This window comes from Marinoscillum pacificum, assembly GCF_024714495.1.
GTDB classification, from domain to species: domain Bacteria; phylum Bacteroidota; class Bacteroidia; order Cytophagales; family Cyclobacteriaceae; genus Marinoscillum; species Marinoscillum pacificum.
This window is the reverse complement of record NZ_JAMZMJ010000001.1, coordinates 519,043-634,385: the sequence shown is the minus strand read 5'-3', so window position 1 is coordinate 634,385 and position 115,343 is coordinate 519,043. Positions and strand designations below refer to the sequence as shown.

Annotated in this window: 96 protein-coding genes, 2 tRNA genes and 1 pseudogene (2 of these 99 only partly in view); 56 read left to right on the top strand and 43 right to left on the bottom strand. The window is 39.8% G+C overall.

Annotated elements, in window-relative coordinates; all coding sequences use genetic code 11:
* On the bottom strand, positions 1–782 hold the 5' portion of the coding sequence (locus NXS00_RS02730) for a BamA/TamA family outer membrane protein (RefSeq protein ID WP_258097578.1). The gene continues 292 nt to the left of window position 1, outside the view; the window shows 782 of its 1,074 coding nt (coding positions 1–782); its start codon is at positions 780–782; its stop codon lies off the left edge, out of view.
* A gap of 167 nt (positions 783–949) precedes the next feature.
* On the opposite strand from NXS00_RS02730, the gene msrA reads away from it, so the two are divergent.
* Entirely contained in the window at positions 950–1,480 is a 531-nt protein-coding gene (msrA, locus tag NXS00_RS02725) for a peptide-methionine (S)-S-oxide reductase MsrA (RefSeq protein WP_258097577.1), read from the top strand.
* Here the strand turns inward: msrA and NXS00_RS02720 are convergent.
* Positions 1,477–2,679 (bottom strand): DUF763 domain-containing protein, encoded by a 1,203-nt coding sequence (locus NXS00_RS02720; protein ID WP_258097576.1) that lies wholly within the window; start codon positions 2,677–2,679, stop codon positions 1,477–1,479. The two genes, msrA and NXS00_RS02720, sit on opposite strands and share 4 nt — an antisense overlap.
* 102 nt (positions 2,680–2,781) lie before the next feature.
* Between NXS00_RS02720 and NXS00_RS02715 the strand changes: the two genes are divergently transcribed.
* The 13 genes from NXS00_RS02715 to NXS00_RS02655 all read left to right on the top strand — a co-directional run bounded on the left by NXS00_RS02715 (position 2,782) and on the right by NXS00_RS02655 (position 22,575).
* A complete protein-coding gene (locus tag NXS00_RS02715) occupies positions 2,782–5,277 on the top strand; it encodes a M14 family metallopeptidase (protein ID WP_258097575.1) in 2,496 nt (831 codons plus the stop codon).
* Positions 5,277–6,683 carry a DUF5687 family protein gene (locus tag NXS00_RS02710; protein ID WP_258097574.1) on the top strand — a complete coding sequence of 469 codons (1,407 nt, stop codon included), beginning with the start codon at positions 5,277–5,279 and terminating at the stop codon, positions 6,681–6,683. The genes NXS00_RS02715 and NXS00_RS02710 overlap by 1 nt, the downstream gene beginning before the upstream one ends.
* Positions 6,683–7,384: an ABC transporter ATP-binding protein gene (locus tag NXS00_RS02705; protein ID WP_258097573.1), complete on the top strand. Its 702-nt coding sequence runs from the start codon at positions 6,683–6,685 to the stop codon at positions 7,382–7,384. Before NXS00_RS02710 ends, NXS00_RS02705 begins: the two co-directional genes overlap by 1 nt.
* A gap of 32 nt (positions 7,385–7,416) precedes the next feature.
* On the top strand, positions 7,417–8,136 hold the full coding sequence (locus tag NXS00_RS02700) for a sulfotransferase family protein (RefSeq protein ID WP_258097572.1): 720 nt from the start codon (positions 7,417–7,419) through the stop codon (positions 8,134–8,136).
* Between the two features lie 69 nt (positions 8,137–8,205).
* A complete protein-coding gene (locus tag NXS00_RS02695; protein ID WP_258097571.1) occupies positions 8,206–8,553 on the top strand; it encodes a hypothetical protein in 348 nt (115 codons plus the stop codon).
* An 18-nt stretch (positions 8,554–8,571) separates the two neighbouring features.
* Positions 8,572–9,348, top strand: a complete 777-nt coding sequence (locus NXS00_RS02690; protein ID WP_258097570.1) for an XRE family transcriptional regulator — start codon at positions 8,572–8,574, stop codon at positions 9,346–9,348.
* 69 nt (positions 9,349–9,417) lie between these two features.
* Positions 9,418–11,904 carry a DUF5686 and carboxypeptidase-like regulatory domain-containing protein gene (locus NXS00_RS02685; RefSeq protein ID WP_258097569.1) on the top strand — a complete coding sequence of 829 codons (2,487 nt, stop codon included), beginning with the start codon at positions 9,418–9,420 and terminating at the stop codon, positions 11,902–11,904.
* A complete protein-coding gene (locus NXS00_RS02680) occupies positions 11,904–12,989 on the top strand; it encodes a tetratricopeptide repeat protein (RefSeq protein WP_258097568.1) in 1,086 nt (361 codons plus the stop codon). The genes NXS00_RS02685 and NXS00_RS02680 overlap by 1 nt, the downstream gene beginning before the upstream one ends.
* Positions 12,982–14,931: a threonine--tRNA ligase gene (gene thrS, locus NXS00_RS02675; RefSeq protein ID WP_258097567.1), complete on the top strand. Its 1,950-nt coding sequence runs from the start codon at positions 12,982–12,984 to the stop codon at positions 14,929–14,931. Before NXS00_RS02680 ends, thrS begins: the two co-directional genes overlap by 8 nt.
* Before the next feature lie 71 nt (positions 14,932–15,002).
* Entirely contained in the window at positions 15,003–15,557 is a 555-nt protein-coding gene (infC, locus tag NXS00_RS02670) for a translation initiation factor IF-3 (protein ID WP_258098439.1), read from the top strand.
* A 10-nt stretch (positions 15,558–15,567) separates the two neighbouring features.
* Positions 15,568–15,762 carry a 50S ribosomal protein L35 gene (gene rpmI / locus NXS00_RS02665; RefSeq protein ID WP_258097566.1) on the top strand — a complete coding sequence of 65 codons (195 nt, stop codon included), beginning with the start codon at positions 15,568–15,570 and terminating at the stop codon, positions 15,760–15,762.
* A gap of 89 nt (positions 15,763–15,851) precedes the next feature.
* Positions 15,852–16,196 carry a 50S ribosomal protein L20 gene (rplT, locus tag NXS00_RS02660; RefSeq protein ID WP_258097565.1) on the top strand — a complete coding sequence of 115 codons (345 nt, stop codon included), beginning with the start codon at positions 15,852–15,854 and terminating at the stop codon, positions 16,194–16,196.
* A gap of 253 nt (positions 16,197–16,449) precedes the next feature.
* Positions 16,450–22,575 (top strand): DUF8202 domain-containing protein, encoded by a 6,126-nt coding sequence (locus NXS00_RS02655; protein ID WP_258097564.1) that lies wholly within the window; start codon positions 16,450–16,452, stop codon positions 22,573–22,575.
* 193 nt (positions 22,576–22,768) lie between these two features.
* Here the strand turns inward: NXS00_RS02655 and NXS00_RS02650 are convergent, their stop codons facing one another.
* Together NXS00_RS02650 and NXS00_RS02645 are read right to left on the bottom strand one after the other, a co-directional pair.
* Positions 22,769–22,969, bottom strand: a complete 201-nt coding sequence (locus tag NXS00_RS02650) for an HD domain-containing protein (RefSeq protein WP_258097563.1) — start codon at positions 22,967–22,969, stop codon at positions 22,769–22,771.
* A 19-nt stretch (positions 22,970–22,988) separates the two neighbouring features.
* Positions 22,989–23,225: pseudogene (locus tag NXS00_RS02645) on the bottom strand (HD domain-containing protein); the annotation flags it as partial.
* Between the two features lie 408 nt (positions 23,226–23,633).
* Here NXS00_RS02645 and NXS00_RS02640 point away from each other — a divergent pair.
* The 3 genes from NXS00_RS02640 to NXS00_RS02630 all read left to right on the top strand — a co-directional run bounded on the left by NXS00_RS02640 (position 23,634) and on the right by NXS00_RS02630 (position 37,483).
* Positions 23,634–34,493 carry a cadherin-like domain-containing protein gene (locus tag NXS00_RS02640; RefSeq protein WP_258097562.1) on the top strand — a complete coding sequence of 3,620 codons (10,860 nt, stop codon included), beginning with the start codon at positions 23,634–23,636 and terminating at the stop codon, positions 34,491–34,493.
* 133 nt (positions 34,494–34,626) lie between these two features.
* Positions 34,627–35,532 (top strand): PorP/SprF family type IX secretion system membrane protein, encoded by a 906-nt coding sequence (locus NXS00_RS02635; protein ID WP_258097561.1) that lies wholly within the window; start codon positions 34,627–34,629, stop codon positions 35,530–35,532.
* Positions 35,533–35,593: 61 nt separating this feature from the next.
* Complete coding sequence (locus NXS00_RS02630) at positions 35,594–37,483, top strand: OmpA family protein (protein WP_258097560.1); 1,890 nt, start codon at positions 35,594–35,596, stop codon at positions 37,481–37,483.
* Between the two features lie 85 nt (positions 37,484–37,568).
* On the opposite strand, the gene NXS00_RS02625 is transcribed toward NXS00_RS02630, so the two are convergent.
* The 10 genes from NXS00_RS02625 to NXS00_RS02580 form a co-directional block, all read right to left on the bottom strand.
* A complete protein-coding gene (locus NXS00_RS02625; protein WP_258097559.1) occupies positions 37,569–38,219 on the bottom strand; it encodes an HD domain-containing protein in 651 nt (216 codons plus the stop codon).
* 66 nt (positions 38,220–38,285) lie between these two features.
* Positions 38,286–39,017 (bottom strand): hypothetical protein, encoded by a 732-nt coding sequence (locus NXS00_RS02620; protein ID WP_258097558.1) that lies wholly within the window; start codon positions 39,015–39,017, stop codon positions 38,286–38,288.
* A 111-nt stretch (positions 39,018–39,128) separates the two neighbouring features.
* Positions 39,129–39,749, bottom strand: coding sequence for a hypothetical protein (locus NXS00_RS02615; RefSeq protein ID WP_258097557.1), 621 nt, complete (start codon positions 39,747–39,749; stop codon positions 39,129–39,131).
* A 165-nt stretch (positions 39,750–39,914) separates the two neighbouring features.
* Positions 39,915–40,403, bottom strand: a complete 489-nt coding sequence (locus tag NXS00_RS02610; RefSeq protein ID WP_258097556.1) for a hypothetical protein — start codon at positions 40,401–40,403, stop codon at positions 39,915–39,917.
* Positions 40,404–40,551: 148 nt separating this feature from the next.
* Positions 40,552–41,091, bottom strand: a complete 540-nt coding sequence (locus NXS00_RS02605; protein WP_258097555.1) for a HEPN domain-containing protein — start codon at positions 41,089–41,091, stop codon at positions 40,552–40,554.
* Positions 41,091–42,272: a DUF262 domain-containing protein gene (locus tag NXS00_RS02600; protein ID WP_258097554.1), complete on the bottom strand. Its 1,182-nt coding sequence runs from the start codon at positions 42,270–42,272 to the stop codon at positions 41,091–41,093. Before NXS00_RS02600 ends, NXS00_RS02605 begins: the two co-directional genes overlap by 1 nt.
* A gap of 342 nt (positions 42,273–42,614) precedes the next feature.
* Positions 42,615–44,195 carry a hypothetical protein gene (locus tag NXS00_RS02595; RefSeq protein ID WP_258097553.1) on the bottom strand — a complete coding sequence of 527 codons (1,581 nt, stop codon included), beginning with the start codon at positions 44,193–44,195 and terminating at the stop codon, positions 42,615–42,617.
* 145 nt (positions 44,196–44,340) lie between these two features.
* A complete protein-coding gene (locus NXS00_RS02590) occupies positions 44,341–45,258 on the bottom strand; it encodes a M28 family peptidase (protein ID WP_258097552.1) in 918 nt (305 codons plus the stop codon).
* A 537-nt stretch (positions 45,259–45,795) separates the two neighbouring features.
* A tRNA-Asp gene (locus NXS00_RS02585) sits at positions 45,796–45,869 on the bottom strand.
* 183 nt (positions 45,870–46,052) lie between these two features.
* A tRNA-Asp gene (locus NXS00_RS02580) sits at positions 46,053–46,126 on the bottom strand.
* 249 nt (positions 46,127–46,375) lie between these two features.
* Here NXS00_RS02580 and NXS00_RS02575 point away from each other — a divergent pair.
* Together NXS00_RS02575 and NXS00_RS02570 are read left to right on the top strand one after the other, a co-directional pair.
* Entirely contained in the window at positions 46,376–47,320 is a 945-nt protein-coding gene (locus NXS00_RS02575) for an acetyl-CoA carboxylase carboxyltransferase subunit alpha (protein WP_258097551.1), read from the top strand.
* 273 nt (positions 47,321–47,593) lie between these two features.
* Entirely contained in the window at positions 47,594–48,142 is a 549-nt protein-coding gene (locus NXS00_RS02570; RefSeq protein WP_258097550.1) for a lysophospholipid acyltransferase family protein, read from the top strand.
* Here NXS00_RS02570 and NXS00_RS02565 read toward each other — a convergent pair.
* From NXS00_RS02565 to NXS00_RS02555, 3 genes are read right to left on the bottom strand one after another with little or no spacing between them, the layout of a single operon-like run.
* Positions 48,139–49,011, bottom strand: a complete 873-nt coding sequence (locus tag NXS00_RS02565; protein ID WP_258097549.1) for a cation diffusion facilitator family transporter — start codon at positions 49,009–49,011, stop codon at positions 48,139–48,141. The genes NXS00_RS02570 and NXS00_RS02565 overlap by 4 nt on opposite strands.
* A 47-nt stretch (positions 49,012–49,058) precedes the next feature.
* Positions 49,059–49,832 (bottom strand): zinc ribbon domain-containing protein, encoded by a 774-nt coding sequence (locus NXS00_RS02560; RefSeq protein ID WP_258097548.1) that lies wholly within the window; start codon positions 49,830–49,832, stop codon positions 49,059–49,061.
* A gap of 6 nt (positions 49,833–49,838) precedes the next feature.
* On the bottom strand, positions 49,839–50,933 hold the full coding sequence (locus NXS00_RS02555; protein ID WP_258097547.1) for a Nif3-like dinuclear metal center hexameric protein: 1,095 nt from the start codon (positions 50,931–50,933) through the stop codon (positions 49,839–49,841).
* Here NXS00_RS02555 and lpxK point away from each other — a divergent pair.
* Genes lpxK through NXS00_RS02540 form a run of 3 tightly spaced genes read left to right on the top strand, consistent with a single transcriptional unit; the run spans position 50,932 to position 54,473 of the window.
* The gene (gene lpxK, locus NXS00_RS02550) at positions 50,932–51,969 is read left to right on the top strand and encodes a tetraacyldisaccharide 4'-kinase (protein WP_258097546.1); all 1,038 of its coding nucleotides are present in this window, start codon (positions 50,932–50,934) and stop codon (positions 51,967–51,969) included. The genes NXS00_RS02555 and lpxK overlap by 2 nt on opposite strands.
* A gap of 60 nt (positions 51,970–52,029) precedes the next feature.
* Positions 52,030–53,871, top strand: a complete 1,842-nt coding sequence (locus NXS00_RS02545; RefSeq protein WP_258097545.1) for a putative porin — start codon at positions 52,030–52,032, stop codon at positions 53,869–53,871.
* A 2-nt stretch (positions 53,872–53,873) separates the two neighbouring features.
* Complete coding sequence (locus NXS00_RS02540; RefSeq protein ID WP_258097544.1) at positions 53,874–54,473, top strand: MiaE family protein; 600 nt, start codon at positions 53,874–53,876, stop codon at positions 54,471–54,473.
* A 73-nt stretch (positions 54,474–54,546) separates the two neighbouring features.
* Here the strand turns inward: NXS00_RS02540 and NXS00_RS02535 are convergent, their stop codons facing one another.
* Positions 54,547–55,806 carry an asparagine synthetase B gene (locus tag NXS00_RS02535; RefSeq protein ID WP_258098438.1) on the bottom strand — a complete coding sequence of 420 codons (1,260 nt, stop codon included), beginning with the start codon at positions 55,804–55,806 and terminating at the stop codon, positions 54,547–54,549.
* A gap of 84 nt (positions 55,807–55,890) precedes the next feature.
* On the opposite strand from NXS00_RS02535, the gene NXS00_RS02530 reads away from it, so the two are divergent.
* Together NXS00_RS02530 and NXS00_RS02525 are read left to right on the top strand one after the other, a co-directional pair.
* Positions 55,891–57,126 carry an ABC transporter permease gene (locus tag NXS00_RS02530; protein ID WP_258097543.1) on the top strand — a complete coding sequence of 412 codons (1,236 nt, stop codon included), beginning with the start codon at positions 55,891–55,893 and terminating at the stop codon, positions 57,124–57,126.
* Positions 57,127–57,129: 3 nt separating this feature from the next.
* Positions 57,130–57,651: an adenine phosphoribosyltransferase gene (locus NXS00_RS02525; RefSeq protein WP_258097542.1), complete on the top strand. Its 522-nt coding sequence runs from the start codon at positions 57,130–57,132 to the stop codon at positions 57,649–57,651.
* A gap of 841 nt (positions 57,652–58,492) precedes the next feature.
* On the opposite strand, the gene NXS00_RS02520 is transcribed toward NXS00_RS02525, so the two are convergent.
* From NXS00_RS02520 to NXS00_RS02500, 5 genes are all read right to left on the bottom strand, one after another.
* Positions 58,493–58,795, bottom strand: a complete 303-nt coding sequence (locus tag NXS00_RS02520; RefSeq protein ID WP_258097541.1) for a GIY-YIG nuclease family protein — start codon at positions 58,793–58,795, stop codon at positions 58,493–58,495.
* 268 nt (positions 58,796–59,063) lie between these two features.
* Positions 59,064–59,420, bottom strand: a complete 357-nt coding sequence (locus NXS00_RS02515; protein WP_258097540.1) for a hypothetical protein — start codon at positions 59,418–59,420, stop codon at positions 59,064–59,066.
* Between the two features lie 104 nt (positions 59,421–59,524).
* Entirely contained in the window at positions 59,525–60,688 is a 1,164-nt protein-coding gene (locus tag NXS00_RS02510; protein WP_258097539.1) for a sterol desaturase family protein, read from the bottom strand.
* Between the two features lie 112 nt (positions 60,689–60,800).
* Positions 60,801–61,418 (bottom strand): hypothetical protein, encoded by a 618-nt coding sequence (locus NXS00_RS02505; RefSeq protein WP_258097538.1) that lies wholly within the window; start codon positions 61,416–61,418, stop codon positions 60,801–60,803.
* Positions 61,411–61,893 carry an RNA polymerase sigma factor gene (locus NXS00_RS02500; RefSeq protein WP_258097537.1) on the bottom strand — a complete coding sequence of 161 codons (483 nt, stop codon included), beginning with the start codon at positions 61,891–61,893 and terminating at the stop codon, positions 61,411–61,413. The genes NXS00_RS02505 and NXS00_RS02500 overlap by 8 nt, the downstream gene beginning before the upstream one ends.
* Before the next feature lie 267 nt (positions 61,894–62,160).
* Between NXS00_RS02500 and NXS00_RS02495 the strand changes: the two genes are divergently transcribed.
* The 7 genes from NXS00_RS02495 to NXS00_RS02465 all read left to right on the top strand — a co-directional run bounded on the left by NXS00_RS02495 (position 62,161) and on the right by NXS00_RS02465 (position 70,603).
* Entirely contained in the window at positions 62,161–62,583 is a 423-nt protein-coding gene (locus NXS00_RS02495) for a hypothetical protein (protein WP_258097536.1), read from the top strand.
* Positions 62,584–62,734: 151 nt separating this feature from the next.
* Positions 62,735–64,615, top strand: coding sequence for a DNA topoisomerase IV subunit B (locus tag NXS00_RS02490; RefSeq protein WP_258097535.1), 1,881 nt, complete (start codon positions 62,735–62,737; stop codon positions 64,613–64,615).
* A 13-nt stretch (positions 64,616–64,628) separates the two neighbouring features.
* Positions 64,629–65,855 (top strand): alpha/beta hydrolase family protein, encoded by a 1,227-nt coding sequence (locus NXS00_RS02485; RefSeq protein ID WP_258097534.1) that lies wholly within the window; start codon positions 64,629–64,631, stop codon positions 65,853–65,855.
* Positions 65,852–66,835 (top strand): DUF1028 domain-containing protein, encoded by a 984-nt coding sequence (locus NXS00_RS02480; RefSeq protein ID WP_258097533.1) that lies wholly within the window; start codon positions 65,852–65,854, stop codon positions 66,833–66,835. Before NXS00_RS02485 ends, NXS00_RS02480 begins: the two co-directional genes overlap by 4 nt.
* Positions 66,832–67,329: a hypothetical protein gene (locus tag NXS00_RS02475; protein ID WP_258097532.1), complete on the top strand. Its 498-nt coding sequence runs from the start codon at positions 66,832–66,834 to the stop codon at positions 67,327–67,329. Before NXS00_RS02480 ends, NXS00_RS02475 begins: the two co-directional genes overlap by 4 nt.
* Before the next feature lie 7 nt (positions 67,330–67,336).
* On the top strand, positions 67,337–69,946 hold the full coding sequence (locus NXS00_RS02470; RefSeq protein WP_258097531.1) for a DNA gyrase/topoisomerase IV subunit A: 2,610 nt from the start codon (positions 67,337–67,339) through the stop codon (positions 69,944–69,946).
* Positions 69,947–69,973: 27 nt separating this feature from the next.
* On the top strand, positions 69,974–70,603 hold the full coding sequence (locus NXS00_RS02465; protein ID WP_258097530.1) for a SanA/YdcF family protein: 630 nt from the start codon (positions 69,974–69,976) through the stop codon (positions 70,601–70,603).
* On the opposite strand, the gene NXS00_RS02460 is transcribed toward NXS00_RS02465, so the two are convergent.
* Complete coding sequence (locus NXS00_RS02460) at positions 70,604–70,918, bottom strand: Hpt domain-containing protein (RefSeq protein WP_258097529.1); 315 nt, start codon at positions 70,916–70,918, stop codon at positions 70,604–70,606. It lies immediately after the preceding gene.
* Between the two features lie 54 nt (positions 70,919–70,972).
* Here NXS00_RS02460 and NXS00_RS02455 point away from each other — a divergent pair, with 54 nt between their 5' ends.
* The 4 genes from NXS00_RS02455 (at position 70,973) to NXS00_RS02440 (ending at position 74,201) form a co-directional block, all read left to right on the top strand.
* Entirely contained in the window at positions 70,973–71,956 is a 984-nt protein-coding gene (locus NXS00_RS02455; RefSeq protein WP_258097528.1) for an endonuclease/exonuclease/phosphatase family protein, read from the top strand.
* A 74-nt stretch (positions 71,957–72,030) separates the two neighbouring features.
* On the top strand, positions 72,031–72,498 hold the full coding sequence (locus tag NXS00_RS02450; protein WP_258097527.1) for a hypothetical protein: 468 nt from the start codon (positions 72,031–72,033) through the stop codon (positions 72,496–72,498).
* 62 nt (positions 72,499–72,560) lie between these two features.
* Positions 72,561–73,115, top strand: a complete 555-nt coding sequence (locus tag NXS00_RS02445) for a rhomboid family intramembrane serine protease (protein WP_258097526.1) — start codon at positions 72,561–72,563, stop codon at positions 73,113–73,115.
* A gap of 39 nt (positions 73,116–73,154) precedes the next feature.
* Positions 73,155–74,201 (top strand): PA0069 family radical SAM protein, encoded by a 1,047-nt coding sequence (locus tag NXS00_RS02440; RefSeq protein ID WP_258097525.1) that lies wholly within the window; start codon positions 73,155–73,157, stop codon positions 74,199–74,201.
* Here NXS00_RS02440 and NXS00_RS02435 read toward each other — a convergent pair.
* From NXS00_RS02435 to NXS00_RS02425, 3 genes are all read right to left on the bottom strand, one after another.
* On the bottom strand, positions 74,198–74,554 hold the full coding sequence (locus tag NXS00_RS02435) for a DoxX-related protein (RefSeq protein WP_258097524.1): 357 nt from the start codon (positions 74,552–74,554) through the stop codon (positions 74,198–74,200). The genes NXS00_RS02440 and NXS00_RS02435 overlap by 4 nt on opposite strands.
* 79 nt (positions 74,555–74,633) lie before the next feature.
* Positions 74,634–75,329 carry a hypothetical protein gene (locus NXS00_RS02430; RefSeq protein ID WP_258097523.1) on the bottom strand — a complete coding sequence of 232 codons (696 nt, stop codon included), beginning with the start codon at positions 75,327–75,329 and terminating at the stop codon, positions 74,634–74,636.
* Positions 75,326–76,366, bottom strand: coding sequence for an AMP-binding protein (locus NXS00_RS02425; protein ID WP_258097522.1), 1,041 nt, complete (start codon positions 76,364–76,366; stop codon positions 75,326–75,328). Before NXS00_RS02425 ends, NXS00_RS02430 begins: the two co-directional genes overlap by 4 nt.
* Positions 76,367–76,382: 16 nt before the next feature.
* Here NXS00_RS02425 and NXS00_RS02420 point away from each other — a divergent pair, with 16 nt between their 5' ends.
* The 3 genes from NXS00_RS02420 (at position 76,383) to NXS00_RS02410 (ending at position 79,367) form a co-directional block, all read left to right on the top strand.
* Positions 76,383–76,931 (top strand): RNA polymerase sigma-70 factor, encoded by a 549-nt coding sequence (locus NXS00_RS02420; RefSeq protein WP_258097521.1) that lies wholly within the window; start codon positions 76,383–76,385, stop codon positions 76,929–76,931.
* Positions 76,928–78,328, top strand: a complete 1,401-nt coding sequence (locus NXS00_RS02415; RefSeq protein ID WP_258097520.1) for a carboxypeptidase-like regulatory domain-containing protein — start codon at positions 76,928–76,930, stop codon at positions 78,326–78,328. Before NXS00_RS02420 ends, NXS00_RS02415 begins: the two co-directional genes overlap by 4 nt.
* A gap of 61 nt (positions 78,329–78,389) precedes the next feature.
* On the top strand, positions 78,390–79,367 hold the full coding sequence (locus tag NXS00_RS02410; protein ID WP_258097519.1) for a FecR family protein: 978 nt from the start codon (positions 78,390–78,392) through the stop codon (positions 79,365–79,367).
* Between the two features lie 57 nt (positions 79,368–79,424).
* Here NXS00_RS02410 and menD read toward each other — a convergent pair whose 3' ends face one another.
* From menD to NXS00_RS02395, 3 genes are read right to left on the bottom strand one after another with little or no spacing between them, the layout of a single operon-like run.
* Complete coding sequence (gene menD / locus NXS00_RS02405) at positions 79,425–81,113, bottom strand: 2-succinyl-5-enolpyruvyl-6-hydroxy-3-cyclohexene-1-carboxylic-acid synthase (RefSeq protein ID WP_258097518.1); 1,689 nt, start codon at positions 81,111–81,113, stop codon at positions 79,425–79,427.
* Entirely contained in the window at positions 81,110–82,288 is a 1,179-nt protein-coding gene (locus NXS00_RS02400) for a chorismate-binding protein (protein WP_258097517.1), read from the bottom strand. The genes menD and NXS00_RS02400 overlap by 4 nt, the downstream gene beginning before the upstream one ends.
* Before the next feature lie 3 nt (positions 82,289–82,291).
* Complete coding sequence (locus NXS00_RS02395) at positions 82,292–82,711, bottom strand: hotdog fold thioesterase (protein ID WP_258097516.1); 420 nt, start codon at positions 82,709–82,711, stop codon at positions 82,292–82,294.
* A gap of 119 nt (positions 82,712–82,830) precedes the next feature.
* Between NXS00_RS02395 and NXS00_RS02390 the strand changes: the two genes are divergently transcribed.
* On the top strand, positions 82,831–83,454 hold the full coding sequence (locus NXS00_RS02390) for a histidine phosphatase family protein (RefSeq protein ID WP_258097515.1): 624 nt from the start codon (positions 82,831–82,833) through the stop codon (positions 83,452–83,454).
* A gap of 14 nt (positions 83,455–83,468) precedes the next feature.
* Here NXS00_RS02390 and NXS00_RS02385 read toward each other — a convergent pair whose 3' ends face one another.
* The 3 genes from NXS00_RS02385 to NXS00_RS02375 form a co-directional block, all read right to left on the bottom strand.
* The gene (locus NXS00_RS02385) at positions 83,469–84,476 is read right to left on the bottom strand and encodes a phage tail-like protein (RefSeq protein ID WP_258097514.1); all 1,008 of its coding nucleotides are present in this window, start codon (positions 84,474–84,476) and stop codon (positions 83,469–83,471) included.
* Between the two features lie 95 nt (positions 84,477–84,571).
* Positions 84,572–85,474 carry a CPBP family intramembrane glutamic endopeptidase gene (locus NXS00_RS02380; RefSeq protein WP_258097513.1) on the bottom strand — a complete coding sequence of 301 codons (903 nt, stop codon included), beginning with the start codon at positions 85,472–85,474 and terminating at the stop codon, positions 84,572–84,574.
* Between the two features lie 36 nt (positions 85,475–85,510).
* Positions 85,511–86,092 (bottom strand): porin family protein, encoded by a 582-nt coding sequence (locus tag NXS00_RS02375; protein ID WP_258097512.1) that lies wholly within the window; start codon positions 86,090–86,092, stop codon positions 85,511–85,513.
* Positions 86,093–86,284: 192 nt separating this feature from the next.
* Here NXS00_RS02375 and NXS00_RS02370 point away from each other — a divergent pair, with 192 nt between their 5' ends.
* Together NXS00_RS02370 and NXS00_RS02365 are read left to right on the top strand one after the other, a co-directional pair.
* Positions 86,285–86,491, top strand: coding sequence for a hypothetical protein (locus NXS00_RS02370; protein WP_258097511.1), 207 nt, complete (start codon positions 86,285–86,287; stop codon positions 86,489–86,491).
* 31 nt (positions 86,492–86,522) lie between these two features.
* Positions 86,523–86,723 carry a hypothetical protein gene (locus NXS00_RS02365; protein ID WP_258097510.1) on the top strand — a complete coding sequence of 67 codons (201 nt, stop codon included), beginning with the start codon at positions 86,523–86,525 and terminating at the stop codon, positions 86,721–86,723.
* On the opposite strand, the gene NXS00_RS02360 is transcribed toward NXS00_RS02365, so the two are convergent.
* Positions 86,717–90,226 carry a caspase family protein gene (locus tag NXS00_RS02360; protein ID WP_258097509.1) on the bottom strand — a complete coding sequence of 1,170 codons (3,510 nt, stop codon included), beginning with the start codon at positions 90,224–90,226 and terminating at the stop codon, positions 86,717–86,719. The genes NXS00_RS02365 and NXS00_RS02360 overlap by 7 nt on opposite strands.
* Before the next feature lie 328 nt (positions 90,227–90,554).
* On the opposite strand from NXS00_RS02360, the gene NXS00_RS02355 reads away from it, so the two are divergent.
* A complete protein-coding gene (locus NXS00_RS02355; protein ID WP_258097508.1) occupies positions 90,555–90,764 on the top strand; it encodes a cold-shock protein in 210 nt (69 codons plus the stop codon).
* 24 nt (positions 90,765–90,788) lie between these two features.
* On the opposite strand, the gene NXS00_RS02350 is transcribed toward NXS00_RS02355, so the two are convergent.
* On the bottom strand, positions 90,789–90,998 hold the full coding sequence (locus NXS00_RS02350) for a hypothetical protein (RefSeq protein WP_258097507.1): 210 nt from the start codon (positions 90,996–90,998) through the stop codon (positions 90,789–90,791).
* A 290-nt stretch (positions 90,999–91,288) separates the two neighbouring features.
* On the opposite strand from NXS00_RS02350, the gene NXS00_RS02345 reads away from it, so the two are divergent.
* Positions 91,289–92,926 carry an ABC1 kinase family protein gene (locus NXS00_RS02345; RefSeq protein WP_258097506.1) on the top strand — a complete coding sequence of 546 codons (1,638 nt, stop codon included), beginning with the start codon at positions 91,289–91,291 and terminating at the stop codon, positions 92,924–92,926.
* Here the strand turns inward: NXS00_RS02345 and NXS00_RS02340 are convergent.
* Together NXS00_RS02340 and NXS00_RS02335 are read right to left on the bottom strand one after the other, a co-directional pair.
* Positions 92,923–96,726 carry a two-component regulator propeller domain-containing protein gene (locus tag NXS00_RS02340; protein ID WP_258097505.1) on the bottom strand — a complete coding sequence of 1,268 codons (3,804 nt, stop codon included), beginning with the start codon at positions 96,724–96,726 and terminating at the stop codon, positions 92,923–92,925. The two genes, NXS00_RS02345 and NXS00_RS02340, sit on opposite strands and share 4 nt — an antisense overlap.
* Before the next feature lie 183 nt (positions 96,727–96,909).
* Positions 96,910–98,511: an ABC-F family ATP-binding cassette domain-containing protein gene (locus NXS00_RS02335; protein WP_258097504.1), complete on the bottom strand. Its 1,602-nt coding sequence runs from the start codon at positions 98,509–98,511 to the stop codon at positions 96,910–96,912.
* 209 nt (positions 98,512–98,720) lie between these two features.
* Between NXS00_RS02335 and NXS00_RS02330 the strand changes: the two genes are divergently transcribed.
* From NXS00_RS02330 to NXS00_RS02300, 7 genes are read left to right on the top strand one after another with little or no spacing between them, the layout of a single operon-like run.
* Entirely contained in the window at positions 98,721–99,728 is a 1,008-nt protein-coding gene (locus NXS00_RS02330) for a sensor histidine kinase (protein ID WP_258097503.1), read from the top strand.
* Entirely contained in the window at positions 99,725–100,126 is a 402-nt protein-coding gene (locus NXS00_RS02325; RefSeq protein WP_258097502.1) for a response regulator, read from the top strand. The genes NXS00_RS02330 and NXS00_RS02325 overlap by 4 nt, the downstream gene beginning before the upstream one ends.
* Before the next feature lies 1 nt (position 100,127).
* Positions 100,128–100,673, top strand: a complete 546-nt coding sequence (locus NXS00_RS02320; RefSeq protein ID WP_258097501.1) for a heme NO-binding domain-containing protein — start codon at positions 100,128–100,130, stop codon at positions 100,671–100,673.
* Between the two features lie 15 nt (positions 100,674–100,688).
* Positions 100,689–102,323, top strand: a complete 1,635-nt coding sequence (locus NXS00_RS02315) for an ATP-binding protein (protein ID WP_258097500.1) — start codon at positions 100,689–100,691, stop codon at positions 102,321–102,323.
* The gene (locus NXS00_RS02310; protein ID WP_258097499.1) at positions 102,320–103,489 is read left to right on the top strand and encodes an adenylate/guanylate cyclase domain-containing protein; all 1,170 of its coding nucleotides are present in this window, start codon (positions 102,320–102,322) and stop codon (positions 103,487–103,489) included. Before NXS00_RS02315 ends, NXS00_RS02310 begins: the two co-directional genes overlap by 4 nt.
* A complete protein-coding gene (locus NXS00_RS02305) occupies positions 103,476–105,137 on the top strand; it encodes a hypothetical protein (RefSeq protein WP_258097498.1) in 1,662 nt (553 codons plus the stop codon). Before NXS00_RS02310 ends, NXS00_RS02305 begins: the two co-directional genes overlap by 14 nt.
* Positions 105,134–105,922: an MBL fold metallo-hydrolase gene (locus tag NXS00_RS02300; RefSeq protein WP_258097497.1), complete on the top strand. Its 789-nt coding sequence runs from the start codon at positions 105,134–105,136 to the stop codon at positions 105,920–105,922. The genes NXS00_RS02305 and NXS00_RS02300 overlap by 4 nt, the downstream gene beginning before the upstream one ends.
* 2 nt (positions 105,923–105,924) lie before the next feature.
* On the opposite strand, the gene NXS00_RS02295 is transcribed toward NXS00_RS02300, so the two are convergent.
* Positions 105,925–107,280, bottom strand: coding sequence for a M24 family metallopeptidase (locus tag NXS00_RS02295; protein ID WP_258097496.1), 1,356 nt, complete (start codon positions 107,278–107,280; stop codon positions 105,925–105,927).
* 99 nt (positions 107,281–107,379) lie between these two features.
* Between NXS00_RS02295 and NXS00_RS02290 the strand changes: the two genes are divergently transcribed.
* Positions 107,380–108,171, top strand: coding sequence for a J domain-containing protein (locus NXS00_RS02290; protein WP_258097495.1), 792 nt, complete (start codon positions 107,380–107,382; stop codon positions 108,169–108,171).
* A gap of 1 nt (position 108,172) precedes the next feature.
* Here the strand turns inward: NXS00_RS02290 and NXS00_RS02285 are convergent, their stop codons facing one another.
* Positions 108,173–109,129 carry a calcium/sodium antiporter gene (locus NXS00_RS02285; RefSeq protein ID WP_308708286.1) on the bottom strand — a complete coding sequence of 319 codons (957 nt, stop codon included), beginning with the start codon at positions 109,127–109,129 and terminating at the stop codon, positions 108,173–108,175.
* Positions 109,130–109,353: 224 nt separating this feature from the next.
* Between NXS00_RS02285 and NXS00_RS02280 the strand changes: the two genes are divergently transcribed.
* Together NXS00_RS02280 and NXS00_RS02275 are read left to right on the top strand one after the other, a co-directional pair.
* A complete protein-coding gene (locus tag NXS00_RS02280) occupies positions 109,354–109,824 on the top strand; it encodes a DUF2061 domain-containing protein (protein ID WP_258097494.1) in 471 nt (156 codons plus the stop codon).
* Complete coding sequence (locus NXS00_RS02275; protein ID WP_258097493.1) at positions 109,821–111,485, top strand: SLC5/6 family protein; 1,665 nt, start codon at positions 109,821–109,823, stop codon at positions 111,483–111,485. The genes NXS00_RS02280 and NXS00_RS02275 overlap by 4 nt, the downstream gene beginning before the upstream one ends.
* A gap of 313 nt (positions 111,486–111,798) precedes the next feature.
* On the opposite strand, the gene NXS00_RS02270 is transcribed toward NXS00_RS02275, so the two are convergent.
* Both NXS00_RS02270 and NXS00_RS02265 read right to left on the bottom strand, forming a co-directional pair.
* A complete protein-coding gene (locus NXS00_RS02270) occupies positions 111,799–112,011 on the bottom strand; it encodes a Sec-independent protein translocase subunit TatA/TatB (RefSeq protein ID WP_258097492.1) in 213 nt (70 codons plus the stop codon).
* 46 nt (positions 112,012–112,057) lie between these two features.
* On the bottom strand, positions 112,058–112,180 hold the full coding sequence (locus NXS00_RS02265; RefSeq protein ID WP_258097491.1) for a hypothetical protein: 123 nt from the start codon (positions 112,178–112,180) through the stop codon (positions 112,058–112,060).
* A 194-nt stretch (positions 112,181–112,374) separates the two neighbouring features.
* Here NXS00_RS02265 and NXS00_RS02260 point away from each other — a divergent pair, with 194 nt between their 5' ends.
* The gene (locus NXS00_RS02260; RefSeq protein WP_258097490.1) at positions 112,375–113,478 is read left to right on the top strand and encodes a hypothetical protein; all 1,104 of its coding nucleotides are present in this window, start codon (positions 112,375–112,377) and stop codon (positions 113,476–113,478) included.
* Here the strand turns inward: NXS00_RS02260 and NXS00_RS02255 are convergent.
* Positions 113,475–113,873, bottom strand: a complete 399-nt coding sequence (locus NXS00_RS02255; RefSeq protein ID WP_258097489.1) for a hypothetical protein — start codon at positions 113,871–113,873, stop codon at positions 113,475–113,477. The genes NXS00_RS02260 and NXS00_RS02255 overlap by 4 nt on opposite strands.
* Positions 113,874–113,915: 42 nt before the next feature.
* Entirely contained in the window at positions 113,916–114,488 is a 573-nt protein-coding gene (locus NXS00_RS02250) for an RNA polymerase sigma factor (RefSeq protein WP_258097488.1), read from the bottom strand.
* Between the two features lie 110 nt (positions 114,489–114,598).
* Here NXS00_RS02250 and NXS00_RS02245 point away from each other — a divergent pair, with 110 nt between their 5' ends.
* Both NXS00_RS02245 and NXS00_RS02240 read left to right on the top strand, forming a co-directional pair.
* Positions 114,599–115,213, top strand: a complete 615-nt coding sequence (locus NXS00_RS02245) for a hypothetical protein (protein WP_258097487.1) — start codon at positions 114,599–114,601, stop codon at positions 115,211–115,213.
* Between the two features lie 52 nt (positions 115,214–115,265).
* Positions 115,266–115,343: the 5' portion of a L,D-transpeptidase family protein gene (locus tag NXS00_RS02240; RefSeq protein WP_258097486.1), read on the top strand. The gene runs 1,044 nt beyond the window's last position; only the first 78 of its 1,122 coding nucleotides appear in the window; the start codon lies at positions 115,266–115,268; the stop codon falls past the right edge of the window.

Here is a 115,343-nt window from a genome sequence, read left to right as displayed (position 1 = left end):
AACAGAGCAAGGTTGTAAAATGGGGGATTCCCTAAAATTGTTTGATGGAAAAAATTGAAAGCCAATTCGGTTTTATTTAGTGGACTGTAATATTTACGAGCATCTATGTAGATGTCAGTAAATGAATACTCACCAATCAGTGCCTTTTCATATTTTAGGATTCTACCTTCAAGGTAATAGCCCGCACTTGGAGCAAATATATTGTTGCGTTTGTCATAGATCGCAGTAGCACCTATCCCAAATACATTTCCACCGTTTATGCCAGTGATTTGATTGGATTGTAATTCACCTGCGTCATCGGTAGCTATTAAGAAATATTTATCAAAAAACAGTGTTGGTCCTAGGTAAAGGTCTGGTTTGGCTTGAAAGAGAGCATTGCTTTCCAATCGCAAAAAATCTGCAGTGTAAGTTTCAAATTTGTTTAAATCAACATTAGATCCAATGCCATAATACTGGTATGGGTATATGTAATAAGAAATTTCTCCCTTCATCCAGAGTTTGTCTTCATGGAAAAATAAGTTGTAGGGAAAAGTGATCAATACTTGATTTTCCAATGTGTAAATAAGCACACTTTGAAAGTTGGATGGTTTGCTCAGGCTGTCTTCACTGGTTCTAAAGTAGAACATGCCTGCTACTCCAAAACCAAGACTGGTTTCTGGTGAAAAGAAAATAGCAGGTAATACAATCACTCCAGACTTTTTATCTGCGGAGCCGTGTGAATAGGAGGAATTGAATCCAATTAACAGGATCAATACCAATAAGATAGATCGGTATAATCTCATAGGTCAATTACAATAGTAACCAAAACGTCTTGCTCATACGTGTTAGACTATAGAAAATTGTTGACTCAGTATGGAAAATTAGCATTCAAATGATCCAAATTCTTCGTTATTTTCGCGAACCAAAAAGTAAGATGTTGGGTTCTTACATTTCTAATTGATTCTAGCTCATGGAACAAATTACATTAGGTTCAGGATGCTTTTGGTGTACAGAGGCAATTTTCCAGCGTTTGAAAGGCGTGGAGTCTGCTGTATCTGGCTACACAGGTGGTAAAACCAAAGATCCATTTTATAAAGAAATTTGTACGGGAACCACAGGTCATGCTGAAGTGGTTCAGGTGACTTTTGATCCGTCGATTCTCTCTCTGGAAGAACTTCTGGAGGTGTTCTGGAAAACGCATGACCCAACCACGTTGAATCGTCAGGGAAATGATGTGGGAACTCAGTATCGTTCGGCGGTATTCTATCATTCAGAAGAGCAGAAAGAAACGGCAGAGCGTATCAAGAAGGCTTTAGATGAATCTGGAGCCTGGGGAGATCCGATTGTTACGGAAATCACTAAAGTAGATGTGTTTTATCCTGCGGAAGATTATCATCAGGAATACTACAATGAAAACGGTAGTCAGCCTTACTGCCAGTTTGTAGTTGCGCCGAAGGTGGATAAATTCAAACAGGTATTCGGAGACAAACTAAAAGACTAAAATAGAGCCAGCTGCTTCGGAGCTGGCTTTTTTGCATATCCCATTACCGTACGGCCTCCATATTTCCAGGAGTCATTGCGTTCTTTCTCGATGACATCATCCAGATTACCTGTCGCTTGAAAGTCCTTTTCCATTCTTTCAGCTGCGGTGCTCAATGCCTTAATGGATCTCAGTTTATCTGACTCACTCATTTTTGCTTTTTCAACTGCTTTAGAAAGTACCTGAATACTTTCATCGTAGATTTTGATAGGAACAGGGAAGGGGTGGCCATCTTTACCTCCATGAGCAAAGGAGAATCGGGCAGGATCGCTAAATCGCGAAGGAGTACCATAAATCACTTCACTTACCAAAGTGAGGGATTGTAACGTTCTTGGGCCTAAGCCCTGCAGCAGCAATAACTCTTCAAAGTTTTGGGTAGGAAGGTCTTGAGCTAATGCCAAAACGGTCCCCAAACGTTTGATGTCCACATCTTTTTGCCTTACGTCATGATGAGCTGGAAGCTTAATCTTTTTGATTTCATTAATCATATGATCAGGATTCTCAGACGCAATTTCCATGATCGAATCTTTAGTCTGTTTGGCCTCCTGATGAGTCAGATTTAGAATTAAACCCTGATTCTTTCCATAGATAAACTGATGAGGTTCTTCTGTATAGCTCTTCAAGTCTTTACTGTGCCAGTGATAGCGTCGAGCATAGCCGCTTGCTCCATTCATACCTTGCTGTACAACTGCCCACTCACCTTCATCGGATAGGATAAACGAATGTAGATAAATCTGAAACCCATCCTGAATGGCTGTATTGTCAACTTTAGCAGTTAAGCGGCTACTTTTTACTAATTCGTTACCATTTAAACCTGTTTTTTGCGCTATATGTAAAAGTTCGTCAGGAGTTTTACGACTGTGCTTCCCTCGACCACCGCAAATGTAGATGCCCAGGTCATGAGCGATTGGATTAAGCGACGATTTAAGAGCTCCCATCACAGATGTAGTAATTCCGGAGGAGTGCCAGTCCATTCCTAAAACACATCCAAGTGATTGAAACCAAGCAGGATCGCTCATTCTTTTGATGAATTCAGCCTTTCCGTACTCCAGAATAACCGCTTCAGTAATGGCCCTTCCAAGTAGGCTCATTCGCTCTGCAAGCCATTTCGGAACCCGACCATTGTGAAGTGGTAAATCGGCATTTCCTGATCTTTTCATAGAGTAAAGCTAATGTAATTAGCTTAAAATACTAAAAATATTAGTTTCTTATTCTGGTGTACATTGAAGTAAATTAGTTGCATGATTTTAGTTCAATTGAATATGCGAAAAACGTTATTATCCCTTGTGGGATCATTGATTGCTGTTGCTTCCTGGGCACAGGTACAATCACCTGCTGAGTTTCTTGGTTATGAGCTGGGAGAGCAGTTCTCCAGACACTATCAGGTTGTAGATTATTTCCAGCAGGTAGCTGAGAATTCTGATTTGGTTAATTTGAAGCAGTATGGAAAGACATACGAGATGCGACCATTGTATTTAGCTTATGTGTCTACGCCAGAGAACTTAGCTAAACTGGAGCAAATCAGAGAAGACAATTTGAAAAGAGCAGGATTACTGGATGGTGAGCCTTCATCTGATGTGAGTGTGGTTTGGTTGAGCTACAATGTTCATGGGAATGAGTCTGTTTCTACAGAAGCATCCATGGCTACTATTTATGAATTGATTACCAATAAAGCAGATTGGTTAAAGAATACAGTCGTGATTATCGATCCTTGTGTGAATCCTGATGGGAGAGAGCGCTATGTTAATTTTTACTGGGAGCATAAAAATGCACCTTACAATCCAGATCCGAACAGCTGGGAGCATCACGAGCCATGGCCAGGAGGAAGAGCTAATCACTATTTGTTTGACTTAAACCGTGACTGGGCCTGGGGCACGCAAACAGAGACCCAGCAGCGAATCGCTGTTTACAACAAGTGGTTGCCACAAGTTCATGTGGATTTCCACGAACAAGGGGTAAACTCACCATATTATTTCGCACCGGCTGCAGAACCAGTTCATGAGTTTATTACTGACTGGCAAATGGATTTTCAGACGCAGATTGGAAAGAATCACGCCAAGTATTTTGATCAAAATGATTGGTTCTACTTCACCAAGCAAGTATTTGACTTATTATACCCAAGTTATGGGGATACTTATCCGACTTACAATGGAAGTATAGGGATGACTTATGAGCAAGGTGGTTCTGGTCGTGCTGGCTTAGGAATCATCAAGCAAGAGGAAGATACCTTGACTTTAGCAGATAGAATTGCTCACCACTATACCACAGGTATTTCTACGGTTGAGATCTCGAGTAAGAATTCTTCAGAGTTGTTGAGTCAATTCAAGACTTTTTTCAGCAAGCCTGCAGCTAGTAAATACAAGACATTCGTTTTGAAAAGCGATGGCGATGAAGATCGCATGAAGGCCTTAACTAAGTGGTTGAATATTCAAGGAATTCAATACGGAACCGCTAGTTCGTCCAAAGCACTTTCGGGTTACCATTATGGCTCTGGAGCTACTAAGTCTTTCTCGATCGGTAAAAATGATTTAGTAGTGAATATCAACCAGCCTAAATCGATATTGACTACCATTTTGTTTGAGCCTAAGACCAAACTGAATGATTCATTGACATATGATATCACTTCCTGGGCAATTCCATACGCTTATGGTTTTGAAGCATTCGCTACAACAGCAGATGTTAGGCCATCTGGAAAACTTTCATTAAGCACATTTGAAGCTAATAGCCTTTCACCTGCATACGCGTACATTTTTGACTGGAAAGGCCTGGATGATGCCAGGTTGCTAGCAGCTATTTTGAAAAAAGATTTGAAGGTTCGTTACACCACTCGACCAATTACTATTGATAGTAAAACATTCGGGCGTGGTTCTGTCATCATTTCACAGCGTGACAATGGTGCTGGTTATCATGAAACGCTGGAAGAGTTGAGTAATGAATTTGAGCGTACGCTTTATCCAGTTAATTCGGGTTTCGTAATGGATGGTCCGGACATCGGGTCTGGTGATGTTCCTTATTTGAAGACTCCTAAAGTGGCTTTGATTGGTGGTAGTGGGACATCTTCCTTGGATTTTGGAGCAACCTGGCACTACATGGAGCAAAACTTAGGATATCCAGTAACGACTATCAATACGGAGTATTTCGGTGGAGTTGATCTGGGCGATTACGATGTGCTGATCATGCCTAATGGTTGGTATTCTGACTTCAGTGAAAGAACAGTGACTAAAGTAAAAGAATGGGTTCAGTCTGGAGGGACATTGATTGCTGTTCAGGGAGCTATTAGAAAATTGAAATCTGGTGATCTTGGATCTATTGATAATTTCAATTCTCCAAAAGAGAAAACGGACTTTGAGAAAATCGATGAAGGAGTTGAAGAGGAGAAGAAGCTGGTTCCCAACTCGGAAATGGAACGTTTTGAAATCAGAGAATATGTAGCCGGAGCAGTGTTTAAAGTTGCAATGGATAACACCAGTCCTTTGGCTTATGGTTATAAGAAGGATTATTACTCATTGAAAACATCTAGAGATCGTTACGGATACTTAGATGCCGGAAATGTGGGGGTAATCAAGTCTGCAGATGATCACTTGAGTGGTTTTGCAGGCGAGATTGTGAAAAAGAAAGTTGGTACTTCCTTAGTCTTTGGGCAAGAGAGAATGGGAAGAGGAACCATCGTTTATATGGTTGACAATCCGTTATTTAGATCTTTTTGGTATGATGGTAAGTTATTATTCGCAAATGCTATTTTCTTTGCGGGTAATTAATGATTGACCTATTCTATCTAAAACATCGCAGGAAAGAATTTTTCCGTAATCCTAGCTTCGGAGCATACATCTTTGTAGGTGTATTCTTCGGAGCTATGGTTTTAATGATGAGTGTTGGCTTAAACAATGGCTGGGACGTCATCAAAAGATTTATCGTAAGCCAACTTGAAATTGACTCAATCCAGGTTCCTTCGCTTATTCTCTGGTTGCTGGCCATTTCTGACTTACTGTTCAAAATATTCATTCCTAAGCCATTTCCAAAGCTATTTTATTACCACACACTCAATGTTCGGCCTAGAGATCTAAAGGTTGGGTATTTAATAGAAGTGACACTCAACCTGTGGTTTGTGCTGCTATTAGTATTGGAAGTCACAGTCGCATCATTATGCGTTACTGACCTGGGGTTAGGAATGGAGTCTATTGTTGGTTTGCTGTTGATTTGGTTAATGAACACGATGATCAGCGTTTTCAATTTGTCATTAGCTAATACAAAAGTAACTGCTGCAATTGTGCTGGTTTTGATGTGCTTACAGTTGTTGATTGCATCATTTCCAGAAAGCCTCCCTGTTACTTCTGAACTGACCTTTTTATTGATTGCTTTAGGTACATTGGGGGTATTCAGTGCTTTGTCTTATAGACAATTATCTGTCATTTTTGAACAGGTATTGAAATCTGAAAAGGGCTCCACAGGTGAATTCACTACTAACTTAGATCTCTTTAAAGATCCATTGATGCAGCTTGAAGTGGCAACCATCATGAGAAATAAACGGACACGAGGAACACTTCTAATGAACCTGTTGATAATACCATATTTCTTATTTTTGAATAATGTAACCTCAGAATCCCAATCCTATCAGGTGATGTTTAGTATTCTAGTTTCTGGATTGTTCATATTTCAGATGGGTACTTACATATTTGCCTGGGAAGGAAGCTTTTTTGATTTACTCATGACTCGTTTTACCCCAAGGCAGTTTATTGAGCATAAATTCCGCTTTTTCACCTATACGAGTATAATTTTCTCTATCATTTTTTCGATTTGTCTATTCTTTACTCATAGAACCGCGGCTTTGATGCCTTTGACCTTCTGTCTATTCAATATCGGGTGGAATATTCCTTTTGTGATTAATAATGGATTTTCGAATAAAGAGAAAATTGATTTGAATAGAAGTGTATTCATGAATTATCAAGGATTTAATGGAATGGTCATTGTAACCATGTTTGGAGCGATGATTCCTCCGATAATAATTCATGCTATTTTGTTTAGCAATTTTGGGGCTATTTCTGCTTCTTTAGGTTTAGCGGGTTTAGGTTTGTTCGGATTGACACTGAGAAGTGTATTTATATCCAAGTTGAGTAAGAAACTCGAATGCAAGAAACACTATTTATCAGCCTGTTATAAATCGTAATGACCATACTAAGTGTAAAAAACGTACAGAAATCTTTTAAGAAGAAGCAAGCTCTGAATATCGAACGATTGGATATTGTAAAAGGAGAGTTGATCGGCATAGTAGGTAATAATGGTGCTGGCAAAACGACCCTGTTTCGCGCAATATTGGATCTATTAAAGCTTGATGCTGGTGTAATCTGGATCGGTGATGATGTAGTGGCTGGTTCGGCTCATTGGAAGAAGCAATTGCATGCCTTTTTGGATGAGAGTTTCCTGATTGAGTTTTTGAATCCGAACGAGTACTTCGAGTTTATAGGGAAGACCCTTGGTTTGAACAAGAAACAAGTGAAGTCTCAATTGAATCAATATCCAGAACTGCACAATGACGATATCGTAGAGAGTTCTAAATTGATACGAGAGCTTTCCACAGGTTCTAAAGTTCGCGTGGGGTTATTGGCTACATTGTTGGGAGATCCAGAGATTATCCTTTTAGATGAGCCTTATGCACATTTGGATCCCAGCTCACAGTCTAAATTGAGTAAGTTGATCAAGCAACTCAATGAAAATGGAACTACTGTGATTTTATCCAGTCACAACCTGCACAATGTGGCTCAGATCTGCAGCAGAATTGTCTTAATAGAAGGAGGAGAGGTCGTTAAAGATGAAAAAGTCTCTGAAAATGTGATTGCCGAGGTTAATCAGTATTTTGCGACTGAATGAACACCTGGTGGAAGCAACATTTAACAAGTCCAATGATCAACTACTTTGGCAAAGCCAAAGAACAAAAAGCATTTACTAAAGAACCGATCATTATCGGTGGATGCGCCAGGTCTGGAACTTCCTTATTGCTTTCAATATTGTCTGCACATCCTGCCATCCACGCGATTCCTGTTGAGACAGATGCGTTTACTGAATGGGATAACAAAGGCAATCCTATTCGAATTGATCGCTTATATCGAGAGCTTCTGTTTCACTCTATTAAACCCTCTTCATCCAGATGGTGCGAAAAACGTCCTTACAATGTCAGGTACATCCCAGAGCTTTTAAAATTTTATAAAGAACAAGTCAAATTTATCCATATCATCCGAGACCCGAGATCTGTGTGTACTTCGGTGCATCCATCCAAGCCGAAACAATATTGGGTGGATCTGGATCGATATATACATGATGTGAGTTTAGGATTGGCTTATGAAGGACACCCTGCCGTTTACACCATAAAATATGAAGAGCTAATTGCCGATACAGAAACAGAAATTACTAAGCTCTGCAAATTCGTCAATGAGCCACTTGTTGACTCCATGAAGAACTGGTATGAGCACGCCACAGTCAGAAGTAATCGGGCATGGTTCAAATCACTTCAGGATATTCGATCCGATCGGGGATGGGGTGATCCTCAGCATGAATACAGAGTATCGGAAATTATGAATCATCCTGAAATGCGCCAATTGATGACTAGATTAGGCTATAACTAAAAATATTAGTATTTAATTGCGAATAAAATTAGTAATTGCTTGTTGATTACTAATTAAATTGTCATATTTATGCTAAATTCTTTAGATATGACAGCAGATACTAATAATTTTAGGGTAATTGATCTGGAAAGCATCAATGCAGATGTTACCTTTGACGATGATTACAGCTTGAAGTTGACATCTAAAAAGTTGCAGTCAGGTAAATGTCAGGTGAAGTTTTTTGCCAACGTTCGTGATCGCCAGGACATGTATGGATATGTCCTCGTGGATTCAGATAAGACGTTGAAAGATGTCGTGATCAAGATCAAGGAGAAATTGAGAACGATTCGTCAGACTAGAGAATTTCATCACTTGCATTTATATTCCATTGGTAAGATGGGAAAGGATGATTTGAATTTTATCATCTTTGATAGTTAGAACCTAATCGTAAGAATTGTGAGCGTAATTGCTGAAAATATTAAGTTTCTTAGAAAGAAAGCTGGTTTTACTCAAGAGCAGTTTGCGAATGAAGTAGGAATCAAACGATCTGTTGTTGGTGCTTATGAAGAAGCAAGAGCAGAACCTAGATTGCAGACGCTAATTAGCATTGCCAAGGTTCTGAATGTGGTAGCTGATGATCTGATTGCTAAAGATCTTACCAAAGGAAAAGAGGGCGAGCCAAGAGAGAAAGTGAAGATTCTATCGATAACAGTCGATAATGAAGAAAACGAAAACGTCGAATTGATTCCTCAAAAGGCTGCTGCAGGTTATCTGAATGGCTACTCTGATCCAGAGTATTTGTCGGAGCTTCCAAAATTCCATTTGCCAATGTTGCCAAAGAACGCAACTTACCGTGCTTTTGAAATTAGTGGTGATTCCATGCTACCAATTCCTTCAGGTTCAATTGTCATTGGGAAATATATTGATGGTTTTTCGGATATTAAGAATGGAAAGACCTATGTACTACTGACAGACAAAGAAGGAGTAGTTTATAAGCGTGTATTTAACTACATCGAAGAAAAAGGATGTTTATATCTGGTTTCTGATAACAAATCCTATTCTGCGTATGAGGTTGCTGCTAAGGATGTTATCGAGATTTGGGAGGCAAAAGCCTATATCAGTATAGAGTTCCCTGATCCAGACTCGAGAAATGAACTGAGCCTTGATAAAATTGCTGGAATGGTGATGGATTTGCAGAATGAAGTGAAGGATATGAAGAAAAATATTAAATAGCTGCATCCAAACAATGACATTATCGTACAATTAGCTTTGTTTTGTTGTACAAAACCAGCCACATTGTATTTGAAGTTCAACGCCAAACTAATAATCCTTCTATTACTTTTCCCGGCAGTCATTAATGCACAGACTGTAGTAAGCGGCAAAGTCACTGAGTCAGCAACTGGAACACCCATTCCTTTTGCCAACGTTATATTCTCTGGTACTCAGGATGGTGCCATCACAGATTTTGAAGGAAACTTCTCCGCTAAGACAACAGCAGCGGTAGATTCTATAGAGGTTCACTACATCGGATTTGTCAAAAGAACCAAAGCACTCAAGAGAGGAGTTTCTCAAACGATCAATTTCCAATTGGACGAGGATGTTCAGACATTAGGAGAGGTGGTTGTTTATGCAGGCGAGAATCCGGCCTGGCCAATCATGAGAAAGGTTGTAGATCATAAGAAAGAAAATGATAAACGTTCGTTGAGCGCTTATGACTATGAGAGCTACACTAAAGTCGAGTTTGATGTAGACAACCTTTCTGACTTCATCCAGAAGTGGAAGCTTGTGAAAAAAGTACAAGGTGTTCTAGATAGTATTCAGACCATCGCAGGGGATGATGGTAAACCCGTATTGCCAATATTCCTTTCTGAAGCCATTTCCAGATATTATTATCGTATTGATCCGACGTTAAAACGAGAGAACATCATCAAAACCAAGGTGAGCGGTGTTGGAATTACTGATGGTACTCTAACCTCTCAGGTAATTGGATCTACTTTTCAGGAATATAACTTCTATCAGAACTGGCTAAATATCATTACGAAGGAGTTCGTTTCTCCGATCGCAGATAGTTGGAAGCTGTATTACGAAGTGTATCTGGAGGATAGTTTGTATGTAGGAGATGACTATTGTTACCGCATTGACTTTTATCCAAAGCGCGAGCAAGATCTGGCCTTTACTGGTACCATGTGGATCACTAAGGAGGATTACGCTATTCGTCGAATTGATGCTACGGTTCCAAAGGAAGTAAACCTGAATTACATAGAAAAAATAAAGATTCAGCAGGATATGATCAAATCTTCTGCTGGTCCATGGCTTCCTGAAAAGACGCGTGTGGTGGTGGATGTGAGTCAGATTACCAAGCAGACTGCAGGCATGTTGGCGAAGTTTTATGTTTCTACCAAAGACCATCAGGTAAATGATCCAAAGCCTAATGAGTTCTATCTTGATCCGGTGACCATGGAAGAAGACGTTCGTGATTTCACGGATGAATACTGGGAGGAATTCCGTCATGATACGCTGACAAGTACGGAACAGAATGTGTTCATGATGATCGATACACTGAAGAAGATTCCAGCAGTCAAGACCTATATGGACATGGCTAAGTTCTTAATTACGGGATATTATAAAGTAGGTAAAATTGACCTGGGTCCATATCCAACTTTCTTTGGTAAGAATAATATAGAGGGTGTTAGAATTGGTTTTGGAGCTAGAACGAATATTGATTTTAGTAGAAAATGGACTGTAGGAGGCTATATCGGGTACGGATTTGATGATGAGCAATACAAATACAAGATCTATGTAGACCGGATATTGGATCGATCGCCCTGGACAAACGTTAAAATAGAGCATCAGAAGGAGTTGGAGCAGGTCTGGTTACTCAATGAACAGATCGAGCCGAACAGCTTGTTTTATTCTTTGAGTCGTTTTGGTACACTGACTCAACCTTTCTTCATTAACAAAACAAGAGTTAGCGTCTTTAGGCAGTTGAGTAGGGGATTTGGAGCAGAGGCCTCATATAAATTTGAATCATTCGATCCACAATTCGAATTCAATTACTTTCTCGATGAGCCAGGTTCGGAAACAGCATCAACCTATCAAGTCAGCGAGGCTACACTTTCGGTTCGCTATGCTAAAGACGAAGTGTTCGTGATCAACGATAATGAGCGAATGTCTTTAGGTACTGTAAGATGGCCAGCTTTTAATCTGGATTACACCTATGGCATGAAAGGAGTTATAGGAAGTGATTTTGAATATCATAAAATCAAATTAGGAATAGAGAAAAAGCAAAAAATGGGATTATTAGGAGTCTCTAATATCTCTTTGACTGGTGGATATATTTATGGTGAACTGCCATACCCGTTGTTGTACAACACTATTGGTAACGAAACCAACTTCTATGTAGACTTTGCCTACAACTTGATGAACTACTTCGAGTTTAGCACGGATAAGTACATTGATTTTAGATATCGACATTCCTTTGAAGGGTTTATTTTGAATGCTGTTCCTCTAATGAAGAAATTAAAGTGGCGTTTGATTGGTAGTGCTAACATGCTCTATGGTGGTTTGGACCCAGTCAACATCAATAAGGTTCAATACCCAACTGACGCAGAAGGAAATGAGAAAATTCCTTTTAGTCAATTCGATAGAAGACCCTATATGGAAGTAGGATATGGGGTAGAAAACATCTTAAAAATATTTTCTGTTGAAGCATTTCACCGTTTGACTTATTTAGATCGACCTGATGTTAGTAAATTTGGTCTGAAGTTCAGTATTAAAGTCATACTGTAGTGTCAGGAAAACCAGTTATTGCATTAACATTTTTAGTATTCTCTTTATTCAGCTGTTCCGATACCAATAAATATCCTATTGAGTCGGTCAACGTTGATGTAAGCTATTATTTAACAGCGCTTAATGAAGTCAATCAGCAATTAGCTGCTAATAAGAGCAATCTTTCCCTGCGTAAGCGTAAACTTTTAGTGAGTAAAGAGTTGCGATGGCCGGAAGATGTAACAGAGGATATTCAGTTTTTGAAAAAAGAAGATGGACTGACGTATGAATTGGTGCAGTATGCCATCGATTTTTATCAGACGTACCATTACTATGAGCAGCTATTGAATATTCTGGAAGAATGGGAGTCTATCAATGGCGAATTGAGTGGAAGTAATCGTTGGCGAATTGTTGCTTACCTTGGGTTAGGTAGATATACAGAAGCGAAGTATTTGCTTTGGAATTATATACAGGACAACTCTCAGAATGTAGAAGCACTGATTTTTGCAGCGAACAATTATTTAGAACTAGAAGACAGTACCAGAGCAGTCTATGCTTATGGTAAAGTAGCTGAGATCAAGCCAGATAACAGTCAGTTGCTGGATTTCTATATTCCAGCTTTAATCAAATTGGGGTATCCTGATCGAGCAAATAAAGTATTGGCTTATCAGCAGTTGGATAGTACCAACCTGGATCAGAAGCTGATCATCGGAGAGGTGTTTTATGAGATGGGCGATTTAGAAAAAGCCCATGAAGTCTTACGAGGCGATTTGTCATCTCCAGTATTAATGAAACGAATAGATTGGTTTGAGAAATCTTTGCAATGGGATTCCGCAGTTGCATTGGTCAATCAATTAGTGTTGCAAGACAGTAGTGTAACGGCACTTTTAAGAAAAGCCTCCATTCTCGAAAACCGAGGCTGGCTTAGTAGTTCATACAATTTGTATGGCCTGGTATTACAAGAAGATTCTACGAATTCAATTGCTCAACAAGGAGCTCAGAATGTTGGGCGAAAAATTGCATATTTGCGGAGTTTAAGAGAACAGGAGGAAAAGATCCCTGTTTTAGACGTGTCACCTAAGAAAGGAACAGAAGATAATGAGTGAAATCAAGATCACTTTACCAGACGGTAGTGTAAGGGAATATCCTAAGGGCTCATCAGCCATGGATGTAGCATTGAGTATAAGTGAAGGCTTAGCGAGAAATGTACTTGCGGCTAAGGTTAATGGGGATATTTGGGATGCTACCAGACCGATTAATGACAATGCAACTCTTCAATTGTTGACATGGAATGATAAAGATGGTAAAGCTACGATGTGGCACTCGTCTGCCCACTTGATGGCTGAAGCTTTAGAAGCACTATACCCTGGAGTAAAGTTGGGTATTGGACCAGCAATTGATGGTGGTTTTTACTATGATGTGGATTTCGGAGATCAGGAATTTGATTCTGAAAACCTAAAACTGATTGAAGATAAAATGCTTGAGCTTGCTCGTCAGAAAAACGAGTACGTTCGAAAAGATATAAGTAAAGAAGATGCTATCAACTTCTACAAGGAGAAGGGCGATGAGTACAAACTAGAGCTTTTGGAAGACCTGGAGGATGGTAAGATTACATTCTATACTCAAGGTAACTTCACAGACTTGTGTAGAGGGCCGCATATTCCTAATACAGGTTTCATCAAAGCAGCGAAGATTTTGAACGTTGCGGGTGCATACTGGAGAGGCGACGAGAAAAGAAAACAATTGACTCGTCTATATGCTATCACTTTCCCTAAGCAGAAAGAGCTTAAAGAGCATCTTGAGTTATTAGAAGAAGCTAAGAAAAGAGATCACCGTAAAATCGGTAAAGAACTAGGCTTATTCACTTTCTCTGAAAAGGTAGGTAAAGGCCTTCCTTTGTGGTTGCCAAAAGGAGCGATCCTAAGAGAAAGATTGGAGAACTTCCTAAAGAAAGCACAGGTTAGAGCTGGTTATGAGCAAGTAGTTACACCACACATTGGTGGTAAGGAACTTTATGTGACTTCTGGCCATTATGCTAAATACGGAGAGGATTCTTTCCAGCCAATCAATACACCTGCGGAAGGTGAGGAGTTCTTGCTAAAGCCAATGAACTGTCCTCATCACTGTGAGATTTACAAATCATCACCAAAGTCCTATAAAGACTTACCAGTTCGTTACGCTGAATTCGGTACGGTATACCGATATGAGCAGAGTGGTGAGCTTCACGGGTTAACGCGTGTAAGAGGATTTACTCAGGATGATGCGCACATTTTCTGTAGACCTGAGCAAGTAAAAGATGAGTTTGGTAAAGTAATAGACCTGGTATTGTATGTGTTCAGCGCATTGGGATTTGCTGAATTCACCGCACAGGTATCTTTACGTGATCCAAACAACCCAGATAAATACATCGGTAAGGAAGAAAACTGGGATTTAGCTGAAAAGCAAATTCAGGAAGTTGCTGATGAGAAGGGACTAAACACGGTAGTAGAATACGGTGAAGCTGCTTTCTATGGACCTAAGTTGGACTTCATGGTGAAGGATGCTTTGGGTAGAAGCTGGCAGCTAGGAACTGTTCAGGTGGATTACAACCTACCAGAACGTTTTGAATTGGAGTATACAGGATCTGATAATCAGAAGCACAGACCGGTAATGATTCATAGAGCACCATTTGGTTCTATGGAGCGTTTCGTTGCGATCCTTATCGAAAGTACTGCCGGAGACTTCCCATTGTGGCTTGCTCCAGAGCAAATTGCTGTATTGCCAATCTCTGAGAAGTATCATGAATATGCTAAATCAATTTACAGTCAGCTTCAAGAGCAGGACATCAGAGGTATAATTGATGAGCGAGATGAAAAAATAGGTAAGAAAATTAGAGATGCTGAGATAAAGAAGATACCTTTTATGTTGATTGTTGGAGAACAAGAGGCAGCAGACGGTACTGTTTCACTTCGCGCTCATGGAAAAGGAGATCAGGGAAGCATGAAAATTGCAGAATTTGTAGATTTCTTTAACCAAACAATCAATAATCTGTTAAATAAAGCAGAGTAGATTTTAATAAAGCAAAATAAATACGATATTTGCGTTTTATTTTGCTATGGTAGAACCAAAAACAAACAACTATTAGCAGACCATACAGAAAACCGCAAAGGGGCCGCGTAGAGGAACCTTATAGAGTAAATGAGAAAATTAGAACTCGTCAAGTACGTTTAGTAGGTGACAATGTGGAGGTGGATGTATATCCTATCGAGAAAGCATTGGACATTGCTAAAGCACAGGGTTTGGATCTAGTGGAGATTTCTCCAAAGGCTGATCCGCCGGTGTGTAAAGTAATTGACTATTCGAAATTCAAATACGAGCAGAAAAAGAAACAAAAGGAAATCAAGGCGAAAGCTCAGAAGACTGTTGTCAAAGAGATTCGTTTTGGACCGAACACAGATGATCATGATTTTAACTTTAAGTTGAATCACGCCATCAAGTTTCTTAAAGAAGGAGCAAAGGTGAAAGCCTATGTTCACTTTGTTGGTCGAACGATAGTTTTTAAAGAAAGAGGAGAGATTCTTCTTTTGAAATTCGCTCAGGCTCTTGAAGAGCATGGTAAAGTAGAACTTTTACCAAAACTAGAGGGTAAGCGAATGTCTATCATATTGGCACCGAAATCAGTGAGTAAGAAATAAATATTAGGAAATGCCTAAAGTAAAAACAAACTCAAGTGCTAAGAAGAGATTTAAACTGACAGGTACAGGGAAAATCAAAAGAAAGCACGCTTTTAAAAGTCACATCTTGACTAAGAAAGAAACAAAACAGAAGAGAAATTTGACTCAAGCTGGTTTGGTTCACAAGAGTGACGTTAGCAATGTTAAAGCAATGCTTAACATCTAACAATTGGTTTAATTGTTTAACCCGATGATTTGGCTACAAAGTTGCTGTTTACAGAACGGTGCGCCAATTGTCAAAAAATGAAAATCTAAATGAGATCAGTAAATCACGTAGCTTCAAGAGCACGTCGTAAGAAGACGATGAAGCAGGCCAAAGGATACTGGGGCCGAAGAAAAAATGTATGGACGGTAGCTAAAAATGCTATCGAAAAAGGTATGCAGTATGCATACCGTGATAGAAAGGCAAAGAAAAGAGAGTTTAGAGCTCTTTGGATTCAAAGAATCAACGCTGCAACTAGAGAATTTGATATGTCTTATTCTCAGTTCATGGGAGGTTTGAAAAAAGCGAACATCGACATTAACCGTAAGGTTTTGGCTGATTTAGCTATGAACCATCCGGCTGCTTTCAAAGCGATCGTTGATCAAGTGAAGAAATAAATTATTAACCAACTCACTGGTTTTGAAAACCCTGACAAAATTCTTTGTCAGGGTTTTTTGTTTAGGTGAAATGCGTAATTGGGTAGGTATAAGTCTTAATTACTTATACCTGTTTTGGTCTTGGTCAAATACTTCTATAAATTCATAGAATAATCATAATCAATTACGAGTAAGACCATCATTATAACTCGCTAGATATCCACTGCTGATTTCATCAGCCACTTTAAGACTCCAATATGTAAAAAATTGAGTCATGAAGTGTATTTCAACAGCCGCAACTATGCTCCTGTGCAGCATATTATATGCACAGACAACCGTTTATTCAGAAGATTTTGAATTAGGATTTGGAGACTGGACCTCCACAAACTATACCGTCGATAGCGATGCAGCTTTACCTGATTCTGATGGTAACTATTTGCATACATCGAGTTTTGATAATTACGCAAGATCACTTGATGTAACCACAAGTATGTCTGTAGATCTATCTGGATACTACAACCTAATACTTTCCTTTGACCTGAGATACAATATTGACGATGGTGAGACTGCCTTAGTCAATGAATCCGATGGAGTTCGATTGGAATATTCCTTAAATGGTGGATCTGATTGGTTTGTTTTATCCAACCAGTACAATGCTATCAATTGGTACAATAACAATTCTGTACAAGCTCTAAGTAATGGACAAGGATGGTCTGGGAATAACGGTGCTTGGACTAACTCATATATCGTTTTACCAGCTGGTTTTGAGAATAATCCGGATGTGAGATTTCGATTTAGATTCGCTTCTGGAGTCTATATTACTGAGGTTCGCGATGTTGGCTTTGGTGTAGATAACATTGCCATTACTTCTTATCATGAAGCACCAAGTACTTCAGCACCAGGTAATGTTTCTACAGGTTTATCGCTTTGGTTGAATTCTCAGGGCACAATTCTTGGAAATGTTTCAACGAATGAGATTTTTGTCTGGTTTGATGACAGTGGGGAAGGAAGCCATGCACACCAAAGTATTTCAGGGAGTAATCCAACTTACTCAGCCAATTCGATAAACAATAACCCTGTCATCAACTTCGATGACGATTTTCTGGTAGGTCTTCAAGGTATTTACACTCGAGAATTCTTTATAGTTCTTGACCCTGATTTTATCAGCAGCTCTTCTGCTGAAACCGGTGATGTTCTTGGATATCAGGTTGGGGATGTTGGTAGTTTGGAATTAGGTTCATCCACAAGCCAGTATGCAAATGAGCTAATAACACATACTATTGACCCGGCTACAAGTTATCGTTCTTCCTACATTGATGGAACTGGTGAGGTCGTACTTGCAAACCCGATCATAATCAATGACCGATTAAACGGTACTTCAAACGGCCAAAATATCTTCCTCAATGGTCAACAAGTTGATAATTATGAAGATGTTGCGGTTAATCATCAGAACTTTGACAACCAACCCTATACGCTAGGTTATGGATGGGATTTTGCGGATGATTTTCAAGGAGGAGTAGCTGAAGTGATAAGCTATTCTGGGCGTTTATCAGATTCTGATCAGGCAGATGTCTTCACCTATTTGGCTATTAAATATGGTATCACTTTAGACGAAGATCCTGCAAGTGCTACGGTTAATTTTGATTATCAAGTAGACGGATCTACGATCATTTGGCCTGGAACCACCAATGCAGAATATCAGCCGTATCACTTTGATGTGGCAGGAATTGGAAAGAATCAAACCAATCAGAAGCTAAATCAGGTGCAAAGCCAAAGCATTAACGATGCGACTATCGTAAGTATGGCTGAAGGGTCGGATCTGCATGACGGTGAATATCTCGTGTGGGGAAATAACCATAACCCAAATACATTTACTACTGATAACCTTATTTCAGGTATTTCACAAAGACTACAAAGAATTTGGAAAGTGAAAGAGACAGGAGATGTAGGAACAGTCGCCTTAAGTTTTGATATCACCAATCTAGCCGTAGACAAAGACAATACCACTTTAAACCTGATAATTTCTCCTGATACTGCAAGTATGCCTGAGGATTTGGGAGATGAAAATGTTTCACGTTTAGTTCTTGGAGGAACAGTCACCAGAAGTGGTGGTAGAGATATTTTGACTTTTGAAGATGTTGATTTCACAGATGGAGACTTCTTCACCATAGGAGGCGCGGTTCAGACGATATCTCCTGGAGGAGTTTCCGGAGGGTTAACGCTTTGGTTGCGACCAAATGAGGGTGTAATGACGACCAGTACTGATTTAGTAACTAGATGGTCGGATGTATCAGGAAACGGGAATGATGCTGATCAAGGTGATAACAATCAAAAACCATTATTGGTAGACAATGTCATAAATGGAAATGATGCACTTTACTTCACAGATGACTTTTTGGATGGTATAGCGGGCTTCAATACACACGAATTCTTTTTGGTGGTAAAACCTGATTTGACCATTCAATCATCCAATGACATTGGATTCCTCGTAGGGTTTAAAAATGGAGCTTTTGATGGGTATTACCTGGGTGATCAGGGAGATGTAACTGGAGCAGCTGTAGGCTATGCTTATGATGCCTATAGGTCTGCTGATGTATCAGGCTCCATCACCAGTTCAGTAACCCTATTGAATGCAAGAAACAATGTTGGAGGAACAGGTCAGGAGTTGTATGCCAATGAACTATTGATTTCAGATAGTGAAAGCAACGCAGGAAGTTTTGGTAATCGAACGAACTCTTATTTTAGACTTGGTAACAATTTAATTGAGACAGAAACTTACCAGGGGCACATCGCTGAGGTTGTTAGCTACAATTCTCGCTTGACCGATGCTGAGAAGCGTGATGTGGCAACATATTTGGCCATCAAATATGGAATTACACTGAATATTTCATCAGAAGCTTATACTGTAAATGGAGTCAGTATTTATGATAATACAAGCTATAATAATGACATTGCAGGGATTGGAGTCAACCTGGATCATGGATTGAAGCAATATGAATCTATGAGTCAAAATGATGGAGCTATCGTGAAGGTAGATGGCTCTGATGCCTTGAGTTCTGGAGACTACATAGTTTGGGGGAATGATGGTACAGATAAAACATTAGTTCAATCCACTGAAGTGCCTGGGGCTGTATCAGACGATCGACTTTCCACCGAATGGAAAGTGGATGTGTATGGGAATCCTGGAGCTGTAGATCTGAATATCTACCTGGGTGACATTGCCAATTTTGATAATAGAATTCAGGAAGCTTCTTTGTATAGCTTAATTATCAATACAAGTAGTGATTTTTCGTCAATAACCGCTTCATACGAAGGAGCATATTTCAGTGGAGATACTCTGGTATTTACAGACGTAGATTTTAATGACAATGATTTCTTCACTATTATGATACCTAAGGTAGCGAATCTCAATGCCGCGGTTAGTTTGTGGTTAAAAGCCAATTCCGGTACGAGCACCACGACAAATGGAGCAGCCGTAGACACCTGGAACAATAGTGTCAACGGTTCCAATAATGCAAGTTCCTCAGGTACTGCAAGACCATTGTATGTTGCCAATAACCTGAATGGTAACCCTGTATTGGATTTTGACGGAAGTAATGACATTATGAGTGGAGCAGCAGCTTTCTATTCTCATGATTATTTCATGGTGTTGGATCCGGATGTTACTTATTCATACAATTCGACAGGGGGAGTGGTGATCGGTTTTGAAAATTCACAATTCTCAAGTTTCGCGTTGGGGCCAATCACATCAGCAGCCACAAACGAAGTGGTAACGCATTTGTATAGATCCAATACCAGTTATCGTTCCGCACAAATAAGTACTACCGCTACTTATTCGAGTCCTGGAATCTTTAATTCTCGATTGAATTCAGGAGGCAATGGACAAAATATTCGTTTCAATGGTTCTATAATCAGCACCAACCAATACAATACTGGGACTTTTGCTAACCTCTCTAACCGACCTTATCGCATAGGTCGTGATTTAAATAATGGTTTGCCCCACTACAATGGTAAAGTTGCTGAGATTATTAGCTTCTCTTCTAGATTGAATAACGCAGATCGACGCGATATCGAAACATATTTATCTGTTAAATATGGAATCTCTTTATCCATAGCTTCATTGCCTTATACGGTATCAGGGTCTTCTATTTATAATCTTACATCTCATGGAACTGACATTGCCGGCATTGGAGCCAATACCTTAATGGCGCTGTATCAGGATGAGTCAAAGAGTATTAATGCAACTGCTAAGTTGACTATTGGAAGCCCCTCTTCACTCGGAAATGGAGATTATTTACTCTTTGGTCATGATGGAGGAGCGCTTACCACCACTTCTACAGGTGTACCACCTACAGTTTCACAAATTTTGGATAGACAATGGGGAATTGTGGAGACAGGAGATGTAGGTACTGTATCGGTTTCGTTGGATTTATCTGGTCAAGGACTTGATGGAAATGATGTCTCGAGCTTTACCTTGATACTAGACGATGATACGGATCATACGAATGGGTTCTTGTCCATTGTGCAGGCACAAACCTTTGAATCCAGTTTACTCACATTCGAAAATGTGGAATTCTCTGGAGGGGTCTATTTCAGCATTGGAGTAGGGAGAGATTTTATTACCGACACTGATGGAGATGGTATTCCGGATTACTTCGAACTTGCTTACGGCACTCAATATGATAATATCGATTCGCCAGTGATCGCGGGAAATAATGATGACAATGTAAGTGCTAGTAACCCAAATGTTGGAATTAATGATACTGGTGTAAATGGTGATGGTATTACGGATGCCTTGGAGCGAATATTAATTGATAATGGAGCTACGGGACCTATTAGTAAAGTGACCGATACGGATGGCGATGGTATTCCTGATTGGTTGGAAGTAGCTAATGGTACCAGTCCATTTGATCCGGATGCGCCAACAGCAAATGGAGATATGGATTCAGATGATGACGGTATTCCAGATGCTTTTGAAGCTTACATTTTGGCTCAAGGAGGTGCATCTAATCCTGATCTGGGTACGGATAGCGATGGAGATGGTATACCGGATTACTATGAGGTATTGATGGGGTCAGATCCAGGAGATGTCAACTCTCCAGCCACGGTAGGTGGCGACGATGCTGATGGAGATGGGGTTACCGATGCAATGGAAGCAATTCTGTTAGCAAATGGTTCCTTAGGGCCTATAAATGAACTCACTGATTCTGATAAAGATGGTATTGCGGATTACCTGGAAACGCTGACGGATACAGATCCTTACAACTTTGATAGTCCAGGTATTCCTGATGGAGTTTCCACTATACGAGCATTGAGTGCAGATTACCAGGTAGTTGGATCCAATTGTATCGATGTTTCAGGGTATCAGTGGATTTACGTGTTGGATGACAATGGAAATTTGGTGTATTCCATCAATGCTGTCGGTAATGATCTGGGCAGTACTTGTTGGGCAGTTAGGGTGTTGGATGGAATACCTCAGGTACGATCCAACAGTGGTGGAAGCAGAGAAGAATACATCATGAACAGGAACTGGTGGATCAAACCAACAAACCAGCCATCCTCTCAGGTTTTGATTAGGTTCTATGCACTCAATGATGAGCCTTCGGATTTACGGTCTAAAGTAGAAAGTGAAGGATATGACCCAAATACCATAGAAGACTTTGCTGCTGATAGTATCTACATCACCAAGATTTCTGAAGTCGATGACCTTAATCCTTTTGTTAATGGAGGAACGAGAGTTTCATTAAAGCCAACCTTGGCGTCTATTAGTGGTTTGGGATATGCCTATACCATAAATATCAATTCTTTCAGTTCATTTGTTCCACATTATAGTCCGTCTTATGCAGAAACCCCGCTTCCTATTGAACTGGCTTACTTTAAAGGAGACAATGATTTCAATGGTGTGGTTTTAGATTGGAAGACCTATTCGGAAAGTAATAATGAGTGGTTCTTTATAGAGCGTGCAGGAGAAACTGGGGAGTTTTTGGTGATTAAGCAATTACCTGGATCTGGGACCATTTCAGAACCAAAAGATTATCAGGTCTTGGATAGAAAGCCTTTGTTCGGTAACAACTACTATCGATTGAAACAACAAGATTTTGATGGAAAGGAGAGTAGTTCAGAAGTAATTCGTGTGAATGTAAATGAAAAGATTGCTCAGGTTAAGATGTACCCTAATCCAGCAAAAAACTTCACTACAATAAGTTTTGAACAATCACTAAATGAGCTGGGTGAAATAACAGTAAAGGTGTATGACTTATCCGGAAAAGAAGTGAATGCTCCTCTGTCTTTAGAAGACAGAGCAGTAAGAATACAAGTCAAAGACTTGCAGACAGGTCAGTATATGGTGAATATAAACGTAAATGGTTTGGAGAGTACTTTACCGCTGATTGTAAGGTAGGTCGGTCCTGATTGATTGTTGATGGTCTAAAATCGTAATATTGGGAGACCTACTGGCGAAACCCTGATATCTGCTCCCTAGCGGATTGTCAGGGTTTGCTTTTATTTGCCATCCCACTCCCGATAAAACACTTCCAGGAATCGCTCCATAAAGTCATGACGTCTTTGAGTAAGTGTTCTACCTGTTTCGGTGTTTATTCGATCTTTGAGTAGCAAGAGTTTTCATAGTAATGGTTGATGGTCGGTGCAGTTCTTTTCTTGTATTCATCTTTGGTCATATTCAGGTTAGGAGGGATAGCTGGATTGTACAACTCCCGGTTTTTGAACCCTCCATAATTGAATGTTCTGGCGATGCCAATGGCACCGATTGCATCCAGACGATCCGCATCCTGCACCACATCTAGCTCAGGAGATTTAAACGTTTGGACTTGATTTCCACCCTTGAAGGATATGTGCTTGATGATATATATTGACTACATGCTCGATGATAGAGTTCTCTAAGTTGATAGATTTCAAAAATGCAGCAGCTTTCATTGGGCCAATTGTTTCATCTCCATCATGAAATTTAGAACCAGCAATGTCGTGCAGCATTGCACCGAGCTCTACAATCAATAAATTGACTTTTTCTGAATTAGCTATTTCCTTCGATGATTTCCAGACCCGCTAAATGTGCCACCAGTCATGACCACCTTCAGCATGTTGTAGCTCTGATTTAACATAAATCTTTGTTTAAATTATATAATCGGTCATTTCAATCATTCAAATCTGGGGTGAAAAAGAACCACTTATGTTACAAAATATGACCAGTTAGAGTTGACTTATACTGAAGACAGTATAAGTTAAATACATAGGTATAATACTTATATCTTTTATTTAAAATTAGGTATTTATACTAATTAACTGCTTGTTATTCAGTTGATTGCTGGATTTTTTGGATCTCCAATTAACGAAGAAAAATTACCAATGGTCGAATAAATTTGTTTCTCGCCGAAAATCATAGCCTCTCGCACTTGTCTTCATACTACTTAGTGGTGTACTAATATTAAATGTCGCCCACACATGAAACATTCGTTTACTTTGAAACTAAGAATTTTACCTAGAACCTTATTAATCCTATTCGGTTGTCTAGCGCTACTCTTTTTTGCCATGCCCTCAAAGGCACAATGCAGTCGAAGTGATACACCTATTATTACGACTGATTTTTGTTCAACAGATGTACTCACCAAAATAGAAGGTACTTCCACAGAAGCAGCTGGTTCACTAATAGACGTATTCGTTCAGACTAGCCTGGCAGATGTTGCAGTGTCATTAGGAACAACTGAAGTTCAGGCGGATGGTACCTGGGAGTTAGCAGGCGTTAGTCTTACTTCAGGTATTTTATCTGCTACTGTAACTGCCGAAGGAAAAGTGGAGAGTTTGCCTAGTGCAACGGTTGAGTTAACTGTTCCACCGATTATTTCGCAAGGCGTATTGTCTAACCCTACTGTTTGTGGAGCATTAGATGGTGCTGTGGAGCTTTTAGGGTTCGTTCCATTTACTGATTATGATCTTTATTATACGGATGAAAGTGGATTTCAATCGCTTTCTGTGACAGCAGATGCTCTAGGAAGAGTGTCTATTTCAGGTTTAGGTGATGGTAGCTTACAGGAAATTTATGCAGACCTGAATGGATGTACTTCTAATATCTTGTGTGCGATTGACTTGGAGGAGCCTTCTGTTCCCTCACTTTCACTTGGAGTTCCTATTCAGCCCTTACTTTGCGGTGGTACAGGGTCTATTCTGATCAATGCATCATTATTAGAAGTTGCAGACTATGAAATATCTTATTTTGATGGTTCTACTACGGTTGGACCTGCCACGTTTACTTCAAATATTGCGGGGCTGATCACCATATCTGGTTTGAGTGCAGGTACATATAGTGAGTTCGAAATATCCAGAGACGGGTGTAGTGCGGGGATTCTAATGGATAGAATAACAATATATGATGGGTTATTGTCTCTTCCAATTGTAGTTAGTAGTACAAGTGCTCCCACATGCGGATTAAATGATGGAAGTATTACTCTTCAGGGAATAACTCCGCTGTTAAATGTAGATGTAGAATATGAGAATACCGATGGAAACACCGTTTTAGTAAATTCCACAGCTGACGGATCAGGATTCATAACTTTACCAAATTTATCCGCTGGGGTTTATAGAAATATAAGAGTATCAAACCCCATTACAGGGTGTTATTCATCACCCATTTCAGAAGTGAATTTGTTTAACCTGGCACCTATAGCCTTAGTATCAGCAGTAAGTCCTCTGAATTGTCTCGTACCTGATGGTGCGGTAGTGATCAGTGGTTTAGTTCCTGGCCAAACGTATGACTTAAATTATAAGTTAGATGCGGTAGATCAGTCAGCTGTGTCTGTTACCGCAGATCTCACTGGGTTAATAACTCTATCTGGGCTAGATGGTGGTGTTTATACAGATTTATATGTGACTGATGGAACTTGTCAGTCAAACGTGCTTTCAGATATCATCGAATTAGTAGATGTAGAGGCATTGGAAATAGCTCTGGGTAGTTTGTCTTTGCCTTCAGTTTGTGCAGGAGTTGATGGGGCCATTTCATTGATTGGGTTGCCAGTTACTGATTATTTGTATGATATCACTTATACCAATTCATTGGGAGTGCAAACAACACAAATTACTTCTAATAGCGGAACCATTTCTATCACCGGATTGGGAATAGATGAATACAGTGATATCAGTGTTTCCTTGAATGGATGCGAGTCAAACACGTTGGTTTGCCCAGTAGACTTGAATTTATTGCCTGCACTTTCTCTGGGAGTAGTGACTCCTGAGACTACATGTGGTGCAGGTGACGCATCAATTTTATTGACAGGTTTAGCTGCTAACGAGAATTTTGATATTTCCTATAGAACTTCGGCAGGTGTACAAAACTTGACGAACATTAATAGTGGAGCTCTTGGTGAAATTTTACTTTCAGGATTAAGTCCAGATACTTACAGTGATTTGACATTATCATTAGGTGGGTGTGAGTCTGAACCACTTGCTGATATCAGTGTAGGAAGCCTACTCAATATTTCGACCAATTTGATTAATAATCCTACCTCATGTGGAGCAAGTGATGGATCTATTGTCCTGGCAGGTGGTTTGCCCTTTACTGCTTACGATGTTACTTACAATACCGAGTCAGGTGTCGTCACCACCAATCTGACTAGTGATGTGTCAGGCTTGATTACTATTCCCGGTTTATCTGCAGGAAATTATTCTGATATTAGTGTGAATAGTGGCTCTTGTGAATCCAATGTCATTTTGGAGCCTGTATCACTAATTGAAATAGGTGTTCCTAATATCAATCTAGGACTTACTGTGAATCCGTCTGGGTGTGGAGTTAGTGATGGATCTATTTCACTAGCAGGTTTGACTCCTTCTACAGCGTATGATGTTTTTTATACCTCAAGTGCTGGAGTGCAAACAGTAAACGTTTCAGCTGATGTTTTGGGAGTTTTGACAATTAGTGGATTAGAAGCTGATGATTACGAAGATATTTACGTTAGCCTTGGAGGGTGTAATTCTGATAAACTCCTTGGCATCACCAGTTTAGTTGATGTCGGTACACCTTCCTTGGTTCTAGGAGCTATTACGCGTCCTACAAGTTGTGGCTCATCTGATGGCTCAATTGAACTAACTGGGCTCGCATTAAGTACAACCTATGATGTATCGTTTGAAACTCAAGCTGGCCCTGTAGGTCCTATAAGTTTGACTTCTGATGGTTCTGGAAATCTCGAAATACCAAACTTATCAGCGGACATTTACGAGCAGATCAAAGTAGAAGTTGGAAACTGTCTTTCTGTAGGAGTTGGTCCAGTGGACTTGCCTTGTGACAATGAAGCGGTATATACGGTCAATGCTACAACCATAGATAATTTAAGTAATGGAGATACGCTAGCATATGCTACAGATGCAGATGGAGCAATTGTTTGTGCTCAATTAACATCAGGATCTTTGCCTGCAGGTGTTTCCATTGATCCGGGTAGTGGTGTTGTGTCGGTCACTACGGCACCTGATTTAGTGATTGGGTCTACTTCAGTGGATATTCAAACTGTAGATGTTAATGGAGACACTACGAATCAAACCGTAATTATTGTAATCAATAATGATACTCCTGTTGCGAATGATGATTCATATACTGTAGCGGAAGGCGGAACTATTGATGTGAATGATGCTGATGGTTCTGGAGGAGATGCAACGGTGTATGGAGTTATTGTTAATGATACAGATATAGCTAATACTAGTCTTACTGTTACATTATTGACACCTCCAACAAGACATTCTGGGACATTCACCTTAAATGCAAACGGAACATTTCAATATATCCACGATGGATCCGAAACCATCACAGATTCATTCACTTACAGGCTTTCGGATGGGTTAGGAGAAACCAATGATGCCACAGTAACGATCACAATCACACCAGTGAATGACGCTCCGTTTGCTGATGATGATGCTTTAACTGTAAATGAAGGTGCAACTTTAGCCGTAGATGTTGCCGATGGCGACACGGATGCAGACGGAACCATTGACTTAAGCTCAATTACGATAGTTAGCGGTCCATCAAATGGCACCTTAACAGACAATGGCGATGGCACGATTGACTATGCGCATGATGGCTCAGAAACGCTTACTGACAGCTTCACTTATACAATTGATGACAATGATGGCGCTACTTCGAACACTGCGACCGTAACGATCACAGTTACACCAGTAAACGATGCTCCGGTAGCTGATGATGATGCTTTGACAGTGAATGAAGGCGCAACTCTAGCTGTAGATGTTGCCGATGGCGACACAGATGCAGACGGAACTATAGATCTAACAAGCATTACCATAGTTAGCGGTCCATCAAATGGCACCTTGACAGACAATGGCGATGGCACGATTGACTATGCGCATGATGGCTCAGAAACGCTTACTGACAGCTTCACTTATACAATTGATGACAATGATGGCGCTACTTCGAACACTGCGACCGTAACGATCACAGTTACACCAGTAAACGATGCTCCGGTAGCTGATGATGATGCTTTGACAGTGAATGAAGGCGCAACTCTAGCTGTAGATGTTGCCGATGGCGACACAGATGCGGATGGCACGATTGACTTAAGCTCAATTACAATTGTTAGCGGTCCATCGAATGGAACATTGACAGACAATGGCGATGGCACGATCGACTATGCGCATGATGGCAGTGAAACGCTTACTGACAGCTTTACTTATACAATTGATGACAATGATGGCGCCACTTCGAATACTGCGACCGTAACGATCACAATTACACCAGTGAATGATGCTCCGGTTGCAGATGATGATGCGTTGACCGTAAATGAGGGAGCAACTTTAGCAGTAGATGTTGCAGATGGTGACACGGATGCAGACGGCACAATAGACTTAAGCACAATTACAATTGTAAGCGGTCCATCTAATGGAACCTTGACAGACAATGGCGATGGTACGATTGACTATGCGCATGATGGCAGTGAAACGCTTACTGACAGCTTTACTTATACAATTGATGACAATGATGGCGCTACTTCGAACACTGCGACAGTAACGATTACAATCTCACCAGTAAACGACGCTCCGTTTGCAGATGATGATGCGTTGACCGTAAATGAAGGCACAACTCTAGCAGTAGATGTAGCAGATGGCGATACAGATGCAGATGGAACCATCGACCTTTCCAGCATAACAATTGTTAGCGGTCCATCAAATGGAACTTTGACAGACAATGGCGATGGTACGATTGACTATGCGCATGATGGCAGTGAAACGCTTACTGACAGCTTCACTTATACCATTGATGACAATGATGGCGCTACTTCGAACACTGCAACAGTCACGATCACAGTTACACCAGTAAACGATGCTCCGTTTGCTGATGATGATGCGTTGACCGTAAATGAGGGAGCTACTTTAGCCGTAGATGTAGCTGATGGTGACACGGATGCAGACGGCACAATAGACTTAAGCACAATTACGATTGTAGGCGGTCCATCAAATGGAACGTTGACCGACAATGGCGATGGCACGATCGACTATGCCCATGATGGCAGTGAAACGACAACCGATAGCTTTACTTATACAATTGATGACAATGATGGAGCTACTTCGAACACTGCGACCGTAACGATCACAATCACACCAGTAAACGACGCTCCATTTGCGGACGATGATGCGTTGACAGTGAATGAAGGTGCAACTCTAGCGGTAGATGTAGCTGATGGCGATACGGATGCAGACGGAACTATAGATCTAACAAGCATTACCATAATTAGCGGTCCATCGAACGGAACGTTGACCGACAATGGCGATGGTACGATTGACTATGCGCATGATGGCAGTGAAACGCTTACTGACAGCTTCACTTATACAATTGATGACAATGATGGAGCTACTTCGAACACTGCGACCGTAACGATTACAGTTACACCAGTAAACGATGCTCCGTTTGCTGATGATGATGCGTTGACCGTAAATGAAGGTGCAACTCTAGCTGTAGATGTAGCAGATGGCGATACAGATGCAGACGGCACAATTGATCTATCAAGTATCACCATCGTAAGCGGTCCATCGAATGGAACCTTAACTGACAATGGCGATGGCACGATCGACTATGCGCATGATGGCAGTGAAACGCTTAGCGACAGCTTCACTTATACCATTGATGACAATGATGGAGCTACTTCGAATACTGCCACAGTAACGATTACAGTTACACCAGTGAATGATGCTCCGGTAGCAGATGATGATGCCTTGACCGTAAATGAAGGAGCAACTTTAGCAGTAGATGTTGCCGATGGCGATACAGATGCAGACGGCACAATTGATCTATCAAGCATTACAATTATTAGCGGTCCATCGAACGGAACGTTGACTGACAATGGCGATGGTACGATCGATTACGCACATGATGGCTCAGAAACGACATCCGACAGCTTTACATATACAATTGATGATAATGATGGCGCTACTTCGAATACTGCGACCGTAACGATCACTGTTACACCAGTAAACGACGCTCCATTTGCGGACAATGATGCGTTGACCGTAAATGAAGGAGCAACTTTAGCTGTAGATGTTGCAGATGGCGATACAGATGCAGACGGCACAATTGATCTATCAAGCATTACAATTGTTAGCGGTCCAACTAATGGAACGTTGACTGACAATGGCGATGGCACGATTGACTATGCGCATGATGGCAGTGAAACGCTTACCGACAGCTTCACTTATACCATTGATGACAATGATGGCGCTACTTCGAACACTGCAACCGTAACGATCACAGTTACGCCAGTGAACGACGCTCCGGTAGCAGATGATGATGCGTTGACCGTAAATGAAGGCGCAACTCTAGCAGTAGATGTAGCCGATGGCGACACGGATGCAGACGGCACAATTGATCTATCAAGCATTACAATTGTTAGCGGTCCAACTAATGGAACGTTGACTGACAATGGCGATGGCACGATTGACTATGCGCATGATGGCAGTGAAACGCTTACCGACAGCTTCACTTATACCATTGATGACAATGATGGAGCTACTTCGAACACTGCAACCGTAACGATCACAGTAACACCAGTGAACGACGCACCATTTGCTGATGATGATGCGTTGACCGTAAATGAAGGCGCAACTTTAGCTGTAGATGTAGCCGATGGCGACACAGATGCAGATGGCACGATAGATTTATCAAGCATTACAATTGTTAGCGGTCCAACAAACGGAACATTGACAGACAATGGCGATGGTACGATCGATTACGCACATGATGGCTCAGAAACGACATCCGACAGCTTTACATATACAATTGATGATAATGATGGCGCTACTTCGAATACTGCGACCGTAACGATCACTGTTACACCAGTAAACGACGCTCCATTTGCGGACGATGATGCGTTGACAGTGAATGAAGGCGCAACTCTAGCCGTAGATGTAGCTGATGGCGATACGGATGCAGACGGCACAATTGATCTATCAAGCATCACGATTGTTAGCGGTCCAACTAATGGAACGTTGACCGACAATGGCGATGGTACGATTGACTATGCACATGATGGCAGTGAAACGCTTACTGACAGCTTCACTTATACAATTGATGACAATGATGGAGCAACTTCGAATACTGCAACAGTAACAATCACGATCACACCAGTTAACGACGCTCCGGTAGCAGACGATGATGCGTTGACAGTGAATGAAGGCGCAACTCTTGCAGTAGATGTAGCCGATGGCGACACGGATGCGGATGGAACCATTGACTTAAGCACAATTACGATTGTAAGTGGCCCATCGAATGGAACATTGACAGACAATGGCGATGGCACGATTGACTTTGCGCATGATGGTAGTGAAACGCTTACTGACAGCTTCACTTATACAATTGATGACAATGATGGCGCCACTTCGAACACTGCGACCGTAACGATCACAATCACACCAGTGAACGACACACCAGTTGCCGTAGATGATAGCAATAACACAGATGAGAACGTAACCTTGACAGTTGATGCAGCTGCAGGCGTATTGAGCAATGATAGTGATGCGGATGGCGATGCATTGGCAGTTACACAATTCATCATTGATGGCACTACTTACCCAGCAGGTAGCACTGCAAGTCTGACTTCAGGCGACTTGACGATCAATGGAGATGGTAGCTACACCTTCGTTCCAGCAACAGACTTTGTAGGAGCTGTTCCAACAGCAACTTACACAGTATCTGACGGTTCAGAAACCGCAACAGCAGATTTGGACATCAGCGTAGGAGCAGTGAACAATGTACCAGTTGCCGTAGATGATAGCAAAAGCACAGATGAGAACGTAACCTTGACAGTTGATGTAGCTTCAGGTGTTTTGAATAATGACAGTGATGCAGATGGCGATGCGTTGACAGTTACACAATTCATCATTGATGGCACGACTTACCCAGCTGGAAGCACAGCGAGTTTGACTTCAGGCGACTTGACAATCAATAGCGATGGTAGTTACACCTTCGTACCAGCAACGGACTTTGTAGGAGTGGTTCCAACAGCTACTTACACTATAACTGATGGTTCAGAAACTGCAACAGCAGAATTAGAAATCAGCGTAGGAGCTGTGAACAATGTACCAGTTGCCGTAGATGATAGCAATAGCACAGATGAGAATGTAACCTTGATAGTTGATGCTGCTTCTGGGGTACTGAACAATGACAGTGATGCGGATGGCGATGTGTTGACAGTTACACAATTCATCATTGATGGCACGACTTACCCAGCTGGCAGCACTGCAAGTTTGACTTCAGGCGACTTGACGATCAATAGCGATGGTAGCTACATATTTGTTCCAGCAACGGACTTTGTAGGAGTTGTTCCAATAGCTACTTACACGGTAACTGATGGTTCAGCAACTGCAACAGCAGATTTGGACATCAGCGTAGGAGCAGTGAACAATGCACCAGTTGCCGTAGACGATAGCAATAGCACCGATGAGAATGAAACCTTGACAGTTGATGCAGCTTCAGGAGTATTGAATAATGACAGTGATGCAGATGGCGATGCGTTGACAGTTACACAATTCATCATCGATGGCACGACTTACCCAGCTGGAAGCACAGCGAGTTTGACTTCAGGCGACTTGACAATCAATAGCGATGGTAGCTACACCTTCGTTCCAGCTACAGACTTTGTAGGAGTGGTTCCAACAGCTACTTACACAGTAACTGACGGTTCAGAAACTGCAACAGCAGATTTGGTGATCAGTGTAAGCGCTGTGAACAATGCACCAGTTGCAGTAAATGATAGCAATAGCACCGATGAGAACGTAACCTTGACAGTTGATGCAGCTTCAGGAGTCTTGAATAATGACAGTGATGCGGATGGCGATGCGTTGACAGTTACACAATTCATTATTGATGGCACGACTTACCCAGCTGGAAGCACAGCGAGTTTGACTTCAGGCGACTTGACAATCAATAGCGATGGTAGCTACACCTTCGTTCCAGCAACAGACTTTGTAGGAGTTGTTCCAACAGCTACTTACACGGTAACTGACGGTTCAGCAACTGCAACAGCAGATTTGGACATCAGCGTAGGAGCAGTGAACAATGCACCAGTTGCAGTAGACGATAGCAATAGCATCGATGAGAATGTAACCTTGACAGTTGATGCAGCTTCAGGAGTATTGAATAATGACAGTGATGCGGATGGCGATGCGTTGACAGTTACACAATTCATCATTGATGGCACGACTTACCCAGCTGGAAGCACCGCGAGTTTGACTTCAGGCGACTTGACGATCAATAGCGATGGTAGCTACACCTTCGTTCCAGCAACGGACTTTGTAGGAGTGGTTCCAACAGCTACTTACACGGTAACTGATGGTTCAGAAACTGCAACAGCAGATTTGATCATCAGTATAGGCGCTGTGAACAATGCACCAGTTGCCGTAGACGATAGCAATAGCACAGATGAGAATGTAACCTTGACAGTTGATGCTGCTTCAGGCGTATTGAATAATGACAGTGATGCGGATGGCGATGCGTTGACAGTTACCCAATTCATCATTGATGGCACGACTTACCCAGCTGGAAGCACCGCAAGTTTGACATCAGGTGACTTGACGATCAATAGCGATGGTAGCTACACCTTCGTTCCAGCTACAGACTTTGTAGGAGTGGTTCCAACAGCTACTTACACAGTAACTGACGGTTCAGAAACTGCAACAGCAGATTTGGTGATCAGTGTAGGCGCTGTGAACAATGCACCAGTTGCAGTAAATGATAGCAATAGCACCGATGAGAACGTAACCTTGACAGTTGATGCAGCTTCAGGAGTCTTGAATAATGACAGTGATGCGGATGGCGATGCGTTGACAGTTACCCAATTCATCATTGATGGCACGACTTACCCAGCTGGAAGCACCGCAAGTTTGACATCAGGTGACTTGACGATCAATAGCGATGGTAGCTACACCTTCGTTCCAGCAACGGACTTTGTAGGAGTTGTTCCAACAGCTACTTACACAGTAACTGACGGTTCAGAAACTGCAACAGCAGATTTGGTGATCAATGTAAATGGAGTTGGATCAGCGCCTATTGCAACTGATGATGCCTATGAAACCAGTACTTGTATTGAAATCATGGCAAATGTGCTTGATAATGATTCCGATCAAAATGGAGATGATTTGAATGTGGTATTGGTAACTGAGGTTACGAATGGTTCATTAGAATTAAACGCAGACGGGTCATTTACCTATAGTGCCAATTCAGATTTCATTGGTCAAGATTCATTCATCTACATGGTATGTAATACAGGTAGTCTTTGTGCGGAAGGAGTAGCCACTATTAATGTCACTCAAGGTGCTGATACAGATGGTGATGGACTTTCAGACTGTGAAGAGTACGGAGATGGGGATGATCCACGTGATTCAGATGGTGATGGAGATCCTGATTACGATGATCCAGATGATGATAATGATGGTATTCCAACTGAGGATGAGTTGGAGGATGAAGATCAAGATTGTGATGGTGACGGAATCCCAAGTTACCTGGATGATTTAGAAGATTGTGAAGAATTAGATGTTACCAATACGGTTACACCAAATGGGGATGGACTGAATGACTATTTCAAAATTTTAGGTATTGAAATTTATGAAAGTAACACTGTTCTGATCTACAATAGATGGGGAAACATTGTGTACAAGATTAGCGGTTACAATAACAATCGGGGAGCCAACACATTTGTAGGTATTTCCAACACAATGAATTCCAATTCCAATCTTCCAGACGGTACATATTTCTATGTAATTAAGGCCTCACTTGAAGGGAAAGTTAAAACTCAAAGAGGATCACTCGAAATTAGAAATTGACAATAAAGTTCGGCGACAATGTGAAGACCGGGTGCTTCATAAGACCAAAAAACGAAGCATACCGGTCATTCACAGAAAAATTGCCATAAAAAAGTCAATTATTTTCATTTTTAATTCAGATAATCAGATAGTTATGAAAAATATTCGCGCCGTTCTAATTGCTGGTTTTTTAATCGTAATCAATATATCTGTTTACAGCCAGCAGGAGTTCATGATTACTCAATATATGTATAATGGTCTAGCATTGAATCCGGCATATGCAGGTGTTCATGACGCCATTAGTATGAGTGCTTTGACTCGACATCAGTGGGTTGGAATTGAAGGAGCGCCAACCACACAATTAGTTAGTGTACACTCTCCTTTAAAGTTCAAGCAAATTTCCTTAGGAGCTCTCTTCTACAGAGATGCAATAGGAGTTAAAAAAGAACATTCTGCCTATTTCAGCTATGCTTACAGGATCAAAATAACGCCTAAAATCAGGCTTTCACTTGGGATTCAGGCAAACCTACATCAGATCAATCAGGAGTATAGATCTGGTGCCGCAGATGATCCAAATGACCCGGTATTAATCAATGATAATTCAATGAAATTTAATGCTGGTAGTGGTTTTTTATTGCACTCAGATCGTTTTTATGTAGGTTTTTCGGTTCCTCAGATGATGAAAACCAAGTTTGGGTCACAGGAATTAGCTGTAGGGAGATTGGTACAGCATTATTATGCAACAGCTGGCTATGTCATAGATTTCAAAAACGGAATAATTGTTAAACCCAATGTTTTATACAAGGATGTAAACAATGCGCCTGCTCAGCTTGACCTTAACTTTAATGTTCTACTTAAAAACGTGATTTGGGTTGGTATAAACCATAGATGGAAGGAGAGTAATGCGTTGTTATTGGCCCTTCAGGTTGGTCCACAACTTCAGGTGGGATATTCCTTCGATTTGAATCATACTGATTTGCACAGTACGTCACACGAATTAATGCTGAACTATGTGGTTAATATCAATCCTCAAGTGATGTTAACACCTCGATTCTTTTAATCACATGACACTACGAATTATGAAAAACTTTAATACTCTTATATATTTTATACTACTTATCATGAGTCTTGATTCATTTGCTACTTCTGGTAATGAATCAAAAAAGTATCGGAACGCAATCAAAAGAGCAGACCATTACTATAAGGCTCTGTCATTTGTTAGTGCGATTGAAAATTATAGAAAGGCATTATCCTATCATGATGCTGTGGATCGCGAAGCTTTGGCTTATCCAAGTCTCCAAATAGGTAACTGTTTCTACATGATGAATAGATATCATGATGCAATGCTCTACTACAGGAGAGTGGAGAAATATGGGGTAATGAACCAGGAGGAGAAAAAGAGGTATTTCCAAACGTTAATTTCTAATAAAGAATATGATAAGGCAACTGAAATTGCCAATCAAATAGAAGAGGGGCTAGATAGTACGCACATTGCGAGAATCGCCAATATTAAAATCGATACGAATTCATATGAGATTCAAAATCATTGGTCTAACTCCAATCATGACGATTTTTCTCCATCATACTACAGGGGTGGTATTGTGTTTAGCTCTAATCGAGAGCGTCCGGGTTCTCGTCAAAAGAAATACCAATGGAACGACACCTATTTTTTAGACCTCTATTATGCAGCTACAGATACTGGACATTACGCTAAAACTTATCCGTTTAGTAATACGATAAATTCACCTTATCACGAGGGTCCTTTGGCTTTTGGAAAGAATGACTCATTGATCGTTTTTACTAGAAATAATTTTACTAATGGAAAGAAAAAAACAAGTAACGATGGAGTGAATAAGCTAAAGCTTTACCAGTCGGTAAGGGATAAGCAAGACAAGGGATGGACTGAACCTAAGGAACTATGGTTCAATCATGATAATTATTCTGTAGGTCATCCGACCATATCTTCCGATGGTATGACGATGTATTTTGCGTCTGATATGGAGGGATCTGTAGGCGAGGCTGATATTTTTGTGACTTATTGGCGTAATGGCAAGTGGAGTGAACCGGAAAATCTTGGGGGTTTAGTAAATACTCCAGAAGACGAATTGTTTCCGTATTTGTATCAGGATACAGTTCTTTATTTCGCTTCCAAAGGTCATGTAGGTTTAGGTGGATTAGATATTTATAAAATAAACCTTAACGATGAAAACTGGGAAATTGAGAATCTAGGGCAACCAATTAATTCTTCACGAGATGATTTTGGCTTGATTAGAAGAGAGTTTTCCGGATTTTTTTCCAGTAATAGAGAGGGAGGCCAAGGAGGCGATGATATTTACCGATTTTTCTATGAGAAACATGTCCCGGAATATATCATAGCTGTTAGAGTAATTGATGATAGCACTGAAGAACCTATTCCCAATGCAACAGTTGTTGTGTCGTTAGAAAATACTAATACACCTATTGCCCAGACAAACTTAGGAGGAATGTGCTTCTTTCAATCTGCCCTTGGTCCAATTTATTCAGTCGACGCTTTTCACAAAGAGTACTTTGCCAATAAGCTATCTTTTGAATTTGCGAAGGTTCCAGATAATGATACCTTATTCGTGGATGTAAGAATGATGAAAATGGAAACATCTAAACCAATCGTTCTAGAAAATGTGTACTATGAACTAGATAAGGCTGATATAACATTAGAAGCTGCAATTGAATTAGATAAATTGGTTTGGATTTTGAAGAATAACCCGACAATCTCTATTGAATTGAGTTCGCATACTGATAGTCGTGGGAAGTCAGATTATAATTTAGATTTATCACAACGAAGAGCTGAATCAGCAGTGAAATACATTGTCTCAAACGGCATTGATCCAAGTAGAATTTATCCTAAAGGTTACGGAGAAACTAAGCCTGTAAACAAATGTGTGGATGGGGTAGAATGCACAGAGATGGAATACTTTAAGAATAGACGAACAGAGTTTTCTATTATATCTACAGAGATTTTAGCGGATAACTAAATAGGAGTTAATTCAGATACAATCAGCTTTATTTTACATTGAAAATATTTTACCAATAAGCCTTGGCGACATGTCAGGGCTTATTTTATTTGCCATCCCACTCCAGGTAAAACTCCTCCAGAAAGGTTTCCATAAAGTCATGACGTCTTTGAGCCAGTGCTTTCCCAGTTTCGGTGTTCATTCGATCCTTGAGTAGCAAGAGTTTTTCGTAGAAATGGTTGATGGTTGGTGCCGTGCTTTTTTTGTATTCCTCTTTGGTCATGTTCAGGTTGGGAGGGATGGCCGGATTATACAACTCTCGGTTTTTAAACCCGCCATAGTTGAACGTTCTGGCAATGCCTATAGCGCCTATGGCATCCAAACGATCGGCATCCTGTACCACATCCAGCTCTGGAGATTTGAATGCTTGAGTCTGATTACCTCCTTTGAAGGAAATGTGCTGAATGATATTCACTACATGCTCGATGATGGAAGGCTCCAGATTGAGTGACTCCATAAACGCTGCCGCTTTCTTAGGTCCGATGGTTTCATCTCCATCGTAAAATTTAGAATCTGCAATGTCATGCAGCAGTGCACCCAACTCTACGATCAATAAATTGACTTTTTCTGACTTAGCGATTACCTTCGACGATTTCCATACCCGCTCGATGTGCCACCAGTCATGACCACCTTCAGCTTCTGCTAGTTCGGTTTGGACATAAGTAATAGTTGCTTGTATAATTTGCTCGTGGGTCATGAGGTGATTGGGAGTTATTAGTTTGATTTTCGAAGTTAATTCTTACTATTTAGACTGCTCAGATGATTAGTCGGAAACAGTCATTTTGGCTTTAAATTGTTTAGCCTCTGGATTGTTTAAGAAGCTAAGATCATCAGTGACTATCATTGAATCTTTCAGTTCAGGTAAGTTACTAACCACCTGGAAGTCATGATTACTGAGAGACCATTTAGAGATTTCTTCACTTATTTGAGTACAACCTCCGTGAGATTTAAGGAACTGAGAAATAACCTGATTATTTACCTGACTTTCATTCAAATAATTGATTGAGTAAAGTTTTTTTAAGTAACCATGTAGGATTCCGATTTCATGATTTCTCCAAACTTGGTCTGTTTTGTCAAAGGTTGTTGTAGTTGAAAAAAGCCCTCTCTTAACCTTTCTTTCACCGCAAAATTTACTTGTTGGAAATTTATGAATGTACCCATATTGAAAGTCAAATTTCTTAATCAGTTCTTCCGATATAGTTTGAATTTCATCTTCGTTTACTAATTCATCATTAATTTGAAAACGCATCTGAATAACGTCTTTTTCGGGTCTTTTGGCATTTTTGAGATAGTTAAGTAATGAATTACTAATGCTAAAAAATGTATTTGTCTCATTTGAATTAAAACCTACATCACAATACACCACATCTTTATATTTCTGATATCTAGAGACGAATCCTTTGATCGTTTTATAACTCTTGCTTGTATAGTTTAGACTGAAGTCGGTTGCTTTAATGCCTGAAAGCCTTTCAATTAATTCTACAGCTTGGATCACCAGACTTTGAGTGTCAAATGTCGAGGCAGCTTCCAGATCTACTATTTTATAGAGTTCAATGAAATGATGATGTTTCTTATCTCTTAGAAAAAGTCCCATTGATTAGTTAATTCAAATTATGAAGGATTCGATTGAAGATAGCACAAATACCTTTAATTCTCGCTTTGTTGCTTTTGCCACTCTAGGAAAGGGCTTAGGGTCATTTCCTAGATAATTAAATGAAGCAATGAGTTGATCAAATACGGGTAGGTAGATTTGGTAATCTTCTTCAGAAAAAGTGGCAAAAACAAAGACTAGAATGGAGAGTTCAGTTTCTAGATAAAGCACCTCTTCTTTATAACGATCCCCTAAATTGGAGTAGGAGAGCATTTGAGCATTGATAATTGCACCTGATTTTCCGGTTTCAAATTGTTCATAGGTCAGATTTGGGTACTTCTTTTTAAAGTTGGCTATATCACCACTCATAAAAGCTTCCAAACTTTCAGTCTCATTGTCCTTATCATAACCCATAGCATACATATAACTTTTAGGGTTCTTGTTCTGATCTTCTTTATTGTAAAAGAATGAAATAAGACCAATGGAAGAAGCTGCTTCTTTGTCATTTACCCAACCTGATGGAGTTGAAATGGTAAATATGTGATGCTCACCATAGATTACATTCATTTCTGGCTGAGATTGCCCGAAACAGTGAAGGGTAATCAGGGAAAGTAGAAAGAGAATGGTGTTTCTCATAGAAATTGATGGGTGAGTGTTAACACTTGGTATTAGGCGGTGTTTCAGATAGCCGAAGAGCTTTCATAAACTACCGAATGCCCTCTATGTTATAAACCTTGTTATGCACCTTCTTTTTATATTTTATAAAAAAACCGACTTCATAAGAGCAATTATACTTTTGCCTTACTGAATTCTTTCGAGTTTTATTTTTTGGAGATAGGTATCTGCGACATCATTATCTAATCTTTCAATTATCGTTAGTTCATTACTATCAATTGCTTCAATTTTACATCTTGCATAGTTGTAAACTTCTTCCATTGCAATGCTAAAGTCACAATATTTGGGTTCTTGAGAAATTTCCCAAGCGGCAGAATTCAAAATATCGTTTTTTAAAAGGAAGTGAAAATCATAATAATCTGTTTTGAGGTTATCTGAGAATTCAAATACAATTTCAGAAAGGTTAACTGATTTAATAGTTTCTTCTCCTATTCCAGAGTATATAATGTTGCTTGGGCATTTATTCACCTTTTCTACTTCCAACGGTTTCCAATCTCCAATATGGTTGAAAACATCCTGACCTGGCTGATAAAAAGAATGCTGGATATGCCAGCTAACAACTCTCCATTTACCAAAGAGCTTTTTTATCGAATCTGTTAATAATTCTCTATCCATTATTATTCCTGTTGTGTATATCGGCTTGGGTGTTACACGTAGAGATTTCGAAGCACTGAACAGTCCACCTGAAACCGAACGTGCAAAGAGATTAAAACTTACGCATACCACTGTCCGCCCTATGTTTTATACCCAATATTGGGCGTAGTTACTTTAACTTTTCTTCAATAAACCTTATAAAAGTACTTGCTTTATCATATAGTGTAAATATTTCGTCAGAGGTTTTAAAGTCAAGAGAATAGGCCGCAAAATTGCTGTGTACTAGCAGGTTTCTTAAATGTCCAATTTCTAAAAATGCTTTTATGGACTCGTCTAATTCTACATTGTTATTTATTTCTTCATTTAGGTCCTTTTTAAACTCTTGGCCAAAAAGAGAGAAGAAACTATTAGCATTCTTACCTGGTTTTTCAGGATTATTTTTTTCACCCCAATTGAAAAAAGTATGATATTGCTGGCTGATGGCTTTCTTTTTTAGAAAGTTTGTTACCCTCGAGTCCTTATTTGAAGTTGTTGAAACAAATTCAATTAAGATTTCTTGGATTTGATGTTCGAAATAACTTGCAGCTGATAAAACAAGAATTTTAGTGAAATATTTATTCACATCACTTTGCAAGGAAGGTTGTTTTTGTTCAGCCAAGAAATCTACAATCCCTTTGTATTCCTCCTTTATTGATTCTACAGCACCCATTAATGTAATATTTCTGATGCTTTGGTTAATCGAAGTTTTACATTTTTTTCACTGGCCGTATCAGATTGTGTTGCGTCAATAAATTCAGGATTTTCTTTGAGCTCTTGAACTTTCGATGAGTCAATTTCTCTGACTACTAAATTCTTTTGACCAAATGCCTCTTTACAACATGCAACAAATATTGATTCATAAACAGATAGGTTAAATCTACCAGTCTTGCTGAAGAATAACCTTTTATCATCTTCAGGTATTTTGTTAAGAAAGGCTTTGAATAAAGATTCTAAGTATTCAATATTCTCAGTTGGAAATGATTTGGCTTTAAATGAAAATTGATTTAAAAATTTTGTCATCGAAGGCTTGTAGGAATCAGATCCTATGAGCATTGCAAAACCTCTCAATAAAATCTCAACATCTCTCATGTGAAGATTCGGTGTTGTAGAAGGAGTGACATCCCTCCATTCGGGAAGTAGGTTAATACGATAAAGCATATCGTAAAAATCTGAATGGAAAAGACTCGTCCGTATTTCCTGAGGCTTAAGATTTACTCCTCCTGAATTCAGCCTATTGAATACTTCAAAAACAACAGAATGACCATCGTCAGGTGTGTTTTGCTTTATAATAATATTTCTAATAGTCCTTAAGTCAAATGTAGTTTGGTCATCGTCATCAAGAGTCGCATAGTTAAGGTTAGCAAACTTATTTACTTGATTTGGTTGAGCTGTTGATAGTTTTAAGTTGAAATCAGTGAAATATTCATTGTTAAAAAGAATTTCATCTGGAATCCCTTTATTTTCATCAAATATGGTTCTAAGTTCTAAGCGTTTTTCTTTTTTCGGAAAACGCTTCTTCACAAAATAATAGATAGTCATATAACGCTGTTGACCATCTATAACAATGAACTTATTCTTTCCTTCTTCATACAGAAAGATTTGTGGAATTGGAATGCCTATTATTATTGATTCAATAAGCTTTGAGGCCCTCTTAATGTCCCAAACATAATTTCTTTGGAAGCCAGGGATTTTGACAATCCCCGAATCAATAAAATCAAATAGTGTTTTAATATTGAAGTCATTCGGCGCAGCTGAAATGTCATATTCGGTAAAACTAATATCTTGACTTTCATCAGTGTCGTCATCGTTTCCTTCGTACCATTCAAACTCTTGGTCTAAGTTTTCTTCCATTGTTATAGTGTTTTGTCGTTTATTAATACGCCCGACTAGAATGTGACGTTAACAATGCGCGCTATCCAATTGTAAAGATGTTTAATAATAAACTAGCTATTTGCATGGTGCCAGTTGTTTAGTCGATTTTATCCGTTTACAATGGTCTAAAATCGGATGTAACAAGCATACATTTCTTGAAAATAATACCTTCCTTGTTAGCGATCAAGTCAAACCTATATCTGTGAAGAAAATACCCTAAAGTAGGTAAGATGATTTGGAGATGGAATAGGACTTTTGCTGGATGTTGGGTGTTGGATGCTAGATGTTGGGTGTGTGATGATAGGTGTTAGATTCTAGATGTTAATCCTCACTAACAGCTCCGTGATACAAGTACAAAGCACCATAGGTCCAGTTGGGGCCTTCTACACCAGGATAGTTGTATCGGTCCATCATCAATGCGACAAAAGGATACGGATAGCCTTCTGGTAGTTGAACGACATTGGGCCAGACTCTTGTGCCAGCATTTTCATCCCACGGTGGTAAGTCCATTTGTAAGGTGCCAGCATCCTTGAGATCGGGATACGTGTAAATAAAGATCTCCCGTTCACTGCTTCCAGAGAAACAATAGTACTCACTGCCAATCTTTTGGATGGAAGTTCCGGTAGAGTTGTGCGCTACTGGTCCATAGACTTGCTGGAAATCTCGATTCCAGTAATTAGACTCCAAGACCACCGCTTTGTATCCGCCCTGGTTCACACAGGTGAGTATTCGCCATTTGTTGTCCTTTTTATCGAACAGGAGATGTGGGTCTTCTATATCGCCAACAATACCAAATGGTTCAGACTTCATTATGGAAAATCCGAATCTCGGATCGCGCTCACTTTCGATGGCTAACAGTTGTTTTTTCTCTTCTTTGATAGCATAAGCACTAAATCCTGTCGTTAGACCTCTCCAGATTTGCTCTTTCCGGTCATAGAAGAGGTGAGAGGCTATTTCATTTCGCAGGAGTCCATCTCCACGGTCAAAAACGATTACTCCTTCCAGTCGCAGATCAAAGACTGAAGGGTTCATGCTGAACACGCCTTGCACATGATGTGGCAAAGCACGTCCGCGGATACTCATGGTGTACCAAAGTCGTCCCGCATCCAGATATGGAGATCCATCTTCATAGGTAATCGCTCGGATGTCTGCCTGACCCAGGCCGGTGTTAAGTGCGATTTCTGCTTTGTTGATGACAACTTGTCCTTGATTGATCTTGAGATAGACTCTAGACTGCAGTGAATTGATCAGTTTTTTCTGTCTGAGGTCTATCTTCTCGGCAAAGTCGAATTGTCCAATAGGAATAGGTAAGTTGTTATTTTGGATGTAAACCGTATAACCGCTTCCAAGCAATTGAATAATCAATCGACCTTTGAGTGATTGTTGGTTGATGTTCTTCGTTGAAACGACGGTAGATTCAGCTTCAGAAGATCGTTTGATGTGGTTGGTTACTTCGGTAATTAGCCCATCAGCATACGTCACAGATACAATGAATCGTAAGCTTTGATCAGCTCTAGTAAACTCATAACCGATTGCTCCTGATCCATTGATGGATGCCAGGTCTAGTTCGTAGGAAGCAAATGGATTAAATCCACCAACCCAAATGGACGTTTCCGATGGTTTCGCTGATTGGACAGTCAAATGATTGTTTTGGGTCTGTATTTTCGCCTGTTGCTCCGAATAATGATGTGTCGGAAACATGGAAGGCATTCCAATAATAGTTGCAGGGTCTAAACTGGATAGTGTGATCTGCTGCTCCTGATCAAAAATGAGTCGTTTAACTCCCTGTCGTACGAATTGAATTTGATCTGGCTGAATGTCTGGTGACTGTCCAGATAAACTCCAGGAGAATAAGGTGATAAATAGAATCGTCAACAGACTTGCAGGGGAGTGAAGCATCATATTTCGGTTAGGTGTGAGGCAAATATGTGGTAAAGAGGTTAAACTACAAACGGTCAGGTGTTAGATGTTGGACATTGGGTGTTGGAGGTGAGTTGTTAGTTGAACAGTTTGAACTTTAGTGTTTTCAATCCAATGTCTAACATCTTCACATTGTGAGTAAGGCTTCACACAGTCCATCAATTACCTGGGACATCTTACCAATATCTAATGTTTCCATGGTGTCGGTTGGTGCATGATAATTGGCATTGCGGTAAAAAGACGTATCGGTAATCATCATTGCCTTAAACCCAAACTTCCAGTAGTTGAGATGATCAGAAAAGTCAATACCTGTTAATCGCTTGGGCCCGGCAAACATCTTCGTTCTGATTGCTTTGGTTGATTTAAATTTTCTGCTGAACTGCCTAACAAACTTGCCAGCCCCAAATTTCTTAACCAGGGTGATATAATTACCTCTACTTCCATAAATGGCTGAGAGAATTCCCAGAGGGTAGGATTGAGTATTCTTTTCCTCTTTGAAATAGCCAATCATCTCTACAGAGATCATTCCCAATACATCGGCACCTTCATCTACCAGTGATTTGGCATGAATATAACTAACCATAAACTCGGTGCGGAAATAAGGAGGTTCTTCCAGTGTATAAGCTACTAAGTCAACACCGTAAGAAAGCTCTTTGTCAACCAATAATCGAGCTAGTTCCAATAGGCCAACCACACCACTCGCATTGTCATCCGCTCCTTGCTGATTGCCACAGACGTCATAGTGTGCTCCGACAATAATGCGTTTCTTATGCTCCATTCCGAATGAAGCGATCACATTTTTATATGTCGTTGATCCAACTTCGTATTCTTGAATGCTCACATGCTCAGAAAATTGGCTAAAAACAGATTGTATGTAGTCTGCAGTTTGATTAAGCAGCTGGAGGTTGCGGTAATTTCTGAATCCATCGGTCTTCGTAATAGCTGTTAGATGTTGCCTGATGATGGTGGTGTCAGATTCATTGGCTAAAGAGATGTTGCTAAAGAGTATGCTAAGAAATGTAAACCCGATTTGAAGTATTCTCACGTTGCTTATAACGTAGAAAATTGATGGAATGATATAGAGTTGATGCTGTAGGCTTGGTGAAGGGTATTATATAATGGTGGCTAGGTGTAGGTTTTGGGTGTTTGATGTTTGATGGAATGGGCATCTATTAATCACATGATGGAATTGTTTGTATTCAGAAATTGTAATGTGATCCTGAGGGGTCCTTTTTCTCTGTTTTCTTTGATTCTCTGCGGTTGGTAAGTTAGAGGGAAATAAAAAACCCTGACAAAGATAACTCTATCAGGGTTTGCGGTATGGACGGGATGCGTGACGATCATGACGGCTTTGCCATTCATGATGTCATCACCATGACTGAAACGTCATGGCTCGTACCCGTTTATTATTTTTTGCCCTTCCAGAGTAAGATCCTCATGGTATTTGAGCATCACAAAAATCTAAAATGAACCAAAGGCAATCTTCTTTTCTGATCTCCCATTTTCTCTGCGGTTAATGGATAGGATAGAGGATTGTAAAACAAAAGAGGGTTACAATCAATTAAGACTATAACCCTCTTTGCGGTATGGACGGGACTCGAACCCGCGACCTCCTGCGTGACAGGCAGGCATTCTAACCAGCTGAACTACCACACCAATATTTTCTTTTTTTCGGCATTCTAACCTTCCGATAGCTATCGGAAGAACTACCACACCAATTTTGGTTTTCTAGTTTTTCGATATTGATCGAGAGAACTACACTGAACCATAGCGAATTTTTTAAAGAGGTTTATTCCTCGTCTTAGAAAAAAAAAGCCTTGGTTTTTCCAAGACTTTTAGCGGTATGGACGGGACTCGAACCCGCGACCTCCTGCGTGACAGGCAGGCATTCTAACCAGCTGAACTACCACACCAATATTTTCCTTTTTTCGGCATTCTAACCTTCCGATAGCTATCGGAAGAATACCACACCGTTTGTTGTTTTTGAGCAGTTAAACACTCTTTTGTGTCCCTGTTTTTCTCAATTGCGAGGCAAAACTAGGTGCTTCGATTTTAAAAACCAACATCTCCCAATAAATATTTTCAAGAAGTTTTTTCAATTGATTAAAAATGCGCCGAAAGAGTATTTCTTACATACATTTGCAAGATCAAATAAAGAGCGGATGCATTTAGAATTCGAAAAACCAATCATAGAGTTAGAAAGTAAGCTGTCAGACATGAAAGAGCTTGCTCAACAAAGTGAAGTAGACGTATCTGATGCGATCACTAAGTTGGAAAACAAAATATTGAAACTTAAGAAAGATACTTTTGAAAATCTGACCAGGTGGCAAAGAGTGCAGCTTTCCAGACATCCGGAAAGACCGTATACTCTTGATTATATCTACGAAATGTCTGATGAGTTTGTGGAGCTTCACGGCGACAGGACAGTAAAAGATGATAAAGCCATGGTTGGCGGTTTTGCTGAGATTGACGGCATTCCTGTCATGATCATTGGCCAGCAAAAGGGTAGAAATACCAAGCAACGTCAGGAGAGAAACTTCGGTATGGCTAATCCAGAAGGTTACCGCAAGGCCCTTCGTTTGATGAAGCTTGCGGAGAAGTTTAACCGACCGATCATTACGTTGATTGACACTCCAGGTGCTTTCCCAGGTCTTGAGGCTGAAGAAAGAGGACAGGGTGAAGCGATTGCTCGCAACTTGAAAGAGATGATGATGCTTAAAGTGCCGGTAGTCAGTGTGATCATTGGTGAAGGAGCTTCAGGTGGTGCATTAGGTATCGCGATTGCAGACAAAGTGTTGATGATGGAGAATACCTGGTATTCTGTAATCTCTCCAGAGTCTTGTTCATCGATCCTTTGGAGAAGCTGGGATTATAAAGAGCAAGCTGCTGAGGCACTTAAGTTGACCGCTAAAGACATGCTTGAAAACAAGCTGATCGACGGTATCATTAAAGAACCACTTGGTGGCGCGCATACGGATATGCAGGCAAGTTCAGCTGAATTGAAAAAGGAGCTAGTGAAGCACTTGAAAGCCTTGAATAAGCAATCTGCTGAAAAGAGAATCGATAACAGAATTGAGAAGTTCTCCTCTATGGGAGCTTATCAATAGGTATTTATAAAATAGTTGTCTCCGTATGGAGATTTTAAAACAGCAATTTCAATTCGAGATTGCTGTTTTTTTTAGTGTAAACTCGAATGCACTTTGCCGGGAGTACTTATAACTGGTGATTGTAGTAAAAAGACAATCATTCGATTAATTTTGATGCTCATTAAGAAGGAGTGGTTTGCTGTAGAATGAACAAGTCCCCTATAATTCTGTTTCATTTGACAATCAAGATGACAGTAACCTTGCTTTTTAGTGAATCAACTAACTCACAAAACAATGATGAAAGCATTCTTTAAGTTTTGCTTCTGGATAGCCGGATGGAACGTGGTTGGGAGAAGACCAACAGAGGTTAAGAAGTATATCTTGATTGTAGCTCCACATACGAGCAACTGGGACTTTTTCATTGGAGTGGCTGCACGAAGCATTTCAGGTTTACGAAGCGATTATTTAGCCAAAGATTCATTGTTCAAGATTCCAGTGGTGGGATGGTTTATGAGAATGGTAGGAGGGCACCCCGTAGATCGCTCCAAGCGAACCAATATGGTGGATCAGGTAGTCGACCTCTACAACTCGAAAGAAGAGTTTGTGATCACTATTACCCCGGAAGGTACTCGTTCCTACAATCCCAATTGGAAAACCGGGTTTTATCGAATAGCACACAAAGCCAACATACCGATCGTGATGGTGGCGTTCGATTATTCGAAAAAGCAGGTCATATACAATGAGCCTATGTATCCAACAGGTGATTTGGAAAAGGACATAGAAGAAATCAAAGCTTACTATCGAACTATTCCTGGAAAGTACCCAGAACTTGGCGTTGTTTAAGTAGAAGGGGCTGGTTCGATGTGAATCAAAACCTGTCCAGCCTCTGGAAATTGTTCCCGGATGGTGTCTTGCAGTTTGTGAGCAAGATCATGTCCTTCTCTTACGGATTTGTGACCATCTACAAAAGCGTGTAAGTCAATGTGATAAGTCATTCCAGATTTTCTAATGAAACATTTCTCAGTGCCTTCTATTCCTTCTACAGTGTCTGCAATAGTTCGGATCTGTTCTACCAAATGATCATGTACGTGCTCGTCCATGATTTCTCCAAGAGCGGGTCTTAAAATGACATAGCAATTGTACAGGATAAAGAACGCAGCAAACAATGCTGCCCAATCATCAGCGGCAGCGTATCCATCGCCCATAAACACTGCTATCGAGATCCCAATAAATGCCGCTACAGAAGTGATGGCGTCACTACGGTGATGCCAGGCATCTGCTTCTAAGGTCGTGCTTTTGACCTTCTTCGCTTTTGACTTGACGATCTGATAAGAAGCTTCTTTCCAAACAATGATTGCAGCTAGAATATAAAGCGTCCATGTTTCTGGTAGCTCGTGAGGAGTTTGAATGTTGAGAATGCTCTGGTAAGCAATTAAGGTTGCTGATACGATTAGAAAACCAACAACTACGAAAGTGATTAGTGGTTCTATTCTGCCATGTCCATAAGGATGGTTTTCGTCTGGCGGCTTTTGTGCGTATCGAAGACCTAGTAAAACGATGATGGAAGAGAAGACGTCAGATGTGGATTCTATAGCATCGGCTATAAGCGCATGAGAGTTTCCAAAGAATCCAGCGAGCCCTTTAAGTATAGCCAGGGCGATGTTGCCTACCAATCCAAAAATGGAAGCACCAAGGGCTGTGTTGTTGCTCATCTCAAGTCAAACAAAAAACCCTGACGATTAGGTCAGGGTTTGTGTATTTATTTTGTAGTTCTTTTTGTTCGTCTTTTTGGTTTTACTTCCTCAACGATTTCGTCTTCTACGTCGGCAAGGATTCTACCGCAATGTTCACAAACAATAATTTTCTTCTTCTCTCTAATCTCAGCTTGTTGCTGTGGAGGTACTACGTTGAAACATCCACCACATGCTCCTCTTTTAACAGGAACTACAGCAAGTCCGTTTCTCATGTTCTTTCTTACTTTCTCGTAAGACTTGAACAATCTTTCCTCTACATTCTTAGCAGCTTTTTCACGCTCTTTAAGAAGTTTCTCTTCGTCAGACTCAGACTCTTTAGTAATTGTCTCAAGTTCTCCTTTTTTAGAGTCTAGATCTTTTTCTCTTTCAGAAAGAGTGTTTTTAGTTTGATCTATTTCTTCTTTTTTAGCGTCAATCTTAGCGTAAGATTCTTTGATTCTTTTCTCAAGGATTTGAATCTCAAGTTGTTGCAATTCTACTTCTTTAGTGATTGCATCATACTCACGATTGTTTCGAACGTTCATCTGCTGCTCCTCATATTTCTTGATGAGCTTCTCAGCGTCCTTAATTGCGGCTTTATTGCTATTGATGTTGTCCTCCAAATCAGCAAGCTCCTGATTTTGTTTTTCAACCCTCGTTTGGTATCCAGCGATTTCATCTTCAAGATCCATTACCTCATCAGGTAAGGCACCTCTCACTTTAATCAGTTCGTCACGTTCTGAATCGATGGATTGTAACTTTACGAGGCTGTCGAGCTTTTTTGCTACGGTATTTTCCATGCAGTATTACAAATAATTGATTGGATTAGTCTGTACCTCCGATAAACGGAGTGCAATATTAGTGAATTTTTCGCTTAATATATCATAAAGTAAATCCTTTGTGTATTGTTCACTTTCGAAGTGCCCAATATCTGCCACAATGATTTGGTTGTCGGCTTCAAAAAAGTCATGATACTTGAAGTCTCCAGTGATGAAAATGTCTGCTTTCGAAGAGATTGCTCTATTCAATAGGAAACTTCCAGCACCACCACAAACAGCAACTTTTTGAATCATATTTTTATGAATGTGGGTATATCTAATGCCTTGAGCCTTAAAGGTTTCTTTTAAGGACTTCAAGAATGCCTTGGTCTCCACAGGCTCTGAAAGTTGACCAACCATACCACTTCCGACTTCCTGATTTTTATTACTCAATGGAGTAAGGTAGTAAGCTACTTCTTCATAAGGATGTGCTTGATTCAAAGCATTTAGAATTTTCCCAGAAAGAAAAGTTGGGAAAATGACTTCCACTCTGTTTTCAGAGACTTGTTCGTCCTTATTGGCAGTCCCAATGTGTGGATTGGAGTCTTCACCTGGTCTGAATGTGCCCGTTCCAGTTACTTGAAAACTACAGTGATCGTAATTGCCAACCTCTCCAGCGCCAGCTGCATACAATGCGTCCAGTACTGTTTGAGTATCAGTTGTAGGTATGAAAGTGGTTAGTTTTGTTAGCACTTCTGATTTTGGACTCAATGTCTTTAAGTTGGTTAGCCCAATTTTGTCACAGATCATCTTGTTCACGCCCAAATGCACATGGTCCAGGTTGGTGTGAATGGCGTAAATAGCAATGTCGTTTTTGATGGCTTTAATCACGCATCGTTCCACCCAATGCTTTCCGGTAATGCTTTTTAATCCTTTGAAAATCAGGGGATGATGGGCTATTATCAGGTTGCAGTTATTGGTAATTGCCTCATCAATGACTGCTTCTGTTACATCCAGAGTAAGCAATGCTGATGTCAGCTCTGCGGAGCGATCCCCAACAAGTAACCCTGAGTTATCATAGGATTCCTGGTAGGGAAGTGGGGCAAATTGCTCTAAAAACTGAATGATATTTTTAATTTGCATGATGTCTCTAATGTTGCTGTGGCGAATATTACTTTTTCCAATCACCCTGCTGTATGCAGCTGTTGTAAAACTACGCAATTGGTTTTACGATAAGGGCATTAGTCGTTCTACTCAATTTGATGCAAATGTAATTGGTGTTGGAAACCTCTCTATAGGAGGAACGGGTAAATCTCCAATGATCGATTATTTGATTCGGTATTATCTGAACCAGGATTATAAGGTAAGCACCCTCAGTCGAGGCTATGGTCGGAGTACACATGGTTTCAGAGTCGCTAGGGATCACGATACTGCAGATACCATTGGAGATGAGCCTTATATGTATTGGAGGCGATATGGTGAGCTGATCAATGTGGCGGTTTCAATAGATCGTGAGTTGGCCGTACCACAATTGGTAGGATTCGCTGAGCAAGAAGTGGTATTGATGGATGATGGATTCCAACACCGACGTGTGATTCCATCCGTTGCGATTGTATTGACTACTTATGAAAATCCATTCTATGAGGATTACATATTGCCTTCCGGAAGGTTGAGAGAGCATCGAACGGGGATTTCTCGAGCTGATTTTGTTATCATGACCAAGTGTCCTGAACATTTAAGCGAGTCAGATCAGGTTAAAATCCGAGAACGAATTCGTCAATATACGAATGCTTATGTTTTTTTCACTTCCGTGGAATATTTGAAGCCGCAACCCATTTTTGAGAATGAGCTTCCTCTTCATAATCGCGTGATCGCTATTTCTGGAATGGCGGACTCAGCACCGTTTGAGAAGCGCGTTCGACATGATTTCAATGTGCTTTTAACGCATAGTTACAGAGATCACTATCGATATAAACCGCAGGATATTAAGGATATAAGTCAGGAGCTAGGTGATGATGTCAGTTTGCTGGTTACAGAAAAGGACATGGTCAAATTGAAGGAATTTGACCAGCTAGCGGAATACTCTTGTTATTATTTACCGATTCGTGTAAAATTTTTGCGAGAAGAGGCGTTATTTCTATCACAGTTAGACTCTATGCTGAAAAACTATGTTCAGTAGGGGAAAGAATTATACTTTTGCCGCGTGAAAAGAATTTCTCTTCATTTTCTATTACTACTAATGGCTTGGAACCTCAGTGCACAGATCACTGACGATTCCACGGAATTAGTATACAATGCCAATACTACTCGAATTATTCTAGAGGCGGATATCAAGAATAATGTAGAGAAGGAACGGCACCCGGATACCACGCTTTACAATCTGGAAAAATATTCTCATCTCGATAGAAATGGTAAAATGTACCAGAATCTTGGAAATAATGGAACGGCCATGTATCCATTGTTTTATCCTGTTACGGGTGTGATTGGAAGAACCAGTGGGTTGTCAGCTTATGATAGCTACATGGTTACGCCGGACAAGATTCAGTATTTCGATACCAAGTCTCCCTATATGGATCTGTTTGTCACGTTTGCAGGAAATGGAAGATCAGTGGTTGACTTTAAGTTCAGTAGAAATGTCAATGCCAATTGGAACTTTGGATTTGACATCTATAGAATTACCTCTGACAAGCAAATAGGGAAGAGTGGTCAGCAGGATCGAAATGTTATCGGTACCGTGCTAGATGTTTATACCTATTATCAGCATCCCGAAAAACCATATTCAGCGATGTTGAGCGTGACCAATATGGGCTTTAATGTCGAGGAAACTGGAGGTATTTACATTGACGATATAGAGACAGCTACTCAGGATGAGTTTTTCCAATATGACGATGCCACGAAACAGTTGAGTGATGCGGTAACGAATGATAAGCGCACCAATGTTCATTTATATCATCAGTATGCGTGGCAAAAACAGTTGCAATTCTATCATCAAGCTGATTTTATTAGTCAAAAGGATATCTATCAGGATTTTGGAACACAGTCTACAGCTACTTCTACCACTTACAATAATTATGGAGACTTTTATAACCAGTTTCTCATCGCACCAGACAGTACCTATGAGCGCAGCAACTGGACTGAAATAAAAAATGAAGTAGGTATCAATGGTGATTTAGCGAATCTTTTTTACAGAATTTACTTGAAGCGGAGAGATATTGATTTTACCTATTTATATCTGGATCCAACAAGCCATTTTGGTGAAATGTATCTTGGAGGATATACACGCTTTGATTGGAGGGATAAGTTTAATGTGGAGGGTCAGGCAGAATTCTTACAGAGTGGCGAATACTTATTAAATGCCAATTTGAATTCGGATCTTATTTTTGGATCTTATAAGTCAGTGCGCTCCAAGCCTTCGTTCATTTCTGAAACTTACTACGGCAACCATCATGAATGGTACAATAGCTTTAACTCTTCTTTTAGTAATGAAATAAAGGGTGGGGTTCAGTTGAATCTAGGTTTCTTGAAAATCAGACCTCAAGGACGCATCCTTACAGTAGATCAGTTTACTTATTTTGATCAGAATCAGGAAGCTAGACAAAGTTCAGAAATCGCCGTGCTGACATCTTTAGGGGGAGATTTTAACCTTAGATTAACCACCAATAAAGAATTCAATGAGGCTTTCATGTTTGAAAACCAGGTCTATTATACAACACTTGGTGGAGATGGAGCTGCATATATGAGAGTGCCTGAGATCTTCTACAATGGTAAGCTTTACTGGAAAGGGTTGTGGTTTAAAAATACCATGGGAGTACAGGTTGGTTTTGATATCCATGCTAAAACCAGGTATTATGGAATGGCCTATGCACCAGAGATTCAGCAATTCTATTTGCAGGACGAATTCCCAATAGATGAATTCTACACCTTGGACTTCTTTATCAATATGCAGGTCAACAATTTGTCTGCATTTGTTAAGGTGACTAATATCAATCAGCAGGCTAATAGTGGATATTTTATTTCACCATACTATCCAGGCATTCGTCAGACCATCGATTTTGGTGCGCGTTGGTTATTTTATGATTAATAATGGAGCAGAATAAAACGACTTTAGGTTTAAATCTTCCTACAGATCCACGTTGGATCAATATTGCAGAAATGAACATTGAGGACATCTTGGTCGATCATGCTTACTGCGAGCAAAAAGCGGCTTCTTCCTGTATATCGCTCATTGTTTCATATCCGGAGCGAAGGGAATTGGTTGACATGTTGACGCCTGTTGTGGCTGAGGAATGGGCGCATTTTGAGCGTGTGATAGAGCAACTCAATAAACGCGGGTATGCACTGGGCAAGCAACGCAAAGACGAATATGTCAGTGCGCTGAATGGTATTCTTAAAAAGGGTGGAAGTAGAGATCAGCAATTGACCGAAAAGCTGCTGATGAATGCATTGATAGAAGCAAGGAGCTGCGAGCGTTTTAAAATACTTTGGAAGAACATTGAGGATGAAGAATTGTCTATGTTCTATTATGAACTGATGGTTTCAGAAGCGGGTCATTATCACAATTTCCTTGACTTAGCCAAGTCTTATTCCGGAGAAGAATATGTAATCAATCGCTGGAAAGAGTTCCTGGAAGCAGAAGCAGAGATTATCAAGAATCTCGAAGTTCGAGGAGATAGGATGCACTGATGGGTTAATAGTTTCAAGTTCTGAGTTTTATGATTTTAAATACTCAGAACATCAAACTTAGAACCTAGAACATTTAAGTTTTCTGCTTTTTCTTCTTAGCTGCTGGGAAAAGTATGTTGTTGAGAATTAGGCGGTAACCAGGTGAGTTCGGGTGTAAATTCAAATCCGTTGGCTGTTCATTAACAAAGTGCTGATAGTCTTCTGGATCATGACCTCCGTAGAATGTCCAAAAACCTTTTCCTAGTACCCCATGAATGTATCGTGCTTCTCCTACAGACCTGTTTTCTCCCATAATTAGTACGTCTGATTTAATGAGTGACTTTCTAAAGGCAGTTGTTTGTCCCATAAAGCCTTTGACAGTTGTTACATGATTTTGTGTCAACATGGTCGGGATAGGGTCCCACTTAGCTGAGAACTGAAACAGCGAGAAGAAGTCATTCTCCTGACGCAACCCTCGCTCTCTTGATTGCATGTCTATATTGGAGTACTCATATTCGTAAGGATTGCGCTCCAGGGTAAAGTTTTCAAAGGCAAAAGTTTCACTAAAATCTAATTTTCCTTGTGCATTAGGGTCTGCAGGGTCACCATCGTACATCGATTCTACAATATCCAATCCTTCAGCAGATAGTGCAATATCGTAAGTATCAGTAGCAGAACACATGGCGAAAAGGAATCCACCACTAGCAACATAAGCTTTGATTTTCTTGGTAACCGCTAGTTTGAGGTGTGAAACTTTAGAGAATCCGTGTTTTTTAGCTGACTCTTCATACTCTCGTTGTTGCTGCTGATACCAAGGAAAATGCTGGTAAGTACGGTAAAACTTACCATACTGACCGGTAAAATCTTCATGGTGTAAATGTAGCCAATCGTATTTTGGTAACTCATTGTACATGATCTCATCATCAAAGATGACGTCATAAGGTATTTCGGCATAAGTGAGAACCAGTGTTACTGCGTCATCCCATGGCTGTTTGCTTTTTGGAGAGTACACAGCAATTTTTGGATATTTTTCTAGTTTCATCACATCCATGTTAGATGCTGGGCTGGAAATTTCATTCAGAATGCTATTTGCCTGAGCGTCAGAGATAACCTCATATGAAATGTTGCGTATGATGCACTCGTTTTCAATTTTTTGAAGGTATTTGACCATGAAACTGCCACCTCTATAGTTCAATAACCAGTCTGCAGGAACTTCTTGGGTCAACATCCAGTAAGTAATTCCGTATGCTTTAAGATGATTGGTTTGAGTTTCATCCATAGGAATCAATAGATAAGCCGAATGAGCCTTAACCGAAATGAATGTTATTGCCAGTATAAAAAACAGTTTTCGCATCATTAATCCCGAAATTTTATTATTCCAACGCATAAGCCAATCGCATAGTTCTCATTAACTTCACCTAACCACAAAGCCAACCTAATGAATATTAGAGAAAACATCAAAGAAGGGGTCAATTCCATCAAAGCTAACAAACTTAGAACTTTTCTAACAGCTGCGATCATTGCAATTGGTATTACCTCTTTGGTAGGAATCCTAACCGCTATAGAAGGTATTCAAACATCCATCAATGATAGTTTCGCAAATCTTGGTGCAAATACCTTTGATGTAAATAGTATCAACAACTTCAGAGGAAGCAGAGATGGAAAGGATACTAAATCCTATCCACCAGTTACTTACGATGAACTGGTGACTTTCAAAGAGAAATTTGATGGAGGAACCGTATCCATCAATGCCTGGGTGACAGGAATCGCTGAAGCTAAGCGTGGATCTAAGAAAACGAACCCTAACACTCGTGTTCAGGGTGGAGACTATGATTACCTGGTTGTAGATGGCTATGATGTCACGGAAGGACGTTCTTTTTCTAGATCAGAGGTTGATAATGGCGCGATGGTGGTTATCATCGGACGTGAAATCAAGGATGCTTTGTTCGATAAAGGTGAGGACCCAATCAACAAGAATATTAAGTTCATGGGTTCGAAGTTCATGGTTGTAGGTGTTCTAGAGCCTCAAGGTGGAGCTAGTGGCAATGGTAGTGTAGATAGAATGTGCCTGGTGCCTATGGTGACAGGTAGAAAGCTGGCTGCAGGAAGACAACTGGATTATCAAGCAACTGTAGCCGTGAATGACCCGAATAACATGGATGCGGCTGTTGGTACGGCTACTGGTTTAATGAGAGCTATTCGCAGAGACCCAGTGAAGCAAGAGAATTCGTTTGAAGTGAGAGTGAACCAATCCCTGGCAGAACGACTAGGGGAGATTACTGGTTATTTAAGAATTGGAGGTTTCACCATCGGGTTTATTACGCTTCTTGGTGCTTCTATAGGTCTGATGAACATCATGTTGGTTTCGGTTACTGAAAGAACTCGCGAAATTGGTGTGAGAAAAGCTCTGGGTGCTACACCATTAAAAATCAGACAGCAATTCTTAATTGAAGCCATAGTGATTACTCAAATGGGCGGACTTGGAGGAATTATTTTAGGAATCGCCATTGGAAACGTCACGTCTATGGCAATTTCTGATGGAGGATTTATCGTTCCATGGGTCTGGATTATGTTTGGGGTAACTGTGGGGATGATAGTTGGATTAATTTCCGGATATTTGCCGGCTTATAAGGCATCTAAGTTGGATCCAATAGAATCCCTGAGATTTGAATAACATATGATAGCAGAGAAATTAACAAAGACTATTCGCGATGTGCCTGACTTCCCAAAGCCAGGCATTTTGTTTAAAGATATTACACCGGTATTGGCCGATCCAGAACTGAGTCTGGAGGTAAGTAAGGAGTTTTACGAATACTGGGAAGATAAAGGTGTTGAGGCCGTAGTAGGCATCGAATCCAGAGGGTTTATTTATGGTTTACAGCTCGCACAGCAGCTTGGAGTTCCATTTATCCCGGTTCGTAAAGCTGGTAAACTGCCTTTTAAGACTATTAAGCATTCCTATGATTTGGAATATGGTTCCGCAGAAATAGAAATCCATGTTGATGCAATTGCTGAAGGTCAGAAAGTGCTTATTCACGATGACTTACTCGCTACTGGAGGTACGGCCAAAGCGGCTTGTGAACTGATTGAGAAAATAGGAGGAGAGGTACTCGGGTATTCTTTCCTTGTTGAATTAGCGTTTTTGGACGGAGCTAAAAAACTAGATGGCAAAGACGTTCACTCGCTGGTGACGTTTTAATCGATTATACCACAGAGAATTGGAGGTGAAAGACTCTTGATGTTCTCACGTCATGCCTGCGTAGGCAGGCATCTCATGATATATCTCGATTGAAGTATTGTGCTTCCTCCTTCATTTTTTGATGTTTCCTCTTTCGCGAAGGTGACGTTTCAATCTAAATGCTGCGTCATGCTTTCGGAGAAGTGAAGGTTCTATCTTATTGCTGCGTCATGCCTGTGCAGACAGGCATCTCATGATGTATGATTGATCAATCTTAAATCGATAGATGATCGTTGCAGATTTTATCCATAATTGTTTTAATGTGATCTCTGCCTGCGCAGAGGTGACGGTTCTAGCTAAATGTCGCGTCATGCCTGCGTAGGCAGGCATCTCATGATGTATGATTGATCAATCTTAAATCGGAAGATGATCGTTGCAGATTTTATCCATGATTGTTTTAATGTGACCTCTGCCTACGCAGAGGTGACGGTTTTGTTTTATTGCTGTGTCATGCCTGAGCAGACAGGCAGTTCATGATAAATTTTAAGGTTAATCTCATCTCAATTGAAGAATTTGCCTCCTTCAATTCTTTTGATGAGACCTCCACATTCGCGAAGGTGACGTTTCAATCTAAATGCTGCATCATGCCTGTGGAGAAGTGACGGTTCTATCCTGTTTGTGCGTCATGCCTGCGTAGGCAGGCATCTCATGATGTGCAATTGATCAATCTAAAATGGGTAGGTGCCTATTGTTTTATTAGACTTGTTGATGAGACTTCTGCCTTCGCAGAAGTGACGGTTGATATAATACCTGGGAGATAAGCATCTCATAATTCTAATCATTAGATCATTCTTTTGAATAATCATTGATACTCAGACACCTGATCAAATAGATCTGCCCATGTTGGATTAAATTCAGATATCAGTCGATCTTTCCAGGCTCGTTTCCATTTCTTGAGTTGTTTTTCTCTGATAATCGCAGATTCTATATTAGGATGAAATTCAAAATAGACCAGATCATAACACTGATATTTTTTGGTGAACTCTGAGCCATCTCCTGATTTGTGTTGGTAGGCACGAGCATATAGGTTGCTTGTTACACCAATATATAGGGTTGTTCTGTACTGATTTGTGACAATGTAGACATAACCTCCCTTGGCTCTCATAGTTGAAAGATAATGCTTTATTGCAGCAATTCAACGATTTTCTATAGGCATGTGAAGGGTTAAGAGAATGGAGGTTCTCATTAGCTCGTCATGCCTGTGCAGACAGGCATCTCATGGAGTGTTAATGTGAAGGCTTAAGTAGATCAAAGTATTATGTTACCTTCTTCAATTATATTGATGTGACCTCCGCCTGGGCAGAGGTGACGATTACTAAAGAACTACGTTAAGTGAAGGAAGATGATTAATTAATGAGGTGAAAGGTTATTAATCACTCAATGATCATTATCTCCTTCGCTCTGTCAAGCGCATCAAAACGGATACTTAGTCTTCTAATCGTCTGAATATCGCAGGTGTCACCAGGAGTTAGGTTGTAGTAGAAGAATTTCTCCGTTCTGCGGTATAGCTCTTGCTCACTAGGCATTCCCAATAGCTGTTTGATCTGCGTTTGGCCTTCACCCAATAATTGGTCTTTATTATCAATCAATACCTTCGCTAATTCAAGTTTACTTTGATCACAGTAGGTGATGGGAACCATCCACACTTCCTGATCAAAACCAGGGATGTTGGGTGTGGAGTAACAGCTTGATAATAGGATTGCTAAAAAAGGTATAGCCAGCTTCTTCATTTTCATTGGAATTGAACACAAAACTAACCAGATTTGTTTCTTAAGAGCTCTTTCTAAGCCCTCTCTTTGCAAAAGAAGGATCAAGGTCCTAGTAGTTCAATTTCTTAGGCCTTTACTGTTTCTACCTTTGGTTCTTCTCTTCGGATTAGAAAAAAGGACATAGCACTAACAATTGCAAAGGCTCCGCTAAGCATTGCTATCCAATTAGCATCCATTAAATAACTGCTGGTAGCACTTGCAATGAAAATCCGAAAATACTCCATGTTGACCCATCTTGTTTTATTGTCGAACAAGATGCCAAATTGAGCCACAGACCAAATGATCAACACGGAGAAAGCAAGCTTCTGATTGAACTGCATGTTATCTGCTGTGAAAAGAAACAAACTAGTCACACCGAGAATAGCTATAAACTGTACTAATACGTAAATGCTCAGCTTCAATGCAGGATTGTTGTTGTATTTGGTATAAGTGTCTTTGTCTACTGCTTTTGGAGCCTGGTAACCACCGAGTTCTTCTGGTCTCCAACCTGGTTTATACCACACTACTTTCAGTTTGTTCATTATGCCTGGCGTTTCTCTCAGTTGATCCGCCATGCCCACATAGTGTTGAAGGTTGGCCCAAACAGGATTCCAAGTATTGATCGGAGTGGTGATTCCGTAAGTAGGACGTTCTTCTTCCTCTTGAAATGTCCCAAACATGCGATCCCAGATAATAAGAGAGCCAGCGTGGTTCTTATCAATGTATTTCGGGTCTCTACCATGATGTACCCGGTGATGAGAAGGAGTGTTGAAGATAAATTCTATCGGCTTAGGAAGCTTGCCAATCGTTTCTGTATGAATCCAAAACTGATACACTGTATTCAATGCACTAATCAATAAAAACATAGTTGGATCAAACCCTAAAAAGGCCAATGGCATGTAAAACCAAAACGTCCAGATTCCCTGAAAGGAACCTTGTCTCAGCGCCACGGAGAAGTTGTAATCCTCGCTCTGGTGGTGGACTACATGGCCACCCCAAAACAGATTGATTTCGTGTGACATTCTATGTGACCAGTAGTAACACAAATCAACTCCGAGGGCCAGGAGGACAATACTCCACCAGGTGACTGGAATGTCAAAGACTGCCCAGTTTTCAGATACAAACAGGAAAGCTGCTATTGTAAATACTTTCACAAATGCTCCGGTGACCTGCTGGGTAATGCCACAGGAGATGTTTGTTACTGCATCATTGAGTCGGTAAATGTGCTTTTTAGAAAAGAACTGGATCATCAGTTCTATCCCAATTAACAGAAAGTATATGGGGATGGATAAGATAATGGGGTTAATGTTCATGTATCAAATATACTCGTTATGCAGAGTATTTTCAAGACCATTACTTTGCCTAAGTTTCCGATCTTAACAACTCAATATTATCCTCTAACTGAGCCAGGTATTTACCGAATGCCTTTTCATTCATCTTACGAGCAGCGAAGTGCCCAAGAACGGTGAATAGCAATACGGTACTAATTAACACCCCCCAGTGCCAGCTTTTGTCCATAATCGCAGCTTCTCTATTGAAAAGCTGCATGCCTAAAAAGAATCCTCCAGACGTAGAAATGGGATACATAGTTAGTCCAACAACCTCTTCAGATTTGATCACTCGCTTGATTCGGTCCCTGTAGGCAATTAAACCAGTTAATAAGTTGCTATCCATTTTGACGCCCTTCTTCAAAATCTGAAGTTCTTGATAGAGCAGGATAGAACCTATCGCATAAGCCATCAACATAATAGAGATCAAGATCTGTGAAGCCAGAGGAAAGGCAAATGGGATAATGATCGCGAAAACTACTGTAAAGAAAATCGCCCACATCAGCTTGTACTTCACATTCTTACGCAGTTTCTCGATGATGCCATAAGAGGTGGAATCATTGACTGTGTTCTTAATTTCTGCCTCAGTGAGGTTGGTAAAACCCTCGGTTTTACTTTTCAGTGAACCCCATGCTTGTTTTAATTCATCCATTGGGTCTATCGTTTATTTTCTTTTTCAATTGATCTTTAATACGGTGTAGTTTCACACCGACATTGTTTTTGGAGAGTCCAGTAATCTCCGCTATTTCAGGATTATCATAGTCCTCCAGGTGTAGCGTAATGATCGTTTTGTCAATATCATTCAGACTCTTAATGGCTCTTAGTAAAATGTCTGTTTGTTCGCTGTTTTCTTTCGGATGTTCTTTTGCAAAATCTGTTTCCAAAATCTCGCTTGTCGGAATCTGCTTCTTTCGCTTGAAGGTTAAAACGGTGTTTAACGCCACCCTATAAAGCCACGTGCTGAACTGGCTGTCTCCTCTGAACCGATCTTTAGCTTTCCAGGCTTGAAGTTGAATCTCTTGCTTTAAGTCACGGCTATCCTCAGGGTCGTCTACATACAGGAAGAGGATCTTGTGGATGATTCCAGAATGCTGTTGGATCTTCTCTATGAACTCTTTTTCAGTCAAGTTAATCGTGTTGAATCGTGCTTTTGCTAGCGTTAGTAGTAAATAGGGTAGGCGAAATTACATGAGTTTGAATTTTTTATTGAAGTGACCAATTTTCAATACTCCATGCTCAATCTGATTTCTAAGATCATTTAATCATCACAGAAAACCGATCACCAATTACTTTTATTTTTTCTATCTAAATGAAAAGGTATTTATCCCTTCATCGGCTACTTTTGCGACGGCTATAAAGCAGGTAAAATCTAAATACAGCTCCCAAAATAGTTTATGCTAAAAGTTGTCAACTTCCTTAAGTTTCTTTCTATTCTATTGTTTCTCGGTATTTTGTTGTTGGTGTATGCCTACCTTCCGGTCATGGTAAACCTGACGCTTGATAATTCTGATTTACAGTTAAGAAAAGAGGACTTTTTCTATTTTGGAATTGGCGTCTTTGTCGTGGTGAACTTATTCTTCCTTGGGTTCCAAAAGTTGTATGAATCACACATCTCCAAACTCGAGGTAAAAGCATGGGTGAGGGGACTTTCATTCGTTGTGAATATTTACCTGACTTTGATTGTTGGGTTCATTGGTGTCATCAACAATACCGCACACCTGGACCCCTCAGGATTCGCTTACTTAAATTATCTCGGACCTTTTTTAATTTTTATTTGGGTAGTGGGATTGATTTATCTAGCCAAAATGAAGTCATAAAACTAGTTGACTTGCAATTAATTAAGGCTTATTAATTCAACAATAGGCTCAAGGAAGTGCGTTTTTGTCTTCCTTTTTTAGTGTGTTTTTTTGTCTAAATTTCGATTTGAGTTCATTCAAATCAACCAATTTATTGATTCGTTAGTAGCGTATGGCAGATGTACAATATACCGAGGATAGTATTAAATCATTGGACTGGAAAGAGCATATCAGGCTCCGTCCAGGTATGTATATTGGTAAATTAGGAGACGGTTCCGCACATGATGATGGTATCTACGTACTCGTAAAAGAGGTAATAGATAACAGTATAGATGAGCACATGATGGGACATGGTAAAACCATTCATGTGAAAGTCTCTGACCATCGAGTGGAAGTGCGAGATTTTGGTCGTGGTATTCCTCTTGGAAAAGTGGTGGATTGTGTAAGTAAGATCAACACAGGAGGTAAATACGACTCAGGAGCGTTCCAAAAATCCGTTGGACTGAATGGTGTCGGTACGAAAGCTGTTAACGCTCTGAGTACTTATTTCCGAGTGCAGTCTTTCCGGGAAGGAGAAACCAAGCTTGCCGAATTCGAAAGAGGTGTGATTACCAACGATGCCAAAATTGAAAAAACATCGGAACGAAATGGTACAGCCATCTCTTTTGAGCCAGATGAATCGATATTCAAGAATTATCACTTCATTCCAGAATACCTGGACAACTTGTTGTGGAATTATGCCTTCTTAAATGCTGGACTGACTATCAATTTCAACGGTAATAAGTACCATTCTGAGAACGGCTTACTGGATTTGCTGAAGCGGAAAACGGATGAAGAAGCTTTAAGATATCCAATCATTCACTTGAAAGGGACTGACATAGAAGTTGCTTTGACTCACGCCAACCAATACGGTGAAGAATACTATTCTTTCGTCAATGGCCAGCATACCACTCAAGGAGGTACTCATTTGGCTGCTTTGAGAGAGGCAGTTGTAAAAACCGTAAGAGAGTTCTATGGTAAGAACTTTGATGCGTCTGATGTGAGAGCATCAATCGTTGGTGCGATTGCGGTACGAGTGCAGGAACCTGTGTTCGAGAGTCAGACCAAGACGAAACTGGGATCTCAAAATGTTGGGCCAGATGGACCTACTATGAGGACTTTTGTCAATGACTTCCTTAAAACTGAATTAGATAACTTCTTACATAGAAATAGTGATATTGCCGATGCGCTTTTGAAGCGAATCATGCAGTCCGAAAGAGAGCGTAAGGAAATGGCTGGTATTAAGAAATTAGCTAATGATCGTGCTAAGAAGGCCAATCTTCACAATAAGAAACTTAGAGACTGTCGCATTCACCTTGATGATAAGAAAGGTGATGATGAAGTGAAGGAGCGTACCATGATCTTCATCACAGAGGGTGATAGTGCCAGCGGTTCGATTACTAAATCTCGTGATGTACAAACTCAAGCAGTATTTAGTTTGAGAGGTAAGCCATTTAACTGTTTTGGACAGACTAAAAAAGTGGTGTACGAAAACGAAGAATTCAACTTATTGCAGCATGCATTAAATATTGAAGACGGATTAGAAGGATTGCGTTACAGTAAGATTGTCATCGCAACTGATGCCGACGTGGATGGAATGCACATTCGATTGTTGATGTTGACTTATTTCTTACAGTTCTTCCCTGAGTTGGTAAGAAATAATCACGTTTACATACTGGAAACGCCACTTTTCCGTGTACGAAATAAGAAGGAAACGATTTACTGTTACTCCGATGAAGAGCGTGTTAACGCTATCAATAAGCTGGGAGCTAAACCCGAGATTACCCGATTTAAAGGTTTAGGCGAGATTTCTCCAGATGAGTTTGGTGGTTTCATTGGAGAAGATATCAAATTAGAGCCAGTTATTCTTCAACCTGAAACCAAGATCAAAGATCTGCTGAGATTCTACATGGGGAAAAACACACCGGAAAGGCAAGAGTTTATTATTGATAAACTGAGAGTAGAGAAGGACTTGGTGAAGGAAGGTGAGAAGGCTGCTCTAGAAGAAGCATAAACCCATAACCCCTATGAAACATTACTCGAACAAGTTGCTGGCATTGATTGTGCTAGTGACTATTGTCTTATCAAGTTGTAATACTTCAGATGATCCTGAAGTAGATAGTGCTGTTGCTACACCGAGTACTTTGGTGTCTGCAGATGCTCAAATCACCTGGAGAAGTGGAGATCTACGTGGCTTTATGAATCAGGCAGGAATTGATATTGATTTAGATGCGATTCAGTATGATGTGACCATCTATCATATCACGTATAAGACCATTTATAAGGGTGATTCAATAATTGCTTCTGGAGTAGTGTATATGCCTTCTGTTGATGATGAGGTTGTTTCTACAGTTAGTTTCCAGCATGGTACCATTGGTTCAGACGCTGAGGCTCCGTCCAATTTGGCTCTTGGTGATGGTCAAAATATTTTACTTTCTGCATTAGCATCAACTGGTTTAGTAGCTATTGCTCCAGACTTTATAGGATTTGGTTCTTCTGTTGATATCATGCACCCTTATTATCTGGAAGATCTAACTGCCACAGCTGTAGTGAATGCTATTTATGCTTCTCGAGAAGTGGCGAGTATGGAAGAAGTGGAAATTGATAACGAGTTGTATTTAGCTGGCTATTCTCAAGGAGGCTATGCTACGATGGCAAGTCATAAATATTACGAAGAAAACGATGTTCCTTATTATGACATGAAAGCTTCTTTTGCTGCTTCTGGCGGATATGATATCAAGGCATTTCAGGAATATTTCTTTGCACAGGAAACGTATCACCAGCCATTCTTTATGGCCTTTGTAGCTCAGGCCTATGTGGAAAGTCTTGATATGGGTGATTTAGCGGATTTCTTCAATGAGCCATATGCTAGTGATATCCCAGACTACTTTGATGGTTCAATGACAGGATCTCAGATCAACGCACAATTGACAGATGTAGTTGCTGACCTGGTGAATAATGATTTGTTGGAGAATATTGATTCAAAAGACGAGTATGCGTACATACGTGAAGCTTTCGTTGATAACAGCCCAATTGACTTTGTACCGGAAATTCCATTATTCATGTATCATGGAGATGCAGATATTACAGTTCCTTATCAGAATTCAGTAGACGTATACAACCAGTTTATTGCAAATGGAGCGTCTACTGAAGTTGTGACGTTTACTACGATAGAGGGAGGGACTCATGGTACTGGTGTTTTACCTTACCTGGAAGAATTAGCTAGTCAATTACTTAAAATGGAACAAGAATGAAAAAACTAAGACTTGCACTGATTTTTGGAATCATGTCTGTGTCTGCAATGGCACAGTACAATCGTGAAAATCCATTAACTCATACCTATTCGATTGTGGCGATGGATACAGCTACAGGAGAAATTGGTGTGGCAGTGCAGTCACATTGGTTTTCTGTTGGTACAGTTGTGGCATGGGCTGAAGCGGGCGTTGGTGCTGTAGCTACTCAGTCATTTTCTAATCCAGCTTTTGGGCCGCAGGGTTTAACACTCATGAAAACTGGTTTAGGTGCGGAGGCAACACTTAAGGCTTTGCTCGACAGTGATGAAGGACGTGAATATCGTCAGGTTGGTGTTATCGATGCCTCTGGAAAAACAGCAGCACACACTGGAAAGAAGAATATTAAAGAAGCTGGCCATGTGGTAGGCGACTATTATGCGGTTCAGGCTAACCTAATGGAGAATGCCACTGTTTGGGGAGCCATGGCCAAGGTTTTTGAAAACTCAGCAGGGTTGCCACTAGCTGAGCGTTTGATTTTAGCTTTGGAGGCTGCTCAAAAAGAAGGTGGCGACATTCGTGGGAAGCAATCTGCAGCGGTACTGGTAGTTTCAGGAGAGCCCACTGGTAAGTCATGGATAGATCGAAAAGTGGATTTAAGAGTTGATGATCACGCAGAACCTTTGAAAGAAATTAGAAGGTTGTGGGAGGTACATCAGGCATATACCTACATGAATGATGGAGATGTGGCTGTGGAAGAAGGAGACTTTGAAAAAGCAACAGAACTTTACAAACGTGCTGAGACCATGTTTCCAAACAATCTTGAGATGCAATATTGGCATGCTATCAATTTGGCAAATACCAATAAATTGAATGAAGCACTTCCTATGTTTAAGAAAATATTTGCCCTGGATCCAAAGTGGAAAACACTGACTCCAAGGTTGATTGACAATGGAATGTTGACAGTCTCAGAAGGAGACTTGAAGAAAATAATGAAACAGTGAAACGTCGCGAAAAGACCTTATCGACTAAATACTTTAAGGTATATCGCATATTCGTGATAGTAATTGCTGGAACGTTTGTCCTGATGCAGGCATTTGCACATTTGCAAAATACCAATGTTTGGATAACCATTCCCTTCATATTGCTTTATGCTTTTTTGATTTGGAAGTACTGGTTTCCATCCTTTATGGATTTTGTGAGGAATTTCTATCGAATAAGCTACGATCACGAAAACCTCTACATCGATCAGGGAACCAGTGAGCTGGTTGTTTCTTTTGACCGAATCAAAAATGTGGAGCTGATTTCTTTTGATGGAATTTACAAGTTTGAAACATTCGAAAAGGATGTTTATTACTGTAAGCCATCAGCCTGGTACCCATTCAATTATTCTAAAGTGGATAATGAATTGGACACGATTAGAAGATTAATTAAGAAATATAAACAGAAGTTTTGGGCAGAGCAGGAGCAAGCCAATGAGCTGCCAAGTAACAATTGAAGTTTAGATGAGCGAGGAGAATAACATCAAGCAAGACGAATTACATGGGTCCACTCCAGTTTCGGGAATGTACGAAAACTGGTTTTTGGATTATGCTTCTTATGTAATTCTGGAACGTGCCGTTCCAGCGATACAGGATGGTTTTAAGCCAGTACAACGTCGTATCCTTCATGCGATGAAGGAAATGGACGATGGACGTTTTAACAAAGTAGCCAATATCATTGGTAGTACCATGCAGTATCACCCACATGGTGATGCCTCTATTGGAGACGCTATTGTTAACCTTGGACAGAAGGATCTCTTAATTGACACTCAAGGAAACTGGGGAGATGTAAGGACTGGTGATAGTGCTGCTGCATCTCGATACATCGAAGCGCGTTTGTCCAAGTTTGCCCTTGATGTGGTTTACAATCCTCAAACCACGGACTGGCAATTATCATATGATGGACGTAAGAAAGAACCTGTAACATTTCCAGTTAAGTTTCCATTATTACTTGCGCAGGGAGTGGAAGGGATTGCCGTTGGGCTTTCCACCAAGATGCTTCCACATAACTTCTGTGAGTTGATTGAGGCTGCAATCAATGTGTTAAAAGGAAAGAAAGTAACGCTTTATCCTGACTTCCTTACAGGAGGTAAGATTGATATAAGCGATTACAACGATGGTAGACGAGGTGGTAAGGTTCGTGTACGAGCTAAAATTGAGGAATTTGATACCAAAACATTGGTCATCAAAGATATTCCATACGGTACTACCACTACATCGGTGATTGATTCCATTATCAAAGCTAATGATAAGGGTAAAATCAAGATCAAGAAAGTAATTGATAACACGGCAAAGGATATTGAGATTCAGGTACAACTGGCACCTAATACTTCACCAGATATTACGATAGATGCATTGTATGCATTTACGGACTGTGAAGTGTCTATTTCTCCTAATGCCTGTGTTATTATTGATGATAAGCCTCACTTCCTTGGGGTTAGTGATATTCTGAAAACATCGGTTGAGCAGACTGTTGACTTACTTCGTCAGGAGTTAGAAATCAGGAAAGCTGAATTGATGGAGAAGTTACTTTTCTCTTCCCTGGAGAAAATCTTCATCGAAAACAGGATTTATCGTGACATTGAAGAATGTGAAACATGGGAAGATGTATTGATCACAATCGATAAAGGATTGGATCCGTACAAACCAGATTTCTACCGAGAGATTACTCAGGATGATATCATCCGATTGACGGAGATTAAGATCAAGAGAATCTCGAAGTTTGACTCATTCAAGGCAGATGAGCTGATGCGTAAGCTGACTGAGGAGTTAGAAGAAACGGAGCATCACCTGGCGCATTTGACTGATTACGCTATTGCTTACTACCAGAGATTACTTGATAAATACGGTACAGGAAAAGAGCGTAAGACTGAGATTGCGAACTTCGAAACGATTACAGCGACAGTTGTAGCTGCAAACAATGCTAAGCTCTATGTAAATCGTGAAGACGGTTTCATAGGTTACGGACTTAAGAAAGATGAATTCGTAAGTGATTGTTCTGACATAGATGATGTAATCATTTTCCGTAAAGATGGTGTATGTCAGGTAACTCGTATTCAGGATAAAGTCTTTGTTGGTAAAGGAATCATTCATGTTGCGGTCTTCAAGAAGGGAGATGAACGGATGGTTTACAACCTGGCTTATGTGGACGCCAAGAGCGGACGCTCAATGGTGAAGCGTTTTCAGGTATTATCAGTAACTAGAGATCGCGAATATGATCTAACAAAAGGAGCTAAAGGTTCGAAAATTTTGTACTTCACTGCAAATCCGAATGGAGAAGCTGAAGTGATTACCGTTTACTTAACGGCATCAAGTTCTGCACGTAAAAAAGTATTTGATTTTGACTTTGCAGAATTAGAAATTAAAGGACGTGGAGCAGGAGGTAATATCCTGACGAAATACCCAGTAAGAAAAGTTCAGTTCAAGTCGGCCGGAGTATCTACTCTTGGAGGAGTGAAAATCTGGTATGATGAAGTCGTTGGTCGATTGAACAGGGATGATCGAGGTACTTATTTAGGTAATTTCAATCCTGAGGATCAGATCATAGTATTCTACAAAGATGGTAGTTACGAATTGACAAGTTTTGAGCTGACGAATAGATATGAACCGAACCAGCTTCTTGGTTTGAGTAAGTTTAATCCGGAGCTTCCAGTGAATGCCATTCATTACGATGGAGATAATAAGGTATTCTATGTGAAACGATTCCTTGTAGAGACTACAACATCCAACAAACGATTTGGATTTATTTCTGAAGCTAAGGGCTCGAAGTTGTTGTACGCAGCGAATAGCAAAGGCACGAAAGTGGAGGTTGTTTATAAAGATGGCCGCTCAAAGGAAAAAGAGGAGCTTGATCTTCAGGAGGTGATTGATGTGAAAGGGTGGAAGGCAATTGGTAACAAATGTCCAATCCAAAATATCCAGGAAGTCATCGCTATAGAGGAAGAGCCTGCTGAAGAGGAGCCAAAAGCTGGTCAGGATGTAGATCTGGATAGTCTCAAGGAGTCCATTAAAAACGAGGTTGAAGACGAAGACAACCAGATGGACTTATTTGGAGGAGGAAAAAAAGAAGACTAATCGTACCTGATTTCCGTTAGATAACTAATGCTACGATTTATTAAGGTCATAGGTGTGTTGATTGTGTTGGTTGGAGTATTGATCCTGGGTCTTAACTTCTGGATTGTATCTTCTACACAAGAACGGATATACTACAATATCAATGATGTGCCACCGAAACGTGTGGCACTTCTTTTAGGTACCAGTAAAAGAACAGTAGAAGGAGGTACTAATAAGTATTTTGCAGAGCGCATGAAGGCTGCAGCAGATCTTTACCACCGAGGAGTGATTGAGCACATCATTGTAAGTGGGGATAATGAAACAGTCTATTACAATGAGCCTAGAGATATGCTCAATGCGCTCAAAGAGCTTGGGGTTCCAGAAGGTTCCATTACATTAGATTACGCAGGTTTCAGAACCCTGGATAGTGTAGTCAGAGCCAAGAAAGTTTTTGGACAGGATGATGTAATTATTATCACCCAGGATTTTCACTGTTATAGAGCGCTTTTTATAGCAGATCATCATGAGCTGAATGCTGTTGCCTTTTCAGCTGATAATAAAGATCAGTTGCCTTTTAATTTGGCACTAAGAGAAACCTTAGCAAGAGCCAAAGCAGTGTTTGATCTATATCTTTTTGATCAGAAACCTCGCTTTCTTGGCGAGCAAGAGGAGCTTTAATTAAAGACCGTACTCAGCTTTCATAGCCACTACAGCTTCCAAACATTCTTTTTCGATGGCATCCAGACTCTCTGCTGTTGCTAGATCTGGATCATCCTGAATGTCTACGGTTACTTGCAAAGTCTCCAACTCCAACATTTGAAGAGATGGTTTTAGCTGATGGGCGAGCTTACGAAGATCATCTTTGCTACCATTATCAAATGCTGTTTTCATGTTAGAAACAATATTCGCTGTATTGCTTTCAAATGTTGAAACAAATTGCTGAACAAAGTCTAAATCTCCGTCGCTGATTGAATTCAAATAAGAAAAATCCATAAGATTGTTCGAATTGTCTAGTTAAAATTAACTTAGTCACCAATTAATCAAAGGATGAAGCGAATTTTAATTGCACTACCAATAATTCTCTTAATTGGTTTTACTGTTTTCTACTTCTGGGGATCCTCTGGGTCAGTTGACCTTGGTCAATTGAATTCGAAGATAGTATATCACGACAACTATAAGAAATCATTTGACACGGTTGAGGTAATTACTTACAATTTGGGGTATTTATCTGGAATGACTAATAATTTACCCGTTGATCGGGGAGATGAGCTGTTCAAGGAAAACTTGTTGTCTGCAAGGTCAATGTTTGAGCAAATAGATGCTGATATTATAGGCTTTCAAGAGATAGATTTTGGTTCCGCAAGGAGTATTTACATGAATCAACTTGATAGTATTGCCGTCACTCTTGGTTTTCCGGTTGCCTATCAGTCGATAAACTGGGATAAGACTTATTTGCCATTTCCTTATTGGCCACCAAGTCAGCATTTTGGGAAAATTCTATCTGGCCAGGCTGTGTTAAGCAAATTTGAATTGCAACCAATAGAGACTATAACTTTAGAAAAGCCCATTAACGCAGGATTTTTCTACAAGAGTTTCTACCTCGATCGACTTATACAAATAGTGAAGCTAAACCTTGGAGGATCTGATATCATCGTAATGAACCTTCATTTAGAAGCGTTTGATCAAGAAACCAGGGTTGCTCACGGACATGTAGTGAAAGAATTGTTTGAAAGGTATGCGGCGGATTACCCGGTCTTGCTAATAGGAGATTTTAACAGTGAATCAGAATACGTCAGTAGTGAGGATGCTCTCTCAATTATCATGACTTCTTCTAACATCGAATCAGCCATTGTAAAAGATCAATATTTCAATGAATCGACCAAAACGTTTCCAAGTGAGCAGCCAGATCGCATGATTGATTACATTTTATTCAATAATACACGTATACAAAAAGTGGAATCTAGAGTGGTAAAAGAGGCAGGACAAATTTCGGATCATTTGCCGGTAATGATGAAGTTCATTATTCATTAGCATTTTGATGAAAATCCATTGCTTAAAACCCTGATTATTTACTATTTTCGAGCCACTTTCCAAAATGAATGACAATGGTTAAAGAATTTGAAAACCTCAGAGAAGACGAAGTAGAGGTATTGCTTACTGCACCAGTTTATGTGGCTATCCTAATTGCTGGAGCAGATGGTGATATAGATAAATCAGAGCGTAAGGAAGCAATCGAGGTTGCACACAGCAAGCAAGGTAGAGCTAGAGAGCAACTGGTAGAGTATTATAAAGCTGTTGGAGCATCTTTTGAGTCTAAATTCAACACGTTGATCAGTGAACTTCCTGAAGATGCAGAAGAGCGTAGCAAAGCAATAACAACAGAATTGAGAAAGTTGAATTTTATCTTACCAAAGATTGATAAAAACTTCGCAGTAAAACTTTATGCATCGCTTAAAGATCTTGCTAAAAAGATTGCTGAAGCTTCTGGAGGAATTTTGGGTTATCTATCTGTTAGCTATGAAGAGTCTAAGCTAATTGAGTTGAGAATGATCAACGATCCAGAGAAGAAATAAGAAATACGAATAATTGATGAAAAGCTGACTGAACAAACGGTCAGCTTTTTTATTTTACAGCTGTGTATAAAAGTAGTTTAGTTCCTCCAATGAGGTTGGTGTTTTTTATGTGGTTGTTTTATAGCATTCAGCTATACATGCACATTGATCTTGGTTTTCTGGGAATAAAACCACTCACACTTCGAGGTACTATCGGTATTTTAACCGCACCACTCGTTCATGGCAATCTTACACATCTCGTTTCCAACACTTTTCCAGTACTTTTTTTAGGTGCAGCGATTTACCTTTTTTATGATCGTATAGCTCCGCAGATATTCTTACAATGTTACTTTTTTACCAATATTCTGGTGTGGGTTTTCGGAAGACAGGACTTTTATCACATTGGTGCCAGTGGCTTGGTTTATGCTCTGGCTAGTTTTCTGATATTTTTCGGCATATTCAGAAGGAAATTTCGATCCATCATCATTTCTATTATTGTGCTTTTGGCTTATGGAGGACTTATTTACGGGATTTTACCACAGAATAGTTATGTCAGTTGGGAGTCTCATCTTATGGGGTTTATCGTAGGAATGGGTAGTGCATTTACAATGAGCAAAGTTTCAAAAGTATATGGCTAATAATATTAGTAAAACTAAAAATATTAGTAATTTTACCTAATGAAAGGTAAAGGCGCTCAGTATAATCCCGCGAATCCATTTTTGAAAAACAGTGTTGGAGTTATTCATGATGAAGGAATCGATGAATACACTGCCGACGAGCGACCTAAAACAGAATGGTATTATGAGTCTCCTAAAAGTGTTTTAAGTAAAAATGATAGTCCAGATTTAAAATGGCAATATTCAATTAATCCATATCAAGGTTGTGAACATGGCTGCACGTATTGTTATGCTCGTAATTCACACACCTATTGGGGGTTTAGCTCCGGACTTGATTTTGAGAGCAAGATCATTGTTAAGCAAAACGTAGCCAAGCGACTAGATGAGCAATTGATGAAGCCAACATGGAAAGTACAGCCGATCATGCTTTCAGGGAATACAGATTGTTATCAGCCTGCTGAGAAACAATTCAAACTAACTAGAGAAGTGCTTAAGGTTATGCTGAAATATCGGAATCCTGTAAGTTTAATTACTAAGAATGCGCTTGTACTAAGAGATCTTGATTTGTTATCAGAGTTGGCTCAATTAGGGCTGGTACATGTTTATTTAAGTGTTACCACTCAGGATGATCGTTTGCGTTCACTAATGGAACCACGAACCAGTACAGCAAAGAACCGAATAAAAGCTGTAGAGGAACTAACGAAAGCTGGAATACCTGTAGGAGTGATGATGGCTCCAATCATCCCTGGATTGAATCATACTGAGATTCCAACATTGCTAAAAGCTGTAGCTGATGCTGGTGCCGTTGATGCAGGGTTTACGGTTGTCAGACTAAATGGCCAGATTGCTGAAATCTTTGAGCAGTGGCTACGTCAATTTTATCCGGACAGAGCGGATAAAGTGATGAATCAAGTGCGCGCACTTCACGGTGGTAAACCCAACGATACTAATTGGCAGCGCAGACTAAAAGGAGAGGGACATTACGCAGAAATCATTAATCAGCTATTTAAGAAGTCGCAACAGAAATACTTCAAAGACAGAGTAATGCCTCCTTACAATATGAACCTTTTCAGGAAAGGAGGCACTATGAGCTTATTTGAGTTTTAGTTCTTCAACTTGGAGCTCATGAAAAATGCTGCGCCTGCTATCGTAATGTCTTTAAGAAACATTGATGAAGAAGTCGCATTTCCATTCATGAAACCACTTAGATGGATCAGAAGAGCGAAACTCAAGATCATTACTCCCAAAAGCAGAGTGGCGAGTTTTGCCTTTTTTCCGGTTAAAATAGCTACTGCCGCCAGAATTAAAGCTAAACCGGTTAAGTACACCCAGGCTTCTCGGATAGGTAAGTAAGATGGAACCATTCCAGACATGGATGAGGCATTCATAAAATGGAAGATGCCAAATAGAGCTAATGGGGCTGCATAAAGTAGCTTGCCAAGGAATTCAAACCCTTTCATAGTGATAGCGTTGGTTGATAGTTGTTAATGTTGTCAACCAAAATTTACACATTTGAAAGGGTATAAACAAATTATGTGCTTAACCCCTCAGTTTGGCTAAAATTCTCGATTTAATCTCTATAGATTTCGGGCCAGCTTGTTTGTCAAATAGTTGGTATTGACCAGAGCCATCTGGATCTATCCAAAGTCCATCCTTATTTGGTTTCTCTATGGGTTCCTCATCGAAATCGATAGTGTAGATATCTTCAACCAATTCGTGCAAAGCTTCCCATTCAATGGGCTTGTTATTGACGCTTCCAGAAAGATGCTCAAAGGAACCCTCAAGCTGGTAAATTGCACGCTCACTACCATTGATGTGCATCAATTTCATGATGAGTTTGGCTTCTAGTCCTGCTCTTTCATAAATGGCTTGAATCAATTCCTGAAGTCTGAAATCCCAATCTTCCGCTAGCACGGCAAGACCTTCACGTTCATCATCAAACTCTACATGCAAGTAAATGTTAAAGTCTTCACTTTCATCTTCTAATTCGATCTGATCAAGGTCATCACGCAGGTTATCTACCCATTCTTTGCCTAATGATCCTTGCCAGATAAAATCATCGTTTTCACTATAGCCTTCTTCTTCAATCTCTTCCAAAGTGATCTGCTCTCTATTCATGAATTCCAATTCATACTGGATATCCAGAGATTCTTCATTGAATGTAAGATTCAGTGTATAAGCAAAAGCGAATGGTGGGGGTAACTGAAGGGTCTGGTAAGATACTTTTACGTTCATGGGTGTTTGATTAACTCAAGCGTTTCTTTTCTATTGATTTTACCACTTTGGGTATATCGGAATTGATTTAGGTAATGCACTTCTTTTGGTCGTTTGTATCTATCAATTGCTGAAAAGTCTATAGAATGTTCATTTTCTGATTCGATCAACAAAATAGCCTTTTGACCAAGTTTGTCATCATCTATTCCAGCCACAAAGAAAGGGAATTTGATTTGGGAACTTAGCTGCTCTTCTAAGATTTCTGGATGAATTTTAATGCCACCTGAATTGATCGTGAAATCCGCACGTCCTAACCACTCAAATTCTGAGGATGAAATGATATGAACTACATCATTGGTTTGAATCCATTCATTATTAGTGATGGTTCCCTTTAATTTAAGACATTGTCTGTCGTCTACATCAATCTGAACGTCGCCGAGTGTTCGATAGGTTGTTTCTTGCTCAGAGAGGTTTTTCAAAGCAATATGACTGGCTGTTTCTGTCATACCATAGGTTTGATAAACCTGAAGATGAGGAAAGTTTGCTAACTCCGCTATGTAGCTGGCTGATAAAGGGGCACCACCAATCAAAATCGTTCTAAATTGATTGAGTTTGTCTGGTTGTTGATCTATCAGACTTTGTAGCTGGAGCGGTACCATGGAGGTAAGATCAAATGTTTTGTCTTTTGGAAGATGCTCAAAAGAGGAGCTAGCAGGAATAACCGTAAGATCCATTCCCTGAATGAGAGACCTGATGATCACCATTAAACCACCAATGAAGTCCGGGTTGATGCAAAGTAGAGTTGTCTTGAAAGATTTAGATGGATCAAGGAAGGCTAATGAAGACTGGGCACTGTATTTGATTTGATCTCTATGCAGCTGAATAGCAGTGGGTTGACCTGTAGATCCAGAAGTTGTAAGTTCAAAAAATGGGGTATTGTCTTGCCATGCTGTTATAACCTTAATGACTTTTTTTTCGTCATCAGAGATATTTTCAACTATATTTCTGCTTATTAGCTGACCAGTGGTTAGCTTTTGTTTTTCTAAGTGGATCAACATATTAACTCAATCTAGCTTGCAAGATTCTGAATCTATACTGGTAGAACGTTTACGTAACAAAGATAAGCGTGCATTTGAACTTGTCTTCAATGAATATTATGGTCTTATGAAAGCATATGCCATGCGATTCATGGACGAAATGGAAGAGGCAGAGGAAATTGTTCAGGATGTCTTTGTCAAGTTTTGGGAGAAATGTGAGAACCTGGCTCCAGAATCCTCAGTAAAAAGTTATCTGTATCGTTCTGTTCATAATACCTGTCTCAATTTTATCAAGCATCAAAAAGTCAAAGATTCTTATCGTCAATACATCATTGGTTTCATGGAAGAAGCTCAGGAAGCAGTATACGCTCCTGAGAAACCCAATGTGGAAGGAAGAATCATGGAGGAGATAGATCAATTACCCCCAAGATGTTCTGAAATTTTTAAGTTGAGTAGATTTGAAGGACTGAAGTACCAGGAAATTGCTGATCATCTTGAAATTTCTATTAAAACGGTAGAAGTACAGATGGGAAAAGCATTAAAAGTACTGAGAGAGCGACTTCAGGACTTGAAGGTAATGGAATGATTCGAAGAGTCTCTTTTTTGTGTTTGCTATTAACGCTGACTTTGAGTCATCTCAAAGGGCAGATAAGAGATACTATCGATATTCAGTTTAACGATGAAAGCCTGGAAATTATCTTGGATAGCATTTCAGCCAGATCAGGATATTTCTTCTCTTACAATGCCAATATTATGCCTCATGGCAGCTTGTTTACTTTGAAACATGAGCAAGTCTTTATTGATGATTTATTAAAAAGCCTCTTTATAGGAACACATCTTGAGTTTACGAAAATAGAAGATCAGATTATTCTGAGAAAGGTGCTGAGAGACAGTGAAGGAAACAAGAAAGTATATACTAATATTTCTGGTTGGGTGAAGGATGATGAGACAGGAGAGCCAGTTTTTGGAGCACACGTATACATCAATGGGTCTACCATTGGTGCTTATACAGATTCAAAAGGTAATTATGAATTGAATGGACTTAAGCCTGGAAATTATCAGGTTATTTTTTCTCATATAGGGTATGCGCCTTCAGCATTTGAGATCAATTCTGCGGATCCATCGAATTATGTTATCAATGCATCTATGAAGACTGCTACCAATCTGCTAAAAGGTATAGAGGTTTCCTCAAAACCACTTGTGAGCGAAGATGATTGGATTCACTACTATAAAAGTTTCAGTGAAGAGTTTATTGGTAGTTCGACCAATGCCAACCGATGCACGTTCTTAAATCCTGATATTCTGGAATTTTCATATTCTGATAGTCTAGGCACCTACGAGGCTGTAGTCAAGGAACCTTTGATCATGGAGAATAAGGGACTTGGCTATCAAGTGATGTTTGAGATTGATTATTTTACTAGTGGACCAAAATCTACGGAGTTTCATGTGAGAGCATCTTTCAAAGAGTTGGAACCTGAAAATCATAGAACCAAAAAGCGATGGAAAAAGAATCGTGAGCGCAGCTATTATGGATCGACTTTTCACTTTCTAAAGACTTTGCTTAATGACAACCTAAGGTCTGAGGGATATCATATTTACCTCACGGAAGATGTGAATGATCCAAACCATAACCGAGAGGTGTCTCAAAAAGATGATATAATTTTGACGGATAGTTTGGGACGGACTTACCTGGATTTTGAGGGATACATGATTGTTGAGTATCGTAAGGAATTTAGAAATACTTCTTATCAAGGGTCTATTCAGGAAGATCAGCGACTAAAGGGATTTGAAGTGACTAATGTTATGGGGCCATCTACTAATCAGTATCAGGTTAGTTCGATGACCTTATTGAAACCGAAAATTAGGCTATTAAAAAACAGTCAATTAACGGAGCCAGAAGAAGTTAGATTTTATGGTTATTGGAGTTGGGAAAGAATGTCCGAGTTGATGCCCATAGATTATAGTCCAAAAACAGATAATTGATATATAAAGGATAGGGGAAACCCTTTTAGTAATTGTTGATAAGACATAGCATACAAAAGGAATGGAAGAATTATTAGCTAAGTATTTTTCAGGCGAAGCTTCAAGTGAAGAAACGGAAATTGTGAAAAACTGGAGAGCGGAATCAGATGAGAATGCAAAGGCTTTTTTGGAGTACAAAACGAGTTGGGCGGCCACATTTGTAAATGATAAACCAAATCAGTCTATTCTGAATGGCATTTTTGGTGATACAGTGGATGAAGTGGTGTTGGAAGAACCTGTTAAGATTGTTCCTTTATGGCAACAGAGACCAATTCAAGTGGCTGCATCTATTGTTGTTGTTATCAGTTTGTTGTTTTTTCTATTGAAACCAAATTATGAAGATCAGCCTTGGGGTCAAATTCTAACTGAAAAAACAGTGTTCGAACTTCCTGATGGCTCTTCGGTGACCGTACATAAGGGAGGAAGTCTCGCTATGGGAGATTTTGAAGGAGTGAGAGAGGTCCAAATGACGGGTAAGGTTTACTTTGATGTAGAAAGAGATGAAAAGAAACCCTTTGTCATTCAAACTGAAAGTTCGCAAATAAGAGTTTTGGGAACATCTTTTGTAGTTAATTCCAACGAAAAGGATTTGATTACAGAAGTAATGGTTGAATCAGGTATAGTAGCCTTCGGGCAAAACCAAAAGTATTTTGGGAAGAATACAATGGAGATCCAACTGAAAAAAGGTGAAATGGGAATCCTCGCAGTGGGAGAGAAAGGAATCAAGAAAAAGAAAATTTCAGATGATAACTATCTAGCATGGCAAAACGAGATTTTAACGTTTAACCGCGCAAGAATGACAAGAGTAAGTGAGGTGCTCAATGATGTTTATGGATTGAGTGTTGCATTTGAAAACCCATCGTTAAGTGGTTGTTATCTAACTGCTAAATACAATAAAAAGTCTTCAGACGAAGTAGTGAAGCTGATTGCAGAGACTTTCAATATGACCTATGAAATCAATGGAGATCAAGTAACCTTCAAAGGAGAGGGTTGCCAATAAAGAAACGGGTAATTAAGTAATATAAAGCCATGCTGATGTAATGTCAAAGTGGCTTTTTTATTTCACAGCTGCCTTTACAGCTTTAAATACCTCAAGGTTTGTATCCGGATCTGTGAATACTTCGACAAGCTTAGCTCCTCGATTGTCTTTGTGAATGGACTTGAGGGCTTTTTCAAGTGAGTCGGCATCTTTCACTCCATGATAATCAAAACCATATTCCAAAGCTGTGTATTTAGCTGTATGGCTGTGTCTGGTTTCGAAATGCTGCTCTAACTCTGGTAGATTAGCTGGACCATTGATCAAGCGGAAAATGCCACCGCCAGCATTGTTGAAGACGATTATCTTCAAATTGTCCATTTCATAGGGATGGAAGAAGGCATTGCGATCGTAGAAGAAGCTCAAATCACCCGTTAGGAGATAGGTAGAGCGCTCTGTAACTAGAGAGTGACCAACTGCCGTACCATTCGTGCCATCTATGCCGCTTGTTCCTCGGTTGCAGAATATCTCAATATTCGGATTTAGTTGTTGAATGAAATTGGCAAAACGGACAGGCATGCTATTCGCCAAGTGAACATCTGAACCGGCAGGTATGCTTTTGATCACTTCATAAAATGCGGTGAATTCACTCCAGTCCAGTACTTCGAGTGCTTTATTCAGCTTACGCTTTGTCTTAGAGTCTTCTATCTGCCAGTTTTGGATGAAATTGCTCGTTACCTGCTGGTTGAACTGCTCTTTTTCAGATTGATGATCTAAGGAAGTTAGAAAAGCTGTTGGGTCGGAAGTGATGACTGATGTCAAGGACTGGAAGGTGTCTGCCTGGTTTAGTTCTGGGCTGATCTGCCAGAGCATTTCTGGTTTATACTTTCTTAAGAACAGCTTGAGGTTCTTGCTAATTACTGATTTACCAATGGTGATTACCAGTTCAGGTTTTAAGCTGTCCGCTAGTTTTTGTTCTATTGCAGCAAGGAATAAGTCATGATGTCTTATCGCATCAATAGTAGATGTATTAGATATGACATCCGCTATAATGACCACCTTATCCGTAAGCTCTCCTAAAACATTGTCTAGTTCTTCAGAATAGTCATTTTGCCCAACAATGATCAGTCTTCTATCCGAAAGGTGCCATTTGGAGATGAATTCTTCATCTGGAATAGCGTTTCCAGCTTTGCTAAACGGATGAATAATCTTTAGATCTTTCGAAAAACTCAACTCTTGATCAGCTGTAGGGTAAAATGGCTCTCTAAATGGAATATTGATATGTATGGGGCCTTTCTTGCCGTGATTGCTTAGGTTGATCGCTTCGTTTAGTTTGCGTGTATATTCCCAGTTTTCTTCTCCTTCAGGGTTTGCCGGAAGGTGGAAGGTTCTTTTGACAAAATTGGAAAGTGCACCTAATTGATCTATAGTTTGTCCATCTAATTGGCCAATCCATTCTTGAGGTCTATCTGCAGAAATCACAATCAATGGAATGCCTTGATAGTAAGCTTCTGCCACTGCAGGTGCATAATTGAGTAGGGAAGTCCCAGACGTACAGCACAATACCACTGGTTGTTTCAGTTTTTGTGCGATTCCCAGAGCAATAAAGCCTGCAGAACGCTCATCAACGACGTTGTATGTTTTGATTTTAGGATTACGTGCAAAACTAATGGTCAAAGGAGCATTTCTTGATCCGGGAGATAAAACCACATGTCGTATGCCTTTTAATGCTAATACTTCGGATGTATCAAATACGGATTGATTCATCATGCGTTTAACACTTTTAACATCGTTTGCATTTTGTTAGAGGTCTCCTGATATTCCTTTTCAGGGTTTGAGTACTCCGTAATCCCTGCACCAGCATACAAGCGTGCCTTGCTCTCATCTAATTGCATGCATCTAAGGTTGACAAAAAGATCTGAATTGCCGTTGAACCTAACAGGACCCAGGAACCCAGCATATAACGACCTTTGATAGCCTTCATGTGTCTTGATAAACTCATCAGCCAGCTCTCTAGGCATGCCACAAACTGCAGAAGTAGGATGGAGGAGTTCCAACATGGTGCTTCCAAGCATAGGACTATTGGTAAGTTCCATATCCACCTTGAATGCTGTTTTTAAATGTGTTAGATTTCCTGCTTTGACAGTTCTTGGACCAATTTCATCAAACTCTCTGAGCCTGATTTTTTTGAAGCAATCAATGATGTAGCGGCTCACCATCGCTTGCTCCTCGATCTCTTTTTGTGTCCAGGCCACATCCATTAAGTCGGTGTTTTCTGGTAGAACCTGAGTGCCTGCCAATGCATCTGTTGAAAAGAACTGACCATTTTCTATGGCAATCAACTTTTCAGGACTGGCACCCATCCAGCATCCATAGGTTTGGGTATTGGTTAGGTGGCAAAAGGCATTTTCATACTTATCTGACAGTGCCTGAAGCGTATCTAATGCATCAAATCCTTCCTTCAAGTCAAAATCTTCAAACCTGGACAATACCACTTTGTGTAGATTCCCGGATTTGATACTGTTAACAGCCTTTGAGACAATGTCTTGATAGCTACTCGATACTGAGTCGATTAAAGGTTTAACTGGCTTTTCGCTAATTAAATTAGCTTGAAAGTCCTCCAGCTTATCTGCAGAAAGAGTAGGGCATGTTTCTAATGAAACGCCTTCTTCATCAATGGTAAGGATAATATCACCATTTAATACCAATGGATTGGTTGGATGTGTGTCACAATACCCATTAACCACAAAGCTTTTGTTTAAGCTTTCGATTTCACGACTTCTCTGTTGTTCGTTGGTGGTCAGATCGATCAAAGCATGCATCGTATTGGTACGTGGCAGTCTCCAAATAGCAATTGGATAAGTGGATCTCAATACCTTTCTTAAGAAATCAAATGCTTCAATCCTGGTAGTTAATCGATACGCTTGCTCTAACTGATGTTGCATGTATTACTTTTTATCGATGATTGCCATGGTGATCTTACTCAGGCAAATCAACTGATTTTGTTCATCTGTGATTCTAATTTCCCATAAATGGGTACTTCGGCCTATGTGTACAGGTTTGGCCATTCCAGTAACTACACCATCCTTTTTACCCTTAATATGGTTCGCTGAAATTTCCAATCCTACCGCCATTTTACCCAGTGGGGTTACAATTACACTGGCAGCCACACTGCCTAATGTTTCTGCTAACACCACTGATGCTCCTCCATGTAACAAACCAAATGGTTGAGTAGTTTTAGGATCGACAGGCATTTCTGCTTTGATATAATCAGAACCCACTTCAGTGAAACGAATGCCTACATGTTCGACCATGCAGCCCTTGGAAAAATTATTTAATCCTTCTGGAGTAATGCCCTCTGGAATCATAGATTGAATTTTGCCATAAATCTAAATAAGAGTTCAGACATAAGAGATGAGACTTTGATTAATGGTTTGAAAGTTTTGCTTTCCTTAAGTTTGCGACCTCATTTAAACCCATCGATTCATTGAAGAAATTCTACATAGTAAGGCACGGAGAGACAGAGTATAACCGAAAAGGCATGGTTCAAGGTAGTGGAATAGACGCTCCGCTCAATGAAACAGGGTTACAGCAAGCCGAAGCTTTCTATCAGAAATACAAAAACATGTCTTTCGATAAAATCTATGTAAGCAACCTGGTTCGGACTGAGCAATCTGTTCAGAAATTCATTGATTCAGGAATTCCTTATGAGTCGTTGGCTGATCTGAGAGAGATAAGTTGGGGAATTCAGGAAGGAGTTGCTTTCACTCTTGAGACTTCAACGGTATATCAAGAAACTGCACAGAAATGGGCAGAAGGAGACCTTTCAGCTCGAATAGATGGTGGCGAAACCCCTGGAGAAGTGGCAGAACGACAGCAAAGAGCATTTGATTATATTTTAAGTAAACCGGATGAAGAGGAGCAAATCATTTTGATTTGCATCCATGGAAGAGCTATTCGCATTTTGCTATGCTGGATGCTGAATTACCCGTTATCCATGATGGATAACTTCCCGCACAAAAACCTGGGTTTGTATGTGGTTAATCATGCGGGAAATCAATATTCAATTGAGGTGTTTAATGAGGTGGGCCATTTGAAGTCAATTGATTGACAAGGCTTACCTAATTACCGAACACGAATGATAAATGCGAGCTGATAATAGCCAGAAGCAACTCGGCAGGCTTCTTTAGTTTTGTAATAGTTTGGATTAGCAACAGTTGTACAGCCTCCTGCTACTTGTGCTGAACTACAACTACTGGCGATTTGAGCCGCATGTGCACAGCCTGACGCTGGAACATCGGAAAATCTTGCTGATGGATAAGATGAACTACAAGTATTGACATAAGTACCAGAATATAAATATTGATATTGTGAACATGATGGTTCACTAATGGTATAATCGTTTCCACCTGAAGGATTGATCGTGATTTTACCATTTCTATTAGAAGCAGATGGTGCTGCCATGATGAATTTGTCAATTAGATTGGGGATTTGCACACCATTAACTGTTCCTCCATCACAAATCTCAAAATTAGATGGAATATTACCGACTGGCCCAGACCACATAATAATGCCTCCTTTAGGAACAACACCATTGCCGATAAATTCACCATTTGCTGTAATGTTATTGGTTGATGAAATGGAATTGCCACTTAAATTTCCAGTTGCAGTTACTGTCTGACCTTGTACGGTAGTGCTGGCTGTAATATTCCGCCCTGAAATGTCATTCGTTGCTGTTATGTTATTCGTTGCTGTAATATTTCTTGATGCCGCTAAATCTTGTCCTGATATTGTATTGGAGGCGGAAATACCAGATGTTGAATTCAATGATGAAACTTGAGCAGAACCATCCTCTTGGAGTACCTTTTTCCACCCGTTAGAAGTCCAGACCTGAAAACTATTATCACTTTCACTGAAAACTAGCAGTCCAATTGCTTCCGTTGAATTAGATGGAGTAATCAAATTTGGCCATCTAGGAATAAGGATTCCTTTATTTGTCGATTCTATTTCTAAAATAGCGTCATCGGCAACATCAGTTGTTCCAATTCCAATTCCATTTTCCGTTTGAGCAAAAACATAGGAAATGCAAGCGCTCCATATGAGCACTGTCAGGGTAGTATATTTAATCATCATTTTGTAGGGTAGGGTATAAAGGTTTGAATATAAGTCCGTTATTCGAAAAACACAAACACCCTCAGAATGACTTAGTCATTTAGGCATTGTTATAATCAATGAATTGGAGCATCTGAATTGGATTCATCTTCGTTGTGATTTTGATTGTGAAGACCTGATCGAATTTTCTTTTCTGGATGTCGGTTGAGGTACCAAATAGTAAAAACTATGATCAACCCTTTAGTGATAACAGCCCAGATAGATCCTTCAAATCCAAAATCTCCTCCATTCAAAAGGTTCTCTTCCTTGGTTTCTAATTCATAAATGCCGTAGAAATCCTGTCCACTGACATTGAACCCAAACATAGTTTGGAAGAAATTCCAACTGAAGTGGAAGCCTATCGAAAACCATAGATTGCCAGTCTCCATGTACCACCATCCTAAAGCCAATCCAGCTACTACCAGATAAGTGAAACTAAACCAGTCCATGTGCGGATTGGCCAGGTGAATGGAAGCAAAGATCGTGGATGCTACTATGAGCGCGATGTATCTGTTAAAGGATTTTTCTAGATTTCTCTGGACATAACCTCTACAAAGTAGCTCTTCCATAAAGCTGACAAAGGTGAATAGAAGAACGGAAATTAGTATTTGTGACCAGTCAAATCCTGTAAACCAGAATGTGCCAAGATCAAATAACTTGAAGATCAATATTCCTCCAGACATTATGAACAAGCCCGCTAATAATCCAATGACCAGGTCTTTGTAATGACCTTTAAGTTGAAGACCAAGTACCGACAGTTTTTCTTTATTGACTCCAACAATGAACAACCAAAGCGTCAAACATGTGCCGATTAGTTCACTTAGTTTGAGGTACATTTGACTAACAGGAGAAGGTTGTTTTAGATTCTTTAGTTCTAGACCTAAGGATTGTGTTGTAATTATCAAACAAACTCCAATGATAAAAACGAGGGGGATGATGATACCCAAAACTCGTAATACTCCTTTCCAGCTAAAATTCATTATGACGGTATTAAGGTCGCAATGATAGCTAAAATATTATAGCACGCTAAATCCGACATTGAAGTACCATAGGTAGTTACGAACTTCAAATTGATTGTATGTTATGCTTGGTGCTATGTCAAAGTTCATTCCTCCTTCCAGGTTGAGTCGGTCGATCCAATATCCGACAGCTAGCACTCCACCGAAGCTCCATTTGTCATACTTGCCGGGAATGATCGCCTGAGTGCCATCGTAATCTTCTATTTGATCTATGAGGCTCTCTTTCATCAGACGGTGATTGGTTGCTCCAATAGCGGCGTAGGCATTCTTGATTTTATTAGGGAAGGGATTGAACTGCACTTGCTGCTGAATGCCTACATAATGTAAGGTATTGTTACGTGATTCATAGCCCTTCTGAACGTATTCCGCACGATAGCTGAGTTGTACGATTCGGTTTAATGGATGCGTATAATTGATGCCTCCTTGTAAACCCGACCTAAAACCGTAAGCGTATCTTGAATCAGATTGACTGGACTTTATCCAGTGACTTGATGCATTCAATCCAAAATATGGGGATAGCTTTTGAGCTGTTGTTGAGAATGTACTTAATAAAAAGATTATGGTGATGTATTTCATCATGGCAATAAGTAGTTAGGTGTAAATAACTCATGAACGCCTTTATTCTTGATTTTCGTATAGAGGTATGTGAATTTTAATCGTATGAATCGAAAAATGCAGACTATATAAAAATGGCAGGATATTTGATTTCCTAAAACAAGCTATGACTTCTTGAGTTATAGTTTTTATTTTAGGTACTTCAATTCTTCATCTATGATCAAAAAATTACGACTTCCACTTTTTGTGATGGCCATATTGACGATAATGGTCTTCAATCACTGTACAGAAGATGATTTGCTTACTGAATGTGCCGGATGCCCATCTAGCTCGCCATGGTCTGTGCCTGGTTCCACACAATGTTACCAGTCATTTGATGATTGTGATGCTTCAGAGAGAGGAGATTGTACGATTTGTGATTAAATTAGGCTCTGAAATCAGGAGACCCTAGTTCATGAAGAAGTCGCATATTTCTATTTTATTTTTTGCCAGTATCCTTTCATTCGCCATATTGATATCATGTGATGAAGAGGGTTTAGGTTCATGTACAGGATGTCCTGATGATGCGCCATACGGTGCTAAAGGTGGCGATTGTTATGCCACCTTGAGTGCTTGTGAGAGCAATGAATCGGGAAACTGTGAGATTTGTCAGTAAACGAGTTGCTTGATTATCTCTTCAGCTAAAAGTTCAGCATTTGCCGCTTCTATCTCCACTTGTTTGATTACAGAACCTTTGGATGCGAAGGTTAATTGAGCTTTAATTAGTCCATTCGCTTCCTGATATCTGCCGTTGATGATAGTAGCACCACTGAAGTTCTTATTGTCAACATAAGCTATTGGTGCATCGTCCATTTTACTTAGTTCTAAAAGCTTTTGATCCAGCAATTCATTAAGATTCAAACGGTCGAATATCATGGTTTCATCCTGGAATCTTGAATTTACATAAACCGGTTTCGGAGCGGCTAGTTGAATTGCATCTCTATCGGCTATATCGAGTCTTCCGATATCAAAGCTTTTACCATCTTCAGGAACTCTGATTTCTGGTTTTTGGATACCGCCGATTTCTTCAGCTAGTTCAGGTACTTTGTTAGCAGCAAACTGGAACATACTCAATACATCAATAAACTCATCATCACGAAGAGCAGCTCCTTTCATTCCGAAGAGTAGGGAATAGGTTAATAAACCTTGTCCATAGAGCGTGGTTTCGTAGCTCACTGCATCCGCAGCTGATCCAGCTAACACAAAGAGACCAGTGCGGTCTTTCATTCGTTCTAGTGCTCTAATTTGAGTGGAACTCATAGCGCTTCTGCTGGAGCCCAATGAAGAAGCCAGTCGTCCTGAATGACATGCATCAATGATCAATATCTGTTTAAGCGCAGGAACTGCCTTGATGTATTCTGTGAACTCATTACTTGAAATCGCATATTGGTCTCTGTTAATTGTGTTGTTCATGTCACCACTGGCTGCATCACTTGTTAGATAATAGAAGTCACTCATGTCACCAGTATGATTGACTCCATGACCTGATAAGTAAACAAACAAGATGTCATTGGCTTTTGCCTTTGATTGAAATTCCCTAAATGCCCTTTGAATATTTTCTTTAGTTGGCCAGGCAGACTTGTCCTGATCTGTTGTTAATAATTTGATATTGGTCTTTTCTGATCCCAGGTATTTTGTAGCACTGAGCTTTAAGGCGTTGGCCAGGTCACCGGCATCTTTCGCAGCATATTTGAGATCAAGAGCATCTCCTTCATAGTTCGAGGTTCCCGCGATTATGGCATATAAATTCGGCGCTTCCAGAGTCTTCTGTTCTCCAAATACATACAAACTCTTTGCGTCGCTGCTCAATGTTCCATCTGCATTAAACGCCTTGATAGTGATCTTATTCACCCGGTCATTGTACAAGAATGGGTGGTCGGTTATGTCATAATCTATTTCTAGTGATCTGGCATCTGGAGTGCTTCCCGCACTTCTTACGTCACTACTTACTTCTTTACCATTGATCAATATCAATACTCGACCAATTCCGCCGCCACTATTGTTGAGGTTAATGCCAAGTTTTCCATCATTCTTTAGAGGGTGCTTTAGGGTTAGTTCCGGATACAACGATTCAGTTGCTAATGAATTAGAAGCTCTGATCGGTTCTGGATTTAATTCCAATAGCTTAGAAAGAAGCATTGGCTCGTAGTAGTTGTCTTTGATTTGATCCAGGTTGATCAATTTACCTCTTTTGACGTAATGCAGTTGTTCCATAGCATTTGGAGTTGCATCAAACAATCCGGTTGGAGTGGTTACTACATATTGATTTTCTTGAAGCGGAATAACCATTCCTTTTATACTTGAATTAGTTGATTCCAAATCCCATATTTTAATGGTTCCATCGATCGAAGCTGAGAGCATTTTATTGTTCACGAACTCAATATCATAAGTGAACCCGGAGTGGCCTGTTAATGTCTTTTCGAGTTTTCCATTTTCTGAATTGAAAACATAGATCGAGTAATCTGCTCCATTTTCGCCTCTCTTGATCGAATTCCTTACTCCAAGAAGGTGTTTATTGTTAGTAGACCAATAAAGGTTATCAGATACTTTCGGTAGGGTAATTGTGCCTTTTTTAGAAAGCTTGGAGGTGTCAAACAATTCAACCGTGACGTCATCTTTTAATAAGACTGCCAGAGTGCCTTCTGAACTAATGGATAGATCCTGAGCATTCGCAATTTCGATTTCTTTGATCTTTTGGAATGTGATAGGGTCATAAATCGTCAGTCCTTTGTCTGTAAGGAAAATTAGTTTTCTTCCATCAGCAGAAAAGACATAATCTTTGCCATTTTTGACCTTTAGGTTTTGTGGTTGATTGGTAGTGAAATTGTACAAGTCAAAATCTTCTTCACTACTTTTTCGAATGATGTAACGTCCTGTGATGTCGAACTTGATAGGAGTAGTGCTGTAATTTCCTTTGGCCGCTAAGGTGAAAATCTCTTTTTGATTGATAAGGTTTGTGACACGAATTTGTTCATCCAATCCATAACTGGCAACCACTGGATTTACAGGATGGAAAGCTGTCGCACGAGAGCCTAATTCACTTCCTGATAACTCCATGTCAGAGCCAGTTCCTGTTAGGTCAAGAATCTGAATGGATGGTTGTCCAGCTGCAATGGCTAACTTTGTTCCTGTTCGATCAATCGATAAGTCGTAAATAGGGGAAGCCTGGCCTTTAAACACCTTACTCCAACGTTGAGTCTTAAAATTGTATTCTTTTATAACATTCAAGTACTCAGCCACTAATGTTGTGCTATCTGAAGTGTTTGTTATTGTTTTAAGTCCGAGGTTGAAAGCTTCAGTTCCTACAGGCTCATTCCATTCAAATGGTAGTTTTTGTTCCTTCAATTTCGTATCAAAAACACGTACGTTTTGTTTTTCATCTCGTCCAACTACGAGAATCAAGTTGGATAATGGATTGTATGCGATATCAAGAGTTCTTAATGAGAAAGCTTTGGTTTTGTTGATGGCGTAATCTGACTTATTCAATTGGATCAATTCGCCCGAAGTTGTTCCTACTAGAATGCTTTGTGGGGTGTAATCAATGGAAGCTACAGAAGCCTCCGTGACCATCATTTGATGTATGCTTGTGAGGTTTGCGTCGAATACTTCTACTTGACCGTCCTTACTTCCAACAGTGATTAAATCAACGGTAGGAGTTGCCACAGTAATGGCTTCTAATTTTGTTTCGGAGTTGGTAATCTTTTTGCCTTTGAAGTACCAGCTTAGTTCATTTTCTGTTATAACCAATAAAGAATCATTTCCAGAGGCATAAAGACCGATAAGTTCTGAGTCAGTGGTTATGGTTTGTTCTACTTCTCCTGTGGAAGTTAGCTTTTGAATAGCTCCTGATTTGTCAGCTACAAATAGTGATTTAGTGCCATAGCTAATCAAAGACACTGGATGCTTAGTTGTAAAATGATAGGTTTCTTTTCCTGTTTGGTAGTTCCAGATAGTCACTCTATCTGATCCGTCTGTTGATGCTAACCACTGCCCATCTGTTGACAATTGAACATCAGCAACTCTTCGAGTGTGTCCAATAGGGATCACCATATCAATCTGTGAAACAGCTACTTGAGATATGAAGCTTAAAACAACAATTACTGCAAATCTGGTTTTCATGAGGGCGTTGTTAAATTCGGAATAAAGATAGATGCTTCCTGCGATTCATACACTCATTGAAGTCTTTTTACATTATTCATCGAAATGCCCTATTTATTCTTTATCTTTGCATTGTCAGAAAGCGGTTACAACCACTCTGCATTTAGCCTACTTTAGTTCTCAGGCACCTTCTTAGTTGATTCGGTTTCGTTCTTTTGAAACCCGCCAACACCAGTTGGTTACTGTGCCTTATTAATGGTTTCCAGACCATCCGACAAGTTGAGAAGCTAGGTTAAAGTCATCCAATGACTAGTGGTTGTTTTTTATTCATCAAAATTGATAATTGTATATGGGAAGATCACAAAATACGTTCATGAAGAAGCAGCGCGAGAAGAAGAAAGCGATGAAGAAGAAGGAGAAGTTTGAGAAGAAAATGGAACGTAAAGAAGATAATAACAAAGGAGGAAGCCTGGATGACATGATCGCCTGGGTAGATGAATTTGGAAATATCGTTGATGAGAAACCTGAACCAGTCGTAGAAGACAAAAAAAAGAACTAAAAATATTGAAGGCTGACAGCAATGTCAGCCTTTTTTGTTTGATATCAGTTTATCTCCAACCAATCCAAAGAACAGTAAGGATCCGCCAGAGTATAATCCTGAACTATTGGATATATCAAAACCATCCACATAAACAGAGAAACATGAGGCTACTATGGCCAAAGCCCCAATGCTTACAAGGATTGATTTTATGGCATTCTTCTGTGATGATGTTAATTGCTGTTCTGAAGTCATAGTTATTTTGTTTTAGCACGTTAGTCTATCTAGTGAATGCCAGATTACAGAGACCTTCATATTTTTTCAATTTATTTTCTAATTGTCGTGTTAACAGATCTGTTGAGACATACTGATGCTTCAGTTTTATTGGAATGATATTTATGTTCAGTTAAGGTGAAAACGTGGGTTGTTACGGGTGTAATGCTCAAAAAGACTATTTTTTTTGAGATGTATAAGAAGCTTTATCATTTAATCAAATCAATTTGTGGAGGTAGTTAGTTGTACTTCTAAATCAACTATTACTGCATTTGAAACATCTTAAGAAGTACAAGGACATTGTTTTATTCCTTTGGAAATATGGTGATCGGAAAGCCATCAAAGATTCAGGACTCACTTCCGGAATTGATGTAAAAGAAACCAAGACTGCTGAACTACAATTTGACAAAGAACAATTCATCAACGACATTCAGGATCTTGGACCTACATTTATTAAGCTTGGCCAATTATTGTCCACACGACCCGATCTTATTTCCCCACAATACATTGAGGTATTGCGTCATTTACAGGACGACCTCAACTGCTTTTCTTATGAAGAAGTAGAGGAGATTATCAAAGATGAACTGGGAGTACGAATCTCCAAAGCTTTTAAATATTTTGAGAAGGAGCCGCTAGCTGCCGCATCATTAGGTCAGGTTCACAAAGCCGAGTTGCGAGATGGTAGGCAAGTAGTAGTAAAGGTACAACGTCCTGGGATTCGAAAGCGTGTGGTGGAGGAGCTTGAGATATTGGAAGAGGTTTCTTCTTTTTTAGAAAAGAACACAGATTTAGGAAAGAGGTTTGATGTCAATAAGTTATTTCTAAACTTCAAGGGCACCTTGCTGAGAGAGCTGGATTATCATAAAGAAGCTCAACACATGAATCAGCTTCATGAGAACCTGAAGAGTTTTAAACGCATTATTATTCCTACAGCCATTGATGATTATTCGTCGAGTAAGGTCCTTACCATGGAGTTTATCAAAGGGCAGAATATCACCAGGATTTCTCCTCTTAGAAAACTCGAAATAGATGGGGAGAAAATCTGTGAGGATTTGTTTCAAGCGTATCTACAGCAGATAGTGGTAGATGGATTCATGCATGCTGATCCACATCCTGGTAACGTTTATCTCACAGAGGACAACAAGGTGGCTCTTTTGGATATGGGCATGATGGCTCATTTATCTGATGAACTACGCCAGAACTATTTAAAATTGATCCTCCATATCAGTGAAAACCGAACTTCAGAAGCTATCGAGTTACTTATCAAGATGAGTAAGAAGGGACCTGATGCCGATGAAGAGAAATTTAGGATGTTGATTTCGGATTTAATTCAGGAAAATCAGAATGCTTCTGTTGATGATATCGATACTGGTCGTGTGATGTTTGGTTTAATTACAGCTGCTGGCCAGTGTGATTTTCATATGCCAATGGAACTAAGTCTTGTTGGTAAAGCTTTGTTAAACCTTGATTTGGTAGCTCATACGCTTGCACCTGATTTTAATCCAAATGAAGCGATTAGAGCCAATGCCATGACGCTTATGAATAAGATCATGGTAAAAGAGTTGAAACCACAACATTTCTTTTCTGCATTGTTGGAAGGGAAGGAGTTGCTTGAAAAGATGCCTGAACGACTCAATAAGATTATTGGAAACGTCGCAGACAATAATCTGAAAGTTAAGGTGGATGCTTTTGACGAGCGACACATCATGAAAGGCTTCCAAAAGGTAGCGAATCGAATTACTGTGGGGCTAATTCTAGCGGCATTAGTTATTGGTTCAGCACTAATGATGAATGTGCGGACAGATTTTACCCTGTTTGGCTATCCGGGTATCGCAATTGTAAGTTTCTTATTAGCGACAACCGGTGCCATTGCTTTAGCTATTCATATATTCTTTTATGATGAGTCTTAGTTTGTGAGATTGAACTGATTCACCTTTTCTGTGAGTTCATCTGTAATAGCCGTTACGTTTCTGTTTTTTAGAATGTAGTTTTCCATACCTGCTGCTAGTTCAGCAGAACTACTGGCAATCTGCTCAGTACCGGCAGCAGTTTCTTCAGCAATCACCACGATGCTTGATATCAGGTTTACTATGTTGCTGATGTCATCGGTTTGCTGCTTCGTAGCATGAAGGATGTCATCTGATTTATCCAGAGTTTCGGTGTACTTACTGGATATTGCTTGAAAAGCATTCAGTGATACTTTGCTTGCCTCGCCACCCTCTTTGATACGTTGGCTCATTGATACCACCAAATTGGCGGTTTCACCGGTTTCATGCTGTACATTAGATATTAGTGTTTCAATATCACCAACAGATCTTTTCGAGTCCTCAGCCAACTTTCGAATTTCCTCAGCTACTACGGAAAAGCCTCTTCCTGCTTCACCTGCTTGCGCAGCTTCAATTGCAGCATTCAAAGCCAGTAAATTCGTTTGCGCTGCAATTTCTTTAATAATACTGAGGACCGAAGTGATATCTTGTGAACTTTTGCTTAACGAGGCGATGGATTGATTAGTTAACTCTGAGTAATTGAGAATTTCTTGCATAGATCCATCCAGCTGATTAATAGAGTTCATGCCTTGAGAGCTTTCATTAACCCCTTCCTGTGCGGCATCATGAATTTCTTCTGCCTGTTTACTCATCTTTGCTGCAAAGTTCATCACGGCTTCTATTAGTGCAGATGCCTGATCCACTTTTACTAGTTGATCTTGGGAGCCTCTATTCATTTCAGAAATAGATGAAGCAATCTCATTGGTGCTCACGTTCATCTCTTCACTTGTAGCCAACATTTCTGAAGAAGAAGATCGTATGACCAAAACCTGATTGGTTACTTCATGAAGTAGTGCAGATAAGCTGTTAATAGCGTGATTTAGGTTTTGTGCAAGTCGCTCCACATCACCCTTGGCGCCGATCGCATATCTTCGTGTGAGATCACCTTTTGATAAATGATTCACAACCTGATTGATTTCTTGAAAAGGTTCTAGTATGGAATCGAATAATTGATTGACAGATTCTCCCAGATTTTTCCATTCACCTTCTTTATTGTTCGTTTCAATTCGGGCTTGATAGTTTCCAGAATTTACTGCTTCTCTTACAATGAAGTTAGTCTCCTCGATAGCTTCAGATAACTTGATGCTTTGTGCCTGGAGTGCTTCATTTCTTGTTTTAACTTGATTGGTGGCTTCATTTACCTTTTCCTGAAGTAGTCTTTTCTGTTCTTTAATCTGATCAGACCGATTCTTGTATATAGTATATGCAGTGGCAATTATGGCTATTGCGATGATGCTTCTAAACCACCATGTTGCCCAAAAGGGAGGAGTAATGGTGATTTGGATAATAGCAGGGGCATCGCTCCAAACACCATCGTTATTGGCAGCATTTATCTTTAGAGTATAATCGCCAGGTTTCAGATTCATGAAAGATACTTTTCGCTCTGTGCCATTATCTATCCAATTATCATGAAGACCTTCCAACTGGTATTTGTACTGATTTTTTTTGGCATGTCTCAAACTAAGTCCTATGTATTCGAAGGAAAAAACATTTTGGTCATAGTCCAGAGTGATTTCTTCAGTAAAAGTGATGCTAGTTGAAAGTGGTGATTTGGGTCCTGGTTTAAGTTCATCATTGTATAGGCTCATGGATGTAATGAGCACATTTGGAGCAGTTTGATTCAATTTTAGACTCGATGGGTCAAAGAAATTAAAACCACTAATGCCACCAAATAACAGTTTTCCTTTAGATGTCTTGTATGCACTTCGTGTCATGAACTGATTGTTCTGTAGTCCATCTTCTCTAAAAAAGTTGGTGAAAGACTCTGTGTTAGGATCGAATCGAGACATACCTCGATTGGTGGTGATCCATAAAAAGCCTTGATTGTCTTCAATGATGTTCAACACGGCATTATTGACTAGACCATCTTTGGTTGTATAGGTCTTGAATGTTTCTGTTTTATGATCATAAACATTCATACCAAAACCATTGGTGCCGACCCAGATACGGTTTTTACTATCAATATAGAGTTCAGTGATGCCGCTGGAACTCAATCCAGATCCATCGCCAAATTTGAATTTTTTAATGGTTTCAAAATCTCGGTTTAGTTTCGCAATGCCATCATAATCTGAAGCCACCCAAATATTACCAACCTGATCTTCTATGATTAAGCCCATCGTACCTGCAGGTATAGATGTCTCTTTTTCAGGAGCATAATTAATGTTTTTGAAGTTATCCGTATTCGGTTGGTATATGCTGATTCCGTTTTGCCAATTACCAATTATAATACGTCCATCTCGATCCTCATAGATCGTGAAAATGTTGTCATTGCCCAGGCTGTTTGGGTTTGAAGGTGAATGTCTATAACGTTTGAATACTCCGGTTTGTGGATTGTATCGAGTTACTCCTCCGTTCCACATACCAGTCCAGACATTCTCATTTTGATCTACAATAACCGTAAGGACTTTATTTCCGCCTAATGAGTTTCGATTGCTCGGATTGTACATGAATTGGCTAAAGTTTCCCGTAGTAACATTCATATAATTGAGACCACCGCCATCTGTAGCCACGTAAATGTTTCCAAACCGATCTTCACTGAATCCAGTCACCTGATTGCTATTCAGTCCGTTGGCATTGCCTTGAGCTTCGTATGTGTCAAAGCTAAATTTGTCTGGGTCATGATAGGAGGCTCCACCATTTCTAGTTCCAAGCCAGAGTCTGTTTTGGTTGTCAACAAATAGCGAAAGAGAGATGCTACTGCTGATGCTGGATTTTAAGTTTGGATTGTGGTGGAAGTTTTCAAACTGTTGATTACCTAGATATTTGGCTATACCATCATCAGTAGCTACCCACACATCACCATTTTGATCCATAGTAAAGTCTGTTATCAAATCATTCGGAAGACTTTTGGGTTGGTTAGGGGAATAGTTAATCGTAGTGAATTGATTATTACCTAAGTTGATGAGCATAACTCCGGTTCGTCCTCCAACCCATAGTTGATTGCTGTTATCTACCAATATACTGCTAATATCACCAACTGAGGATAAGGCGGCTAACCCTTTGTTAGACAATGCAATGGGAGAGATTTCTTTTGTGCTTTTATTAAAACTGATAATTTGTGATGAATTAGCTAGCCAGAGGTTGCCTTTTCTATCTTCTGAAATATCAATTATGTTAAATGGAAGTGAATTAAACGAAGATACGTGTTGATGAAAGGTGGTGATCTCTTGTGTTTTGGAATCGATTTTACTCAAGCTAGCCGCTGTTGAGACCCAGATATGGTTGTCTGAATCTTCAAATAGAGCTGTAACACTTCCTTCAGGAATCTTATTTGTTCTTGAAGAATCATTTACATTAATAAGCTGAAAGGAATTATTCTCGTAATGGTATTGAATGAGGCCTGTATTCGATCCAATCCAGACATCACCATTTTTTCCGGAGGCCATATTGGAAATTCTGTTGTCAGGAATTGATAAAGAATCTTCTTCGTTTTTTAAGAATACTTCTATTTCATAACCATTAAATCGATTGAGGCCGTCTTCCGTACCAAGCCAAATGTAGCCAAGATCATCCTGAACAATGGCAGTAACGTTCGCTTGTGAAAGTCCGATGTCCGTACCGATCCGATCAAACTTGACATCCTGAGCATTGAGGTAATAGGAGAAGATACATATTATCCCTAAACAGCAAGGTTTTAGCTTGCCAGCAAAAAGATTATAAGGCATAGATCAATGGTTGAATAGTTCAAAGGTTAATTAATATAATAATTACAATAAAAACTATTACTTATCGATCAAATGTGAATATTTGAGTATGGATAAAGAGAGGTTATTGTCATAATGACAATATGTAGATTGAATTGTATAGTTAAAATAAAAAAAGAGGCTCCGTTGGGAACCTCTTTTTAGTTATGCTTTAGCTGCTGCTTTTTTTGCTTCAATGTACTCGTCGTAAGTACCTAGTTTGTCCACTATCTTGTTAGGATTGATCTCAATGATTCTGTTCGCAATGGTTTGAGTAAACGTATGGTCATGCGATGTAAAGATCAGTGTACCTTTATATTCAGCTAATGAGTTGTTCAATGCAGTAATTGACTCCAAATCAAGGTGGTTGGTTGGATCATCTAGTAGCATGAAGTTTGCTTCCTGTAGCATCATTCTACTGAGCATACATCTTACTTTTTCACCTCCAGAAAGCACGTTTGCTTTCTTCAATGTTTCCTGACCTGAGAATAACATCTTGCCCAGGAATCCACGGATGTATACCTCATCTTTTTCTCCTGGAGAGAATTCTCTTAGCCAGTCAATCAAGTTTTCTTCAGTGTCAAAGAATTCTGCGTTTTCGTTCGGCAAGTAGGCCGAGGTGATGGTCTGACCATATTTAAATGTACCAGAATCTGCATCCATTTCACCAGCCAAAATCTTGATTAAAGTAGAGATAGCTAAACTGTTATCTCCAACCAAGGCGATTTTTTCACCTTTGTTGACAAACAAGTCCAGGTTTTGGAATAATGGCTGACCATCCAAAGATTTGGACAAACCTTTGATCTCAAGGATTTGGTCTCCAGCTTCTCTGCTTTGATTAAAGATGATCGCAGGGTATTTTCTATTAGAAGGTTGGATGTCATCTACATTGATTTTATCCAACAACTTTCTTCTGGATGTTGCTTGCTTAGATTTAGAGGCATTCGCACTAAATCGCTGAATGAACTCCTGAAGTTCCTTCTTCTTTTCTTCAGCTTTCTTGTTAGCAGCACTTCTTTGAGAAAGGGCTAATTGGCTTGATTCATACCAGAAGCTGTAGTTACCAGTGTATATTTTGATCTGACCGAAATCAACATCGGCGATGTGTGTACACACGGTGTCCAGAAAGTGACGGTCGTGAGATACCACAATGACTGTATTCTTGAAGTCCAATAGATAATTTTCTAACCAGTCGATGGTGTTCAAATCCAAGTCGTTGGTAGGCTCATCGAGAATCAAAATGTCTGGATTACCAAAAAGTGCTTGAGCAAGCAAAATTCTTACTTTTTGCTGGTTGGTCAAGTCTTTCATTACTTTGAAGTGATCAACTTCCTTAATACCCAAACCACTAAGTAGGGCAGCAGCATCTGATTCAGCATTCCAGCCATCCATTTCAGCAAACTTTGCTTCCAGCTCAGAGGCTTTTACGCCATCCTCTTCAGAGAAATCTGGTTTTGCATAGATAGCGTCCTTCTCCTTCATGATCTTCCAAAGCTCCTGGTGACCCATCAGGACCGTATCCATAACCACATTTTCGTCATACTCGAAGTGGTTCTGCTTTAAAACAGCCATACGTTTGCCGGGCTCAATATTGACAGATCCTGAGTTTGGTGAAATCTCACCAGATAAGATTTTTAGAAATGTGGATTTACCTGCTCCGTTGGCACCAATGATTCCGTAACAGTTGCCGCCTGTGAATTTTACATTCACTTCGTCAAACAATACACGCTTACCAAATTGAAGAGATACGTTTTGAGTTGCTATCATGCCTTTTGATTTTCGAGGTGCAAAATTAGTTCTAATATCATCCAGTCGCAAATTGTAAGGAAATTGATCGGCTATTATTTGTATCAAATTGGGATTTACCGGAAATCGTCATTTTACGACAATTGGTCGTAAGGGTTTTGCGTATTGACGAAATGTAAATCTGATAAGGGTATTAGGTGCGTATTTTGGTCATGTAATATCATTTTGAAATGTCAGAATACAACGATAACAGGTCTTTAGAGGAGGAAATTGACTTAGGTAAAGAAAAATTGCTCTTGATGGGGCGATTACTTGCAGGAATAGCACATGAGATAAATACACCTCTCGGTGCTCTTAATGCTTCTATTCAGTCACTTAGCGAGTCATATCTGTCTTGCATGGAAGCATTGCCTCAGTCTTTGGATGTAAAGGACCAGGATTTAGCAGTTATACTATTCGATTTAATACGAGAAGCTTCAGCATTCAACAAAACGCTATCGACGAGAGAGATACGAGCCAAGCGAAAGGAGATGACACTGCAATTAGCCAAATACAATGAAATGTACGCGGCTTCCTGGGCAGATCAGTTTGTGGATGTAGGGTTTACTGAAGGGATAGATGCATTTGGCCAATTGTTTTCGCATCCCAAAAGTCCAGAATTGATTCACACTGCTTTATCAATTATCAAACAAGCCAAAACCATTGATAACATCATTTTGGCAGTGGACAAAATCAAGAATATCACAGGAGCCATTAAGAGCTTCTCCAGAAACGATAAAGAAGATGAGAAACAGACCATTGACCTGAGAGATAACATTGAGACGGTTCTCATTTTATATAAGAGCAAGCTTAAGCAGGGAATTATCACTGAGAAGGATTATACCAGTCAGCCAGTGTTTTTTAAATGTAATGCCAGTGAAATCATGCAGGTTTGGACCAACCTGATTCATAATGGCATACATGCAATGAATGGTGTTGGTACACTATCAATTGCCGTTAACACTACCCAAGAACATATCATAGTTAGTATTCAGGATTCAGGAACTGGAATACCTGATGACATTCAACAAAAAATATTTGAGCCATATTTTACCACTAAACCGCAAGGTGAAGGGACAGGACTTGGATTGGATATTGTAAAAAATATAGTAGAAAAGTATTCAGGCTCCATCACGTTTGAGACAAGCTCTGAAGGAACCAAATTCATTATTCAATTTCCTAACCACCAACAAGTATGAGCACCGAAAAAGCGATTTTATGTATTGATGACGAACGTATAATCCTGGATAGTCTTAAAACTCAGATATCTCGTGAGTTTAATGGTGAGTTTACAATTGAGGTTGCTGAAAGTGCAGATGAAGGCATGGAGGTGATTGAAGAAATGGTGGAAGATGGTGTGCGCGTATTGATCATTGTTTCAGATTGGTTAATGCCAGGAATGAAGGGAGATGAGTTTCTTATTGGGGTTCACCAACGCTTCCCTGAGATTGTCAAAGTCATGCTGACAGGACAAGCCGAAGAACAAGCTTTAGAGCGTGCTTTCAATGAAGCGAATCTGTACAAAGTGATCAAGAAGCCCTGGGAAAAAGAAGAGCTGATTGGAGTAATTAAGAGTGGATTAGAGATTACTAGTTGATATGAATGGATTGATCAATAGAGCTGTAAAAAAATTCATACTAAAGGAATACGGTAAGTATACCTGGGAGGAGATTTGTTATAAATCAAAGGTTGAGGATGACGTCTTTGTCTCTATGAAGTTTACAGAAGATTCACATTCTTATCGTTTGATCGAGACTACTTCTGAAGTATTGGGAGTAGAACCAAGTTGTTTAATAGAATCTATCGGTAGGTATTGGGTAGAGTACACAGAAAGCGAAGGTTACAGCATGGTATTTGAAATGTTTGGGAAGTCCATGAAAGAGTTCATGCATAACCTGAATCATCTTCATTTTAAGATAGGATGTATACTTCCGAATATTGACCCACCAACATTTGATACTAAGGTAATCAGTGATAGTCAAATCAACCTGCATTATTATTCCAATCGTGAAGGAATGGCTCCTTTAGTGAAAGGCATATTGGCAGCACTAAGTAATAAATTCAATGAGCCATGTGAAATAATACATCTTATCAAAAAGTCCAATGAGACTGATCATGATGTATTCCAGATAAATTTTCTGTAGAAAGACTTTAAGCCAATGAAACTATCAAACAGCGCAATAAATAGATTAAACCCGTTCTACGTAGTAGTCAATGATCAAAAGGAAATCATTGAATGGGGAGATTCTATGGGAAAATTATGTCCCGAAATTCGCTCAGGTAGTTGTTTCGAAGAATATTTTGAGATCAAAAAAAATGGATTGAACTCTGATTCAAATGGGATAAAACTGAGAGAGGAGATGCTCTACTTCGTAACCATTAAATCATCAGCCTTAAAACTAAAAGGGCAGTTTATTTTATCAGAAGAGGAGGTGTATATATTCGTAGGCACCCCACTAATTGCCGAGATCAAAGATTTAAGAGAGTCGCCATTGAATTTGATGGATTTTCCACTTCATGATTACTATACGGAGGGTGTATTTCTACTGAATGAGTATGAGCGTTCCAATAAGGAGATTCAAAAATTTAGTGATAAGCTAAAAGAACGAAATCAGACACTAGAAGAGCAGCATGCAGAGCTTACAGAAGTAAGGGTATATCTGGAAGAAATTAATGAAGACCTGGAATGGCGAGTCAAATATAGAACTAAAGAACTTGAAGAAAGTAATGAGGAGCTGAGCGCAGCCATTGAAAAATTAAAAACAACCCAAAATCAGTTAGTAGAGTCAGAAAAATTAGCAGCACTAGGTCAGTTGGTCGCGGGTATCGCCCACGAAATCAATACTCCAATTGGGGCGATTAAGGCGTCTATTGAACTTATTCATAAACTGTTCTTGGATGACATGGATGGTTCTGGAGGTACAGTAGTACAAAATCTTTCATGTGAAAGAAGAGCACTATTTAATGAGTTGGTCGCCAAAATCTGCGATACGGAGGTTTATTTCAGTTCTCGTGAAGAGAGGCAGTTCAGCCGACAAATGAAAAATACGCTTGAAGAAGATCAGATTCCAGAGGCTGCTTTTATAGCTTCTTCAATGCGTGATATGGGTTATTTCCAGGATCTAAAGCCATATTATGCGTTATTCCAGGAAGCAGATACCATTGCTGTAGTTTCCCGGTTGAGAGATATGGCAGTGCAAAACAACATGGCTAAAAACATTAAAACCTCAGTGGCCAAGGTTGATAAAATAGTATCTGCTCTCAAGACTTATATAAGTGATCAGGCATTTCACGAAAAGAGAGAAATCAATTTGGTGGAAAGCATTGATAACGTTCTAACGCTCAACCGAAATTCGATTAAACAAGGAGTGGAAGTGAGAAAGAACTTCGCTGCAAATACATTAATCGTCAACGCCTATGCTGATGAGTTAAATCAAGTTTGGATTAACCTCATCCATAACTCCTTGCAGGCCATGGAGAACAAAGGCATTTTGGATATACAGATAAGCTACTTTGACGATGTACTATTTATCACCATTCAAGACAATGGGCCTGGAATTCCTTTAGAAATACAGGATAAAGTATTTGATCCTTTTTTCACAACTAAAAAAGGTGGGCAAGGCACAGGACTTGGATTAGCATTAGTAAAACGAATTATTGAACAACATGGTGGGGAGATCGATCTGGAAAGTGAACCAGGCAAGACGACTTTAACCATAACTCTTCCAGGATTGGTCAGAGCAGAGCATGATTTTGCCGACACTCCCGCTGGAATAGAAAATCAGAGCGAATGATGACAGAGACACTTCATACAGAAGAAAAAGTTCAGATAAAACCAATCATTCTATGTGTGGATGATGAACGGATAATACTGGATAGTTTGAAAGTTCAATTAATGAAATATTTCGATGGGAACTGTTTGGTGGAAATCGCCGAAAGCGGTGACGAAGGTCTGGAGATTATTGAAGATTTGATTGACGAAGATGGAGTATTTCCACATGTGATTATTTCTGACCAGATTATGCCGGGAATGAAGGGTGATGAGTTTCTTATTCAGGTTTCTCAACGATCCCCGTCCTCCATTAGGATTTTGCTGACAGGACAAGCACAGAAAGACGATATCATCAATGTGATTAACAAGGCTGGGCTCTATAGATATATTGCCAAGCCTTGGGATAACATGGATTTGAATCTAACAGTAAGAGAAGCACTGGTTTCTTTTAGCAAGTCCAAAGAAATTGAAGCACAACGTGATCAATTGTTGATTCTGAATCAGAATCTTGAGCAGAAAGTTCAACAACGAACAATGGATCTGGAAAATCAAATGCAAAAGACCGAAGAGTTATTGCATAATATTTTACCAGCGGAAGTGGTCCAGGAATTGAAAGAAACCGGATCCGTACAACCTAGACATTTTAATCAAGCCACCATAGCCTTTATGGACATTGTTGGTTTTACACTTCATACTAAAGATTTACAACCTCAAGAAATCATTGATCAACTCAATCAGATATTTAAAGAAATTGATTTGGTAATCGGAGAGTATGGTCTGGAAAAAATTAAGACCATGGGTGATGGATACATGTTCGGAGGAGGAATTCCTGTTCCTAACCAGACCAACGCAGTTGATGTGGTTCATGCATGTGTTGAGATACTGGAGAGAATCAAAGAACTCAAAAAAGTACATCAATTCATTGACTCATGGGAATTGCGTATAGGAGTGCATACTGGCGAATTGATAGCAGGAGTAATTGGGTCTAAAAAATTCACCTATGATGTCTGGGGTCAAACAGTAAATATTGCCAGCAGAATGGAGTCGGCTGGAGCGCCAGGGAGAATTAACATCTCAGCTAGCACCTATAATTTAATCAAGGAGGAGTTTTCTTGTGAAAACAGAGGGAAACTTGCTGTCAAGAATATGGAGGATTTAGAAATGTATTTTGTCAATGGCAGATTATAGAAAATATATCCTAAAGAGAGAGACTCTATACAAGCTCTTGATAGTGGTATTGGTAATCATTACTGCAATGTTACTGATGCATCTTATCGTGGGTTTAGTTAAAGTAGACTTGATTGATTACTTTAATTCTTATGTAGATACGACATCTTTTATCGTTGATTTTGCGCCAGAAATCTGGCTTACCTTGCTAAGCATAGTACTTGGAACGCTTATAATCGTCATATCAATTGCATCTCAGAGCAATCCCAAGCTTATCGATTACTATCTCGGGGATTACCCAAGCTTGTATTATACCAGCGCTATTACTTTGGCAGCAATGGAAGGAGTGTACTTGCAGCTCAATTTGACAGTGGAGTCGGTTTTTTGGAACAATATCCTTTTTCTTAATTCTTATGTGTTGCTTCCTGTAGCGATTCTGAATGCTATCCCTTATACTTTCTATATTTTGAGTTATACTAAGACTTCCAGTCTTATTGATACCATTTATGTTCGTCACAGGATTGTTCAAAATCGCCTGTTTCGAGCAAATAGTGTAAAAAAAATTGAAGCTCTTCAATTGGAGTTGTTTGATACCATCAATCAACTAGATGATCAACACGGATTTATTCATTACAAGGAGCCTAAGAGTCAAATTATCAGCATACTAGGTGAGTTGCTGACTCATTATATCCATAATAAAAATAGGATCAATACTTCATTTTTCACCCTTTCTGAAGGAGCTCAGCTAGATATATCCTTTAGAACATTGTCCGATAAGTTTGATCAAATCGCACAGGACAAAACCATTTATGAGCATAAGATATTTCGAATATATTCTGGAATCTACAGTCACCTAATGGATGGAGGACATCATGACCTGGCATCGCAGTGTGCCAATGAATTGACGAAGATTGGATATGCAGCTACGGCGTCTAGAAATCCCATAGTCACTGATTTGACGTTAATGCAATTCAACACCTTGCTAAGGTTTGGAATCAAGTATGCCACGCAGACAAAGGACATTCGTCACGTTTACAATTCTGTGTTCCATTATACGCAGTTGATTATGCATTTTGTGGAAACACGACAAGAGAAATTTCTGATCAAATCGTGCGAGTATCTCACATATTATGGAACGGAGATCTATAAGCTCAGCTTGCAGGAGAGTCAATTCATATTTCTTATTGATGCCTTTGCTAGTGAAATACAAAGAATATTGATAGCTGTTCACGATAAAGGTTATGAAGAGCGGTTTCAGGTGCAATTATTGAAAATTTATGCCAATCTTGAACCAGATATTGATCAGGATGCACACTTAGATAGAGTCCGTAAAAATATGGCTAGAAGTGTGAAAATTGCGCTAATCCTCTATTATGTAGATCAGAAAGAGGAAGTTTTTGTGCAGCAGCTAATTGATGATATTGTTGATGACTTGCGGTACTTTGAAAGCAAGGAAGTCATTGACTTAATCAAGAGAGATTGTCAGTTCCTGGCTCAGACAAAAGAGACATTCTGGGAATATACTGATAGAGGGGATAAGAACATCTATTATACGCCGTATAAGAAGCATCTCAAGGATTTTTACAAGACATTTTTGAGTCAATTTATACAATCAGTATATGATCGTGGTGAAAATAAAGTGAAGGCTAGTAAATTCGTTTCCTTATGATTGTTAAGTTTCATGGGACAAGAGGCTCAATACCCGCAACGGGAGATGCTTTCAAACAATTTGGAGGTAACACATCCTGTGTATCCATAGATAATGGGGATGGCAAATTGCTAATCATTGATGCGGGTACTGGATTATATCATTTAGGTCATGAAGATTTAAGTGCATACAGTCATCTCCATTTTGTATTCACTCATTTTCATTGGGACCATATTCAAGGTTTGCCATTTTTTAGACCTTTGTACGACAAATCACGAACAATAGAATTATCTGTATTTTCATCATCTAAGCTGGATACTTTGCCGAAAGCATTGCGCAAACAGATGGATCCAGAGTTCTTTCCAATAGGATTTGAACAGATGGGCTCCAAGTTAGAGTACAGTGTGTTAGATGATCCAATGATAGTGCCGGTAGAGCTCAATCATCCGGGCGGATGCCATGGTTTTAAAATAACTGCTCCTTCTGGTAAACAAATGGCTTATTTGGTAGATCATGAACTGACAGAGGAAAACAGATTTCATTACGTTGAGTTTTGTAAAGGAGTAGATGTATTGGTTCATGATGCACATTACACCAGCGATCAATATTTAAAATACCAGGGATGGGGACATACTTGTGCTGGTAGAGCTATGATGTTTGCTACAGAAGCTAATGTTGGACATTTGATATTAACTCATCACCACCCAGACCATGATGATACTTTCCTATTAGATTTAGAAAAACAGTGTCAGGGAGTTTTTAGAAACTCTCAATTGGCTAGAGAAGGTCTGTCTATTGAGTTATAATTTTATTTGTTAGGAGCAAGAGTTCTAGGGATAAGCATTAACTCAACTTGCCTTCCATCAATGTATTCAACTTTATTACCATCGAAAAAGGCGTCTTCTTCTAGCATAATGCGTATTTCTTTGTTCCACTGCTCAATGAATACCGCGTTATTTAATTCAATGGAATAGGCGGTGTAAGGATATAGCGGGTAATCACCTGCTCCAGGTACACCATCTTGCTGATCCCATAAGCCAATAGTTGGTCCCGCTGCATGTCCGTGATATCCAATAGGGTGGGTGTATATGGTGGGCTTCAATCCAGTATTTTTAGCATCGCTCAAAGATTTGGCTAGTATTTCATTTCCTGTCATGCCAGTCTTAAAGTTGGTTGTGAAAATGTCCTGTAATTGATTGCCGGATTCAAATGCTTGTTCGAGGAAATCAGGAGCTTTCTTTTCATCTGGCTTTAGCACATAAGCGTGCTGCTGCGTGTCTGTGTTGAGTCTCAGGTAGGTGATTCCAAAATCTACATGGAGTAAATCACCAGGAATAATCACCTGGTCTTCAGGTCTATCAGAAAACGCTCTAAGGTGTTCAAAGCTTTCTGGGTCCTTTCGTTGTATTGACACACTTGGGTGAAACCATGCAGTGAATCCAAGCTCACGAATACGGTCTCTGTACCACCATACCACATCATCTGTGGTAGTAATGCCGGGTTGTATAACTTGTTCTGAAAAACCTTCGGCAATGATCTGATGTGCCATTCGTACAATGTTTTGATAGACCATCATTTCGGATGGAGTACGAGTTTCCAGCCAACCTATTGCCAGGTTTTCGGCACTTACTACACGCTTCTGAAAAGAGGAAGGTAATGATTCCATCAACTGATCATAATGGGTGCTCGAAATACCATCTGCCAGCGCAAATGTTTTGGACTTATTAATCCCTATTTTCTTTGGGTTCTTGTCTTTGATGAGTTCTGCCAGTGCCTTCCATTGATCTGGTTGTTGCTCCTTGTCCCATACTTTTTGAAAAGTTTTCCCAACACCATATCGTGCCATGGCCATAGTTTCCAATGGCTGACTGTTACCAGGATCAAATATGACGAGAATGGTTGTTCTACGAGCACTTTGCCAGGTAGCCGGGAGCATTGTTTTGATGACTGGATCTTCGTTGTACTCACGTGCTACAATGATCCACATATCAATTCCTGTACGCTTCATCAATTCTGGAAGTACGGTTTGTACACGTTCTTCCATCCATCGGTCAATTACCTCGGCTCGTTCTTCCATTGAGAGTGTTTTTGGGAAATAAGGGTTTTGTGCAGGAAGAACAATCGCTCCAATAATAAAACTCAGGGACAGGAAAATAGATTTCATAAGATTGAATTAGTCTGCAATAAATATACAGACTCGATGGCTTTAGAATAGGTCAATTATGATAGATGGTTATATATTTGGATTTAATCAGTTGCCATTTTGAACCACTACGATACATTAGAAGTCCATCAGGGAGCCAGTTTTGACGAAATTAAGCGCAGTTATCGGCGTTTAGTGAAAATTTATCATCCAGATGTAAACCCATCTGCACTTGCTGCTGAGAAAATTACACAGATTACGTTGGCTTATGAAGTGCTCAGTGATCCGAATGCCCGGGCTACCTATGATTGGCAGTTGTCTGTAGGAGCATCAACGGGTTATACTCCTCCAAAGGCAGAGCCAGTAGTAGATGAGCGAGAACAGCGGAGGCGAGAATATGTGAAATGGCGAAGGAAACGCGATGAGGAGCTGTGGCAAAAGCGTTTTCACATGAAAGTCATGTTTTATAAGTATCAACGAAATTTTGCCTATTTGTTTTTAATTATCGGGTTGTTGTTTACTTACGATCATTTCGTTTCTGGAGGTCAGCGAGAGATCACCGTGGAAAAAGTCATCCTGGATAAGTGGGGTGATACACGTGTCAATTTTAATGGTACTCAATTGCTCGTGTCCGGAAAAATGTATAACGATTATGTCAATACACAAGCTCAGAAGGCCATAATTTACCGTTCAGGTCTGTTTGGTATGCGTACCAAATTGGGATTTGTGGATCAGTCTGCTTATGCTATTAGAGGAACATTATTTCAATTTGGTAACTCCTTTGCTTTTGTTCTGATCTTTCTTTGTGTAGCGCTAATCTATTCTAAAGACTACTCAGACATGATGCTCACACTAGGTCTACTGCCTGTGTTTATCGTAATGTTTTTGATTGCGTTTATTGTGGTTTATTAGATTATCCTCTCATCACCAGATAAACCAGGTAAGCGATATAGACCATAATAAAAATGGCGCCCATTGTTCTTCCGATACTCGCTTTTCTTCCAACTACAATGGCTAGTATCAGCAAAGTACTTGAAGCAATGACCATCAAAATGTCTGAATTGGAGATGATGTCAAAAGGAAGAGGCCGTATAATAGAGCTAATCCCCAAAATCCATAGGATATTGAATATGTTGGAGCCTACTACATTTCCAACGGCCATATCGGATTGACCTTTTCGAGCTGCTACGGCTGATGTAACTAACTCGGGAAGTGAAGTGCCCACAGCCACTACCGTGAGCCCGATGAATGTTTCTGACAGTCCGAAGAATAAGGCGATTTCAAATGCGCCATCAACCACCCATTTTCCACCTATAAATAGTCCGATAGACCCCCCAATGATGTATAGAATTGATTTGGTTCTAGGTAGCATATTGGTTTGATCTGCTTCGTCAATCTCATCTTTTGACTGAGCGACTACATAGATATAGGTCATAAAAAGACCAAAAAAGAATAGCAAAATGGTGCCATCATATCGGCTAAGAGTGAGTCCTTTAACGTCTACAAATAAGTCTGCATTGGCCAAAAAACCGAGCAATACCGTGGCGAAAAGTGAAATGGGTAGTTCTGTAAAATAAATGCTCTTATGAATGGGTAGGGGTTTTATCAAGGCTGCTACACCTAATATAAGTAGTACATTGGCAATATTGCTTCCTAATACATTGCCAATGGCAAGTTCTGAGCTACCATCAAAACTGGCTAATAAGTTTACAATCAATTCTGGCATGCTAGTGCCAAATGATACGATCGTTAATCCAATGACGATTTCAGTTATTCTATTACGCTTGGCGATGGAGGAAGCACCTTCCACTAAAAAATCTGCTCCTTTGATCAAAAGCACAAATCCAATTACGAATAGGATATAGACCACAATTTCTTTGGGTTAGGGTAATTATTCAAAACGTTTAAATCTAGTTTGTTTACCCAATTTTCCTGCATGTTGATTCAGAAATTGTTTCGTTCTATCAAAAGTTTCTATGAACTAATTGAGAATTGATTGATGTCCAAAAAATAAATCTGTTAGTCATAAGACACTTTGGATACGTCTGTGCGTCGAAAGACAGAGTTTAATCAATCATATCATACCAGCATTTCATGAAAGATTCGAGTGTTCGCAGCATAACCAAAGCTGTTTCCTGGAGAGTTATAGGCACCATTGACACTATTGTTTTATCAGCCATTATTTCGGGACATTTGGTTTTGGCTATTTCCATTGGCTTTACCGAGTTACTGACGAAAACAATCCTTTATTACTTGCACGAGAGAATTTGGAACCAATTTACATGGGGAAGGACTGTTGCGGGACCTACTCATTTCAGGAGTTTAACCAAGAGTATTAGCTGGAGAACAATTGGGACACTAGATACTATTGCATTAGCATATTTCTACACTGGACAGTTTAATACTGCAGTTTCAATTGGCGGATTAGAGTTATTTACCAAAATTGCATTGTATTATCTACATGAAAGAATTTGGGCCCGATTCAAATGGGGTCGTTCTACAGTAGCGGATAAACCGTCAGTGGACTCACAACTACTTCCAATAACGGATATACACAAACCATGAGTACGACAAAAGAGGCATGGGGCTCCAGACTTGGTCTGATACTTGCCATGGCTGGAAACTCCGTTGGCTTGGGTAACTTCTTGCGATTTCCAGTGCAAGCTGTGCAAAATGGTGGTGGTGCTTTTTTGATTCCTTATCTGGTTTGTTTTTTGCTCATGGGTATACCTCTACTGTGGGTAGAATGGTCTATGGGTAGGTTAGGAGGAAGACACGGTCACCATAGTTCGCCCTTTATCCTACAAACATTAGGAAAACGTACTTTTTGGGCATACATAGGTGTGTTTGGAATATTTACGAACATCGGTGTAGCTGCTTACTATTGTTACATAGAGACATGGACACTTTCCTACTTTTTCCATTCGATCAAAGGGTCATTTTTAAATCTGTCCCAAAATGAGTTGGTGCTGTTTTTTGATCGGTTCATTAATTTTCAAACCACTGATTTTGGCATTCCTTTTGAAGCGGTGGTGTTTTTCGTAATGTGTATTCTGCTCAACAGTTTTATTCTCAGCAAAGGATTGAAAGGGATAGAAACCATAGCCAAAGTGGGAATGCCTCTGCTTATTTTGTTTGGAGCTTTTTTGGCACTGAAGTCATTGATACTGGGTGCCACAGCAGCCTCAGCCTTGTTCCCAGAAGCCAATGCTTGGGATGGTCTCAATTACTTGTTTACTCCACAATATGATTCTATCTGGAAGCCTAGGGTATGGTTAGCAGCGGCGGGACAGGTATTTTTCACACTTTCAGTAGGTATGGGGACTATTCATTGTTATGCAGCGTACATCAAACCCAAAGATGATATTGCCCTCAATGCTGTCTCCGCAGGGTTTACTAACGAATTTGTAGAGATTGTTTTAGGAAGCTTAATAGTGGTTCCTTTGGCAGCTGGTTACCTGGGATTGGATTGGGTAAAAGCAAATATTGGTTTTGGAATAGCATTCCAGACGATGCCATATCTCTTCGCTCAATGGGGAACCTTGCTGGCGGCAATAGCCGGAGTGTTGTGGTTCGGTTTGTTGTTTTTTGCAGGAATCACATCGTCGCTGGCTATGGGTACACCATGGATGAGCTTCATGAGAGACGAATATGGTTGGAATCAGCGAAAAGGTGCTTATTCATTTGGATTGTTAACATTGCTGTTAGGCTTGCCATGTGTTCTGTTTTACCATTATGGTGTGTTTGAAGAATACGATTACTGGGTGGGAACCATCACTTTGGTGGTGTTCGCACTGGCAGAAATGATTCTTTTCTCTTGGGTTTTTGGATTACAGAGAGGTTGGGCTGAAATCACCATGGGAGCCCAAATAAAAATTCCTTCTATATATCGTTTTATTATAAAGTATGTTACCCCTGTGTTGTTGATAGCTGTTCTGTTGGGTGCCATATTTACACCGGTTAATAATGATTGGATAGAAGCTTTTTCTCTTTTGAGTCAAGGGTATGGTTGGGAATTTGATAGCTCCTCATTAATTGGACAATTAGCACAATGGGAATTGAGAACGCAAATTGCAGTTTCTACAGATCAGGAAGTGGTTAATCATGTGCAAAAAGAACTCTGGCTAAGAAATGGAGCTAGAATAGTGTTAACCGGTTTATTCGCCTTTATTGCCTTATTGGTTTATAAAGCATCAAAAAAACATAGTCAAATACATGAACACTGAACCTTTAATATGGATGTTGATCATTCAGATAGGAGTGATTGCTGCCACGGTCTATTTTTTCTCGAAAGTCATAAAAGCAGATGAGAAAGAACATTAAACCCGGATTATTCAATAGAATACTTCAGAACAGCAAGCGAAATATTCTATTGAATAATGACGAAATAATTCTTAATTCTAGAATTATTTGTCAGGGTAACCGCTGCGGCGGACCGTCCTGACAAAGCGAAGCTTTCGTCAGCCATTTGGGCAAATTATGCTTTAATGCATAATTTGGGTCAAAAAAATAACCGCATGTGAAGATGCGGTTATTGGCTTAATTTTTCAATTCTTTGGTTCCCTCTTCGATTTCTTTTCTGACCTCTCGTGTTGCGTCTTTAAACTCCCGGATTCCCCGGCCGAGTCCTCGTGCAAGTTCTGGGATTTTCTTAGCACCAAAAAAGATTATCACAAACAGGAGGATTACCAGAATCTCTCCGCCACCAGGCATACCAAATGCCAAAATTGTGTGGTTTTCAATTGCTATCATAGTAGTGAAAGGAGTTAATTATCAGTATAAGAGGGTATGGAAGTGATTAGTATTCGCCACTGTTCTCGACTTCTTCATTACGCTTTTCCTTTTTTGACTGCTTGTAAAGTAGCCAGCCTACACCTGCACCCAAAAGAGCCACAAATAGAACTTTAGATAATTGTTTCATATAATCAATAGAATAATAAATTGCCTTGTTATAGAAGTGCTCATAGAAATTCAAATAGACAGGCTGAATTTACTAATCGTTTCACTTCATTTGTCTTTAATTATTAGGACGCGAAAATGTTAAATAGTCACAGTTGAGGACACTAAAATATTTCTCAATCGAAATGTGTTCTTTCACATTCTTTTAACTCACAGATGATATCCAAGAAAAAAAAGGGGTTGATCATTCCTGCCAGGTTTAGTTTTCTCCAATTGTTGATCCAAAAGGATGCTAATTTTATTTGGTTAATAGCCATTTGCATATTGATCGCCGGGATTTCTTATCCTTTTCCGCACATCGCCATGTGGGTTGGATTCGTATTGGCAGCTTACTCATCTACAGCCAATGATAGCATACAGACCATCGGTACCTTTATTTCTTCTAATAATTCAAGGCCTTGGTGGCATCTTTGGCTGTTCATTGGAGTGCTGTTCCTCGGAACTGTATTGACAAGTTGGTTGCTTTATGATGGAGATGTTACCTTTCAGAGACTTTCATCCAAGGGATTTTCGCAAGCCCCAACGTCATTTCACTTTTTGCAAATAGCTGCGCCTATTTTTCTTCTGATCATCACCAGATTGAAAGTACCGGTTTCAACTACATTTCTTTTGCTTAGTGCCTTCAGCGCCAGTCCAGAAGCAGTATTAGGAGTGTTTGAGAAGAGTGTTTTTGGATATCTCATTGCTTTTATAACAGCGGCCATTATTTGGATCGCTCTGGATCGGTGGATGAAGAACTGGTTTCAGGGCCATATAAAAACGAGATGGGTGGTTTTTCAATGGATAACCAGTGGATTGCTTTGGGTATTGTGGATCATTCAGGATGCAGCAAATATTGCTGTGTACCTTCCCCGGAAACTTGATTTGATTCAATTTCTGGTATTTAGTCTAACAGTGTTTTTAGGACTGGGACTCATTTTTTATTTGAAGGGAGATAAAATTCAGCAGATTGTTGATGAAAAAACAGATACCAAGGATATCCGAAAGGCGACCATGATTGACCTGGTCTATGGTTTTATTCTAATACTTTTCAGTTGGATCAATACTATACCTATGAGTACTACCTGGGTGTTTATTGGGTTACTTGGCGGTAGGGAGATTGCTATTAAGTATAAAAAGGACAAAGCACTTGATGTAACATGGAAACTAATCGGGAAGGATCTGCTTCATGCCTTGATAGGTTTGGTTGTCTCCATCATCATAGCAGTAGCTTCTAATGAGAAGCTAAGAGAAGAAATTTTAAGCATGATGAATCTTTAGAGTTCCTTCTCTGTAATGATATTTCCAGACTGATCCAGTACCATCATGAATCGGCTCAAGTCAGCATTTCTGTAAATGATTTCATAGCTGATCTGATTTCCTTCATTGACCAATACAGCATTCATCAGTTCTCCTGTTTGGCTCAGTTGATTACTAACAAACCCTGGTAGAGACTCAGCGGTTAGTTGCATGGTGTATTTTACTAAAAGACCATTTGAATCAAATTCAGCCACATATTCAGTGGTTTCAAGATGAAAAATTACCTCAAAACGCTCACCTCTGATTTGCCATTCAGGATTGATAGCCTGTGGATATTTGCTTGCAAAAGACTGGGCGCATAATGAAGGAGGAGTAACCCCAGTGCCATCCACTAGTTGTTTTAATAACTTATCCATGATCATATGGTTGTTAAGACGAAATATCTCTCCGAGGTAACGTTATTGAGCATCATCAAACTTGTTTTTGTAAAGATAAATTACCCGAGACCTTGCACGCTTTAAGCGCATCTTTGTCGCATTTTCTGTAATACGCAATGCCTCACTAATGGTTTTGATCGACAAATCGTCTTGATATTTCATGAGTAAAAGAGCTTTTTCCTCAGGATGTATCATTTCCATGATTTCTAACAAATTCTCATAGGTAATCTCTGAAATTGATTCGTCACTTTCATCAATGATGTCAGGTAGTTCATTCTCACTGTTCCATTGGGGATAGTGTAGCTTCTTTTTTAGACGTAAAAAGTCAATACAGTGATTGTATGTGATGGAATATAGCCAGGATGAAAAGGCGGACTTGCTCTTAAATGAACCAAGCTTTTCATACGTTTTAGAAAACACATCTTCTGCGAGTTCTTCAGCTAATTCTCTGTTTTTCACAAAACTGTGACACTTGCCTAGTACCTTGGAATGATACCGTTTGTATAGTACTTCAAATGCTTCCGAATGACCTCCAGCAGCCAGTTTGGCTACTATTTCCTCATCGGATAATTCGTGATAATTGATTCGGGTCACGTGTTTTTATTAATTCGGGAAAAAGTTACGAAAAATATTTATGTGACGCTGTTACTTTTTGAAGGTGTTGCGTCTCAAGATCAGATATTCAAAATATCACACTGAATACAATGATAAGAAAGTTTGTAAATGGCATATTAACACTAGGTGTAATGTCCATTTTGATAGTAGCATGTGGAGAAGTACCTCAAGCTGAGATTGATCAAGCCAATGTAGTTATTAATGAGACAAAGGCGGCTGGTGCCGAAATTTATGCTCAGGAAGAATATATCGCATTAGAAGATTCTATGAAGTCTATTATAGAACAAGTGGAAGTTCAAAAGACCAAATTCTTTGGTAAATACGATGAGGTGAAACTACAACTGGCGAGTTTGCAACAACAAGCTTCAGAGGTGAAAACACTTGCATTGGCCAGAAAAGAAGAGCTTAAACAGCAAATTGAAGCAAACCTCGCTGAAGTAAAAGAGCTTTTGGCGGCAAATAAGCAGCTAATTGGTGAGGCTCCAACTGGCAAAGAAGGTACTGCGGCTTTGCAGGCGATTACTGGTGAACTAAGTGCTATTGAAACTTCAGTTAACAGTACATCAGACTTGATTGCAGCAGAAGAGTACGGTAAAAGTGCAGATCAATTGAACGCTGCTAAAGAGAAAGCTTTGGCTATCAACACAGAGTTACAAGAGGTGATTAGCAAATACAAGGCTAATACAAAAGGTAGAAAAGGATAATCAAGCAAAGTCTGCCATGTCTTAGTAAAATGAGACGTGGCAGTATTTATGTATGTTGCGTTATTTTATCGCATTGATCGTGGTAGTTGTTTTGATTACCACGATTGTTTTTATCAGACTATCCAACTCA

Bases quoted from the DNA above. Each gene is read 5' to 3' on its own strand.
- NXS00_RS02630 (WP_258097560.1), top strand. From the start codon at position 35,594: ATGAGTCTTGATTCATTTGCTACTTCTGGTAATGAATCAAAAAAGTAT.
- NXS00_RS02300 (WP_258097497.1), top strand. From the start codon at position 105,134: ATGATTGTTAAGTTTCATGGGACAAGAGGCTCAATACCCGCAACGGGA.
- NXS00_RS02335 (WP_258097504.1), bottom strand. From the start codon at position 98,511: ATGATAGCAACTCAAAACGTATCTCTTCAATTTGGTAAGCGTGTATTG.
- lpxK (WP_258097546.1), top strand. From the start codon at position 50,932: ATGATGTCTCTAATGTTGCTGTGGCGAATATTACTTTTTCCAATCACC.
- NXS00_RS02305 (WP_258097498.1), top strand. From the start codon at position 103,476: ATGGCAGATTATAGAAAATATATCCTAAAGAGAGAGACTCTATACAAG.
- NXS00_RS02395 (WP_258097516.1), bottom strand. From the start codon at position 82,711: ATGATTCCAGAGGGCATTACTCCAGAAGGATTAAATAATTTTTCCAAG.
- NXS00_RS02560 (WP_258097548.1), bottom strand. From the start codon at position 49,832: ATGGAAAATACCGTAGCAAAAAAGCTCGACAGCCTCGTAAAGTTACAA.
- NXS00_RS02380 (WP_258097513.1), bottom strand. From the start codon at position 85,474: ATGAATTTTAGCTGGAAAGGAGTATTACGAGTTTTGGGTATCATCATC.
- NXS00_RS02625 (WP_258097559.1), bottom strand. From the start codon at position 38,219: ATGACCCACGAGCAAATTATACAAGCAACTATTACTTATGTCCAAACC.
- NXS00_RS02245 (WP_258097487.1), top strand. From the start codon at position 114,599: ATGATAAGAAAGTTTGTAAATGGCATATTAACACTAGGTGTAATGTCC.
- NXS00_RS02570 (WP_258097550.1), top strand. From the start codon at position 47,594: ATGATGAAAGCATTCTTTAAGTTTTGCTTCTGGATAGCCGGATGGAAC.
- NXS00_RS02455 (WP_258097528.1), top strand. From the start codon at position 70,973: ATGAAGCGAATTTTAATTGCACTACCAATAATTCTCTTAATTGGTTTT.
- NXS00_RS02530 (WP_258097543.1), top strand. From the start codon at position 55,891: ATGAATATTAGAGAAAACATCAAAGAAGGGGTCAATTCCATCAAAGCT.
- NXS00_RS02720 (WP_258097576.1), bottom strand. From the start codon at position 2,679: ATGAAAAGATCAGGAAATGCCGATTTACCACTTCACAATGGTCGGGTT.
- NXS00_RS02435 (WP_258097524.1), bottom strand. From the start codon at position 74,554: ATGAAAGGGTTTGAATTCCTTGGCAAGCTACTTTATGCAGCCCCATTA.
- NXS00_RS02480 (WP_258097533.1), top strand. From the start codon at position 65,852: ATGAAAAAACTAAGACTTGCACTGATTTTTGGAATCATGTCTGTGTCT.
- NXS00_RS02705 (WP_258097573.1), top strand. From the start codon at position 6,683: ATGACCATACTAAGTGTAAAAAACGTACAGAAATCTTTTAAGAAGAAG.
- NXS00_RS02450 (WP_258097527.1), top strand. From the start codon at position 72,031: ATGGTTAAAGAATTTGAAAACCTCAGAGAAGACGAAGTAGAGGTATTG.
- NXS00_RS02410 (WP_258097519.1), top strand. From the start codon at position 78,390: ATGGAAGAATTATTAGCTAAGTATTTTTCAGGCGAAGCTTCAAGTGAA.
- NXS00_RS02655 (WP_258097564.1), top strand. From the start codon at position 16,450: ATGAAGTGTATTTCAACAGCCGCAACTATGCTCCTGTGCAGCATATTA.
- NXS00_RS02385 (WP_258097514.1), bottom strand. From the start codon at position 84,476: ATGATGATTAAATATACTACCCTGACAGTGCTCATATGGAGCGCTTGC.
- NXS00_RS02350 (WP_258097507.1), bottom strand. From the start codon at position 90,998: ATGACTTCAGAACAGCAATTAACATCATCACAGAAGAATGCCATAAAA.
- NXS00_RS02600 (WP_258097554.1), bottom strand. From the start codon at position 42,272: ATGGAAGAAAACTTAGACCAAGAGTTTGAATGGTACGAAGGAAACGAT.
- NXS00_RS02715 (WP_258097575.1), top strand. From the start codon at position 2,782: ATGCGAAAAACGTTATTATCCCTTGTGGGATCATTGATTGCTGTTGCT.
- menD (WP_258097518.1), bottom strand. From the start codon at position 81,113: ATGATGAATCAATCCGTATTTGATACATCCGAAGTATTAGCATTAAAA.
- NXS00_RS02415 (WP_258097520.1), top strand. From the start codon at position 76,928: ATGATTCGAAGAGTCTCTTTTTTGTGTTTGCTATTAACGCTGACTTTG.
- NXS00_RS02310 (WP_258097499.1), top strand. From the start codon at position 102,320: ATGATGACAGAGACACTTCATACAGAAGAAAAAGTTCAGATAAAACCA.
- NXS00_RS02490 (WP_258097535.1), top strand. From the start codon at position 62,735: ATGGCAGATGTACAATATACCGAGGATAGTATTAAATCATTGGACTGG.
- NXS00_RS02555 (WP_258097547.1), bottom strand. From the start codon at position 50,933: ATGCAAATTAAAAATATCATTCAGTTTTTAGAGCAATTTGCCCCACTT.
- NXS00_RS02460 (WP_258097529.1), bottom strand. From the start codon at position 70,918: ATGGATTTTTCTTATTTGAATTCAATCAGCGACGGAGATTTAGACTTT.
- NXS00_RS02425 (WP_258097522.1), bottom strand. From the start codon at position 76,366: ATGTTGATCCACTTAGAAAAACAAAAGCTAACCACTGGTCAGCTAATA.
- NXS00_RS02275 (WP_258097493.1), top strand. From the start codon at position 109,821: ATGAGTACGACAAAAGAGGCATGGGGCTCCAGACTTGGTCTGATACTT.
- NXS00_RS02535 (WP_258098438.1), bottom strand. From the start codon at position 55,806: ATGCGAAAACTGTTTTTTATACTGGCAATAACATTCATTTCGGTTAAG.
- NXS00_RS02465 (WP_258097530.1), top strand. From the start codon at position 69,974: ATGCTACGATTTATTAAGGTCATAGGTGTGTTGATTGTGTTGGTTGGA.
- NXS00_RS02295 (WP_258097496.1), bottom strand. From the start codon at position 107,280: ATGAAATCTATTTTCCTGTCCCTGAGTTTTATTATTGGAGCGATTGTT.
- NXS00_RS02355 (WP_258097508.1), top strand. From the start codon at position 90,555: ATGGGAAGATCACAAAATACGTTCATGAAGAAGCAGCGCGAGAAGAAG.
- NXS00_RS02280 (WP_258097494.1), top strand. From the start codon at position 109,354: ATGAAAGATTCGAGTGTTCGCAGCATAACCAAAGCTGTTTCCTGGAGA.
- NXS00_RS02270 (WP_258097492.1), bottom strand. From the start codon at position 112,011: ATGATAGCAATTGAAAACCACACAATTTTGGCATTTGGTATGCCTGGT.
- NXS00_RS02695 (WP_258097571.1), top strand. From the start codon at position 8,206: ATGCTAAATTCTTTAGATATGACAGCAGATACTAATAATTTTAGGGTA.
- NXS00_RS02640 (WP_258097562.1), top strand. From the start codon at position 23,634: ATGAAACATTCGTTTACTTTGAAACTAAGAATTTTACCTAGAACCTTA.
- NXS00_RS02700 (WP_258097572.1), top strand. From the start codon at position 7,417: ATGATCAACTACTTTGGCAAAGCCAAAGAACAAAAAGCATTTACTAAA.
- NXS00_RS02520 (WP_258097541.1), bottom strand. From the start codon at position 58,795: ATGAGAGCCAAGGGAGGTTATGTCTACATTGTCACAAATCAGTACAGA.
- NXS00_RS02325 (WP_258097502.1), top strand. From the start codon at position 99,725: ATGAGCACCGAAAAAGCGATTTTATGTATTGATGACGAACGTATAATC.
- NXS00_RS02575 (WP_258097551.1), top strand. From the start codon at position 46,376: ATGCATTTAGAATTCGAAAAACCAATCATAGAGTTAGAAAGTAAGCTG.
- NXS00_RS02615 (WP_258097557.1), bottom strand. From the start codon at position 39,749: ATGAGAAACACCATTCTCTTTCTACTTTCCCTGATTACCCTTCACTGT.
- NXS00_RS02330 (WP_258097503.1), top strand. From the start codon at position 98,721: ATGTCAGAATACAACGATAACAGGTCTTTAGAGGAGGAAATTGACTTA.
- NXS00_RS02510 (WP_258097539.1), bottom strand. From the start codon at position 60,688: ATGATCCAGTTCTTTTCTAAAAAGCACATTTACCGACTCAATGATGCA.
- NXS00_RS02340 (WP_258097505.1), bottom strand. From the start codon at position 96,726: ATGCCTTATAATCTTTTTGCTGGCAAGCTAAAACCTTGCTGTTTAGGG.
- NXS00_RS02470 (WP_258097531.1), top strand. From the start codon at position 67,337: ATGAGCGAGGAGAATAACATCAAGCAAGACGAATTACATGGGTCCACT.
- NXS00_RS02515 (WP_258097540.1), bottom strand. From the start codon at position 59,420: ATGAAGAAGCTGGCTATACCTTTTTTAGCAATCCTATTATCAAGCTGT.
- NXS00_RS02400 (WP_258097517.1), bottom strand. From the start codon at position 82,288: ATGCAACATCAGTTAGAGCAAGCGTATCGATTAACTACCAGGATTGAA.
- msrA (WP_258097577.1), top strand. From the start codon at position 950: ATGGAACAAATTACATTAGGTTCAGGATGCTTTTGGTGTACAGAGGCA.
- NXS00_RS02495 (WP_258097536.1), top strand. From the start codon at position 62,161: ATGCTAAAAGTTGTCAACTTCCTTAAGTTTCTTTCTATTCTATTGTTT.
- NXS00_RS02605 (WP_258097555.1), bottom strand. From the start codon at position 41,091: ATGGGTGCTGTAGAATCAATAAAGGAGGAATACAAAGGGATTGTAGAT.
- NXS00_RS02565 (WP_258097549.1), bottom strand. From the start codon at position 49,011: ATGAGCAACAACACAGCCCTTGGTGCTTCCATTTTTGGATTGGTAGGC.
- NXS00_RS02525 (WP_258097542.1), top strand. From the start codon at position 57,130: ATGATAGCAGAGAAATTAACAAAGACTATTCGCGATGTGCCTGACTTC.
- NXS00_RS02710 (WP_258097574.1), top strand. From the start codon at position 5,277: ATGATTGACCTATTCTATCTAAAACATCGCAGGAAAGAATTTTTCCGT.
- NXS00_RS02255 (WP_258097489.1), bottom strand. From the start codon at position 113,873: ATGGATAAGTTATTAAAACAACTAGTGGATGGCACTGGGGTTACTCCT.
- NXS00_RS02485 (WP_258097534.1), top strand. From the start codon at position 64,629: ATGAAACATTACTCGAACAAGTTGCTGGCATTGATTGTGCTAGTGACT.
- rplT (WP_258097565.1), top strand. From the start codon at position 15,852: ATGAGATCAGTAAATCACGTAGCTTCAAGAGCACGTCGTAAGAAGACG.
- NXS00_RS02315 (WP_258097500.1), top strand. From the start codon at position 100,689: ATGAAACTATCAAACAGCGCAATAAATAGATTAAACCCGTTCTACGTA.
- NXS00_RS02540 (WP_258097544.1), top strand. From the start codon at position 53,874: ATGGAGCAGAATAAAACGACTTTAGGTTTAAATCTTCCTACAGATCCA.
- NXS00_RS02545 (WP_258097545.1), top strand. From the start codon at position 52,030: ATGGCTTGGAACCTCAGTGCACAGATCACTGACGATTCCACGGAATTA.
- NXS00_RS02360 (WP_258097509.1), bottom strand. From the start codon at position 90,226: ATGAAAACCAGATTTGCAGTAATTGTTGTTTTAAGCTTCATATCTCAA.
- NXS00_RS02440 (WP_258097525.1), top strand. From the start codon at position 73,155: ATGAAAGGTAAAGGCGCTCAGTATAATCCCGCGAATCCATTTTTGAAA.
- NXS00_RS02610 (WP_258097556.1), bottom strand. From the start codon at position 40,403: ATGGATAGAGAATTATTAACAGATTCGATAAAAAAGCTCTTTGGTAAA.
- NXS00_RS02430 (WP_258097523.1), bottom strand. From the start codon at position 75,329: ATGAACGTAAAAGTATCTTACCAGACCCTTCAGTTACCCCCACCATTC.
- rpmI (WP_258097566.1), top strand. From the start codon at position 15,568: ATGCCTAAAGTAAAAACAAACTCAAGTGCTAAGAAGAGATTTAAACTG.
- NXS00_RS02265 (WP_258097491.1), bottom strand. From the start codon at position 112,180: ATGAAACAATTATCTAAAGTTCTATTTGTGGCTCTTTTGGGTGCAGGT.
- NXS00_RS02375 (WP_258097512.1), bottom strand. From the start codon at position 86,092: ATGATGAAATACATCACCATAATCTTTTTATTAAGTACATTCTCAACA.
- NXS00_RS02635 (WP_258097561.1), top strand. From the start codon at position 34,627: ATGAAAAATATTCGCGCCGTTCTAATTGCTGGTTTTTTAATCGTAATC.
- thrS (WP_258097567.1), top strand. From the start codon at position 12,982: ATGAGTGAAATCAAGATCACTTTACCAGACGGTAGTGTAAGGGAATAT.
- NXS00_RS02320 (WP_258097501.1), top strand. From the start codon at position 100,128: ATGAATGGATTGATCAATAGAGCTGTAAAAAAATTCATACTAAAGGAA.
- NXS00_RS02370 (WP_258097511.1), top strand. From the start codon at position 86,285: ATGATCAAAAAATTACGACTTCCACTTTTTGTGATGGCCATATTGACG.
- NXS00_RS02260 (WP_258097490.1), top strand. From the start codon at position 112,375: ATGATATCCAAGAAAAAAAAGGGGTTGATCATTCCTGCCAGGTTTAGT.
- NXS00_RS02365 (WP_258097510.1), top strand. From the start codon at position 86,523: ATGAAGAAGTCGCATATTTCTATTTTATTTTTTGCCAGTATCCTTTCA.
- NXS00_RS02595 (WP_258097553.1), bottom strand. From the start codon at position 44,195: ATGATGCTTCACTCCCCTGCAAGTCTGTTGACGATTCTATTTATCACC.
- NXS00_RS02505 (WP_258097538.1), bottom strand. From the start codon at position 61,418: ATGGATGAATTAAAACAAGCATGGGGTTCACTGAAAAGTAAAACCGAG.